General features: G+C 67.0%; 96 protein-coding genes and 2 tRNA genes (1 of these 98 running past the window's edge). 51 read left to right on the plus strand and 47 right to left on the minus strand.

Annotated elements, in window-relative coordinates; all coding sequences use genetic code 11:
• A partial coding sequence (locus VGB75_05740) for a DUF222 domain-containing protein (GenBank protein ID HEY0166528.1) occupies positions 1 to 768 on the minus strand: 768 nt, incomplete at its 3' end.
• Positions 769 to 1,396: 628 nt separating this feature from the next.
• On the opposite strand from VGB75_05740, the gene VGB75_05745 reads away from it, so the two are divergent.
• The 5 genes from VGB75_05745 (at position 1,397) to VGB75_05765 (ending at position 6,213) form a co-directional block, all read left to right on the plus strand.
• Complete coding sequence (locus tag VGB75_05745; protein HEY0166529.1) at positions 1,397 to 2,746, plus strand: hypothetical protein; 1,350 nt, start codon at positions 1,397 to 1,399, stop codon at positions 2,744 to 2,746.
• A gap of 216 nt (positions 2,747 to 2,962) precedes the next feature.
• A complete protein-coding gene (locus VGB75_05750) occupies positions 2,963 to 3,544 on the plus strand; it encodes a hypothetical protein (GenBank protein ID HEY0166530.1) in 582 nt (193 codons plus the stop codon).
• A 151-nt stretch (positions 3,545 to 3,695) separates the two neighbouring features.
• Complete coding sequence (locus VGB75_05755; GenBank protein ID HEY0166531.1) at positions 3,696 to 4,706, plus strand: hypothetical protein; 1,011 nt, start codon at positions 3,696 to 3,698, stop codon at positions 4,704 to 4,706.
• Between the two features lie 113 nt (positions 4,707 to 4,819).
• On the plus strand, positions 4,820 to 5,359 hold the full coding sequence (locus tag VGB75_05760) for a DinB family protein (GenBank protein ID HEY0166532.1): 540 nt from the start codon (positions 4,820 to 4,822) through the stop codon (positions 5,357 to 5,359).
• 185 nt (positions 5,360 to 5,544) lie between these two features.
• Positions 5,545 to 6,213, plus strand: a complete 669-nt coding sequence (locus VGB75_05765) for an excalibur calcium-binding domain-containing protein (protein HEY0166533.1) — start codon at positions 5,545 to 5,547, stop codon at positions 6,211 to 6,213.
• Between the two features lie 38 nt (positions 6,214 to 6,251).
• Here the strand turns inward: VGB75_05765 and VGB75_05770 are convergent, their stop codons facing one another.
• The 8 genes from VGB75_05770 to VGB75_05805 form a co-directional block, all read right to left on the minus strand.
• Positions 6,252 to 6,881: a YigZ family protein gene (locus VGB75_05770; GenBank protein ID HEY0166534.1), complete on the minus strand. Its 630-nt coding sequence runs from the start codon at positions 6,879 to 6,881 to the stop codon at positions 6,252 to 6,254.
• A 10-nt stretch (positions 6,882 to 6,891) separates the two neighbouring features.
• Positions 6,892 to 7,575: a hypothetical protein gene (locus VGB75_05775; GenBank protein HEY0166535.1), complete on the minus strand. Its 684-nt coding sequence runs from the start codon at positions 7,573 to 7,575 to the stop codon at positions 6,892 to 6,894.
• On the minus strand, positions 7,572 to 8,222 hold the full coding sequence (locus tag VGB75_05780) for a phage tail protein (GenBank protein ID HEY0166536.1): 651 nt from the start codon (positions 8,220 to 8,222) through the stop codon (positions 7,572 to 7,574). The genes VGB75_05775 and VGB75_05780 overlap by 4 nt, the downstream gene beginning before the upstream one ends.
• Before the next feature lie 52 nt (positions 8,223 to 8,274).
• Positions 8,275 to 10,236 carry a putative baseplate assembly protein gene (locus VGB75_05785; protein ID HEY0166537.1) on the minus strand — a complete coding sequence of 654 codons (1,962 nt, stop codon included), beginning with the start codon at positions 10,234 to 10,236 and terminating at the stop codon, positions 8,275 to 8,277.
• Positions 10,237 to 10,299: 63 nt separating this feature from the next.
• On the minus strand, positions 10,300 to 10,746 hold the full coding sequence (locus VGB75_05790; protein ID HEY0166538.1) for a GPW/gp25 family protein: 447 nt from the start codon (positions 10,744 to 10,746) through the stop codon (positions 10,300 to 10,302).
• Positions 10,746 to 12,506 carry a VgrG-related protein gene (locus VGB75_05795; protein ID HEY0166539.1) on the minus strand — a complete coding sequence of 587 codons (1,761 nt, stop codon included), beginning with the start codon at positions 12,504 to 12,506 and terminating at the stop codon, positions 10,746 to 10,748. Before VGB75_05795 ends, VGB75_05790 begins: the two co-directional genes overlap by 1 nt.
• Positions 12,503 to 13,162: a LysM peptidoglycan-binding domain-containing protein gene (locus tag VGB75_05800; protein ID HEY0166540.1), complete on the minus strand. Its 660-nt coding sequence runs from the start codon at positions 13,160 to 13,162 to the stop codon at positions 12,503 to 12,505. The genes VGB75_05795 and VGB75_05800 overlap by 4 nt, the downstream gene beginning before the upstream one ends.
• Positions 13,162 to 13,815, minus strand: coding sequence for a hypothetical protein (locus tag VGB75_05805; protein HEY0166541.1), 654 nt, complete (start codon positions 13,813 to 13,815; stop codon positions 13,162 to 13,164). Before VGB75_05805 ends, VGB75_05800 begins: the two co-directional genes overlap by 1 nt.
• A gap of 16 nt (positions 13,816 to 13,831) precedes the next feature.
• On the opposite strand from VGB75_05805, the gene VGB75_05810 reads away from it, so the two are divergent.
• From VGB75_05810 to VGB75_05825, 4 genes are all read left to right on the plus strand, one after another.
• A complete protein-coding gene (locus tag VGB75_05810; protein ID HEY0166542.1) occupies positions 13,832 to 14,416 on the plus strand; it encodes a hypothetical protein in 585 nt (194 codons plus the stop codon).
• Between the two features lie 177 nt (positions 14,417 to 14,593).
• On the plus strand, positions 14,594 to 15,136 hold the full coding sequence (locus VGB75_05815) for a hypothetical protein (protein HEY0166543.1): 543 nt from the start codon (positions 14,594 to 14,596) through the stop codon (positions 15,134 to 15,136).
• Between the two features lie 120 nt (positions 15,137 to 15,256).
• Positions 15,257 to 15,817, plus strand: a complete 561-nt coding sequence (locus VGB75_05820) for a hypothetical protein (GenBank protein ID HEY0166544.1) — start codon at positions 15,257 to 15,259, stop codon at positions 15,815 to 15,817.
• A 1,002-nt stretch (positions 15,818 to 16,819) separates the two neighbouring features.
• Complete coding sequence (locus tag VGB75_05825; protein ID HEY0166545.1) at positions 16,820 to 17,101, plus strand: hypothetical protein; 282 nt, start codon at positions 16,820 to 16,822, stop codon at positions 17,099 to 17,101.
• Positions 17,102 to 17,360: 259 nt separating this feature from the next.
• Here VGB75_05825 and VGB75_05830 read toward each other — a convergent pair whose 3' ends face one another.
• The 7 genes from VGB75_05830 to VGB75_05860 form a co-directional block, all read right to left on the minus strand.
• Positions 17,361 to 17,819, minus strand: a complete 459-nt coding sequence (locus tag VGB75_05830) for a phage tail protein (protein HEY0166546.1) — start codon at positions 17,817 to 17,819, stop codon at positions 17,361 to 17,363.
• A complete protein-coding gene (locus VGB75_05835; protein HEY0166547.1) occupies positions 17,812 to 17,985 on the minus strand; it encodes a DUF6760 family protein in 174 nt (57 codons plus the stop codon). Before VGB75_05835 ends, VGB75_05830 begins: the two co-directional genes overlap by 8 nt.
• Positions 17,986 to 17,990: 5 nt before the next feature.
• A complete protein-coding gene (locus tag VGB75_05840; protein HEY0166548.1) occupies positions 17,991 to 18,554 on the minus strand; it encodes a hypothetical protein in 564 nt (187 codons plus the stop codon).
• A complete protein-coding gene (locus VGB75_05845) occupies positions 18,551 to 19,027 on the minus strand; it encodes a phage tail protein (protein HEY0166549.1) in 477 nt (158 codons plus the stop codon). The genes VGB75_05840 and VGB75_05845 overlap by 4 nt, the downstream gene beginning before the upstream one ends.
• A gap of 55 nt (positions 19,028 to 19,082) precedes the next feature.
• Positions 19,083 to 20,660 carry a phage tail sheath subtilisin-like domain-containing protein gene (locus tag VGB75_05850; protein HEY0166550.1) on the minus strand — a complete coding sequence of 526 codons (1,578 nt, stop codon included), beginning with the start codon at positions 20,658 to 20,660 and terminating at the stop codon, positions 19,083 to 19,085.
• Between the two features lie 158 nt (positions 20,661 to 20,818).
• On the minus strand, positions 20,819 to 21,211 hold the full coding sequence (locus tag VGB75_05855; protein ID HEY0166551.1) for a DUF4280 domain-containing protein: 393 nt from the start codon (positions 21,209 to 21,211) through the stop codon (positions 20,819 to 20,821).
• Between the two features lie 18 nt (positions 21,212 to 21,229).
• Positions 21,230 to 21,796: a septum formation family protein gene (locus VGB75_05860; protein ID HEY0166552.1), complete on the minus strand. Its 567-nt coding sequence runs from the start codon at positions 21,794 to 21,796 to the stop codon at positions 21,230 to 21,232.
• 204 nt (positions 21,797 to 22,000) lie between these two features.
• Between VGB75_05860 and VGB75_05865 the strand changes: the two genes are divergently transcribed.
• Together VGB75_05865 and VGB75_05870 are read left to right on the plus strand one after the other, a co-directional pair.
• Positions 22,001 to 22,387: an SRPBCC family protein gene (locus tag VGB75_05865; protein HEY0166553.1), complete on the plus strand. Its 387-nt coding sequence runs from the start codon at positions 22,001 to 22,003 to the stop codon at positions 22,385 to 22,387.
• Positions 22,388 to 22,489: 102 nt separating this feature from the next.
• On the plus strand, positions 22,490 to 23,722 hold the full coding sequence (locus VGB75_05870) for a hypothetical protein (protein HEY0166554.1): 1,233 nt from the start codon (positions 22,490 to 22,492) through the stop codon (positions 23,720 to 23,722).
• Between the two features lie 33 nt (positions 23,723 to 23,755).
• Here the strand turns inward: VGB75_05870 and VGB75_05875 are convergent, their stop codons facing one another.
• Together VGB75_05875 and VGB75_05880 are read right to left on the minus strand one after the other, a co-directional pair.
• A complete protein-coding gene (locus VGB75_05875) occupies positions 23,756 to 24,343 on the minus strand; it encodes an HAD-IIA family hydrolase (protein ID HEY0166555.1) in 588 nt (195 codons plus the stop codon).
• Entirely contained in the window at positions 24,235 to 24,534 is a 300-nt protein-coding gene (locus VGB75_05880; protein HEY0166556.1) for a hypothetical protein, read from the minus strand. The genes VGB75_05875 and VGB75_05880 overlap by 109 nt, the downstream gene beginning before the upstream one ends.
• A gap of 193 nt (positions 24,535 to 24,727) precedes the next feature.
• Between VGB75_05880 and VGB75_05885 the strand changes: the two genes are divergently transcribed.
• Positions 24,728 to 25,759: an aldo/keto reductase gene (locus VGB75_05885; protein ID HEY0166557.1), complete on the plus strand. Its 1,032-nt coding sequence runs from the start codon at positions 24,728 to 24,730 to the stop codon at positions 25,757 to 25,759.
• 81 nt (positions 25,760 to 25,840) lie between these two features.
• Positions 25,841 to 25,928: transfer RNA gene (locus tag VGB75_05890), tRNA-Ser, on the plus strand.
• Positions 25,929 to 25,950: 22 nt separating this feature from the next.
• Here the strand turns inward: VGB75_05890 and VGB75_05895 are convergent.
• Positions 25,951 to 26,709: a methyltransferase domain-containing protein gene (locus tag VGB75_05895; protein ID HEY0166558.1), complete on the minus strand. Its 759-nt coding sequence runs from the start codon at positions 26,707 to 26,709 to the stop codon at positions 25,951 to 25,953.
• Between the two features lie 108 nt (positions 26,710 to 26,817).
• Here VGB75_05895 and VGB75_05900 point away from each other — a divergent pair, with 108 nt between their 5' ends.
• The 3 genes from VGB75_05900 to VGB75_05910 all read left to right on the plus strand — a co-directional run bounded on the left by VGB75_05900 (position 26,818) and on the right by VGB75_05910 (position 29,614).
• Positions 26,818 to 27,264 (plus strand): nitroreductase/quinone reductase family protein, encoded by a 447-nt coding sequence (locus tag VGB75_05900; GenBank protein HEY0166559.1) that lies wholly within the window; start codon positions 26,818 to 26,820, stop codon positions 27,262 to 27,264.
• A 7-nt stretch (positions 27,265 to 27,271) separates the two neighbouring features.
• Entirely contained in the window at positions 27,272 to 27,802 is a 531-nt protein-coding gene (locus VGB75_05905) for a pyridoxamine 5'-phosphate oxidase family protein (protein HEY0166560.1), read from the plus strand.
• Positions 27,803 to 28,501: 699 nt separating this feature from the next.
• The gene (locus VGB75_05910) at positions 28,502 to 29,614 is read left to right on the plus strand and encodes a hypothetical protein (protein ID HEY0166561.1); all 1,113 of its coding nucleotides are present in this window, start codon (positions 28,502 to 28,504) and stop codon (positions 29,612 to 29,614) included.
• A gap of 11 nt (positions 29,615 to 29,625) precedes the next feature.
• On the opposite strand, the gene VGB75_05915 is transcribed toward VGB75_05910, so the two are convergent.
• Positions 29,626 to 29,901, minus strand: coding sequence for a DUF3072 domain-containing protein (locus tag VGB75_05915; GenBank protein HEY0166562.1), 276 nt, complete (start codon positions 29,899 to 29,901; stop codon positions 29,626 to 29,628).
• Positions 29,902 to 30,090: 189 nt separating this feature from the next.
• Here VGB75_05915 and VGB75_05920 point away from each other — a divergent pair, with 189 nt between their 5' ends.
• From VGB75_05920 to VGB75_05930, 3 genes are all read left to right on the plus strand, one after another.
• A complete protein-coding gene (locus VGB75_05920) occupies positions 30,091 to 30,714 on the plus strand; it encodes a TasA family protein (GenBank protein ID HEY0166563.1) in 624 nt (207 codons plus the stop codon).
• Between the two features lie 114 nt (positions 30,715 to 30,828).
• Positions 30,829 to 31,218 (plus strand): response regulator, encoded by a 390-nt coding sequence (locus VGB75_05925; GenBank protein ID HEY0166564.1) that lies wholly within the window; start codon positions 30,829 to 30,831, stop codon positions 31,216 to 31,218.
• Entirely contained in the window at positions 31,215 to 31,868 is a 654-nt protein-coding gene (locus VGB75_05930) for a signal peptidase I (GenBank protein HEY0166565.1), read from the plus strand. Before VGB75_05925 ends, VGB75_05930 begins: the two co-directional genes overlap by 4 nt.
• On the opposite strand, the gene VGB75_05935 is transcribed toward VGB75_05930, so the two are convergent.
• The 3 genes from VGB75_05935 to VGB75_05945 all read right to left on the minus strand — a co-directional run bounded on the left by VGB75_05935 (position 31,859) and on the right by VGB75_05945 (position 34,263).
• Entirely contained in the window at positions 31,859 to 33,094 is a 1,236-nt protein-coding gene (locus VGB75_05935) for a GAF domain-containing sensor histidine kinase (GenBank protein ID HEY0166566.1), read from the minus strand. The genes VGB75_05930 and VGB75_05935 overlap by 10 nt on opposite strands.
• The gene (locus VGB75_05940; GenBank protein ID HEY0166567.1) at positions 33,091 to 33,807 is read right to left on the minus strand and encodes a response regulator transcription factor; all 717 of its coding nucleotides are present in this window, start codon (positions 33,805 to 33,807) and stop codon (positions 33,091 to 33,093) included. The genes VGB75_05935 and VGB75_05940 overlap by 4 nt, the downstream gene beginning before the upstream one ends.
• Before the next feature lie 78 nt (positions 33,808 to 33,885).
• Positions 33,886 to 34,263: a hypothetical protein gene (locus VGB75_05945; protein ID HEY0166568.1), complete on the minus strand. Its 378-nt coding sequence runs from the start codon at positions 34,261 to 34,263 to the stop codon at positions 33,886 to 33,888.
• A gap of 160 nt (positions 34,264 to 34,423) precedes the next feature.
• On the opposite strand from VGB75_05945, the gene VGB75_05950 reads away from it, so the two are divergent.
• Positions 34,424 to 34,828 (plus strand): hypothetical protein, encoded by a 405-nt coding sequence (locus VGB75_05950; GenBank protein HEY0166569.1) that lies wholly within the window; start codon positions 34,424 to 34,426, stop codon positions 34,826 to 34,828.
• 32 nt (positions 34,829 to 34,860) lie between these two features.
• On the opposite strand, the gene paaI is transcribed toward VGB75_05950, so the two are convergent.
• On the minus strand, positions 34,861 to 35,319 hold the full coding sequence (gene paaI / locus VGB75_05955; GenBank protein HEY0166570.1) for a hydroxyphenylacetyl-CoA thioesterase PaaI: 459 nt from the start codon (positions 35,317 to 35,319) through the stop codon (positions 34,861 to 34,863).
• Between the two features lie 107 nt (positions 35,320 to 35,426).
• On the opposite strand from paaI, the gene VGB75_05960 reads away from it, so the two are divergent.
• The 4 genes from VGB75_05960 to VGB75_05975 all read left to right on the plus strand — a co-directional run bounded on the left by VGB75_05960 (position 35,427) and on the right by VGB75_05975 (position 39,055).
• Positions 35,427 to 35,720: a DUF2630 family protein gene (locus VGB75_05960; protein HEY0166571.1), complete on the plus strand. Its 294-nt coding sequence runs from the start codon at positions 35,427 to 35,429 to the stop codon at positions 35,718 to 35,720.
• A 77-nt stretch (positions 35,721 to 35,797) separates the two neighbouring features.
• Positions 35,798 to 35,968, plus strand: coding sequence for a hypothetical protein (locus VGB75_05965; protein ID HEY0166572.1), 171 nt, complete (start codon positions 35,798 to 35,800; stop codon positions 35,966 to 35,968).
• A 233-nt stretch (positions 35,969 to 36,201) separates the two neighbouring features.
• The gene (locus VGB75_05970; GenBank protein HEY0166573.1) at positions 36,202 to 37,368 is read left to right on the plus strand and encodes an acyl-CoA dehydrogenase family protein; all 1,167 of its coding nucleotides are present in this window, start codon (positions 36,202 to 36,204) and stop codon (positions 37,366 to 37,368) included.
• A 247-nt stretch (positions 37,369 to 37,615) separates the two neighbouring features.
• A complete protein-coding gene (locus VGB75_05975) occupies positions 37,616 to 39,055 on the plus strand; it encodes a DUF222 domain-containing protein (protein ID HEY0166574.1) in 1,440 nt (479 codons plus the stop codon).
• A 78-nt stretch (positions 39,056 to 39,133) separates the two neighbouring features.
• On the opposite strand, the gene VGB75_05980 is transcribed toward VGB75_05975, so the two are convergent.
• The 7 genes from VGB75_05980 to VGB75_06010 form a co-directional block, all read right to left on the minus strand.
• Positions 39,134 to 39,466, minus strand: a complete 333-nt coding sequence (locus VGB75_05980) for a hypothetical protein (GenBank protein HEY0166575.1) — start codon at positions 39,464 to 39,466, stop codon at positions 39,134 to 39,136.
• A gap of 74 nt (positions 39,467 to 39,540) precedes the next feature.
• Complete coding sequence (gene pknB / locus VGB75_05985) at positions 39,541 to 41,439, minus strand: Stk1 family PASTA domain-containing Ser/Thr kinase (protein HEY0166576.1); 1,899 nt, start codon at positions 41,437 to 41,439, stop codon at positions 39,541 to 39,543.
• Between the two features lie 100 nt (positions 41,440 to 41,539).
• On the minus strand, positions 41,540 to 43,030 hold the full coding sequence (locus tag VGB75_05990) for a penicillin-binding protein 2 (protein ID HEY0166577.1): 1,491 nt from the start codon (positions 43,028 to 43,030) through the stop codon (positions 41,540 to 41,542).
• Positions 43,027 to 44,430 carry an FtsW/RodA/SpoVE family cell cycle protein gene (locus VGB75_05995; protein ID HEY0166578.1) on the minus strand — a complete coding sequence of 468 codons (1,404 nt, stop codon included), beginning with the start codon at positions 44,428 to 44,430 and terminating at the stop codon, positions 43,027 to 43,029. Before VGB75_05995 ends, VGB75_05990 begins: the two co-directional genes overlap by 4 nt.
• A 31-nt stretch (positions 44,431 to 44,461) precedes the next feature.
• Positions 44,462 to 45,862 (minus strand): protein phosphatase 2C domain-containing protein, encoded by a 1,401-nt coding sequence (locus VGB75_06000; GenBank protein HEY0166579.1) that lies wholly within the window; start codon positions 45,860 to 45,862, stop codon positions 44,462 to 44,464.
• Between the two features lie 103 nt (positions 45,863 to 45,965).
• On the minus strand, positions 45,966 to 46,418 hold the full coding sequence (locus VGB75_06005; protein HEY0166580.1) for an FHA domain-containing protein: 453 nt from the start codon (positions 46,416 to 46,418) through the stop codon (positions 45,966 to 45,968).
• Positions 46,419 to 46,441: 23 nt separating this feature from the next.
• The gene (locus VGB75_06010; GenBank protein ID HEY0166581.1) at positions 46,442 to 47,425 is read right to left on the minus strand and encodes an FhaA domain-containing protein; all 984 of its coding nucleotides are present in this window, start codon (positions 47,423 to 47,425) and stop codon (positions 46,442 to 46,444) included.
• Positions 47,426 to 47,593: 168 nt separating this feature from the next.
• Between VGB75_06010 and VGB75_06015 the strand changes: the two genes are divergently transcribed.
• From VGB75_06015 to VGB75_06040, 6 genes are all read left to right on the plus strand, one after another.
• Positions 47,594 to 47,676 (plus strand) — tRNA-Leu (locus tag VGB75_06015).
• 317 nt (positions 47,677 to 47,993) lie between these two features.
• Positions 47,994 to 48,593 (plus strand): hypothetical protein, encoded by a 600-nt coding sequence (locus VGB75_06020; GenBank protein ID HEY0166582.1) that lies wholly within the window; start codon positions 47,994 to 47,996, stop codon positions 48,591 to 48,593.
• A gap of 113 nt (positions 48,594 to 48,706) precedes the next feature.
• Positions 48,707 to 49,846: a tyrosine-type recombinase/integrase gene (locus VGB75_06025; protein ID HEY0166583.1), complete on the plus strand. Its 1,140-nt coding sequence runs from the start codon at positions 48,707 to 48,709 to the stop codon at positions 49,844 to 49,846.
• A 1,122-nt stretch (positions 49,847 to 50,968) separates the two neighbouring features.
• Positions 50,969 to 52,456, plus strand: a complete 1,488-nt coding sequence (locus VGB75_06030) for a hypothetical protein (GenBank protein ID HEY0166584.1) — start codon at positions 50,969 to 50,971, stop codon at positions 52,454 to 52,456.
• A complete protein-coding gene (locus tag VGB75_06035; GenBank protein HEY0166585.1) occupies positions 52,453 to 53,664 on the plus strand; it encodes a hypothetical protein in 1,212 nt (403 codons plus the stop codon). The genes VGB75_06030 and VGB75_06035 overlap by 4 nt, the downstream gene beginning before the upstream one ends.
• A complete protein-coding gene (locus VGB75_06040) occupies positions 53,652 to 59,831 on the plus strand; it encodes a S1 RNA-binding domain-containing protein (GenBank protein HEY0166586.1) in 6,180 nt (2,059 codons plus the stop codon). The genes VGB75_06035 and VGB75_06040 overlap by 13 nt, the downstream gene beginning before the upstream one ends.
• Positions 59,832 to 59,900: 69 nt before the next feature.
• On the opposite strand, the gene VGB75_06045 is transcribed toward VGB75_06040, so the two are convergent.
• Complete coding sequence (locus VGB75_06045) at positions 59,901 to 61,220, minus strand: protein kinase (protein HEY0166587.1); 1,320 nt, start codon at positions 61,218 to 61,220, stop codon at positions 59,901 to 59,903.
• 75 nt (positions 61,221 to 61,295) lie between these two features.
• Positions 61,296 to 62,339 (minus strand): hypothetical protein, encoded by a 1,044-nt coding sequence (locus VGB75_06050; GenBank protein ID HEY0166588.1) that lies wholly within the window; start codon positions 62,337 to 62,339, stop codon positions 61,296 to 61,298.
• A 205-nt stretch (positions 62,340 to 62,544) separates the two neighbouring features.
• Here VGB75_06050 and VGB75_06055 point away from each other — a divergent pair, with 205 nt between their 5' ends.
• Positions 62,545 to 63,000, plus strand: coding sequence for a hypothetical protein (locus VGB75_06055; GenBank protein ID HEY0166589.1), 456 nt, complete (start codon positions 62,545 to 62,547; stop codon positions 62,998 to 63,000).
• A gap of 83 nt (positions 63,001 to 63,083) precedes the next feature.
• Here the strand turns inward: VGB75_06055 and VGB75_06060 are convergent, their stop codons facing one another.
• Entirely contained in the window at positions 63,084 to 63,437 is a 354-nt protein-coding gene (locus VGB75_06060) for a hypothetical protein (GenBank protein ID HEY0166590.1), read from the minus strand.
• 625 nt (positions 63,438 to 64,062) lie between these two features.
• Between VGB75_06060 and VGB75_06065 the strand changes: the two genes are divergently transcribed.
• Positions 64,063 to 64,497 carry a hypothetical protein gene (locus VGB75_06065; GenBank protein HEY0166591.1) on the plus strand — a complete coding sequence of 145 codons (435 nt, stop codon included), beginning with the start codon at positions 64,063 to 64,065 and terminating at the stop codon, positions 64,495 to 64,497.
• 37 nt (positions 64,498 to 64,534) lie between these two features.
• On the plus strand, positions 64,535 to 64,903 hold the full coding sequence (locus VGB75_06070; GenBank protein ID HEY0166592.1) for a hypothetical protein: 369 nt from the start codon (positions 64,535 to 64,537) through the stop codon (positions 64,901 to 64,903).
• 196 nt (positions 64,904 to 65,099) lie between these two features.
• Here VGB75_06070 and VGB75_06075 read toward each other — a convergent pair whose 3' ends face one another.
• The 4 genes from VGB75_06075 to VGB75_06090 form a co-directional block, all read right to left on the minus strand.
• Positions 65,100 to 65,765, minus strand: coding sequence for an RES family NAD+ phosphorylase (locus tag VGB75_06075; protein ID HEY0166593.1), 666 nt, complete (start codon positions 65,763 to 65,765; stop codon positions 65,100 to 65,102).
• Between the two features lie 4 nt (positions 65,766 to 65,769).
• Complete coding sequence (locus VGB75_06080) at positions 65,770 to 66,552, minus strand: hypothetical protein (protein ID HEY0166594.1); 783 nt, start codon at positions 66,550 to 66,552, stop codon at positions 65,770 to 65,772.
• Positions 66,552 to 69,719, minus strand: coding sequence for a CHAT domain-containing protein (locus tag VGB75_06085; protein ID HEY0166595.1), 3,168 nt, complete (start codon positions 69,717 to 69,719; stop codon positions 66,552 to 66,554). Before VGB75_06085 ends, VGB75_06080 begins: the two co-directional genes overlap by 1 nt.
• Before the next feature lie 158 nt (positions 69,720 to 69,877).
• Positions 69,878 to 70,183, minus strand: coding sequence for a hypothetical protein (locus VGB75_06090; protein HEY0166596.1), 306 nt, complete (start codon positions 70,181 to 70,183; stop codon positions 69,878 to 69,880).
• A gap of 260 nt (positions 70,184 to 70,443) precedes the next feature.
• Between VGB75_06090 and VGB75_06095 the strand changes: the two genes are divergently transcribed.
• On the plus strand, positions 70,444 to 70,620 hold the full coding sequence (locus VGB75_06095; GenBank protein HEY0166597.1) for a helix-turn-helix transcriptional regulator: 177 nt from the start codon (positions 70,444 to 70,446) through the stop codon (positions 70,618 to 70,620).
• A 73-nt stretch (positions 70,621 to 70,693) separates the two neighbouring features.
• The gene (locus tag VGB75_06100) at positions 70,694 to 70,996 is read left to right on the plus strand and encodes a helix-turn-helix transcriptional regulator (GenBank protein HEY0166598.1); all 303 of its coding nucleotides are present in this window, start codon (positions 70,694 to 70,696) and stop codon (positions 70,994 to 70,996) included.
• A 99-nt stretch (positions 70,997 to 71,095) separates the two neighbouring features.
• On the opposite strand, the gene VGB75_06105 is transcribed toward VGB75_06100, so the two are convergent.
• Positions 71,096 to 71,536 (minus strand): helix-turn-helix domain-containing protein, encoded by a 441-nt coding sequence (locus VGB75_06105; GenBank protein HEY0166599.1) that lies wholly within the window; start codon positions 71,534 to 71,536, stop codon positions 71,096 to 71,098.
• Between the two features lie 662 nt (positions 71,537 to 72,198).
• On the opposite strand from VGB75_06105, the gene VGB75_06110 reads away from it, so the two are divergent.
• Both VGB75_06110 and VGB75_06115 read left to right on the plus strand, forming a co-directional pair.
• The gene (locus VGB75_06110; protein ID HEY0166600.1) at positions 72,199 to 75,291 is read left to right on the plus strand and encodes a helix-turn-helix domain-containing protein; all 3,093 of its coding nucleotides are present in this window, start codon (positions 72,199 to 72,201) and stop codon (positions 75,289 to 75,291) included.
• Positions 75,292 to 75,456: 165 nt separating this feature from the next.
• On the plus strand, positions 75,457 to 76,026 hold the full coding sequence (locus VGB75_06115; GenBank protein HEY0166601.1) for a hypothetical protein: 570 nt from the start codon (positions 75,457 to 75,459) through the stop codon (positions 76,024 to 76,026).
• A 186-nt stretch (positions 76,027 to 76,212) separates the two neighbouring features.
• On the opposite strand, the gene VGB75_06120 is transcribed toward VGB75_06115, so the two are convergent.
• The 4 genes from VGB75_06120 to VGB75_06135 all read right to left on the minus strand — a co-directional run bounded on the left by VGB75_06120 (position 76,213) and on the right by VGB75_06135 (position 81,026).
• Positions 76,213 to 76,830: a hypothetical protein gene (locus tag VGB75_06120; protein HEY0166602.1), complete on the minus strand. Its 618-nt coding sequence runs from the start codon at positions 76,828 to 76,830 to the stop codon at positions 76,213 to 76,215.
• Positions 76,827 to 77,153, minus strand: coding sequence for a hypothetical protein (locus VGB75_06125; protein ID HEY0166603.1), 327 nt, complete (start codon positions 77,151 to 77,153; stop codon positions 76,827 to 76,829). The genes VGB75_06120 and VGB75_06125 overlap by 4 nt, the downstream gene beginning before the upstream one ends.
• A 400-nt stretch (positions 77,154 to 77,553) precedes the next feature.
• Entirely contained in the window at positions 77,554 to 79,212 is a 1,659-nt protein-coding gene (locus tag VGB75_06130; protein ID HEY0166604.1) for a UvrD-helicase domain-containing protein, read from the minus strand.
• Between the two features lie 5 nt (positions 79,213 to 79,217).
• Positions 79,218 to 81,026, minus strand: coding sequence for a TOPRIM nucleotidyl transferase/hydrolase domain-containing protein (locus VGB75_06135; GenBank protein ID HEY0166605.1), 1,809 nt, complete (start codon positions 81,024 to 81,026; stop codon positions 79,218 to 79,220).
• Between the two features lie 488 nt (positions 81,027 to 81,514).
• Between VGB75_06135 and recC the strand changes: the two genes are divergently transcribed.
• The 7 genes from recC (at position 81,515) to VGB75_06170 (ending at position 96,134) form a co-directional block, all read left to right on the plus strand.
• Complete coding sequence (recC, locus tag VGB75_06140; protein HEY0166606.1) at positions 81,515 to 84,793, plus strand: exodeoxyribonuclease V subunit gamma; 3,279 nt, start codon at positions 81,515 to 81,517, stop codon at positions 84,791 to 84,793.
• Positions 84,790 to 88,086 carry a UvrD-helicase domain-containing protein gene (locus VGB75_06145; protein ID HEY0166607.1) on the plus strand — a complete coding sequence of 1,099 codons (3,297 nt, stop codon included), beginning with the start codon at positions 84,790 to 84,792 and terminating at the stop codon, positions 88,084 to 88,086. The genes recC and VGB75_06145 overlap by 4 nt, the downstream gene beginning before the upstream one ends.
• Complete coding sequence (recD, locus tag VGB75_06150) at positions 88,083 to 89,984, plus strand: exodeoxyribonuclease V subunit alpha (GenBank protein ID HEY0166608.1); 1,902 nt, start codon at positions 88,083 to 88,085, stop codon at positions 89,982 to 89,984. Before VGB75_06145 ends, recD begins: the two co-directional genes overlap by 4 nt.
• A 1,029-nt stretch (positions 89,985 to 91,013) precedes the next feature.
• Positions 91,014 to 93,086, plus strand: coding sequence for an AAA family ATPase (locus tag VGB75_06155; GenBank protein ID HEY0166609.1), 2,073 nt, complete (start codon positions 91,014 to 91,016; stop codon positions 93,084 to 93,086).
• Entirely contained in the window at positions 93,083 to 94,993 is a 1,911-nt protein-coding gene (locus VGB75_06160; protein ID HEY0166610.1) for an ATP-dependent helicase, read from the plus strand. Before VGB75_06155 ends, VGB75_06160 begins: the two co-directional genes overlap by 4 nt.
• 490 nt (positions 94,994 to 95,483) lie before the next feature.
• Positions 95,484 to 95,720: a hypothetical protein gene (locus VGB75_06165; GenBank protein HEY0166611.1), complete on the plus strand. Its 237-nt coding sequence runs from the start codon at positions 95,484 to 95,486 to the stop codon at positions 95,718 to 95,720.
• Between the two features lie 45 nt (positions 95,721 to 95,765).
• On the plus strand, positions 95,766 to 96,134 hold the full coding sequence (locus tag VGB75_06170) for a hypothetical protein (protein ID HEY0166612.1): 369 nt from the start codon (positions 95,766 to 95,768) through the stop codon (positions 96,132 to 96,134).
• 58 nt (positions 96,135 to 96,192) lie between these two features.
• Here the strand turns inward: VGB75_06170 and VGB75_06175 are convergent, their stop codons facing one another.
• Positions 96,193 to 96,786, minus strand: a complete 594-nt coding sequence (locus VGB75_06175; GenBank protein HEY0166613.1) for a hypothetical protein — start codon at positions 96,784 to 96,786, stop codon at positions 96,193 to 96,195.
• Between the two features lie 85 nt (positions 96,787 to 96,871).
• Positions 96,872 to 97,768: a hypothetical protein gene (locus tag VGB75_06180; GenBank protein HEY0166614.1), complete on the minus strand. Its 897-nt coding sequence runs from the start codon at positions 97,766 to 97,768 to the stop codon at positions 96,872 to 96,874.
• Positions 97,769 to 98,102: 334 nt separating this feature from the next.
• On the opposite strand from VGB75_06180, the gene VGB75_06185 reads away from it, so the two are divergent.
• A complete protein-coding gene (locus VGB75_06185; GenBank protein HEY0166615.1) occupies positions 98,103 to 98,342 on the plus strand; it encodes a DUF2188 domain-containing protein in 240 nt (79 codons plus the stop codon).
• A gap of 285 nt (positions 98,343 to 98,627) precedes the next feature.
• Here VGB75_06185 and VGB75_06190 read toward each other — a convergent pair whose 3' ends face one another.
• On the minus strand, positions 98,628 to 98,945 hold the full coding sequence (locus tag VGB75_06190) for a hypothetical protein (protein ID HEY0166616.1): 318 nt from the start codon (positions 98,943 to 98,945) through the stop codon (positions 98,628 to 98,630).
• Positions 98,946 to 99,463: 518 nt separating this feature from the next.
• Between VGB75_06190 and VGB75_06195 the strand changes: the two genes are divergently transcribed.
• From VGB75_06195 to VGB75_06215, 5 genes are all read left to right on the plus strand, one after another.
• Positions 99,464 to 101,146, plus strand: a complete 1,683-nt coding sequence (locus VGB75_06195; protein ID HEY0166617.1) for a DUF2397 family protein — start codon at positions 99,464 to 99,466, stop codon at positions 101,144 to 101,146.
• A gap of 47 nt (positions 101,147 to 101,193) precedes the next feature.
• Positions 101,194 to 102,609: a DUF2398 family protein gene (locus VGB75_06200; protein ID HEY0166618.1), complete on the plus strand. Its 1,416-nt coding sequence runs from the start codon at positions 101,194 to 101,196 to the stop codon at positions 102,607 to 102,609.
• A 158-nt stretch (positions 102,610 to 102,767) separates the two neighbouring features.
• Positions 102,768 to 106,943, plus strand: a complete 4,176-nt coding sequence (locus VGB75_06205; GenBank protein ID HEY0166619.1) for an SbcC/MukB-like Walker B domain-containing protein — start codon at positions 102,768 to 102,770, stop codon at positions 106,941 to 106,943.
• Complete coding sequence (locus VGB75_06210; protein ID HEY0166620.1) at positions 106,940 to 108,211, plus strand: DUF2399 domain-containing protein; 1,272 nt, start codon at positions 106,940 to 106,942, stop codon at positions 108,209 to 108,211. Before VGB75_06205 ends, VGB75_06210 begins: the two co-directional genes overlap by 4 nt.
• A 222-nt stretch (positions 108,212 to 108,433) precedes the next feature.
• A complete protein-coding gene (locus VGB75_06215) occupies positions 108,434 to 108,916 on the plus strand; it encodes an HNH endonuclease signature motif containing protein (GenBank protein HEY0166621.1) in 483 nt (160 codons plus the stop codon).
• A 569-nt stretch (positions 108,917 to 109,485) separates the two neighbouring features.
• Here VGB75_06215 and VGB75_06220 read toward each other — a convergent pair.
• Positions 109,486 to 110,505, minus strand: a complete 1,020-nt coding sequence (locus VGB75_06220; protein HEY0166622.1) for an FRG domain-containing protein — start codon at positions 110,503 to 110,505, stop codon at positions 109,486 to 109,488.
• 1,201 nt (positions 110,506 to 111,706) lie between these two features.
• On the opposite strand from VGB75_06220, the gene VGB75_06225 reads away from it, so the two are divergent.
• Positions 111,707 to 115,343, plus strand: partial view of an AAA family ATPase gene (locus VGB75_06225; GenBank protein ID HEY0166623.1) — the 5' portion only. Its footprint extends 2,228 nt past the window's final position; 3,637 of the gene's 5,865 nt are visible here — the first part of the coding sequence; its start codon is at positions 111,707 to 111,709; the stop codon falls past the right edge of the window.

The following is a 115,343-nucleotide window of genomic DNA, read 5'->3' on the forward strand; positions in this document are numbered from 1 at the left end:
GGCTAGTTGGTCGGCCGTCATGCTGATGATCACCTGGGCAGGCGCCCCAGAGTCGACCAGCTCGGTGCGACGCACCGCCAGAGCGGCCAAGTCTTCCAGCGCGTCGTGCATCCGTTGGCCGTGGCTGCGCGGGTCCGGGCCAGCGTCGTCGGTGGGTTGCGGCGCTGATCGAGGAGTGAGCCAGGCGAGCAGTTGAGCGCCGCAGGTCGGGGTGAGCCGGCCGGTCGCGCGGTAGCTGCCGTCGGTGTTGGGAATAAGGGCGAAGCTGCGGTGGCGTTGCTGCTCGGCGTCGTCGGCGAGGACGCCGTCGGGGTGCAGGTGGGCCAGGATCCGCTGGCCGAGCAAACCCACTTCGCGGGGCCGCAGGGTCTCAGCAGCCGTGACCAGGTGTTGCTCGGCCAGGGCGTGGTCGCCGGTGCTGACCGTGGCCGGTAGCTGGGCCAGGGTGTGCAGGATGACCCGGGCGTGCTCGGTCGAGACCTGGCCAGCGGCCTGGGCAGTGGCCAGTCGCGGCAGCAGCGCCGGCAACGCCTGGCCCGTCAGCGACGTGCGTGGCCCGCAGGCGCGCGCGGCCTGTACCCGCTGCTTGGCCTCGTGAGGCGAGAGCCGCAGCAGGCCTTGCAACAGCGCCGACGTCGTGGGCAACACCAGCTGCCCTGCCAGACCTCGCCGGTCGACCTCGGCGATCAGAGCATGGTCAAGGGCCGCCAGGCGGCGACGCAGCACTTCCAGCTCGCGCAGCTCGGCCAGCACGTCGGCGTCAGACACGGCACTGAACCGGCCGGTGGCTGACGAGTCAAGACACTCAGCCACAGCAGTAGATGCGGCCGTCAGCTCGGCCGTTACCGCACCATTATGCAGCTGCTCCATACATCAGACACTACGGTGAGGGTCTGACACTTTTAGCTATGCGCTGTCTGATTTCGGATCGCTGGTTCCTGCATGCCGGCGGTATGACCGATAACCACAAGTCTGCTACAAGCGGATAGCGGCCGACGACCGAGGTGGGACACCGATCGCCCAGCCGCCGGGGACCGTCAAGTTATGTTGCGTAGCTAAACGGAGCAGGATCGTAGCTATGTTTTGATGCCACAATGTGGGCACCATGAGCCCGCAGATCATCTCGCGCCACGAGGAACTAGAAGCTCTCAAAAGTAGCCTGTCCCCGCGTCAGCCACCACCGCCCTTGGAAACGTCCCTACGCCAGATTATCGGACAGCACAGTTTTCAAGAGGCACTTAGACGACGGCCAGGGTTCTGGTCCTCAGAAGTTCAGAACGTGCTGACACAGCGGACGTACCACTCCAACGATGGGTGGAACTCCTTCGAACATGCACATAGATTGGCACTCTGCGCCCTCCAGCGGAGAGTTCAGCGCCGCGCATCTGCTCAATGGTTGGTCGCGCTTCGCGCCCTGCAAGAAGTTATGGATTCTGCGCCTCCACGGATGGGCGAATTATTTCACATCCTGGAGAAGGAATCCGCGTACTCTAGCCGCCTGACCAGTATGGAAAATATTGTGAGCTTGCTGATGAACCCACCCGGCACGGTTGCGCGAGACGTCACGGACGTTGTTCGTATAGCGCGCGAGATAGTTGAGCTTCGGTACGGGATGCGAGCCATCGCAAAAGGTCAGCATGTCTTATTTTCAGACTATGGAATTGAGATTGCAGAGGGCGACTCAGATCCACGTATCGGCGATGCTATAGAGCTGTATGATCTACGCCAGTCACAAAGCCGCCTTCATATAGGTGCAGTACTGGGCGCAGTAGGTTCTATCAGAGCTGTGCGGGATGACCCCGAAACAGACTTGGCCGTTACATATTCGACCATTCGCTCCGAGCCTTTGATAGATCCTACGGAGGGCCGTCTAGCTGCAGATGATTACCACCAATGGCACCCCAGCGTTATTAGCCTACAGCGGTTGGCCCCAGGATATTATTCCAGAACTCAAGAGGCAAATATTGCCATTGATGCAGTCAGGGCGCTCTTGGAGGTTTCCTTAGATATTACTCAGCGAGAACATCTCGGGCAGATCTCCAAATTATGGTCACGGTACGGCTGGACTTCGGCACCCCGCTCCCGACTATATGGCTACTTGACTAAGCGCCTATTAGAAGCCGGTCACTCGCGACTGAGCACGAACTCCGCTATAGCAGGGTTGACGACGTATTCGGAGCCAATAATCCGGCCCGCACGCAAGTCTGTAATCATTGATCTTTCCACGGCGACAGGCGCACTACAGGATCGTCATATTCGTGCCGTTGATGGCGCTGAGGCTAACGCGTGGGGAGCAGCGTTTGAGAAGCACTTACAAAGTCAGATCGACAAGACGGCGCACCGGCCGCCGCCGGAACTCAGGCCTTTGATCGGGAAGAAAATCCGTCGGGTCGATCGGCGTGTGTTAACGGATATTGACGCCATAGCCGTCCTCGACGGAACGCTACTTCTCATAGATGGAAAATCTTATCCGTCAACGGAAGGCATCCGTCAGGGAGAGTTCACCGCTATCAGGGCATACCGCGAGAAGGTCGAAAATGATACGGAAAAATGGAAGCGCAACTGCGAATATATAGATGCGAACCGTTCAATTCTCCCTGTAACTATTCCAGCTTCAATAGCGATCGCTGGCATAGTTGTCCTCCCGGACGTGCCTTACGTGCTTTCCGGCGCAGCAACGGACCGCGTCCTAGGTTTATACCGCGCTTGTAGCACGACAGAACTGATGTTACGACTTACGACGTAGCGCCTTTCAGTGGGTTATCAAACGCCGCGACGACTCTACGCTTACCGCAGTTATTCAGGCCACCCTCATGGCGCTACTCCTATAATGTCGCCATATTCGACACCATGGTCAGGTCCGATGGAATGTAATCTAATCCCACGGTGTCCCGTAATTCGTACTGTCCCATGAACTTAAGATCGCGACCGCTGGCTCGCCCCGAGCGAGGACAATGCGAGCATGAAGCCTGACGAGGACGTGGTCAGGGCCGTTCTCAAGCGGCTCCCGAAGCCGTCGCCCGACGCACCCAAGCTCGTCTGCGTCGAGGGCCTCGGCGGCGCCGGTAAGACGACACTGGCCGAGGCGCTGGCGTCACAAGTCCATCACATCACCCTCGTGCACGGCGACGACTTCTACGGCCCGGAAGAACGCGACTGGCGCTCCTGGAGCCCGCAGCAGGGTTACGAGCGCTACTTCGACCACCGCCGCCTCGAGCGTGAGCTGTTGCAGCCGCTCACGGCAGCCGAGCCGGCGACCTTCCAGCGTTACGACTGGGAGACCAGCACCCTCGACGGCTGGATCACCGTCGAGCCGCGCGGCATCGTGCTGGTCGAAGGCGTCTACCTGCTGCGTCGCGAACTGCGCTCCTACTGGGACTTCAGCGTCTACGTCGACACCCCGCGCGACCTGCGGCAGGCACGGCTGCACGCGAGGGGCGAGAACGACGAGGGCTGGATCGCGCGGTGGGCAGCCGCCGAGGACTACTACGAGCAAGTGGAGCAACCGGTGCGGGCAGCGGACCTGGTCGTCAGGGGCTGTTGAAACGCTGACGCCGGCCTCATCGAGTCTGGCCGACTGCTATCAGCGCGCTGAGATCGCTGTCAGGGATCACGTGTGCATGTGACCGTGCCGGGGCTGCGACTGCCTACCGCAACGCGCTGTATTACTGCCTGCCAGGCTCTAGTCTCAGCACGTGGCAGCCCAGAGCAAAGATGAGCAACCTTCGAAGGTCCCTACCTGCTTCATCGCGATGCCCGTCTCCACCCGATCAGCTGAGTCCGATCTGTACGGAGATCCCGATCATTGGCACCACGTCATAGAGAGCCTGTTCGTGCCGGCGGTGCAGGCCGCAGGGTTCAGGGCTATCCGTCCAGTCGCCTCGGGATCACACCTGATCCATGGATCAATCATCAGGCATCTCAGCGATGCCGACCTCGTACTGTGCGATCTGAGCTCCCATAACCCCAACGTGTTCTTCGAGCTGGGCGTTAGGACTTCCCTCAATCTCCCGGTAGCCCTAGTCCGCGATGAGCACACGGATCTGCCTTTCGACACTTCAGGTATCAACACACACAGCTATGACTCACGCCTCAGAGGTTGGGACATAGAGGAGCAGAGGTCAGCGCTCACCGAGCACCTGGGCGAAAGCACGAGAAGTTGCGGAGGGGAGAACCCGCTGTGGCGTCAGTTCGGCCTGACGATTCGCGCGCACGAGCCAGACACCCAGGCGTCACCGCTGGAAGCGAAGATTGACCTTCTCACCGGCCATATCGCCGTCCTTCAGGCGCGCTTGAACGCGGAGAGGGCTTACGATAAGCAGCCACGCGACGATGAGCAGACGCGCTACAGCCCCGCGCCACAGGCGCATGTCAGTGGGTTACAGACCTTCAGCGCCTGGCCAGTCACTAGGTTCCTAGCGGCGTTAAGGCGGTTCACGCTGGAATCACCGCACCTAGTCTTCGAGGCTGAGCCTCTCAATTCGAGCGAGGTCAGGGTGAACGTTGGCCCTTCCTGGACGCTCAGCGACGTTGATCGAGCGACAGAACTCGCTGACAGATACGGCGTATCGGTGCGCGTCCAGGCCGTTTCTATGCACGAGACGTCGGTTGAGGAACTGGCATCGACCTCGCCGAGTGAGAGAGCCGCGGCACGTCGTGCCATTGAGAACGCCCATAAACGACGGGGCTCCGGACCTGACAGCTAGCAGAGCGGCCCACTGGGGCAGCGGAACTGGTCGCCACGGATCATGCCTCGTCCTGGCGGCGCTCATCCCCGTTTCGCGCGCTACAGTCCGGTCAGCGCCTAGACTCACCGGCCATGACTGAGCTGGACGAGCAGGGCCGGCCGGAGCCGCCGATCGCGGCCGGCGAGGCCGACACCTTGCTGGGCTTCCTGGAATTCCAACGCGCGACCCTGGCCTGGAAGTGCTCGGGACTGGACGCTGCCGGCCTCAACGCGAGGGTCGCCGGCTTCTCGATGACCCTGGGCGGACTGCTCAAGCACTTGGCCTACGTCGAGGAGCACTGGTTCTCCCGCTCGCTGCACGGCCAGGACCCACGGCTGCCTTGGAGCGCGGTGGACTGGAAGACCGACCCGGACTGGGAGTGGCGCACGGCCGCCGAGGACTCACCCGAGCAGTTGCACGCTCTCTGGCAGGACGCCGTGACCAGGTCACGCGCGCTGGTCGCCGAGGCGCTTGCTGACGGCGGCCTGGAGCGGCCTGCCCGGCGCGGCTGGCCTGATGGCAGCGCGCCGAGCCTGCGGTGGATCTTGTGTCACATGATTGAGGAGTACGCGCGGCACAACGGCCACGCCGATTTCCTGCGGGAATCAGTGGACGGTCTCACCGGGGAGTAACCGCCGAACGAAGCCCCTCTACGGCACGCGGCTACCGGTGCGATCGGACAATAGTCCATGACAGACTAAATCGTTACGTCGAGTGTGCTGGAATAAGCTGGATTCCCCGCCATTCCGGTGCAAGATGGCGCCAAGCGGGACCAACCGAGCCTGTCACTGAAGTGCAACGCGAAAGAGGCTGCGGAATGGCACGAGTAAAAATCATCATCACGGTGCTGGCGTCGGTGGCGGCGGTGCTCGCCTTCGCCTCGCCCGCATCGGCCGACACCGTGTCTATGCAGGGCATCTCGCAAGGCAGCTATGGCAACAGCGCGGCGGCGGGCACGGTGCGGTATCAGGTCGCGGTAGAGGTGGCGAAAGACCCGGCCGGCGCGATCGTGAACGTCCGCGGCGTAGGCACTGTGCAGAAATGGGCAAACGCCGCCAAGGTGCAGGTCGACATGGTGCGGCTGGGCACCGACACCACGGCCGTCCTGACCAACTCGACTCCGGTCAACTCCGGTTCGGCCACCTTCGCCTCCAGCCGCACCGGGTGGCGCGCCGTCGCGCCGAGGACCTGCGTGAAGTACCACGTCCGCGCGAACTTCTCGGTCCGCTGGATGAACGGCTCACTGAGCCGCTTCTCGATCCTGTCACCGCTGACCGCGGTGTGCGGGCCGAGCAACCCGCCGGTGTACGCCAACTGCGACTCGCTCAACCGCACCTTTCCGCATGGTGTCGGGCGCTCCGGAGCGGTTGACCAGGTCCGCGGCAGCACCCAGCCGGTGACTTCCTTCTATGTCAGCTCGTGGATCTACAGCGGCAACACCGCCCGCGACGCCGACAAGGACGGCATCGCCTGCGAGCGACTCTAAGCCCGAAGCAGCCGGCGATCAGCACTGGCGGGAACGGCCTACAGCGGCTCGTCCACCCAGTCCTGACCGGCCGGCTGCAGGCTCGCGCTGCCGGCGGTGATGGTGGCGACCAGGCTCTGCAACGAGCCGACGGCGCCGGGCGCGACCGCGACCGTCAGCACCACCTCGGTGGCGCCGTACTCGACGCCTCGAACGGTGATTCCCCTGTTACGAACAGCAGATTCGAGCTGGCCTGCCTGCCCCGCCTCCACCGTCACCGCGAAGATCTCCCGTCGCAGGCGGCGGATCATCCTCGCGTCCTCCAGGGCAGCGGCCACGGCGCCGGAGTACGCCCGGACCAGCCCACCCGCTCCGAGCAGGGTGCCGCCGAAGTGCCGGGTGACCACCGCCGCCACATCCGACAGGCCCAACCCGGTGAGCACATTGAGCATCGGCATGCCAGCGGTGCCGGCCGGCTCGCCGTCGTCGCTCACCCGCACCAACGCCTGATCCGGCCCGATCACGAACGCCGAGCAGTGATGGCCGGCGGCGTGATAGAGCCGGCGGTGCTCGGCCACCAGCGCCAGCGCCGCGGCCTCGTCCGGCACTCGCCGGACGGTCGCCAGGAACCGCGACCGCTTCACTTCCAGCTCGGCGTGCACGTCACCGGCCAGGGTCAGGTAGCTCACCGCCGGCTCGTCACTGCCAGGGCTGGACAGCCAGCAGCACGATCCCGGCGACCATCAGCAGGGTGAGCACCACCACGAGCCAGATCCACCAGCGATGCGAGGCGTCTTCCAGTGGCTCCATCGGCGGCTCGGGCAGCGGGGCGGGCCGCGGTCGGGGCGGTGACGGTGGCGCGCTGGCCTGCATGGTCAACCCGCAGCGCACGCACAGCGTCGCGGTCGGCAGGTTCGGCTCGTTGCAGTGCGGGCACGGCGCCGAGGCGATCACCACCCGGCCCAGCGTGCCGGGCAGCCTGCGCAGCGCGTCGTCGTCGCTGTCGACCGGGTCGCTGAACACCACCTGATCCCGGGCCCAGAACAGCGGAAAGTCACACCGGGGGCAGAAGTCCAACGCGTCCCGCCTGGTCAGCTCCACCATCGCCGACGCGCTGCACTCGGGACAGGTGATGGCGACCGGGTGGTGCTGGGCACTGGTGACCCGGGCCGCCGGCGCGGGGGCGTTGGACGGCTCCGGCGTGATCGAGGCGGCGGGGATCGCCGGCAACACCCTGGTGTGCTCGGCAGGCCACCCCTGGCCCGGCACATGGTCGTCCACCGGCTGGCCGGCGTCGGCCGGGGCGCCAGTGGCCGGCTGTTCTGCTCCGGTGGGCCGAGACTCCCCCGGCTGGCCCCCGTCAGCGTCCCGTGCCGCGCTCACCGTCGGGCCTCCACAGCCGATGACCATACCTGCCGGTCACCGATCCAGAGCTCGGCGCGGACATGCGCCGGGACCTCGTCGCGCACCAGGGCCACGAAGTCGCCCTGTTCCAGCCAGCCGGTCGAGGCCACCGTCATCCGAACGAAGGCGGTGTCGGCCGGCGCGTCACCCTCGCGCCAGACTCCGCCGCCGTCGACGACCTGGGCAGGGCCGCCGCTGGTCATCTCCAGAAACTGCTCCAGGCCGCGCCGGGTGCCACGCCAGCTCATGGTCCGCGCCGAGCTGCGCACGATCATCCGCTGCAGCTCTCGCGGCAGCGACGGGTCGACCGAGTCGACGCCGATCCAGGAACCCATCCAGCGCACCATCGCATCGGGCGCGACGGTCGGGTCGACCACGTTCTCGATGTTGTCCGCGCCCTCCAGCAAGGTGTCGGCCAGCTCCTGGAACAGCGACAGGAACTTGACGAAGAACTCGCTGTCGAGCATGCCGACCGGCATCTGGTTGAGCAGCCACTGCGGGCTGCGCGGCGGCCGGTGCCGGCTGCGCCCGGAGTCGGGCTGCCGCCGGCTGGCACGGGCCACCGCGCCGCTGCCGGCGCCGCCGGTCATCACCGCGTCAGAGCCGCTGAACGGCTCGATCGTCATCGGCTCGGCCCGTGGAGAGCGCGCCTGCGGGGCCCGGGCATCAGCTTGCTCATCAGCGCACGACCACCTGGTGCTTGGCCGACAGGAACAGCGAATGCGGCTTCAGCCGGATGGTGTCCCGGCCGCTGCCCAGCCGCCGTCCGGTGCGCAGGTCGTACTCGAACAGCAACAGCTCCTCGACCCGCTCGACGCCTTCCACCGACTCCAGCAGTTGCGCCGCCACCGAGCTGTTCAGGTCGGTGTCGAACATCCAGCCGATCCCCTCCGCGCCGCCGGTGAGCGGGTTGATGTAGCGGGTCAGCACGTCGATCGCCCGTTGCCGCACCAGTGGAGCGGGCCGTCCGGGCGGGGTGTGCACCAGCGCCACCACGCTGACGCCCTGGTAGTACGGCGTGCCGATCTCGATGGCGGTGCCCACCAGCCGGTGCTCGTCGAGGTGCTCGCTGATCTGGCGCAGCAGCGGAACCGAGATCGCGAAGTCGTCCAGCACGTGCTGGCGCGGGTCGCTGCGAACCTGCGGAACCACCAGCATCCGGACCGGGCCGGTCCCGGCAGCGGCCGGCAGGCAGCGAGCCCGGGCGACCTCGATCGAGGCTTCCTGGGTCAACCTCTCGAAATCACCTGCGGTGACGGCCCGTTGACCGGTGCGCAGGGTCAGCGGGCCGCGCACCTTCGCCTCGGCGACCGTCTCGGGGTCGACCCCGCCGGTGGCCGGATGCCGGTTGCCGACCGAGGCGATGTAGGGCACTGTCGAGCGCAGCACGCTGAGCGTCCGGGCGCCGACATTGCCTGCCGCGCCACCGCCGTGCCGGTAGCCGGTCACCGTGATCTCGCTGCCGTCGCGCGGGATGTGCCCGTGCTGGCGGACGACTCCGTTGGCGTAGCGCACCCGCGGGCCGAACTTGATGACCCCGCCGCCGCTCTCCCAGAGGTAATGCAGGTCATTGGGCCCGGACCGGGTGAAGTCCTCGACTTCCTGCCACACGGTCTCAACGTTGCGGTCGATCACGACGACATGCTCTTGCTCGGTGCGAGGCAGCACCGGCGCCCGACTCACCGCGAAGGACTGGGCCGGCGTGCCGTCGCTGCGCCCGAGCACCTCACCGGCGGCGTGCTCGGCGTGCTCAGCCGCGACCGTGCCGCCGACCGCCGCCACGCTCAGCGAGCCGATCCGCGGTGAAGCCTGGTAGGAGGGCTGGCCCGGACGTGGCGCGATCAGCCGCGCCCGCAACCAGAACGCGCCGTTGCCGGCCATCGTCAGCAGCTGGTGCTGCATCGGGATCAGCAACACGATCTCGCCGGCCCGGTTCAACCCGCCGGTGCTGTCGTCGTGCACCAGCGCCGAGATCCACGACTCGCCGCCCCAGACCTCCCACACCAGCGGCGGGTTTCGCGGGTCGACCCCGATTCCTTCGGCGTCGGCGGCCACCGTCAGCCGGATCGCCATGCCCGCCAGGCTGTGGGTGAAACCGAGGTAGAACGCGTCCCCGACCGCCAGCGGGGTGGAGGCGAAGCAGGTGGCGGCGACGTTGGGGTAGCGCAGGTCGTCCCACACGTCGGTGATCCGGTCGTCGGCCGCGGTGCTGGTCAACGCTCCCCGCAATACCGGCGGGGCGATCACCAGTTCGGCGCTGGTGGTGAAGATGACGGCTTCGCGAGCGGCGTTGGCGGCCGTGGTGCTCAGGGCGGTCGTCACCTGGGTTCCCTGCGGCACGGCGACCGGCTGATCCAACGGCGCCGACAGCCAGAACGTCAGGTCGGCGCGAGCGACCGAGGGTGGGAACGGCTCGATGCCGACCAGGTTCAGAAAGTGCACGTACAGCCGCTCGGGAACCTGGTTGAGCCGGAACAGCACCATCTCGCTCATCCACGCGAACAGCTCGATCAGCGCCACGCCCGGATCGGACAGGTTGTGGTTGGTCCATTCCGGGCAGAAGCGAGGAATGAGCCGTTTGGCTTCGTCGACGATGTCCTGAAAGGACCGGTCGTCGAGGTTAGGCGCGGGCAGGGGCATCAGGCACGCTCGCTATCAGAGGCGGGGATTCACTGGTGAGCACGGGGACAAGACCAGATCGGCTCATGATTCGGGCTCGTGAGGGATGACGTAGAACGGGTACACCAGGTTGCGCCGGTCGTTGGTCACCCGCACCCGGTAGGTGATGGTGATCCGGATGAGCGCCGAGTCGTCGGGGTCGATGACCGGTCGCACGTCATCGACGTCGATCCTGGGCTCCCACCGCGCCAACGCGTCCCGGACCGCTTCGGCGATCAGACCCAGCAGGTTCGCGGTGACCGGTTCGAACAGCAGATCCCAGATCCGGCACCCGAACTCCGGCCGCATCAAGCGCTCGCCCGGGGCGGTGAGCAACACCATCCTGATCGACCGGTCGAGGTCGTCAACGCCGTCGGTGAGCTTGATCGAACCGGTGTGGTCGACCTCCAGCGGCCAGCTGAAGCCCCGGCCCACGAAGGACCCGTCGGACTGGGCGAGGTCGGCCCGTCTAGTCGGGCTGTAGTCGTCCATCAGTTGATCGCCACCATTCCGCCTTTGAGAGTGAGCGCGGCGCTGCCCTCCACCGTGGTCGAGGCCTGCCCTTTGATGGCGACCATCGAGCCCTGCGCGGCCAGCTGACCCTGGCTGGTGACGGCCACTTTGGAGTTGCCGGTCAGCGCCAGTTCGGTTTGGGCTTCGATTGTCACCTTGTTGCCCTTGATGGTCACGTTCTGACTGGCGTCAATCTCGAACGAGGCCGAGCCGGCCTTGATCGAGATCGGCTTGCCGCCGGCCACCTCGATGTCGAGCTTGTCGGCGCCCAGCCGGATCTTGTGGGTGGCGGTGCTCAACTGCAGCAACAGGTGCTGGGTCGCCGGATCGCTGCCGTCGGCCAGTTCGATGACGTGGCCGAGCCGCGAGGTGATCCGCCGGGACTGCACCTGCCCAGCCTTCACCCCCCATTCCGGCAGCACGTTCTTACCGCTGAACAGCCCGCCCAGCACCACCGGTTGGCGGGGGTCGCCGCCCTCGAAGGCCACCAGCACCTCGTCGTTGACCTCGGGCTGAAAGACCAGGCCCCGCTTGTTGCCCGCGCCCAGGGTGACGATCCGAGCCCACGGGCCCTCGATCTCGGAACTGACCGCCGGGTACTTCAGCTTGACCCGGCCGGCCTTGTCGGGGTCATCGACATTGGTCACCACTCCGACCACCAAGCCCGGGACGTTGAAGCTGCCGGTCCCGCGTCGCCCGCTGAGGGTGTCTGCCAGACCGGTCCGGCTGCGGTCACCGGCGATGAACTGAGTGCGAAATCCCCTGCGGTCATAACGGTGATCGACCTCGGTCAGGTGGTAAACGCCCGAGGTGGGACCGGCATTGGTGATGGTGATCGCGACGCCCGGCTTCAGCTTGTCACTGACCACCGAGGTGCCACGCGCCTCCACCGAGCCGGCCGCCCACTGAGACCGGTAGGCGCCACCGGCCGCGGCCGCCTCGGTCTGGCTCATCGGCGTCAGGCTGCCGGTCACCACCGCCGCCTCGCCGAGGGGGCTGCTGCTGCTCAGAAAGGGTTGCACGAAGTCCGAGGAAGGCAGCACCGCAGACCCTGCCGCGCCGCCCTGCCCCACGATGGAGCTCTGGGTCGCGTTGTCCCAGCCGACCACCTGCGCCTTGTTGGGCAGCAGGCCCGAGGCGGAGACCGAGAACTCCTGCAGGTCCTTGCCCAGCTCCAGCGTCAGCACCGGGCCCGCGCTGCTCGGCGCCGCGAAGTGCAAGGTGGAGCCCTCGACCCACCAGTCATAGCCCGTCCGGGACGCCAGCTCGTCGAGGAAGGCCAGGTCGGAGTCGGCTTGCAGGACGTAGGGGTGCACCTCCTGGGTGGAGCTGACGTCTGCTCCCAGCCCCGCGCCGCTGGCGAGCTGGCTGACGATGTCGGAGAAGGTCATGTTCAGATACGTCTTTATCTTGCTGCCACGGGTGAGCTTGTGCGCGGCGTCATCGACGACCACCACCAGGTCGGGATGATCGCCTTCCTGCTGCTGCAGGCTCATTCCGGTGATGGTGCCGCTCATCAGCGCGCCGCCCCGGTACACCCCGACGTCCACCTTCTTGCCGATACTGAAGAACCCGCTGGAGGAGACCGAGTACCCGACGTCTGCGAAACGCAGGGTGGCGCGTCCGGGCAGACGCAGGCTGCGCTGCACCCGGACCGACACCAGGTGCTGCAGGACGGTGTCCGACAGCGGCGAGCCGGCCACCTTGACCGTCGGGCTGAGGCCCTCGAACCCGGTCATCCGTGCTCGATCCGGGGCACCGACAGCAGCGAGCCAGGCCGCATCGCGAGCGGGTCCTCGATGTTGTTGGCCGAGGCCAGCGAGCGCCACCGGGTGGAGTCGCCGTAGTAGCGAGCGGCGATCCGGTCCAGCGTCTCACCTGGTTGCACCCGGTGCACCCGGTGCGGTCGCGGGGTCCCCGACGTGGGGTTCTGCGGGCCGAAGGCATTGGATTCCTCGTACTGCTGCATGGTCAGGCCCATCCGGGCCCGTAGCGGGACGCCGGATGCGGAGAAATAGGTGAAGACCAGTTGCAGGTCAGTGACCACCGCCTTGAACGAGTGCAGATCACCCCAATGAAATATGACGAACGGCGGCCGGGCGTTGTGGGTGGTCTCATCCGAGCCGGGCAGCGAGGTGTCGACGTCCATCAGCTTCAGGATGGCGCCGGTGTGCTTGGTGACCGCGGTCCCGTCGGCGGTGGTGTCGAAGACGAGCTCGACCTGCATCCAGCCCGACTGCGCGCCCGCATAACGAAGCCGTGACACGCCCTTGCCAGGCATCGGCTCTGACGCCCAGTTGTTGCGGCGGCCGACCGCGATCTGGCTCGGGTTGAACAGGCAGGGGATCCGCTGACCGCCCTCGATCTCCAGGAACGCCTTTTCCAACTCAGCCATCAGAACACCTCCGGCAGGTGGCGACGCCCTCGCCGCTCGAGGTCATCGGTGATGCGCTGCTCCAGTTTCGCAACGATGCGATCGATCAGCTCGTCGAAATCGCGGGATCGCATCGCCGGGCTGACCGAGTCCTCGTCCGGCTCGAAGCCGGTGAACCGGGGTTCGCCCCCCGACTCGTGCAACCGCCGGATCACCGCCGGCTCGTCGGGCCCATGGGCGTGCATGCGTTGCGGATGGTTCTCGAACATGCCGACACTTCCTGACTGAGCGGAATCCGGAGAGGTCGCCGGGCCGGCTGCGCCCGGACTGCGCAGCAGGCTTCGAAACAGGGAATGGGCCGCGCCCGACAACGAGCGGCGGATCATCGGACCCTCGACCTCGACGCCGCCATCACCGGTGGGCTTCGGACGGCTTTGGCTGATCGGCGACGCCGGGTGGTCTCGTCGCCCGACCTGCGGCACCGCCGGACCACCGGACGCCGGCGTCAGGTCAGCGGGCCGGATGCTGACCCGAGGTGGCGCCACCACCATGCTGCGCTGGACGAAGGCGCCGAGCTGGCCCGCGCCGGTGTCACCGCGCCCGGCCGCCGAGGCTGCCAAACCGCCCGGTAGCCGGGCCTGCGTCGAGACCAGCCCGGTTGAGGAAGCTGGCACGGCCGGGGGGTCCGGCGTGAACTCGGGTCTGCTGGTCGCGGGCGTTGATCCGCTGGTCGCTGACGCTGCGCTGCGCAGGGGCACTCGGCTGGCCGCGGACGCTGGGCTGGCCGCGGACGCTCGGCCGGTCGCGGACGCTCGGCCGGTCGCGCCCGGCGGCGGAGATGCTTGCAGTGCCGCTGCGCGGATCGTCGAAGGCAGCCCGGTGGACCGGCGGATCGCTGCCAACGGCGGCGCTGATCGGCCGGCGGCAGGTGCTGGATCGATGGACCTGCTGGTGGCGATCCCGCTGTTGGTGAGCACGGTGGCGCCGATGCCGATGCCGATGCGACTGCCGCTTCCGATGCGACTGCCGCTTCCGATGCTGGTGCGACTGCTGCTGCTGGTGGTGCCGCTGCCGCTGCTGCTGGTGGTGCCGCTGCCGCTGGTGGTGCTGCTGCCGTTGCTGCTGGTGGTGCCGCTGCCCCTGCCGCTGGTGGTGCTGCTGCCGTTGTCGCCGCGAGGCGCGCTCGCCGGCTGGCGCATGGCCGCCGCCGCGACGCTGGCTGGCTGCCCTTCGGCAGCTGTCCGGCGGTCGTCGGCTCCCCACCGGGCCGGCTGATGCGCAGTCGGCGCATGGTGTGGCCGGACGTTGCCGGTGAGCTGCCGACGGACCGTGGCGTCCAAGGGGGCTTGGTGTCGCAGGGCAAACTGGCCGGCGCCAGACGAGAACGGCGGTCTGGCCGAATCGTTGGCGGTCGCCTGCCCACGAACTCCACGCAGAGCGACTGGCAACCCAGTGGATGCGCCGTTCGTGGCGCCCGGAACGATGGCGCGCAGCATCCGCGAGCTGGCGGGCAGTCCGACGCCGGCCCGGGCTGTGGGCGAGCCTTCGGTGGCGGACCCGCCTGTCGGCATCCGCGTCGAAGCCGAAGCGGTCGGGGCCGAAGCTGAAGCCGTCGAAGCCGAAGCCGTGGCTACTGAAGCCGAAGCCGTCGAAGCCGAAGCGGTCGGGGCCGAAGATCGGCCGGACCCGGCAGATGGAGCCACGCTGCGCCGTGTCACATCGGTGCTCGGGACCAGCTCACCGGCGGGGCGGGCGTTGGCCAAGCCCAGGGCCGGGCCACGCGCGGTCGACCCGGCAGCAGCGGAAGCGCCCTGTCGCGCCACTGCCGAAGCCATCGATGTCGAAGTCGATGCCGACGCCGATGCCGCCATCGCGCCGCCGGTCCGAGCCAAGGCGCCGGAATGCGCCGAGCTAACCGGACGAATCGAGCTGACCGCACCGACTGTGGGCCGCAGCTGCGTCGAGCGACGGATGGCCGAGGGCAGCTGGCTGTGACCGGCGACAGGCATCGGGCTGGAATGGAGAGCCGACGGGATCGTCGTCAACGCCGACAGCCCGGCCAACCGCTGGCCTGCTGGTTGCCCTACCGCTGCAGCCGCGCCGTGCGCCGCACCGGTGGCCGGGCTGAGCCGTCTGGAGACTCCGGCTGCGATCGGCCGGCTTGTGCTGGCTGCGATCGGCTGGCTTGTGCTGGCGGTGATCGGCTGGCTTGTGCTGGCGGTGATCGAGTCCCCGGCGGTCAGTGCGATCGAGCGCCGGATCGGATGCCGCAAGCTCGCCAGGCCTAACGGGCGGCCCGGCGCTGCCGGCCCGGTCGGCATCGGCGCGCCGTCGCGCATAACGGCAACGGCGGCCTCGGCGCCGGCTGGAGCAGCCGGCAGGCTGGACGTTGACGACGCTGGCTCGGGTGCGGCATGCCTCGGCCGCGCCGGGCTGTTCTGCCCCGCCGAACTGGCAGTGGTCGAATCCTTCGTAGTTGACGGCACATCCGCGGTTACGGCGGCCGGTCCGGTTCCAGCGCTCACCGCAGGTGTGGCCGAATTAGCGCTGACGCCGGTGGCGGCTGGGCTGGCGCTGACCGAGCTGCGCCGGATCGAAGGCGAGTCAAGTGCCACCGATGCCGGCGGGTCGCCAATCGCTTGCGGTGAGGGCGAGGCTTCGTGGTGGCCGGGCTGAGTAGGCAGTCTGGACTGAGCACTGTGCCGGGGCTGGCCCAGGGAGCTCTGCTGGCTCGGCGCCGACGGTTGGGCCCGCCCGGGCCTGACAGAAAACGGCCGAGACGCGGTGGAGACTGCCGTCGGTATTCCGACGGCGCGTCGCAGGGCGCCGGTTCGGGCCGATGGCAGTGGTTCGGCGTGGGCAGCGGCCGGTGACCGAGTGGCAAGCAGCGGCGCCGCGCCCGCGGTGCTGGCCGAACCGCTGACCGCCGCCATGCTTCCTGACGCGGCTACCCCACTCAAGCCCCTCGGGGCCGACGCCAAGGAGGTCGACGATGGAGGCGCGATCCGCCGAGCAACCGCTGCGGTCAGGCTGGCCACCCGGCCTACCTGGCGGCGAACCGTGCCGGACGGAGCAGGTCGTGACATCCCCACTGGAGTGACCGCAGCGGCTGGACCGACGACAGCGGCTGGACCAACGACAGCTCCTGGGCTGGCCACAGCGGAGGATGCCGTCCCAACCGCCGAACTGGTCCGCTGCGAGCGTGGGCTTGCCGGCCCCGCGGCGGCTGCTGAGCCGGACGCGTCGCGACCAGCCACCGGTGGCGGCTCCGGTTGCGCGCGGCCGATCGCCAACGCCCGGCGTAGCGCCGTCGCCGGACCTGGTGATGACAGCGGCGAACCAGCCGCCGCTCTGCTGCTGCTCGGAATCGACCGGGCCGCTGGTGACAGGACCGAGTCACTTCCCCGGCCCGCCGAGGACTGCCAAGCGTTGCGGCCCGCGAGCCGCGCTGATCCGGCAGCCGAAGCCTGCCGCGCTGATCCGGCAGCCGAAGCCTGCCGCGCAGATCCGGCCGCCGAAGCCTGCCGAGCCGATCCGGTCTGCTCAGGAGCCGCCGACCTCAGCGCCGCAGCTGCCTTGGCCGCCGACCGCCGGAGCGTGGCGGCAACCCCCGTGCCGCTTTGCTGGGAGACGGCGCCTGCGCTCGCGGCTCGCGCAGGTGTCGGGTCACCGCTCCCGGTGGGATTTCCCGGCGGAGCCGAGCCTGAGCCGGGCGAAGACGGCGGCGTCGGCCGTGGGGCGCGCAGCCTGCGCTGCTCGTGTGAGCTGGTCATCGGCCCGGCCGCGGTGACTTCTTCCATCCGGCGCACCGGAATCGCCGTCGACACCAAACCACCGGCGATCGTGCCCGGCGATCGTGGCTGGTCATCGGTGGGGACCTGCCTGGCCGCCCGGGCCAGGCCCCGCGGCGGCAACACCGGACTCGGCGTCGTCTCAGGATTGTGGTCTGGCTCGGCTTGACCCGGAGTCCACCAGCGTGGTGGGCGCACCTCGGCCTGGCCGAGCGAGCGGGCCGGAACCGTAGCGGCAGCGGCCAGCGCCCGACGGACCGCGACCGGGCGCGCGGTGGCAGCGGCGAACCGGGCTGATGACTCGGCGATCAGACCCAGGCTCGCCGGCCGAGCCATGGTCACCGGCCGGCCGGGACGGCGCAGCCGCTGAGCGGCCGCCCGGCCCAGTGCCGTCGGATCGACCTCACCGGCCGCGGATGCCCCGGTGCTCATAGGTTCTTCGACCGGAATCCGTGATGGACGACCTCGAGTTGCTCCTGCAGCGCCTCGTTGCTGGACGAGCTGAACTCCGGTCCGCTCCAGCGCACCGGATAGACCCCGTCGAACTCCCAGGCCCGCAGCCGGGTGCCCTCGGCATCCAGCACGGTGACCGCGCCGGTGCTGCGGGTGAGCTTGTTCCCGTTGCCTGCGAAGCCTTCGCCACTGGACTTGCTCATCCAGTTGAACAGCGCGTCGCTCTGGGTGATGCCGCGCTTGAACACCAGATGCGGCCAGGTCATCCGGCCGGGCATCTGGTGCACATAACCGTTCTGGCCGCCTTCGTGGATCTCTTCGACCGTCATGTTCACCGACAGCCCGCTGACCTCGGTGAAGTACCCGATCTCGACCCCGTCCACCTCGAAGACGAAGTAGGAGTTGATGGCGGGTTCGGAGAATCCGTCAGGCATACTCGCGCACCGCCTGCCATGCCCGGTCGTTGAAAGAGGCCACCGCGCGCACCATCCGCACCCGGTCGAGATGCTCCAGATCCAGCAGGTCGTCCAGAGACCAGTGCAGGTGATAAGCCAGGTACGCGATCTCTTGCCAGAGCGCGTCGGACGGGTACCGCATCATGCCGCTCACTTGCCGCGCGGAATCTCCTCGATGGCGCCGCGCCGGGGCGAGGTCCGCTCCGTCGGCTCACCGAAGGAGCTGGAACCGCCGAACGAGCCGTACGATCCGGCGCCGTTGGACTGCCCGGCCGGCAGGTGCTCCGGCGCGGCCTCCGCTTCCGGCGCTGACTCCCGCGGCTGCGCCGCAGGAGTCGAGGCGGCGGGCGCCGGCCTACTTTGGCCCAGCAACGGCGGCCCTTCGGACTGAGCACGCAGCAGCTGCTCGTACTCCTCCTGGTTGCCGAAGTTGATGACTCCGTAGAAGTCCTGCAGGAACGCCAGGTCGATCGCGAACAGTCCCTCGATCTCGTGGCTGCTGATCAGCTCGACGGTGCCCAGCTTCTCCACGACCCGGGCCAGCACCAGCACGGTCAGGCGCGGGTCGTCCGGGCCTGACACTGTCGGGTCGCGCAGCGGCTCAAGCTCGTCGCGCGCCGTCGCCAGCCGCATCCGGCCTTCTTTGTGCAGCGTTCCTGCCACGTCGACGTAGCCGCGCGGCAGGACGAACGGGTAGCTGGTCTGCAAGCTCACTTAATACGCTCGAGCCGCTCGATGACCAGGGTGATCGTCTCCTTCACCGGGTCATTGGACTCGGTGCTGACGGCGTCGGTGCCGATCTTGCTCGGCCAGCCGTTGAAGAAGTTGAACCGGCCGACCTCGGTCAGGGCGGTGTCGAAGAAGACGATCGAGCCGTTCTTGCGGCTGCCGGCCCGGTCGGTGCCCTTGAAGCCCGACTCGCGAACCGCCTTGAACCACTTCCAGATCGGATCGTCCATCGCGCTCATCGGCGCCATCCGGGTCATCGAGATGTCGGGGACCTTCAACGAGGTTCCCAGGGTCTTGACCGACTGCTTCTTGCCGTCCTTGCCGTTCTGCTGAATCGTCACGACGTCGAGTTCCATGTCGAGGCCCGAGACGCCGGACAGCACCAGCTTCTCACCGTCGATCTCAAGGTAGAAGTTCTGGGCGACGATCGGGTCAGTGTTGATCAAGTCGTTGGGCATGGATGCTCCTTGCTAACAAAAGTAAAAGGGTTTGTTGAGGGTGGGGTCGAGCGGGTCAGCCGGCGATCTGCTTCTGCTGGCTGATCCGGAACACCACGAACTCGGCCGGTTTGACCGGAGCGATGCCCACCTCGACCACGAGCTTGCCCTCGTCGATCGACTCCGGGGGGTTGGTCTCGGCGTCGCACTTGACGTAGAACGCCTGATCGGCGGTCGCGCCGAACAGCGCGCCGGCTGACCAGAGCCCCCTGAGGAAGCCGTTGAGGGTCCGCTTGACGCCCTCCCACAGGGTCATGTCGTTCGGCTCGAACACCGCCCACTGGGTGCCTTCGAGGATCGTCGACTCGACCATGTTGAACAACCGCCGGACGTTGATGTAGCGCCAGTCGCTGTCCGATGACAGCGTACGGGCGCCCCAGATCCGGATTCCCCTTGTACCAAAAGGGCGAATGCAGTTAATGCCAATGGGGTTGAGCAGCGACTGCTCGTTCTGGGTGACGGTGCGCTCGAGGTCCAGCACGCCGCGGATGGTGTCGTTGGCCGGCGCCTTCCACACGCCGCGGGTCTCATCGGTGCGTGCCCAGACGCCGGCGATGTGACCTGAGGGCGGCATGAAGATCTCGGTGTTGCCGTTGGCGCCTGTCGGGTTGTCGACCTTGATCCAGGGGTAGTACAGCGCGGCGTAGGCGGAGTCGTACATCGCCACGTCCGAGCGCCAGTCCTTGATCTCCTGCGGGCTGAAGCCGGGCGGCGCGTCCAGGATCGCCATCCGGTTGCCGTTCTGCTCGCAGTGCGAGATCAGCGCGGTCTGCACCGAACGCCAGAGGTTCAGGTCGATCTTGCCGTCGGCGCCGGTGGCCGCGGTGACCAGGTCAGGCACGATCACCATGGTGACGTCGTCGGCGACGGCCAGGCCGTTGATGCCGTTACGGGCCGACTCGGAGCCTGCGAACTGACGGCCGCTGACCGGGACCGGCTTGGGCGCCGCGGTCTTGAGCGGGTAGTGGCCAGGCTTGAGGATGTCGAGCTGTCCGCTCAGATCCGTTTTGGCGTCCAGGGCAACGGTGACCTTGATCTTGGTGGAGGTCTTGTTCACCACGGTGGCGACATTGCTGTCACCGGCGCCGAAGCTGAGGTGCGGGAAGCTCTCGACCACCTTGCCGCCTTCGATCACCGACAGCGTGAACGGCGAAGGGTCTGAGTCGGGTGCGCCCTTCGGCGGCTCTTCGCTGTCGATCTGAACGCTCAGCAACGCGTCCGGGGCCACACTCTCGATCGACAGCGGCTTGCCCAGTGAGCGGTCGGCCGCGGCCAGCTCGAGCCGAGCCGGCTCACCGGCAGGCTCGGCGTTCGGGATCCGGCAGATGTAGGCGATGCTTCCGCCGTTGGCGAAGTAGCCATAGACCGCCAGCGGCAACATGCAGCCCTGGCTGAAACTGCCGTAGAGCTTCTCGAACTGGGACCAGCTGGTCACCAGGCGCGGTGCGACACCGGCCGGATCGTTGGGATCGTCGTCGGGGGCTCGCTGAGTGAACCCGACGAAAGCGGCGATGGCGGTCGGCGCGGCGGAAAGCACTTTTTGCGAAGAGGGAACCTCTTCGACATAGACGCCGGGCGCGGTGTACGTAGGCACGGAGGCAGCTCCAATAGTGATGCGGTGTTTGGCCCCCGTGCCAAGATCTTGGGAAGACTAACCCAGATGTACAGCCCGTGTAAGCATTTTGCTAGATCCAGGGCACGTTCATGTCACGAAACGGTTAAGTAACGGGTGGAACGTCTCAAACGCCCGATTCACCCGGCAGTGGTGCGCAGTGCCCCCGGCATGGTGATAGTGATGACGCCGCCGAAGGAGCACACGCAGGTGGAACCTGCGACCAGCGCGGGTTTGCCGCCGATGGCAGTGCGCGGCGCGGTCGGAATCCACGAGCCGGCGATCGCGGGCACGCACGGCATCGGGGTCAGCACCCCCAGCGCGGCGGCCGTCGCGGCCGCGACAGTCGGGTTGGCGATGCTGGAACACATCCCGAACGGCGCGATGTTGACCATCGGCGCCATGTCGGCGATCGTCGCGGCCGGCCGGCCCTCGATGGTCACCCTGCTCATCGGCAGGATGTTGAGAGTGGTCGGCGCCAGGCCGAAGGAGCACTGCAACAACGCGCCCGTGGTCACCGAGAGGCTACCCATCAGCAGAGATCTCCCTTTCTATCGCTTGGAATTCTTGACCGAGGCGGTGAGCTGCTGGCCGGTCGTGGTCACGAAGCACAACACATTTCGGTCCTTCTGCTGCTCCCAGCCACGCGCCGATGGCAACAGGTAGGTGAAGAAGTAGGAGGAGTCGAGGTAATCCTTGCCGACGTAGCCGCTGTATTCCTGCGCGCAGACTCGGTCGGCGAACAGCTTCAGAGCGGCGTCGCCCGGATACGCCGACACCTCGCTGCCGTCCTTGCTCGCGAACGGGATGCTGGCGTAGGACTCCTGGGTGTGCGGCTGGTCACAGGGCACTGAGCCGAGCCTGCTGAGTTCGGATTTCACCGTGCTCGGCGGGTTGAAGCACTGACCCGGCTTGATGTCGAAGACCGACACCGCGGCCTTCTCGGCTTTCGAGCCGCCGAACCAACCGCATCCGCTGAGCAGCAGCGTCACCGTGATCAGCGCCGCCGCGTTCGCGCCCTTGCTGAGGGAGCATCGCAGCGAGGAACGAGCGAGGAGCGGACCGAAGTGGCAGCTCGTGCGGGCACGGCCGGCGGCGGCCGGGGCTGGCTTGGGCACTACGGGTTCACCGTCCAACACGAGTCGCCGACCTGACAAGCCCCCGCTTGAGCGCAGATTACACGCCGGCGGGTGGCGCCGACGGCTGATCGCAGACTCCGGCGGGCTGATCCGCGGCTTGAGTCAGCGCGTTGAAGGCGCTCGGCAACTGACGTAGCTTGACAACAGGTTGAATAGCAGCCGATCCGGCCCCGGAGGACGAGCATGGCCGACTTTCTCGCCAGCATCGACGTCGCTGCGCCCGCGGATGAACTCTTTGACTACCTGTCCCAGGTAGAGAACCTCCCGCACTACTTCGAACGCATGACCTCGGTGACCGACAACGAGGACGGCACCATCTCGGTCACGGCCGACCTCGGTGACCGGGTCGTCGAGGGCGAGGCCTGGTTCGAGGTGGACCGTGCCGCGCGGACACTGTCCTGGGGCTCGGAAGGTCCCAACGACTACTCCGGACAGCTGCAGGTCACCGGTGACGGGTCGAACTCGATGGTCGAGGTCACGCTGCGGACCGAGCGGGCCGGCGGCCCGGAGATCCAGGAAGGCATCGAGCAGACGGTGGCTGTCATCAAGCTCATCATGGAGAGCCGCTGACATGCAGAGCCGTTGACATGCAGAGCCGCTGACTAGGCCCGGGCGTCCGCCCTCAGGTTATGACCCGCCCGACTCGACCCGCTCACAGAAGGATGCCCGCCGATGCCCGCCAGTTCCGTCACGGCCGCCGGCCTGAAAGCCAAGCCGGCCTCGTCAGGCGGCAAGTCAGGCGGCAAGTCAGGCGGCAGGACAGACAGCAAGTCAGGCGGCAAGTCAGGTGGCAAGCCGCGGGCCGCCACCCCGGCTGACGCCGCTGCCGCCCCGTCGATGACCGTCGCCGAGATCAACGAGTTGCACGCCGACGCGCAGAAGTGCGCCGAGGTGGCCGGCTTGGTCTACGTGGCAGGCGAGGAGCCGGGCATGCGAAGGATCCGGCGGGGCAAGGGCTTCAGCTACATCGATCACCTGCGACAACCGCTGACCGACGCCGAGGTGAAGGCCCGGATCACCCAGCTGGCGATCCCGCCGGCCTGGCAGAAGGTGTGGATCTGCCCCAACGCCGACGGCCACATCCTGGCCACCGGCCAAGATGACAAAGGTCGCAAGCAGTACATCTATCACCCCAGATGGCGCGCGATCCGCGACATGTTGAACTTCTACCGGTTGATCCTGTTCTCCGGGCACCTGGCCGAGATCCGCGAGCACACCGCCCGCCAGTTGCGCCGGCGCACCTTCGACCGGGACCGGATGCTGGCCGCGATGATCCGCATCATCGACCTGACCAATATCCGGATCGGCAACGAGGTCTACGCCGAGGAGAACGACAGCTACGGGCTCACCACGCTCACCCGCAAGCACGTCCGGGTGTCCGGCGACCAGGTGAGTTTCGCCTTTCCCGCCAAGTCGGGCAAGCCCTGGGACGTCTCGATCAACGACGCCGGGGTGGCTCGAGTGGTGCAACGGCTGCTCACCCAGCGCGATCGGCGGCTGTTCAGCCTGGACGGCAAGGCTGTGAGCTCCGACGAGCTCAACCAGTTGCTGTTCAACCTCACCGGCGAGCACATCACCGCCAAGAACTTCCGCACCTGGGGCGGCACGCTGGCCGCGTTCACCTATCTGAAGAACCGGCTGGACAGCGAGCGGGCGCCGGAGAAGGTGGTGATCGAGGCCATCGACGAGGCCGCCGAGGCGCTGGGCAACACCCGCACCGTGGCCCGGGCGCACTACGTGCACCCCCACGTCCTGGAGACCTACACCGAGCACACCTTCGCCGGCTATCTGGCCCAGGCCACACCACGTCCGGTCCCCGGCCTGCACCCGGACGAACAGCAGTTGGCCGCGTTTCTCCTCGAGTTGTTCGAGGCTGAGTTCTCGCTGCTGTCGACCCGAAGCTGACGCGGGCAGCCCCTGCCCGGCGCGGGATTGAGCTCACACGAGTTCGATGACGTCCTGGATCGAGTTCAGGATCCTGCTCGGGCGGTAGGGGAACTGGTCGATCTGCTCAGGTCCGGTGGAGCCGGTCAGCACCAGGATGGTCTCCAGGCCGGCCTCGATGCCGGCGACCACGTCGGTGTCCATCCGGTCGCCGACCATGGCGGTGTTCTCCGAGTGCGCCTCGATCCGGTTCAGCGCGCTGCGGAACATCATCGGGTTGGGCTTGCCGACGTAGTACGGCTGCTTGCCGGTCGCCCGGCTGATCAGCGCCGCCACCGACCCGGTGGCCGGCAGCGGGCCCTCGGCCGACGGGCCGGTGACGTCAGGGTTGGTGGCGATGAAGCGGGCCCCCGCGCCGATCAGCCGGATGGCCTTGGTGATCGCCTCGAAGGAGTAGGTCCGGGTCTCGCCGAGCACCACGAAGTCCGGGTCGGTGTCGGTCAGGGTGTAGCCGATCTCGTGCAAGGCGGTGGTCAACCCCGCCTCGCCGATGACGTAGGCCGAGCCGTGAGGCAGCTGATCGGCCAGGAACGCCGCGGTCGCCAGCGCCGAGGTCCAGATGGCTGCTCGGGAACCAGCAATCCGGCCCGGACCAGCCGGGCGGCCAGGTCGCGGGGCGTGTAGATCGAATTGTTGGTCAGCACCAGGAACCGGCGCTGCCGTTCCACCAGCCGCTGCAGGAACTCCGCCGCGCCGGGCAACGCCTTGTCCTCATGGACCAACACGCCGTCCATGTCGGTGAGCCAGCATTCGATGGGTGGCCGGGTGCTCATCGCAGCTCCTGAGGATCGACGCCACGTCGCTGGCAAGCCAGGTGTCTCTGGCCGCGGCGGGGCTGGCCTCGACACCAGACTACGGCGGGCGCCCGGACCGACTCCGATGACGACGCCGGGGCGGCGTCACGGTCCCAGTCACGTCTGGCGAAGTAGGTGTAGGAAGGAATGACAGCTACTTCGGGGGGTTGGCATGCAGTACCGGTTGCTCGGTCGCAGCGGCACGGTGGTGTCGAATCTGGCGTTGGGCACGATGACCTTCGGCACCGAGACCGACGCCGACGGCGCGCACGCCCAGCTGAGCCGGTTCCTCGACGCCGGTGGCAACCTGGTCGACACCGCCAATGTCTACAGCGGCGGGTCGAGCGAGGAGATCATCGGGCGCTGGCTGGCGGCCAATCCCGGTCAGCGCAGCCGGATCGTGCTGGCGACCAAAGGCCGGTTTCCGATGGCCGACGGAGTCAATGACCACGGCCTGTCCCGTCGGCATCTGAGGCTGGCGCTGGAGGCGTCGCTGCGACGGCTGCAGACCGACTGGATCGACCTGTACCAGGTGCACGCCCACGATCCGCTGACGCCGATAGAGGAGACCCTGCGCTTTCTGGACGACGCGGTCCAGGTCGGCAAGATCAACTACCTGGGCCTGTCGAACTTCACCGGCTGGCAGTTGCAGCAGGCGGTCGACACCGCCGAGCGCCTGCTGCTGAGCGTCCCGGTCACCCTGCAGCCGCAGTACAACCTGCTGGCGCGCGAGATCGAGTGGGAGATCGTGCCGGCCAGCCTGGCCAACGGCCTGGGCCTGCTGCCCTGGTCACCGCTCGGCGGCGGATGGCTGACCGGCAAGTACAGCAAGCAGGAGCGACCGTCAGGCTCGACCCGCCTCGGTGAGAATCCCGACCGTGGTGTGGAGGCCTATGACCGCCGCTCGGGCCGGCAGCGCACCTGGGACGTCATCGACGCCGTCCGGGCGGTCGCCGACGAGCAGGGGGCGACGATGGCCCAGGTCGCGCTGGCCTGGCTGTCGGACCGTCCCGCGGTGACCTCGGTGATCCTGGGCGCCCGGACGACCGAGCAGCTCGAGGACAACCTGCAGGCCGCGGACCTGCGCCTGAGCGCCGCGCAGACCGAACTGCTGGACGTGGCCAGCGATCCGGAGCCCGCTGACTACCCCTACGGCGAGCCAGGCGTCCAGCAGCGGGCGCGCAAGATCGCCGACGGTCACTGAGCGAGCTATCCGCCGGTGGGCGCCGGCGCCGGCTCTGCCAGAATTAACCCAGAGCGCCAGTCCTGCGGGCTGTCGCGTTCTGGAGGGTTCGCATAGCGGCCGAGTGCAAGCGCCTTGAAAGCGCTCGACAGGAGACTGTCCGTGGGTTCAAATCCCACACCCTCCGCCAGCGCGTCACGTCAGCCCCAGGGCTAGACGCGCGCCTTCGCCGTCCAGGCCGTCGCTTCGACGGTGAAGGGGCCCGGGGGCAGCAGTTGCGCGCAGCGGGCGCGCAGGCTCTCGCGATGGTCGGGGGTCAGTTGCGCGACGTAGGCTCCGGCTGGTCCGACGCCGAGGGTGAACGGTCGCCACCATGCGTCGGCGTCGGCGAACGAGGCGCTCACGGTGAGTGTGGTCTGTTCGACGGGGTGCAGGCCGACGTTTCCGAACAGCTCGACGAGGTGGCCCTCGCGCACGCCGGGCAGGCCCGACTCGTCGCGCGCGGCCGGATCGAGGTCGCGGATGGCGCGCCAGATGACGGTCAGCGGTCCCAGGCCGCCGGCGTGGTCCCAGACGCATGCGGCCACGACGCCGCCAGGGCGGGCGACTCGGGCCATCTCGGCGATTCCAGCTTCGGGATCGTCCATGAAGTGCACGACGAGCTGGGCCAGCACGAGATCGAACGCCTCGTCGTCGAACGGCAACCGCTCTGCCCGTGCCTGCTGGACCTCGACCTCGGGCAGGCGGCGGCGGATCGCCGACACGAAGGAGGCCGAAGGATCGACCGCCACGACTGCCTGCGGGCCGAGCCGTTCGACAAGCACCGCAGTCAGCGCTCCCGGACCGGAGCCGACATCCAGCGCGCGCTGACCGGCGCGGGCTCCGACGAAAGTGGCGAACTGGGCTGCCAGCGGCTCGGAGTAGCGGCCGATGAACTCGCCGTAGGCCGCTGGATCGACCTCGAAACTCATCGCGTCAATCTAGCCGCTCGGCTCACCCCTCAGGGTGATCCGTCGCTTGCGCCGAATACGCATTCGGCTGGACCCCCTCGTGCGGCGACAGGCGTCTAGAGTTTTTCCATGCCCAGTGACCTCATGCTCAAGTCCATGAATGCCGTGCACCGGGTCGCGCTCAAGCTCACCGGCGACCGGGTGGGAGCCAGCTTCGGCGGGATGCCCTCGCTGGAGCTGACCACCATCGGGCGCAAGAGCGGCAAGCCGCGTTCGGTCATGCTCACCTCGCCGTTGCGAGAGGGCGATGCCTATGTGGTCGTCGCCTCCCGCGGGGGCGATGACATCCATCCCGCCTGGTTTCTCAACCTGCGCGACAATCCGGCAGTCCAGGTGCGGGTCGTGGGCAGGCCCCAGCAGGGGATGCGTGCCCGTATCGCCTCCCCCGAAGAACGCGCCAGGATGTGGCCGCTCATCGCAGAGCGGCACAAGAACTACGCCGGTTATCAGAAGCGCACCGATCGCGAGATCCCCCTAGTGCTGCTCGAGCCCCAAGCTCACCCCGGCACGGTCTGACACACCCATGGACGCGACCAACCTCGCTGACCTCTATGACCTGCCGATGATGGACTGGGCGGCGGTGGCCGCTCGACTCGACGCCGGATTGCCCCAGGCGCCGGGCTCGGGAGGTCCGAACCGGCACACCTGCTGGTTGACGACGATCAATCCAGACGGCAGCCCGCACGTCACCGGCATCGGCGCCCTCTGGGCCGAAGGCGCGTTCTGGTTCGAGACCGGTGAGCGCACCCGTAAGGGGCGCAACCTCGCCCGCGACCCGCGCTGCGCGCTCAGTCTGGCGACCGAGCAATTCGATCTGGTCGTCGAAGGCGAGGGCCGCCAGGTCACCGACCCGTCAACGGTGGCGGCGATGGCAGCGCGCTGGGCGGCCGAGGGATGGCCTGCTCAGGTTGACGCCACCGGGCGGGCTATCACGGCCGATTACAGCGCTCCGTCCGCGGGCCCGCCGCCTTGGTCGGTGTACCGGGTGGACGCGCGCACGGTGACCGCGCTCGCCACGGTCGAGCCCGGTGGCGCGACCCGCTGGCGGTTCTGAGCCGGCGCACCGGCGCTTCGGTGGAACATCGCCGCTTCGGTGGAACATCGCCGCTTCGGGTGGAACGAGGGAGCGTCAGGCGATGTCGCACAACCTTTACAGCGATTCCGGGGGCCGGGGCCACCATTCGGTAAACCCCGGTCCCGCGCTTTGGCTGCTAACTCAATCGTCTAACTCAACTGTCGGAGTAAGCCGCCAAAGCAAGGAAGCCGCTTATCAGACCCATTCGTAGTTCTGCATCGTTGTCACCCCCCTTTGGCGCGCGAAAATCGCATAGAGAATCAGCAAGTCTGGCCATAGCCAAGGCGCAAACCCTGAGGTTAGCGGCCCCTTCGAGATCCCACGCGTTGACGGTGCCCAGCTAAACGTCTATTAATTTCAGACAGATCGCGGACTTTGTAGACGCGAACCAGCGGGAAGTGCGTAGGCATAGGACGGACGGTCCGAACGCGCGCCACAGCGGCGCAAAGGACACCATCGACCGCAGCGTTGAGAACGAAAGGTGTTATGCCATTCACCCGCTGCTGAAAGTTTGTGACAACGGCTGGTCATTTCGACTCAGTTACTTCGCTTACCGCGTGACAGCGAGAAGTTCGGTATGTACTGTCTGTCTCCACGGAGCGTCACGGTTGGACCCACCTGCATGGTCGTCACCCCGGTGTTCGCACGGTTAGCGGTCGATCCGGCGGGGAGAAGGTCATGGTGAAAGCGATATCCGCGTGGTCGCTATGGCGGACATCGAGGTCGGCGATCATCCTCATCATCGCTGTCGACCTCGCCGCCCTGGGGGCCGCGCTGGCCTCGCCCGGCGCCGTCACGCAGTCCGAACTCGGAACCGCGGCCCTGCTGGCCTCCCTCAGCATCGTGTACTCCCGCTTCACGGTGGGCTGGGAGCGGGCCCGGCGCGCGTTGCGGCAGGAGAAGCTGCCGACCCTCTGCCCGAATTTGCTTGCCACCTGGACGTTCGCGGCGGCGGTCCTGCTTCCCATGACGCTCGTGGCCGCTGTCATCGTGGCCGCCGCGATAGCCGAATGGCCGGCTCGCAACATCGCCGGTCAGGCGACGCCGCACCGATACGTCTACAGCACTGCCGGCGCGATTCTGGCCGCCACCGCGGCCCACGGCTGCATGGCGCTTGCTTTGCCCGCGCCGCTAGCCCTGGCGCTTGCCGCACTGAGCTACATGGCGGTGGGCCTGGCGGCCGTGGCCCTGGCGATGCTGTCGGCGGGCCAGCGCCAAGCGCTGCGCCTGCTGCTCAAAGCCGAGAGCCACAAGCTCGAGGTCCTGACGATCGCCCTGGCGACGGCCCAGGTGCAGCTGATCACGTTGCACATCCCGCTGGCCTGGCTCTCACTGCCGGCGGCGATCGTGATCCAACGCTGGGCTGTGCAGTCAGACCTGCACGTTGCCGATGACCCGACGATCCGCCCGATGACCGAAGCAGCCTGGCTGACGGTGGCCAGAGAGGTGGTCGCCGCCTGTCCGGTCACGGCGATCATGCGGATCCAGACCACCGACCCGGCCGCGGTCAGCCTGGTGGCTCGGATGCAGGTCGGCTGCGACGCGATCGGCGCGATGGGCAAGTCGGGCCTGGCGATCCTCCTGGCGGACTGCCCGGGCGCCAACGCCGAGTCCCTGGCGATGCGGATGCGGACCGCCCTGCAGCAGCGGGGCGTCTCGGCGCTGGTGGCGGTCGCGGCCAAGCCCCGAGACGGTCACACCTCCGCCGACCTGCTGGCGGTCTCAGAGGCCGAGCTGATCACCAGGGCAGCGGCGCGACGACCGTCGGAATCGCTGGGTCCTGAGGCCTGAGCGCAACCGCCTCAGGAAGAGTCGCCGCCGCGTCCGGTTTTGGCCTGCAGCCGGTCGATGTGCTCGGAGGCCTGCGCTTTGGTGAGGTCGGCCGGCAACTGCTCGCCGGCCTCACGCGCCAGCGTGTCGAGGTAGCTGCGCTGAGCGCCGGTCATCGGCTCGTCGCCGGTGACCCAGTCGCTCGGATCTTTCGCGGTGGTGCCGGCGGCTCCAGGGCTGCTGGCCCCGATGGTGTCACCGTCGCCCTGGTCGTCGGAGTCGCGGGCTGATTCGGACTGTTCGCTCATGCATTTCACCTTAGCGAAGGCGAAGGCGGCCTTGGCGAAGGCGAAGGCGGCCTTGAGCGGGGCTTGAGGCTTCTCGGGACCAACCTTGAGCCTTGCCAATACCTTACGCAGAACAAACATTGGCACAGTTCTTCCTATCAGTCCACAACCCCGGTCAACCCCCGACCGGACCAATCAGGGAGATCTGCGATGTCGCTTCACCTCAACTCGGTCCGAAGCAAGGTCCTCGTTTCGGCCGCGCTGCTCGGAACCGCAGCGGCAGCAGCGGGCTTGGGCACTTTCGGCGCCTTCACCTCCTCGACCTCCGCCTCGGCCAGCGTCAGCTCCGGAACCGTCTCGATCTCCCTCGGCGCGGCCAACACCGCGGCCAACCGATTCAGCGTCGCCGCCTCCGGCCTGGTGCCGGGGGACACCGTGCAGCGCGCTGTCACCCTGACCAACGCCGCCGGCAACCAGGCGCTGTCCAGCATCACGCTGACCACGACCGCCACCACCAGCTCCAAGCTCGACTCCGACCCGACCCTCGGCCTGCAGCTCAAGATCGACTCCTGCTCCGTCCCCTGGACCGAGACCGGCGCCGCGCCGGCCTACTCCTACAGCTGCTCGGGAACCACCAAGTCCGTGCTGACCACCCGCGCGGTGATCGGCGCCAACATGGTGCTGACCAACCTGGCAGCCCTGGCGCCGAACAACACCGACAACCTGGTGGCGACCATGAGCTTCCCCGCCGCCGCTGACAACACCTTCCAGAACCAGTCGTCGGTCCTCAACTTCACCTTCACCGGCACCCAGCGCGCGGCCACCAGCCAGTAGCCGCCCCGAGCGAGCTGATCCCGGCCGCGGCCCGGCCGGGATCAGCTTTTCCACCATCGCGTCGCACGCTTGACCGACCCGCACCTTCGCGCACAGCCCCGAAAGAAGCCCGCGATGACCTACACCGAGCGTCCAGCCCGCCTTCTGGTGGTCGAAGATGACGACGACATCCGGGCCTTGTTCTCAGCGACGCTGCACGGCGCCGGCTACCGGCCGCAGGTGGCCAGCTCTGGCCAGCAGGCTCTGGATCAGGCAGGCGAGCTCGTGCCGGATCTGGTGATCTCCGATGTGTCGATGCCGGGGCTGTCCGGCCTGGACGTCTGCCGGGCGCTCAAGGCAGAGCCTCGGACGGCCGCGACAGTGGTGCTGCTGATCAGCGCGCTGTGCACCGAGCAGGACCGCGAAGCCGGCTTGCAGGCCGGCGCCGATGACTACCTCACCAAGCCGATCCGGCCTGCTGTGCTCGTGGAACGGGTCCGGTCACTACTCGGAGCGCTGGCATGACCCTGCTGCGGCGAAGCGGTCGGCTGCTGAGCACCTTGCTGCTCGGCTTGACCGTGCTCGTGCTGCTGTCGGTCACGCTCGGCCCTCGACTGCTGCACTACCGCACCGCGACCATGCTCACCGCCAGCATGTCGCCTGACATCCAGGCCGGGGACGTCATCGTCGACACCCCGCTGGCGCTGGCCGACGTGCGGGTCGGCCAGGTGCTGACCTATCACATCCCCGTCGATGACCGCCGGGTCGTCAGCCACCGGGTGACCGAGGTGCGCCGTCCCGGCCCGGGCATCGTCAACATCCGCACCAAGGGCGATGCCAACGCCGCCGAGGATCCGTGGACGGCCACCCTGTCCGGTGACACCGTCTGGCAGGTGCGCGCTGTCGTGCCCAAGGCCGGCACCGTGATCCGGGCGTTGCGAACCCCGGTGGTGCACACCGCGCTCACCACCGCGGTGCCGTTGCTCGTGGTGTGCTGGCTCCTGCTGGGCATCTGGCGGCCGGCCAAGCCGGCCAAGCAAGCCCCGCCGACCAAGCCGGTCACACTAGCCAAGCAAGCCCCGCCGGCCAAGCCGGTCACACTAGCCAAGCAAGCCCCGTCGGCCAAGCCCGCCAAGCCGGCCAAGCCGGCCCTGAGTGTGAGCGCTCAGCTCTGACCGGCGCCGGCTCTGGGCAGCCGGACGCAGACGGTCGTGCCACCGCCCGCGGTGTCGGTGATCGACAGCGTCCCACCGTGGGCGGCCACGATCCGCTCGCAGGTGGCCAGGCCGAGCCCCGTCCCGGCGGTCTCTGACTCCAGCCGCACCAGCGGCCGCAGCACCGCCGGACGCTGCTCGGCGGGGATGCCCGGACCGTTGTCGGCCACCCTCAGCTCGCTGCCCCAGCTCGTCGCGGCGACGGTCACCGCCACCTCGCAGCGCACATCCGGATTCCGGTAGGTCACGGCGTTCTCGATCAGGTTGAGCAGCAGCACCCGAAGCTGCACCGGGTCCGCGACCACCTCGGCCTGATCACAGCGCACCTCGGCGTCCGCGGCTGCCGGCCCGAGATCGACCAGCACCTCCTCGACGAGCTCGGGGACCCGCACCGCCTCGTGCTGCGGCGTGCCGCCCATGCTGGCGTAGCTGAGCAGCTGGTCGATGGCTGACATCATCCGCTGGCTCGCCGACACCGACCGGTTGGCGTACTCCAACGCTGCCGGGTCCTGGCGCACCGCCGGATGATCCTGCAGCAGCTCGCCGAAGCCCAGCGACGCGGTCAGCGGCGTCTTGAGGTTGTGGCTGAGCTGTCCGGCGAAGGCGGCGAGCTGCCGGTGCGAGCGCGCGAGCTCGGCCACCGTCTGGCGCAACTGATCGGAGCGTCGGCGCAGCTCGAGCACGTCGACCACGCCGACGGCCAGCGTCTGCAGCGCGGTGCGCTGCTCGGCGTTCAGCGTCCTGGGCTCGGGGTCGAAGACGCAGATGGTTCCCACCAGATGGCCGCCGGGCGCGCGCAACGGGCTGGCCGCGTAGAACCGGACCTGGCCCAGTTCCCCGGTCACCCACCGGTTCGAGGTGAACCGCTCGTCCTGCCGGGTGTCCGGAACGACCAGCTGCTCACCCAGGCGCAGGGTGACCTCGCACATGGAGTCGGCGCGGGCCGAGACCAGCGGCTCGCAGCCGAATGCCGCGAGCTGGAACTGGTGCTGGTCATCGATCAGGTTCAGCACCGCCCTGCTGACGCCACAGACGTGAGCGGCGAGTTCGGTGAAACCGGCCAGGGTCGCCTCATCGACGGGACTGAGCCGTTGAACCGGCAACCGGGCCACGATGCCGTACTCGCGCAGCGCGGCGATCCGGTCGCGTTCACGGTCGGCCGCGGTGACCGGGCTGGCCGAGGTCATCCGACGCCGAGCCGGTAACCGACGCCGCGGACCGTCCGGATGTAGCGGCCGCTGCGCGGATCGTCACCGAGCTTGCGGCGCAGATTGGCCATGTGCACCTCGACCAGGTGGCCGTCGCTGACCCAGTCGGTCCCCCACACTGTCCGCAGCAGCGTCTCGCGGGGCCAGACCCGTCGAGGGCCTGAGAGCAGGGTGGCCAGCAGGTCGAACTCGGTGCGGGTCAGCTCGAGTTCCACCCCGTCCAACAGCGCCAGCCGCCCCTCGATGTCGACCTCGAGACCGCCGTGGCGCACCGACGCCGGCGGCGGGCCCGGCTCGGCCGCCGGCGCGCCGGTCGAGCGCGGCCGGCGCAGCATCGCCGCGATGCGGGCCCGCAACTCGCGCGGGCTGAACGGCTTGGTCAGATAGTCATCAGCGCCGATCTCCAGCCCCATCAACCGGTCGATCTCGTCCGGGCGGGCGGTCAGCATCACCACATAGGCGTCGGTGATCTCACGGATCCGCCTGCACACCTCGATGCCGTCGAGATCCGGCAGGTTCAGGTCCAGGGTCACCACGTCGGGCTGGGCCTCGCGGACGGCGGCGACTCCCTCGGCGCCGGTGGCCGCCTCGGTCACCTGGAACCCGGACTGCCGCAGCAGCTCCCCGATCAGGGCGCGGATGTCAGCGTCGTCATCGATGATGACGGCAGACCACGCTCTCTCGACCAGCACACAGTCACCGTAGGTGACCGACCGCTCGCAGGCATAGCAAAACGCCAGAACCAGGGGCGCCGGCTTCTTAAGCGGCGCTCAGCACTTGACCACGATGGCCGGGGTGGGGCTGCTCGTCCAGTTCAGGTAGGTGGTGACCAACGTCAAGGAGTAGGTGACGTTCTTGGTCATGTTGAACCGGTAGTTGTTGAGCGTCTTGGGCGCGAGGGTCACCGGTAGGGGGGTGCCATAGTTGAGCAGCTTGTAGCCACTGGCTTTGGCATCGACGGTCGGCGTCCAGGACATCGTCAGCGCGCAGCTGCTGCGTGAGGAGGACAGGTTGGTCGGTGGGTTGAGCAGCGCGCTGCTGGCCGACTGGGCCGAGGCCGCCTGCTGGTTGAAGCTGGCCTCGGCCACCGCCGGCGCGGCCCACAGGGTCGCGGCGAGCAGCACTGCGGTAACGGTGGAACTCCGCATCGCGCCCTCGCCCCTTCTCTGCCGGATCTGATCACGCTGGCGGGTCGGGACAGGTCCCGGCCAGCACTTACCTTGCCAAACTCACGTAAACCTCACCTGGTTCTCGGCTCAGGTTTTGCTCAAGATTTCTGGGACTGCTCGTCCTGGCCATACTGAAAAGGTGATCTCGATCGAAACCGCGCGCCTGCTCCGCGACGCCGGCCTGCGCTGGACCCCGGCTTCCGGCGACCGGTTCGTGGTGGTCGACCGCGGCATGGACGAGGAGGTGTTCGTGCTCAGCGACATGACCGTCGAGGTGCACCAGCTCGAGCACGGCCAGGTGATCGGGTTCAACGGCACCACCGAATGGGCGCTGGACTCGGTGGAGGACCGCGACGCCGTCTGGCTGCCGCGCGAGACCCAGCTGCGCGAGCTGCTCGCCGGGACGTTTCGCAGCCTGGACCGGGCCGACGGGGACTGGCGGGTACGGCTGGAGGTCAACTCCGCGCCGGTGCAGGTGCGTCATGCCGACCCCGAACAGGCCTACGCCCTGGCCCTGCTCCAGCTGATCTCCGGATCGGCCTGAGCCTTCAGATCGGCCTGAGCCTTCAGATCGGCCTAAGCCTCCGGCTCGGGCACCACGACGCCAGGTATCTCCCGGCACCGGCCCCGCATCTCGGCCACCACCACCCCGTCGGCGCGCCGGACCGTGACGTCATAGAGGCCGCTGCGTCCGCGCCGGTAACGCTCCTGGGCGACTGCTCGCAGCTCGTCACCGGGGTGGACCTGGGCGACGAAGTCGATGTCACAGCCCGTCGCGACCGTGGTGCGGTTGTAGCTGTTGCAGGCCACCGCGAACGTGGTGTCGGCGAGGGTGAAGACCACGCCGCCGTGGCCGATCTGGTGGCCGTTGAGCATCACGGGGGTCACCGTCATCGCCATCTCGGCCTGTCCCGGGGCGGCCCAGAGCGCTCTGATGCCCAGCGAGGCCGAGGCGGCGTCGGCGTCGAGCATGGCGCGCATGCACCGCTGGGCCAGTTCGCGGGCGGCGTCCTCGGCCGGCGGGTCCTCGGTCATGGGCTCAGGCTAACGGCGCGGCGCAGCAGCAGTCCGGTGAGCCGAGGCTGGTCGTAGGGTTGAGGCAGTGAGCCTGCGGATCCGCACTTCTCGAAGGGATGCCAGCGATGTCACATGAGAGTGAGCGACCCATCCTGCACCAGATCTCGGACCTGGTCGCCGAGGAGCGCGAGCTGCGCTCGACGCACACCGGCATCGGGCTGAACTCGGCCGAGCGCAGCCGGTTGGACGCGATCGAGCGTGAGCTGGACCGGTGCTGGGACATGCTCCGGCACCGGCGGGCGGAGGAGGAGTACGGCACGGATGCCAGCCGGGACTCCGATGACTCGGATGCGATGAGCGATTCGGGTAGGTCGGGGCGTTCGGAGGACTCCGACTTCAACGACGGTTGGCGCAGCTGAGGCGTACGCCGACGTAGGGGGTGCGCGCCTACCGGATGCGCCCTATGCTGACGCCAGGGTGAGGCCTTGGAGGTTCGATGCGACTGCGCTTCTGGAGGACTTCCGAGCCGGCCGACCGGGACTCGGCGCTGCGCGCGCTCCGATCTTTGAAGAAGGACCGGCTGCTGCGTCCGGCCGCCGATCCGACCCCGGGCTCGGCCAACGACGACTATTACGCCATGCAGGCCGGAATGGGTGGCCACAGCTGACCCGGCTGGGCTTGGTTGGCCTGAGCCGGTGGGCCTGATTGGCCTGAGCCGGTGGTCCTGCGGTTGGTCTGAGCCGGTGGGCCTGGTTGGCCTGAGCCGGTCGGCCTGCGGTTCACCGGGTTCCCGGCCGGTGGCATCGCGAGGTGACGGCTCCTCGCCGTTGCTCGGCGCCCGTTCCACCCTGCCCCGGTAGCGTCGGTGCCTCCAGCCCGACCCCGCGAGGAGCGTACAAAGTGGACTTTGCCGAAACCGCCGAGCAACTGGCGCTGCGAGCGGCCGTCGCCGACCTCGGCCGGGAGTTCGGAATGGACTACTGGCTGGCCAAGGCGCGCAAGCACGAGGTGACCACCGAGCTGTGGGAGAAAGCCGCTGCTCTCGGGTTCATCGGGGTGAGCACCCCTGAGCAGTACGGCGGTGGCGGGGCCGGCATCACCGAGCTGGCGATCGTCTGCGAGGAGCTGGCGGCGGCGGGAGCGCCGCTGCTGCTACTGGTCGTCTCACCGGCGATCTGCGCCTCCATCATCGCCCAGAGCGGCACCGAGGAGCAGAAGCAGCGGTGGCTGCCGGGAATGGCCAACGGCTCCATCAAGATGGCCTTCGCGATCACCGAGCCCGACGCCGGGTCGAACTCGCACAAGATCTCCACCAGTGCCGTGCAGCGGCCCGACGGCGGCTACACCGTCAACGGTCGCAAGTACTACATCTCCGCGGTCGATCAGGCCGACTACATCCTGGTGGTCGGGCAATCCCCGGCCTCGCGCGAGGGTGGCCAGATCCGTCCGGCGCTGTTCGTGGTGCCGACCGACGCGCCTGGCCTGGAGTACCACCCCATCGACATGGAGATCGTCTCGCCGGAGCGGCAGTTCTTCTGTTACTTCGACGACGTCGAGGTGCCGGTCGAGAACGTGATCGGCGGGTCGCTGGACGCTGCGCTGCCCGCGCTGTTCGCCGGCCTCAACCCCGAGCGCATCACCGTGGCGGCGTTCTCGATCGGCACCGCCCGGTTCGCGCTGGGCAAGGCGGCGCGCTATGCCAACGAGCGGACGGTGTGGAAGCAGCCGATCGGAGCGCACCAGGCGATCGCGCATCCGCTGGCCAAGGCCTACATCGAGACCGAACTGGCCAAGCTGATGGTCTACAAGGCTGCCGGCGCCCACGACGCGGGTGACGCGATGGCCGCCGGCGAGGCGTCGAACATGGCCAAGTACGCCGCCGGGGAAGCGGCCTGGAATGCCCTGGACGCGGCGATCCAGACCCACGGCGGCAACGGCCTGACCAGTGAGTACGGCCTGGGCGCGCTGCTCGGCGTCGTGCGGGCGATGCGGATCGCTCCGGTCAGCAAAGAGATGCTGCTCAACTTCGTGGCTCAGTTCTCACTGGGCCTGCCGAAGTCCTACTGAGTCGGTGGCAGGCCGCTCAGCTGGTCTAGTGCTGTCCCGCTGTGAGCTATCATGGCGAATCTGCTTTATTGGTAAGCCAAATCAGGGCTGAATCTTGTCAGTGGGCCCGGCTATCCTAGATAGCGTGATCGCAGCCGACTTCGACCTCCGCCAGTGGGATTTCCTGCCCCCGCTGGACGAAGCCGCGTTGCCGCAGGAGCCGCCTGCCACCTTGGTCTTGGTCGAGTTGGCAGAACCAGAATCACCGGTGGCGTCAGTCATTATTTTTGCCGATCAAGCCGATGCTGCGCTATATCAAGCTAATACGCTGAGTCTTAGAAATGCATGTCTTGAGAATGCGCCGTGTTCAGAGGCCCTTCCTTGCGCAGAGGAGGCACTGCGTCATGGCTTGGCATGGCGGCGACCCGGTCTGTACGAGATCGCCCGATTGGCTTCCTTGAACTTCCACGAGCTGAGTCCGGCCCAACGAATCGACGCCGCGGCTGCCCAGCAACGGCAGCAGGCATGGCTCTCAGCACGTCAGCTCTCGCTCTTGAGCCTTATCTCGAAACAGGACTCCACGCACAAGCACTGGTGCGTCGAAGAGGTCGGCTGCGCGCTCGGGCTCTCCGGTTCGGCGGCGCAGAACCTGCTCAAGAACTCCGAACAACTGTGCCACCAGTTGCCCGCGACGCTGAACGCGCTGTCCGAGGGCCGGATCGGCATGGCCCAGGCAACCGCGATCACCGAGGCTTCCTACGAGCTGCCGGACGAGGTCCTGCCCGACTTCGAGGCCCGGGTGCTGAAGGACGCGCACCAGCAGTCCACCGCACAGCTCAAGCGTGCCGCCAAGCGCGTCGCGCTCCAGCTCGACCCGGCGTCGGCTGAGCTCAAGCATCAGCGCTCGGTGGCCGACCGGCACGTCCGCATCGCGCCAGCCGATCACGGGTCGTCCTGGCTGATGGCCCTACTGCCCGCGGCACAAGCCCACCTGCTCTACGACCAGGTCGACGCCGCCGCCCGGATGGCGCCGGCCGACGACAGCCGGACGATGGACCAGTTGCGGGCCGACGCGCTGGTGAACGCGGTGCTCAATGGCATCGGCGGTGAGCTCCCCACTTCGCAGGGGCACCGGCCGGCGATCAACGTCACGGTCGCGCTGTCCAGCTTGGCCGGACAGGACGAGGAGCCGGGCTGGCTCGACGGCTACGGCGCCATCACCGCCGGCTACGCCCGGCAACTCGCGCACGATCCGACGGGGAGGTGGCGGCGTCTGGTCACCGACCCGGTCAGCGGGCAGTTGCTGGACTACGGAACCACCCGGTACCGGCCGCCGCGTCACCTCAGCGATCACGTCATCGGACGCGACGGCGAATGCGCGTTTCCGTTCTGCGCGCACCGAGCTCGCCGATCCGACCTGGACCACGTCGTCCCCTACCCATGCGGCAGCACGAGCGCAGACAATCTGCAGCCGCTGCACCGCCGGCATCACAACGCCAAGACCCAAGCCGGCTGGCGGGTGAAACGAGACTTCAGCACCGGCGGCGCCCAGTGGACCAGCCCGACCGGCCGGCAGTACCGCACGAAGCCACCCGAGCGTTGGCCCATGCCTAAGCCGCCCGTGGTCAGGCCCACTGCCCCCCGTGCCAGACCGGCTAACGAACCGCAGCCACCCCGTTCTAGGCAGGCGTTCCCCTTCGGCGGTTAGTAGCCACTCCAACCATGGTCATGGCAGTCAGGCCACAGCAAGGGATGCTGGAAGCAGGTACGAGCCTGGCCTCTGGCGCTAGCTCGGATCTTCCATCCCGTTCCGGCCGTCGGCCGGTGCGTTCTCGGCGCGTTCGAGGAGCTGATGCCGCTCGTAGAGCCGACGCCCGAATATGGAGCCAGCGGCCAAGCCGGGGTAGATAGCCCATGAACCGAAGTCATTCAATCGATCCGTAAGAGCTAGTCCCACGATCAGCATCCCGAACGTGACCGCGAGGTACAGCAAGAGCCAGCCGAGCAACCGGGGATCGCGGCGGATCAGCCCTCCCGCCCTTCGCAGTCCGAGATACTTCGCTCGTTCCTCGGAGCGCCACTCTCGCAGGCCCGTCCGCCCTGCCCGGTGGCTCGTCACGGGGTGAGTATGCATGAGCACGAGCGGCTGCGGCAGGTTCGCCAGGTCCGCCCCAGTCTCCCGGTGACCTTCGTCTAGCCCGGAGTGCAGGACGGGTTCGGGGTCGGAGATGGCACGGCTGAGGTGCTGGGCGTCGGGGTGCTGCTCTTGCTCGCAGTAGCCGACGGCGCGCCGGTGCCCGTGCGGGTACCCGAAGCGGACGCGCTGGGCGTCGGCGTGGGGGTCGGCGTCGGCGTGGGGGTCGGCGTCGGGCAGGCGGGCTTCACCGCGACGGTGAGGGTGATCGTGGTCGACGGGTTGTAGAAGATGCCCGGCGTCGGGTCGATCGCCATCACCTGACCGATCTGGTAGCCCTGCTGCACCGGGGCGGTGTTCGATCGGGCGATGGTGGTGAATCCCAGCTGGTTGAGCTTCACCCTGGCCTGCTGTTCGGTCAGCCTGGTGACGTCGGGCAGCTTCACCTTGCCATTGGCGACCTGGAGTTTGACGGTGGTGCCTGGTGGCACCGAGGCGTTGGCCGGCGGGTCCTGGCCGATCACCTGACCGGCCGGCTTCGCGCTGTCGATGTCGGACCGGCTGGCCGCCAGACCCTCCGACGCCAGCGCCTTCTGAGCCTCGCTGTAGGACAGCCCCACGACGTTCTGCACCTGCACGTCGGCAGGGCCGGCGTAGACGGTGAATCTGACGGTGGCGCCGTCGGCCACCTCCTTGCCGGCCTCTGGGTTCTGGGTGCAGACCTGGCCCTTGGTCGGGTTCTTCAACACCGGCGCCTCGCCGCCGGCGCTGCACGGGCCATTGCTGCCCTCCGGCTTGCCGGGTGCGGGGATGAGGTGGTTGCTGCGCAGGGTGTCGATCGCGGCCGCCGGCGACAACCCCACCAGCGCTGGTACCTGATACAGCACCGGAGTGTTGGAGGTGTCGTCTTTGCGCAGCAGGTAGAGCGCCGCGGCGCCGATGACCAGCAGCAGCGCCAGCACCACGGCGGTCCAGATCAGCGCGCCGCGGTGATGGGCCGTGTCGTCCTCGTCGTCATAGACCGGGGTCAGCACCCCCTGCCGGGTGGCGGGCTTGGCCGCCGCGATGAACTGGGTCCGCTGGGCGTCGGTCATCACCGACTCGGCCTCGACCGCCTGACCGCTCAGCGCCCGCTGCAGGTCGGCCCGCATCTCGGCGGCGGTCTGGTAGCGGTTCAGCGGGTTCTTGGCCAGCGCCTTCATCACGATCGAATCCAGCGCCGGCGGCACGACCTGGTTCACCGAGGACGGCACCTGCGGGTTCTCCCGGACGTGCTGGTAAGCGATCGCCACCGGCGAGTCACCGGTGAACGGGGGGTGCCCGGTGAGCAGCTCGTAGAGCAGGCATCCGGTCGAGTAGACATCCGAGCGGGCGTCGACGGCCTCACCGCGCGCCTGCTCCGGTGACAGGTACTGCGCCGTGCCGATCACCGCCGCGGTGGCGGTCACCGTCGCGGCGTTGTCGGCCAGCGCCCGGGCGATCCCGAAGTCCATCACCTTGATCGAGCCGGCGCTGGTGATCATCACGTTGCCCGGCTTGATGTCACGGTGCACGATGCCCGAACGGTGCGAGAAGTCCAGCGCCGCGCACACCTCCGCCGTGATCTCCATGGCCTGCGGGGGCGGCAACTGCCCCTGGTTCTTGAGCACCTCGCGTAGCGTGTGGCCCTCGACGTACTCCATCACAATGTAGGGGGTGTGACCTTCTGGCCCATCGTCCTCGCCGGTGTCGTACACCGCGACGATCGAAGGGTGGTTCAGCCCGGCAGCGGCCTGGGCTTCGCGCCGGAACCGGTTCTGAAACGACGGGTCACGCGCGAGGTCGGCGCGCAGGACTTTCACCGCGACGTCGCGGCCCAGGCGGACATCCCTGCCCTTGTGCACCTCGGCCATGCCGCCGTAGCCGAGCAGTTCCCCGATCTCGTAGCGGCCGCCAATCAACCGTGCTGCTGCCGTCATCGGACGTCCTCACCGTCTCGCTGCCTTGCCACACCGTCGTGCTGTCCTGCCACATACCGCCGCTGCCGCCTCACACCGCCGCGCTGCCGCGTAAAGCCCCTCATTTAACCCCGATCGCGGCCAGATAAGCCTTCATCACGGCCTGCGCCACGGGGGCCGCCTCAAGGCCGCCGGTGGTCTCACTGCCCCGCACCCCGCCGTTCTCGATGATCACTGCCACCGCGATCTTGGGGTTGTCCGCCGGGGCGAAGCCGGAGAACCAGGCATGCGGGGGGTTGAGGTACACGCCGTCGGAGTTCTGCGGGCCGTTGTCAGCGGTGCCGGTCTTGCCGGCGACCTGGATGCCCGGGATCTGGGCGGCAGTGCCGCTGCCCCTGTTCACGACCTCGACCATCATCGACGTCAGCTGATCGGCCTGGGTCGGGTTCATGACCTGGTTGAGCAACTGCGGGTCCGGGTGGCTCAACACCGCCAGGTTCGGCGCCTGCTCCTCGGCGATCAGGTAGGGCTTCATCAGCTTGCCGTCATTGGCCACCGCGGCCGAGAGCATCGCAGCCTGCAACGGGGTGACCCGGACATCGCGCTGGCCGATGCTGGACTGGGCCAGCGACGGCTCGTCCACGACCGGCCCGACCGAGGACGCCGCCACACCCAGGGGAACGCCGAAGCCACTGTCGTCGATGCCGAACAGCGCCGCCTCGCGCTTGAGGGTGTCCGCGCCCAGGTCCATGCCCAGCTGGGCGAAGGCGGTGTTGCACGAGATGGTGAGCGCGTGGATGAGGGTGTCGGTCTTGCCGTCGGCGCACTGCTCACCGCCGAAGTTGCGCAGCTGGGTACGGGTGTTGGGCAAGGTCAGCGTGTTCGGCGCCGGAACGCGGGTCTGCGGCGTCCGGCCGTTCTTCAGCGCGGCGCTGGCCACCACCACCTTGAACACCGACCCAGGCGGGTAGGTGACGTTGAAGACGCGGTTGAGCAACGGGTTCTGCGGGTCGGCGTTGTACCTCTTGTACGCGGCTTGGATCTTCTCCGCCGAATGCGAGCTCAGCGTGTTGGGGTCGAAGGACGGGGTGCTGACCGCGGCCAGGATCGCGCCGGTCGCCGGGTCCAGCGCCACCACCGCACCGCGCCGCGGGCCCATCGCCTGGTAGGCCGCCGCCTGGGCCTGCTTGTTGACGGTCAGCAGGACGTTGCCGCCCCGGGTGTCCCGGCCGGTCAGCAGGTTGGTCAGCCGCTGCACGAACAGCCGGTCGTCGGTGCCGGCCAGCACCCCGTCCTCGGCCGCCTCGATCGCGGTGTTGCCGTAGTACAGCGAGTTGAAGCCGGTGACCGCTGCGTACACCGGGCCGCCTGAGTACTTGCGCAGGTACATCAGCGCGTCCTTGGTCGGAATCGACTCCGCGACCGGTGTTCCCGAGCCCTGCAGGACGATCGAGCCTCGCTGGCGCTTGTACTCATCGAGCACGGTGCGCCGGTTGGCGCTGTTGTCCTTGTAGTGATCGGCCTTGATCACCTGCACCCAGTTCAGGTTCAGCACCACCGCCAGCAGCAGGATGGCGACGAACACCCCGACCCGTCGGATCGGCCGGTTCACGGGTTGTCCCCTGCCGTGATCGGAACCGGGCCGCTTTCGGTGGTGACCGCCGAGGGCGGCGTGGTCGGGGGCCGGCGCGCGGCGTCTGACACCCGCAGCAGCAACGCCAGCAGCCCGAAGTTGGCCACCAGCGACGAGCCGCCGTAGGACAGGAACGGGGTGGTCAGGCCGGTCACCGGCAGCAGCCGCGAGATGCCGCCGGCCACCACGAACAACTGCAGGCCGAAGGAGAACGACAGGCCGGTGACCAGCAGCTTGCCGAAGGAGTCACGGACGGTCAGCGCGGTGGCGAAGCCACGGGAGATGAAGACCAGGTAGAGCGCCAGGATGGCGACCAGGCCGAACAGTCCGGTCTCCTCGCCGAAGGAGGCCAGGATGAAGTCGGACTTGGCCACCGGGACCAGCTCAGGACGGCCACCGCCCAGGCCGGCCCCGAACAGCCCTCCGGTGCCCAGGCCGAACAGCGACTGGCTCATCTGGTAACCCTCGGACTGCAGGTAGTCGAAGACGTGCAGCCAGACGGTGACCCGTTCCCTGACGGTGCCGAAGAGCTCATAGGACACCACGCAGCCGCCGGCGAACAGCAGGACGCCGATGATCACCCAGCTGACCCGCTCGGTGGCGGCGTAGAGCAGCACCACGAACAACCCGAAGAACATCAGCGAGGTGCCCAGGTCGTGGTTGCGCACCAGCACCCCGATGCTGATCAGCCAGGCCACCAGCACCGGGCCCAGGTCGCGGCCGCGCGGCAGGTCGATGCCCAGCACCCGGCGACCGGCCAGGGAGAGCACGTCGCGCTTGTCGACCAGGTAGGAGGCGGCGAAGATCGTCAGCGCGATCTTGGAGATCTCACCCGGCTGGATCGAGAAGCCGGCCACCCGGATCCAGATCCGGGCGCCGTTCACCTCGCTGTACTGGGCGGGCAGCACCGCCGGCAGCATCAGCAGGAACAGCCCGACCAGGGCAAGGGTGTAGGCGTAGCGCGCCAGCACCCGGTGGTCGCGGATCCCCAGCAGCACCGCCAGGAAGACGGCCAGGCCGACGAAGGCCCAGACCACCTGACTGGCCGCGGCCACCCCGGTGTAGGTGACGCCGTTCTCGGCTGCCTGCTGGGCCAGGCCCAGGTCCAGCCGGTGGATCATCACCAGCCCGAGGCCGACCAGCAGGACGGCGCACGGCAGCAGCAGCGGGTCGGCGTAGCGGGCGGTCTTGCGGATCGCGGCGTGGCTGACCAGCCCGACCGCCAGCACCACCAGCGCGTAGGTCACGACATGGCCGGAGAGCTTGTTCTCGCGGGTGATCTCGACGAACGCCTCCGCGCAGGCCACGATCAGCGCCGCGGCGAACACGAAGAGCAGCTCGGTGCCGCGCCGGGTCGCGATCCGGTAGGGCCGGCTCACGGGCAGGCCTGGCCGTGCGCTCGGTGCCCGGTCATCGGCAGTCCACCCCTTGGACGGGCAGGTCCGAGGGCGACGGGGTCGGCGTCGGCGCGCTGGGCGTCACGCTGGCCCGGGCGGCGCTGGTCCGGGCGGCGCTGGTCCGGGCGGTGGTCGCCGGCCTGGTCAGCGTCCGGCTCTGCGTCGGCGTCCGGCTCTGCGTCGCGGTGCGGGGCGGCGAGGCAGTGGGCGAGGCGGCGGGCGAGGGCGTCGGGGTGGCGACCGGGCAGAGCGGCTTCAGCTCGGCGGCCAGCCGCTTGAGGATCGCCTCGGCGTCGGCACGGCTGTGGGCGGTGATGCCGTTGAGCACCTGCCCGCTGGCCGACTGGGTCAGGTCGGCCACCCGCAGGTCGCTGCCCTGGATCACCGAATACAGGTTGACCGGGCCGAAATCGGCGTTCACCCCTTGGAACACGGCGACCTCGTCACCGTTCTGGCCGACGAAGTACTGCTTCTGGGTCCAGAGGTAGCCGCCGATCCCCGCGGCCACCAGCAACAGCGCCACCAGGCCGCTGGCCAACCAGCGCTTCCTGCCCCGCCGGGACTGCGCCGCCGGCGGCTCGACCCGGTCCTGGCTCGACATCCGCGCTGCCCGGGTGGCCGGGGAGTTCGAGCCGGAGTCCATCGTCTCGACCCGGTCGGTCACCGCCCCGCCCACGATCGGCACGTCGTCGCCGTCGGACAGGTCCACCACGTCGGCGACGATGCAGGTGACGTTGTCAGGGCCGCCACCGCGCAGCGCCAGCTCGATCAACCGGTCCGCGCAGCCCTGGGGAGTGCCTGAGGCGAGGGTCTCCAGCAGGGTGGTCGCGGTGACGACGTCGCTCAGGCCGTCGCTGCAGAGCAGGTACCGATCGCCCTTGCGGGCTTCCCGGATCGAGATGTCGGGGTCGACCTCGGTTCCGTTGAGCGCCCGCAGGATCACCGACTTGCGCGGGTGGTGTGATGCCTCGTCGGCGGTGAGCTTGCCCGAGTCGACCAGTGACTGGACGTAGGTGTCGTCGTGGGTTATCTGGCTGAGCTGGCCGCCGCGCAGCAGGTAGGCGCGGGAGTCCCCGACGTGCACCAGCGCGATCCGGCTGCCGGCGAACCGGATCGCGGTGAGGGTGGTGCCCATGCCCTCCAGCGCCGGGTTCTCGTCGACCGCATGGGCCAGCGCCGCCGTCGCGTCGGCCACCGTGTCGCGCAGCGAGCCGATCAGGTCGGCGATGGGCCGGTCCTCATCCAGGCTCTCCACGGTGCCGATGACGATCTTGGAGGCGATCTCGCCGGCCGCGTGGCCGCCCATCCCGTCGGCGATCGCCAGCAACCGGGGCCCGGCGTAGACCGAATCCTCGTTGTTGCCGCGGACCAGACCGCGATCCGAGCGCACCGCGTACTTCAGCGTCAGCGCCATGCGAGGGTCGTCCGACTCGTGGCGGCGGCGGTGGCGGTCGTGGCGGTGGCGGTCGTGGCGGTGGCGGTGGCAGTCGTGGCGCCGGCGGCCTCGGCGGGAGCGCTCATCGGAGTTCCATGGCCGTCTTGCCGATCCGGATCACCACGCCGGCCTCCAGCGGCAGCGGGCCGGTGACCTTGTTCTGGCCGACGTAGGTGCCGTTGGTGGAGCCGAGGTCCTCGAGGTACCAGGTGCCGTTGTTCTCGCTGATCCGGGCGTGCCTGGTGGAGGCGTAGTCGTCGGTCAGCACCAGGGTGGAGTCGTTCGCCCGGCCGATCAGGATCGGCTTGCCGGTCAGCGCGACCCTGGTGCCGGCCAGGCTGCCCTCGGTGACGATCAGCTGCGACAGCGCGCCGCGACCGGGTCGGCTCTCCGAGGCCGCGGCCCGGGCCTTCTTCGACTTGGGCTTGGCGGGCACCGGCACCCGGGGGGCGCCGGCGGTGCGCAGCTCGAGCCGGATGACCCGGATCATGCCGAACAGGAAGAGCCAGAGCAGTGCCAGAAAGGCAAAGCGCATCAGCTGGATCGCCAGTGGCGAGGTCAAGAGCTGTCCTCGTGGAACACCAGCCGGGTGTGCCCGACCCGGATCACGTCGCCGTGCTGCAACAGCTGGCTGCGCACGCTGTGGCCGTTGACCGAGGTGCCGTTGGTGGAGCCGAGGTCATAGACGGTGGCCTGGCCGTCGGCGATGTGGACGTCGGCGTGCCGGCGTGAGACGCCCTGGTCCATCAACTGCAGGTCGGAGTCGGTGCCCCGGCCGATGACGTTGCTGCCCGCGTTGAGGTGCACCACCCGGGGCGTGCCGTCCACGCTCAGCCTGGCCTGGTAGGCCGGGCGGCGCGGCGGCTGGGCGTAGGGCGGCTGGACCGCCGGCGAGAACTGGGTGGGCGGCGGCTCTGCCTGCCGGGATCGCTCGTCCTGCGCTCGCTCGTCCTGCCCCGGTTGCCGGGCGGAGGGCGCTGGCGGGACTGGCGCTTGCAGGACCGGCGCAGGTGGGACGGCGACCGCAGCCTGCTGGGAGCCCTGTCCTGGGGCCGGCGCCTGGGCGGGCGGGCCCTGGGGCGGCGAGCCGTAGGGCTGCAAGTACTCATCCGGCCGGCCGGCCATCACCGGCATCGACATCGAGTCCATCGGCCGGCGGCGCGGCGGGGCCTGCGGCTCCATCCGGGAGGCGACCCCGAAGACGCCGGTGTGCAGGGCCTCGTCCAGAGCCAGGTACACCTCGATGTCGCCGATGGTGGCCAGGCCGTTGTCGTCGAGGTACTCCTGGACCAGCTCGGCCAGCGAACGGGTGAGCTGGACCTCCCAGGGAGACAGCCGCTCGTAGTCGGAGGCGCCGAGGGTGACCCGGTAGCGGTTGGGCACCAGCACCTGGCCGTTGCCCATCACCGCCTTCTTGTCCACAGCCTCGCGCTGCAAGGCATTGCCGATTTCGACCGGTTCGACCTGGCCCTTGAAGACCCGGGCGAAGGCCGCGCCGACCATGCCCTCAAGCCGTCGTTCAAAACGCTGGGCGAGGCTCATCGTCGCGTCCTCCTCTCTGGGCTGGTCGGTGGCATGATGCTCCCCAAGCCTGTGTCTTGACTCTGGCCCGGGCCCGGGTATCTCGATGATGGTATCTGCGCGGGGCTTCGGCCCCGGCAGGTACGTCCAAGGTGTCGTGCTAATCTGAGCCGTCTTTTCAGACGCCTCGGGCAAGTGGCGGAATGGCAGACGCGCACGGTTCAGGTCCGTGTGTCCGTAAGGACGTGGGGGTTCAACTCCCCCCTTGCCCACAAGATCCTGGGGTTCTTCCCAGCTACCCGCCGGTGACGGCGATCCCCTTCTGGATGACCGCTCGGCACCACCGTGCGGAGCTGCCCGGGCGTCGGCAAGCAGCTTCGGCGGTTCTTGCTCCTCCTCCGGCGCGGCGGTGACGCCCGGCCCTGCCCCCGATTCCTCGCGGGTTTGTGGTTGCCCTCGCACAGAGCCACCTCAGCAGGCCTGGCCTGCCGGCCCCGCCGGGCGCCAGGGTGAGCGCGCCGGGTCAACGCCCGCGGTAGACGGCCCGGACCTGGTTGCGGCCGGCGGCGGACACGGCACAGACAGCTCGGTGCAGACCTACGACGAACGCATCAAGGCCACCCATCAGCGGGCCCGGCAGCGCAAGCTGATCACCGTCTCGCCGGACTCCCTGCCCGAAGCCATTGAGACCCAGGGTGGCTTCGCCCCGGTGGTGGCGGTGGCGTTCAAGCCGACGTTCACCCCCGCCCTGGACGACACCGACCGCGTCGCGGTGCTCACGATGGCTGATCCGCAGCACCGCATCGGCGTCGGCAAGGCCACCAAGCCGCTCGGCTGGTCTGCCGGAACGGCCTTGGTCGCCACCTGTGCTGGCGGCCGGGTGACGGTGTCCGCGGCGCCGCGTTCCAGCCCGGCGCAGCAGTCGGTGACGCTGGACTCCAAGGGCCGACTACGCCTGAGCCCCTCGGCAGTCGCTGTCCTGAATGCCGACCCGGCCACCCAGGTCCTGGCGATCGCAGTCCCCGCCACCGGCGAACTCGTTCTCCTGCCGGCCGCGGCTGCGCTCGCCCAGTTGACCGGCCCTCTTGCCACCACAGCGCCCGCGCCCTCTCGCGAGCACCAACTCGAGACAGGGGCGCCTGCGCGCTCCGGCGTGAGGAGGCGTTTCCAACCAGAAGCGGTCGCCTGACCCGACAACCCGAACGCACGCGCAGAGGCGATTGCGCGACCCGGACCTACCCGGACAGGTACATGTCAGCTGGCCAACGTGCCGGACAAACGATTACTGCTGAGGAGCAAACAATGAACGCACAACCCGACGCCATCCCGACCGAAGCTGCCGACCCCGCCCTGGTCGCGGCCATCAGCGCTGCGCTGGCCCAGCATGCCCTGACCCGGCCTGATGCGGGCCCGGCCCTGACCCGCATCACGGTCCGCGAGATGGTCGACGAGTGCCTGGCCAACATTGAGACGAGCACGGCGAGGACCTACCGGCCTTATCTGCTGCTGCTCTCGAAAGGGTGGAGCGGACGCGACTTCACCTACGCCGGCATCGGCGACAAGTACGTCGATGAGGTTCTGCCCTCTGCCCTGAACGAGGCGCTCAAGGCGGTCGACGTCCGGGCGCAGCAGCTCATCGAAGACCGCAACGCGGTGCGCCGGGAAGTCGGGCGAGTCGAGTTCGCCAAGGCCGGGAGCACCCCGCGTTACAACGCGGTCGGCGCGTTCCGGCGGATGTTCAAAGACGCCATCGCCGAGCGTCACCTCGCCAAGGGCTGCAGCCCGGCCGCCGACATCACCAAACCGCACCGCAGCGAAGGCGGCCGGATGGCGCTCACACAGAGCCAGCTCGACGCGATGCTCGACCTCGTGGACTCAACCGGTGACGACCCTGAGCTCGACCGGATGTTGTGCGAGACGATCCTGGTCAGCGGCGCCCGGGTGGAAGGTCTGCTGAACCTGACCATCGGGGGTATCGACCTGGAGGAATGCGTCATCTGGCTCGATGAGAAGAACGGCAGGCTTGTCCCGCAGCCAGTCCCCGACTGGTTCGCTGCGAAGCTCCTGCAGTTCGCACGTTCCCGCGGCGCGGTCGCCAAGGACGACCCGGTGTTCGTGAAGCGGCCCCGTGGCCGTCGCCCAGCAGCGCCTATCACCGAACGCCGGATGGACTACCTGTTCGGCCGCCTCCAGGCCGCCTACGAGTGGGCCGACACCGACCAGGTCACCGCACACGTGTTGCGCCATCACGCGGTCACCGTGGTCGAGCGTCTGGCCGGCAAGGCCGTCGCCCGCGCGTACGCCCGGCACTCCTCCGGCGACGTCAACGACATCTACACCGCGGCCAGCCGCACCGAGGTCGCAGCGGTCGTCGTCCGCCTTTACGGCGGCGACCACCCGTGGCTGCACCGCAAGCCGCGCGTCCGCAAGACTCCGCGGTAACCAGCGTTGTGCACGCTTGAGGCGAGCACTCGCCATCTTCCGGTGCTGGACCGGCGGCGACTCTCCGACTGCTGCGCCGCGGTCGGCACCCGTCTGGTCCAGGCAGACTCGGCGCTTTGGGCAGCGGCTTGCGCAAAACCCGCGCCGCCCGGGACAACAGCCACCACGCCTTTGAATAGCTGTGCCACACGAGTCGCCCACCATCGAGTGAGCCACAACTCCATTTCACCCGGATCGGTCTGCGCCAGCAGGATTCGATCGCGATAGATAAGCGCTTTTCTGGTTAGCCCTTAGATAACTCGCTCACATTCCTTTATGGTGTAAAGCTGTACGAATTCTGGAAGTTACTTCCTTTTTCAACTTGCGATGTGAGCTTTCTGTCCTTGGTATGTACCCTAACGAACGCATGCCTCGGCTTGACATTTGCTTCAACGAGCTGGACCTCTTGTCGGCTTACTCGCTGGCTGCCTGAAGTCGTTCGGAGAACCAACTGACTCGGTTGCTCGCACGGCTGAGCTACCCGTCGGCGACCCAGCCCCTGGTGGTTGATCCGACGACAAACTAGTTCGCAGTGGTGGCTGCCGCCGCACACCACCTACAACACTTGGGACGCCATGTGGCGGGCTGGGGCTTGATAGCCCGACTGGATGTGCTATCGGTGCCTGTTGACGCGGGACATACAGGCTGGCAAGCTACCTAAATCTGGCGCGACGTACAGGAGTCGCCAAGCGGCGCATAGCGGGAGGCTGTTCCTCCGCGCAGTTTCCGGGGGAACGGCATGGCTTGCGGCAACAACCACGTCTCGAGAGACTATCTGTCATCTAGCCCGACAGCACCACCAGCGATGCCTAGGCCGCTCGCAGGTCGTGATACTTCGGTGGACTCCCCGAATCGGATTTGGGACATGAAGGGTGCAGTACGCTACGACGGTCAATTCCTGGAAGAGATGGGCGCGCACGTCTACTTCGGCGGGATTGGCAAGCCAGATGGGCCGGGCCACGGACACGGATATATCGATAAAAATAACGTCTTCAGGGTTTTTCGTGACCCCTACGATCCTTCAGACGGAAACGCTCGGCAAAGAGCCACCAGTGAATATGTCCCGGCAGTGAAGCATGCATAGTGCTGACTGAAGCTCGCGCATTTTGCGCGGCGAAGGGCCTTCTAATGCCACAAAGTCTTGTAGACGCCGAGGCATCGGGTTTGGTGGCGGCAACGGTTTCGTTGACTCTTTTATGCCGCGAAGGAGGCATCGAGGATGCATTGCGAATAATGGCCAGCGGCTTCTTCAACGCGCCAGTGAATCTGCTCCCGATTGCTACCGTTGACGACGCGTCGTTCGCCTGTGTTGTATGCCTGGGTGATGGAGAAGAACCTGCGAATCACGATCCGGTCGTACGCTGGTTTCTATCAGATGTGGACCATAAGCATCAGGCCGCACTTCTTGATATAGATGCCTATGACTACCTCGTTTCGCTGGACGAGGAACTGTCGTCTCGTGAGGAGGGCCTACGGCGTGTGCTTGACCAAATTGGTCCTGCGTACGAGCACAGCCACCTTGAGAAGGAGAAGCGGCCTCGCGACTTCGTGGTCCGGCCGCTGCGGATCGCGTGTCAAAACGTCATCGTCGCACTGGGCGCAATAGCCCAAGACTCCAGCTTCGACGGGCTCTCGGTGCCCGCGTGGCAGACCTGCGAGGTGCCGCACGTCGCTACTCACGAGGCTAATCGTGCGCTTGCCGCACTGACCCTGTGTGACGCGTTCCAAAATGGCGGGACGATGGAAATCCGGTTCGATCGCAACGCCCGGATCCTCCACAAAGGCAAGCCGCTCGACTTTAACGGTCACCCAGAGCAGCAGGTTCCGTCGAGCCTACGTCGCTTCGGTCGAACAGTTGGCGTCACGCTTGGCGCCGACGACCCTGCGGCGATCACACCCCGCGAGGCTCGCGAGTTGTTCCTGGCGATCACACCGATGCCCCTAGACCTGAGGGCGCGGGTTGACGATGCCGTCCAACACCGCGGCATCACGCCAGAGCGCATCTGCTTCCTACTGCTGTCCCAAGTCTGGCGCGAGATCGAGATGGACTACCTACTTGCAACGAGCGGACGTACCGCCTCGATCCTCAGCGGTGGCGCTGAGTGGGCCGACCGGCTGGCACGGCAAGCCGAGTCGGAAATCTGCCGCGGCGCCATCACCGTTGGCATGCTGTATCGCCGGCTCAACTCCACGGACGCCGCGGCAGCCGGCACCAAGTCGGTGGTGCGGGTCATCGAGGACTGCACCAAGGGGGTTGACTGGACGGTTTACTCTGACGAGGCGGCCATCACGTTCACTGGCCTGCACGCGAACGACTCGATCCCTTGGACGTTCGGCCTCAGCGGCGTCGACACACTGACCGTCTTCCCCCGCACTTCGATCAATCCCAATGTGATTGACGAGATCGCCTCAGCCAAAGTCCCTGGCCATAAAGCGCTACTCGTTCCCGGAGATGCCCTGCCACCAACGCTTCGGGCTCCGATCACGGTGCTTCGTTGCCCGGACCGGCTCGCCGACATCGACAAGACCATTGAGGACCGGCTGCTAAAGTCGAGGATTTCCCGCGGATGAGTACCGAGCGCTTGTGGGTTATTGGATTGCCGGCCGAGGCGTCCTTTGTTTCCTTGGTCGATGACGTGCGCTCAGCGGCAAATCGCGCCAGCAAGGCTGATCCAGGCGATCGACTCGACATTGCACGGTTCGAAGCGCTGGCCACCCGGCTCGAACAGGCCGCTCTGAATCAGGCGAACGCCCCACGAGTCGCCGTCGGAGTACCCGATGTCCAGCAGACGACTTTGCTTGGAATAGACCCGGACTCCTGGCCGAGCGGCCTGCCCGAAGACATTCGCGCTGCTGCCATGTCACTCGTCGCCGAACGCCTTCTTCCCGTCCTAGTGGTCGATCCCCATGTGCGTGGCGCCACCGGTTCAGAGGACGTCGGCGCCGCCGAGGAGCCGGCGAATGTGTGGCCGGGCGAGGACGGAGTGTTCGGCGGTCGCGCCGTCGAGGCGCGATTCCGCGCCCAGATCAGGGAGGCACTCAACCCGGACGCCACTCGCCGGGTTCCGGTATCTCCGAGCGGCATCAACAACGCGGTTGTCGCTGAGATTTTGCGCGAGTTCGTCGCAGCCGAACCGGGCGCCACCCGCGTTGACGCACCGGTCGAGTACCGCGACGGCTCGAAGTCCGCGCACCCGTTCCCGCTTCGGGCACTGCCACTCGTCACCGAGCTACCGACAGCGTCGCTGTCGCTCAAGTTCGCGTTGCTCTCGATCCGGCACACGGAGATGGACGCCATCGTGCACGGCGCATGGCTGCGCAACGCGGAGATTTCACGCCCCCGGCCGGCCGCGCAGACCGATGACTTGGTCTACGACCTAAGCCTCCGGCAGCTCGAAGAGCTCACACGCATAGAACGTCACGTGCACCTGCACATGTACCAGACCGGCTTGGAAACAGCGGTGGTCGGCTTCTACCGGGCGCTGACCACCCACCTACTCAAGCACCCAGGCTCTGTCTCGGTTCAGCCCATGTACTTCGTTACGCCACCCAAGCCCCGGAAAGACAACAACGCTCGGCAGCCGAACGGTAGCCGCGGCAGCGGTGGAACCTCAAACGGTCAAGGCCGTCACCAAAGTGATCCCAGGCAGCGCAACGCTGACCGCGGCGGTGGACGTCAGCAGAGCGGCCAGGCCGTTCAGTCTGACTCACCGACTGAGCGGAAGCCGCTGCTCACCGAAAGCAGCACCTTCCGAAAGGGAACGGTGTGGTCGACGTGACGAGCAGCGATGAGCCCAAGCGCGGCAAATCCGCATCTCACATGCGGGCGTTCACCTGCAAGGACTGCCAGCGCGAAATCGAAGGCCTGCAGAAAGACATCGCCGTGCTGGAGGCCAGCCGAGCCAACAAAAACCAGCTCAAGAAGCTGCGCGCCACGCTCCGCACACGACTAGAGAAAGCGACCTACAACGAGAATTGGGCGCACAACCTCGTCGAGCGGGGCGGCTCCCGCTCCGACCGATGCAAGGAACATCGGCAAAAGCATCGCGTCAACATCCAAGGTCTCGCGGTCGCGTACATCGACCTCAAGACCGTCGGAGAGGTCGCCGACCGCGAAAACCCGACCGGACCACTAGGTGGCCTGGGCCCACTGCCGACCGCACACGAGGAGGTCAAAGGCACCTCCTACGACCTGCAAGAGGTCCGCGTCGGCATGACCGACGAGCACGTCGTGGAGATGGTCAACAAGCTCCGTGAGAAGCAGGTGCTGATACTCAAAGCGGGCACCGGGACCGGCAAATCCACCTTCGCTCCCTACCGGCTGATGGACCCACCGCCATCGACCCTGACGAACGTGCCCGCCGATGCAACGTTCGCGAAGTTGACAGACCTCGGCCCGATCATCGTCACCGAGCCGCGCGTACAGGCCGCCGTCGGTGTGGCCTCGTTCGTCGGCGGCGTGATGTCCGGAGCCGGCGGCGTCGGCCCTGGCTTCCCGGTCGGTTACCAGGTGTCCGGCGACCGCAACCATGACGAGGCATGCGAGCTGATCTACGTCACCGACGGCACGATGATCAACTGGCTTAGAGAGGGCCGGCTAAGCCGCATCGGAACGGTCATCGTCGACGAGGCACACGAACGCAGCACGAACATCGACTTCATCATGGGCTACCTCAAGCGCGAGCTTCCCCGATATCCGCACCTGCGGGTCATCGTCACCTCGGCAACGTTCAACACCGACTTCTACCTCGAGTACTTCGGGGGACCGGAGAACGCGCACGTCATGGACGTCCCGCCGGAGAAGACCTTCGGTTACGGGCTGCCCCTCTTCGCCAACCTTGACGCCCCGGAGGAAGGCGAGGGCAACGTCCTCGAGCGCTGGGACGACAAAGCACTGCCATTGACATCCGAGAGCCCGCGTGACGAGGAGTCCTTCGTTCGCACGCACTGGAAGTCGCAATACGCAGAACCACTTCGCTTTCCCGACGACGTCACTGACAGGTTGGACGACGGATATTCCGAGGATGTGTGGGCGACGACTCGGCTGGTCTCCGGTCTGCGTTACAAGGGCAAGATTCCAACCGATCAGTGGCAGGAACGCATGCCCGCCGAGATGGCGAAGTTCGTCATTCAGTTAGCTCGCGGCCTGGACGACGCAAAGATTTTCGGCGACATCCTTGGGTTCCTGCCGACGAGGCGAACGATCGAGCCCGTCTGCGAGGAGATCGAGAAAGCGCTCGGTCGCACCTACAAGGACCAGGTCTTCCCTCTCATCTCCAGCCTGCCGAAGGACCGCCAAGCGAAGGCCCTCGCGAAGCGAAAGAAAGGCGATCCCCGCAAGATCGTCATTTCGACGAACCTGGCGGAAACCTCCCTGACGGTCGAAGGTGTGCGGTTCGTCGTCGACAGCGGCATCATCGCTCAGTCCGAGTGGGATCCCGAGCTGGCGAAGGGCAGCATCCCGACGAAACCACACAGCCAGTCCGGCATCAGGCAGCGCTGGGGACGGGTAGGCCGGAAGGCACCCGGCTGGGTGTTTCCGCTCTACAGCAAAGGGCAATTCCTCGACCTGGCGGAGGACACCCCGCCCGGGTCGACCCGAGACAACCTTGAGGCTCTCGTCATGACCGCCAAGATGGGCGGCATCGATGATGTGCTCAGCTTCGACTGGCCGGCGGCGTTCCAACCGATGACCGTAGAACTGGACGAGGAAGCCACCGAAGCTCGAAAGGTCTTCGTCAAGGAGCTGGAGCGCGCCGACCGAGCGCTGCGTGCGGGGGGTGCCGTGGACAGCGATGGTCACCCGACATCGTTTGGCAAGGAGCTGACCCGCTTCCAGGGGCTTGGCTCGACCGCGAGTGCGCTCGCGGTCATGTTTGCCGATCGCCTCGCTTGCGTCCCGGAGGTTGCCACCGTCATCGGCTTGCTCGAAGACACGCGCCTGATTGGGCAACGCGGTCTGCTCCTTGACGACTTTGACTGGCCGGACGACTGGCGGCTGGAGGCCGCCGAACGACACCGGGGGCTGTCGTCACTGTGCGACGACGAGGCCGAGTTGGTCCTGCTGGTGGCGGCGGCCTGGGAGTGGGCCGACCCGAACGTGGCTCCATGGGACGACTCGCCGAAGCGGCAGGACTGGGCGCGCATGTGGTGGGTCAACCACGCGGTATTGCTCGAAGTGGCGAAGAAGCGTCACGATGTTCTGGCCGCGCTGTCACCAGCGATGAAAGAGGAGGTCAGGAGGTTCGTCGAGCCAGCGCTCATCAACCGCACCCGTGGTGTGCTGACGCGCGCGATGGCCACGAACATCTTCGTCAAGGCTGGCGACGGCCAGTACCAACCGACGAGCAAACCTCAGACCCCAATGGTCGTCGAGCGACCGGCACCCGAAGCAGGGAACGTAGAGAACAGCCTGGGCGCGCCTCATGCGGCGTCGCCAACGGTCTCGAGCACAGTGCCGCGTGTGTTCACCGTCGAAGAAGACTCCTTGCCAACGCCCAGCGCCGAGCACGTGGTGGCCTTGCGACGTCGTGAGTCCAAACTCGACAACCGCATCTCCTCGCTGGTCATAGCGCAGGAATGGGCCATGACCCAACCCGACGAGAAACAACCGTCCAGCGTCGTTGATGCCATGCGCATGGTAATTGCCGCATCGAAGTATGCCCCCGCCCAGGCGGAGAAGACCGAGGCATTGCGGTACATCGACAGTTGGCCGGTGGGCCAACGCGTCCGCCTTGAGCTGGAGACGGTCGACGAGGTGACCACGGCGCGGACTACGGAAGCACCGATTCCGCCGTTCCCTCGACCCAAGACCCGCGAGGAACGAGGCGAGGACCCACGTCGGGGCCGCCGCGCACGGACTCGCAACAGACTCGCTTTAGACGAGGAGGCTTTGGCCGGCAGCGCGGATGACCTTAGGACGGAAATTCGACTTACTCCACGTCGCGGATACGACGACGAACGAACGCAACAGACCGAGCTGCTCGAAGCTGATCGTGAGACTGGCACGCTTCAGGCCTGCGGCCAGTGCTTTCCCTGCCGGGCTGACCGGCCCGAGGATTGTGAGCGGCAGTCCCGGGCAACCGAACCAGGACGACGCGAAGACCCGGTAGCCGCCTGGCGTGCGAAGGCCAGCGTGGGCATGGATGCCTCAACCCCGCGCGTCGAAGTCGACCGCGAGTACCCCATCGACTCCGATGGTTGGTACGAGATCACCGGCTACCAACGCGACAACGACGGTTACGTCGTCAAACTTCGCCCGGACTGGCGCCGGGGCCAGGTGAGCAATGCTGGGCAACACCCAGACTTGAAGGCGGGCGATCCGATCGAGATTCGTGTCGGCCGACCGTTAGTGCACCATGGCGGGTCGCTTCGCGCCTTCGACCGCGTCGACGGCGAGGGCCGCTTCGTCCTGGCCGAGGCGTGGGCACGCTACGACGACGAACAGGTCAAGCGGCGCGAGATTGCTGTCAGTCTGGACCGCGGCAGCACCGTCCAGCTGAAGAACCTCGTCTCTGGCGCCGAGTTCACGGCTACCGCGGTGCCAGCACGCGCCGAGGGCACACTAACCATTACGCTCCTCGAACTGCTCCATCAGCACTGGTCCCAGGCACAAGACGGACGCGGAGCCAGCAACGAGATTCTCGACAAGACCCGCCGCAATCACGGCCGCGAAAGGGTCTATACGGCCGTCGTTGAGTCACCACCGAACGCGAACGGCTACGTGACCGCCCGGCTTCTTCACCAGGACAGCGGACTGGGAATCGTGCACTGCTTCGACTTCAATGTCCGACCAAAGCGTGCCAAGGCCTCGGGCAACGCGAACCCCCTGGGCGAGACCGAGTCGGCGAGCGAGGCGCCACCCCTCGGCTGCGGCGACGCGATCATGATCAAGCTTGGCAGCGATCGAGCACGGCTAGACGTCAGCGGACTCAGCATCGACGGTCTGCGAAGAATCGAGGCAGAGCAGGCGGGCCAGATCACCATCGACGGCCTGCCGAAGGATGAGAACTCATCCTCCACCAGGAGCCCGAAATCTAAGGGCCGGCACCGGGCCAGCCCGGCTGCCGACACCCTGCTCGCTCCGCATGACGAGCAAGGGCCTGACCTCGACGAAGAGGCCGATGATCCGGCCCCGCCGGGGACCGTGGTGCTCGGCAAGACGGAGAAGCCGCTCTCGCGCTCGGCGGCGACGGCCTTAGCGGAACTCAGCGACGACGCCGACTGGCCGAATGAGGTCTGGTCATTCTGGGCCCGGACCCATCACCTGCGGGTGGATGACCGCACGCCCTACATTCCTGGCACGCTCACCGAACCGTTCGAGATGAGGGCAACGGTCCGGATCGACGAGACAACGCCGCTGACCCAACAACGGGCACGCATGGCAGCGTTCACCATCAAACACCCGGTATACAGCGCCATCGAGTGCATCGTGAAGTCGTACTCCAACTCCGGAGTATCCGTCGAGATCGATGGTGAGATTGAGGGCTTCGTTCCTACAGCGGAGCTGTCGTGGGCCGGCCGAATCACGCACCCCGACCAGGTGGTGGCTGTCGGCGACCACCTCCAAGCCTTACTTCAGGCCACACTGACCTCAAAGGGCATGCCGACACTGTCCGTCAAGGCACTCAAGCCCGACCCGTTCGAGGCCTTCAAGAAGCGCTACGCGCCTGGCGAGCGCGTTACCGGCATCATCGAGAAAAGGATCGAGCACGTTGTGTTCGTCGACCTCGGAGACGACGTTGACGGCTCGATTCACATATCCGAACTGGATCACCTGCACCTCGGCACTGCTGAAGACTTTTCCGAAATAGGTGCCTCGGTCACGGTCGAGGTGCTCGGATTCTCCGACAGCGCACGCCGAGTTGATCTGTCACGCAAAAACACGCTCCCGCACCCATACTTCGAGTACAAGGCGCATCACAAGCTCAATGAAGAAGTCACGGCCACGGTGGACCGGGTGTCGAAAGCTCACGTCAACGTCCGGCATTCCAACGGTGCACCAGGCGTCATCCACGTCAGCAACCTTCGCTGGTGGCCGTATGTAGGTGACGCGGCTGACTTGTACAAGTCGGGCGACGAGGTCACGGCGCAGATCATCAAGTTCGACGACGACAAACGCGAACTCGAACTCTCAGTGAAAGCGCTGTTGCCCGAGCCCTACGCCGAATACAAGGCGGGTCACAAGATCGGCGAGAAGGTTGACGCGGTAGTCGAGCGGGCAAACGCTCAGCACGTCAACGTCCGCCACTCGAACGGCGCCCAGGGACACCTGCATGCGAGTCAGATCTCGCGCGATCACGTTGCCGATGCGTCGAAGCTCTACAAGCCGGGTGATCGAGTTACAGCCCAAATTACCGGCTTCAATGACGAGAAGCGAACGATCGAGCTCTCAGTGAAGGCGCTGCTGCCCGAGCCTTACCCGGCGTTCAAGTTGACAACGCAAATAGGTACTCCGCTCACCGGCGTCGTGACTGGATTCAACGACCATTTTGCATACGTCAAACTCGCTGGCGGAGTCGAGGGCAGCATCCACGTTACACAGCTGTCGTCGATGCGGGTCGGCAAGCCGTCGGACATGCTAAGCAAGGGCCAGCAGGTGACGGCCATGGTTATCGGATTTGACGATCAGCGCAAGAAGGTGCAGTTGTCGCTCCGGCAGCCGGCCGCCGCGCCTATGCCACCGCGTACTCAGTTTGCTGCCGCCCCGCCCCGGACGGTCACACCGGCGGGGCCCGTCACGCCCGTCTCGGTACGGCCGGCGCCCAGGAGTCAGCCTCGGTCAGTCGTGATAGAGGCCGACACTGTGGCCGACGCCGTAACCAAGGCGTGCCGGCAGCTGAACGTATCGCCGTCAACTGTCACTTACGAGATTCTCGACCCGGGCGAACCGAAGAGACTGTTCCGTGCCGCTCGCCCGGCACGCGTGCGGGTCACGACTAGATAGCCCTCCCAGGCGAGGGAACTGACCACCCTCTAGGACAACGCAACCGCGCTACGCATCGTCACCGCGGCCTTACGGCTTGTCCGCAGCGAGTTGCTGGCTGAGCCAGGCGCGGGTTGAGTAGTCGGTGGGAAACCAGAGGCGGCCGCTGGTGTGGCGTATCGGAGTCGCGGGAGTCCACGGGCTGTTCGGGTCTGGTCGCGTCTGCCACTGGCCGTAGTAGGTGGCTTCGTCGTTGTCACCGATCCCTTGGACGATAACTCGTAAAGTCGGGTGGTCGTTCCACTCGAGGCCGAGGGTGGCGTCGAACTCGCTGGCGTAATCGGGGTCTCCATGGGTGACGTGGTCAATGATGGCCTGGGGAGGCTTGAGGTCTGATGCGGACGCGTCGACGAGGTCCGTTGGCCCCGAGAGGCACTGGCGCAGTGGGTTCATGATGCCGCGGACGCAGTTTTCGACGATCAAGTCCTCCCCTCCTCGGGCGGCTTTCCTCATTGAGTAGCCGCGATCGAAGAAGCTGGGGTACTTGGACGGGTCGGGCTTAGTGATGGTGTCAGCGGGGTTGTCGGCTAGCCAGCACTTGAGCTCGTCGCATACGTCTCGCATCGACGGGCGCGTATGCGGTGCGTGCATCGTGCAGACTTCCATGAGCCGCGCGAGCTCGAAGGCGGCGTCTCCGCCGACCGGATAAAGGCTGTTCTGCTTCTCGAAGACGTGCAGGGTGCCCTGAGGTGGGTAAGGCTCTCCCATCGCGAACTTCCACAGGCACTTGGCCAAGGAGTACACATCGACGGGCGCCCAGTTGCGGACGTTGTCGTTGTTCAGGGCTTCCGGTGCGATGTAGCCCCAAGGGCCAGCCTTAGTCCCCGCGTCGGTGATTCCGGCGTTGCTGGGATGATGGGCGATACCGAAGTCTCCTAGGACGGCGTGTCCGTCGAGCCAGAACAGGTTGTCGGGCTTGATATCGCGGTGGGTGATTCTGTGGGTCTGGATTAGGTCGGTCAGGGTGGCCGCCAACTCGGCAAATGCGTCAACTACCGCCCACAGGTCGGGCACCACGCCAAAGTGATCGCCGAGAAGCGTTGCCTCCTGCGTGACGAACCACTCGCTGTGGCTACTCGGGTCCACATCAAGGACCGGGAGCACGCCGGGCGTGCCCTGGAGGGTCTTCATCAGATTGAGCTCTTGAACAAAACGCTTGCGCGAGTAGGACGGCTGCTTAGGCTCTAGCGCCTTGGCAGGGTCCGCACAGAACTTGAGTACTCCTGCCCGCCCGCTGGCGTCGGCGGCCCGCCAGACATGAGTCGATCCGTTCTTGAGCGCTCCCCCGTTCTCCGGGTCTGCTACCAGAGTCCAGGAGCCGAGTTGGGCGCCGGCATTCAGCTTCGCCATGGCGGCATCTTCTCACCGATAACCGGCGTCTGGGTCTCGGCGGTCGAAGTGGTTCAGACCCGGCGGTCGATTCCATCAACGTTGTGCGGGGTCGGGCACCCCGCACGTGCGGAGCAGGTCCATTAGCCGGTCGAGGATGACGTCCAGGCCGCTCCAGTCCTGGGTGACGACGAGCGCGGGATTGTGCCGGGCCGCGATCACCTTCGCGCGGAACGCGTCGTGCACGGCTCCCTTATTTGCGATCTCGCCCTGGTAGGCGCTGAGCGCCGGGATGTGTGTCCCCCACACCACCGGGCGCAGGTTGCCAGTGGCCGGGTCGGTGAGGACATCGGCACCGAGGTACAGCTCGATGGAGCCGGCGAGGCCGTTGACGTTGCCGGTGTGCGGTCCGGTCGGTCCGGTCGACGGGTAGTTCGTCGCTACGTCAATCTCCGGGTAGTGGTCGACGGCGTAATGGCTGGGCAGCTGGACTCTGCGGAGGCTGCGTCGGGCCTCGCGGGCAGCAGTGTCGTTGTCGAGCAGGACGATCACCCGGTTGTTGACGCCGGCAGCGGCCAGCGACTTCACCGTGCTGAGGGCGACGGACGCGCCCCCGGGCACAGCTCCGAAGTCGTAGAATCGGACGAAGTTGCTCAGATGCGGGCGCCGGATCTCAATCGCGGCCTGCAGAAACTCGGCGTCGTTAGTGCCTTCGGTGATGACCACTGCCGGGGTGCGATTGAGAAACATGACGCTGAACATGACCGTGGCTGCGGTCTGAGGATCGAAGTTGTAGGCATCCAGGTACCCGTCGGAACAGAGGGCGGTCAGGTCGAGTAGGACCTCCTCGTTGGGGTCGTTGGCCTCGAGGAGCGCCCGCAGGAGCCACCGGGCGTCGAAGTTCTCCCAAAGCTCCATGAGAGGCTCGAGCTTGGTGTAGTCGTCCCCGGCGTGCTCGAACGGCTCGTAGGTCGGTAGGGCGGCTCGAACGCGTTCGACCCACTGATCGAACGTCATGCCGCGGAGCTCGGTGACGATCGCCTCGACGTTCTCTGCGCCCCACAACTCGGGTGTCGGGTGCTGGAGGAGTGGAGCACCCGGCTGAATCCGCAGGGGCCGGTCGAAGCGACCCAGATCCATGGCATCACAGCCACCGACGTCGCCCACGCGAACGGCTGGGTGATCGGCGCGCCCCCGGGACGTCTACCCGCGCCACTCCTCGACGCCTCAAGGCAGTTCACGCAGCGCCATGCGACGCTCGCCGTCCGACGACGACCCGGTGTACGGCAATGCCTGACGGACGGGCAGCCTTCCATAACTGTAGGACTTACACTACATTTATTGTGTGACTGAAGCTAGTTCCACTCCTCGATCTGCTCTGCGGCTGCTCGCCGAAACACTTCTTGCTCATCCCGGCGAGACGCCTGACACCACAAGCTCCGAACTGCTGCGGGTAGCCGCTTCGGTGCTGAATGAGCTCACTGCAGATCCACGGTCGATCATTCCGGTCGAGGACCTGCTTGCGGCCGTGCAGCACGAGTTCTGGACGACCTCCGCTGCCCGCGCGCTGCTGCGCGTGGTCGAGCGGGAGGACTTGATGGGCCTGCGGTACGCCGTAGGGGTGTGGGCTCAGGAGCTGTACGAGCGTTCGAGCGGAGCGGTCATCAACGCAACCACACCCCTCCCGACGGAACTGCGCATCAACCCGGAAGCCTGGCTCGAACTGTCCGCGACGCCGTTCTTCCACACGATTCAAGCGGTCCTCGGCGAACATCCAGAGGGCCAACGCGCACCGGAATGAAGCCCGGGTAGTCGTGACCTCCTCTCAGGTCTGCGCCATCGCACCAATCTCGGCTCACGTGGTCCGTGCGATTTCTGGCTCGATCAGTCTTCCGACGCGGTTGCGGTGCCGGGCACGCGAAGCTCGGCGAGTTCGTCCGGTCGGACGACCTGCAGCACGAAGATCGGGCCGACGAGGGAGCCGCCGCCGAAGGCGGCTTGTCGCTCCCCTCCCAGAAGAAGGAAGCCCGCCTGAGCCAGTGACTCCAGCTCGGCGGTGATGGACCGTTTGGCCTGACGCACAGCTCGCAGCCCCTGTTCCTCGACGTCGTCGGAGATGTCGCACCAGTCGGCGATGGTCTGGAGCGCCTCGTCGATGATGTCCTCGTGCTCGGGTGTGAGCTGCTTGGGGCATGCCGAGCGACCAGCCGTACGCGTGTGAGAGCAGCGGCCAGACATCGTCAGCGGAGCGCATCAGCGTCATCAGTGTGGGGCCGTCGTCCTCGCGGGCCGTGCCTAGCCGCGCCTGCACCCATAGCTCGTGCCGGTGCTTGAGAGTGCGCAGGTTCTGGGTCGTGTACCGGGATGGTTGGGCGTCGATCTGCGTGTGGTCGTTGGCGCACAGCAGGATCAGGTTGTCGTATCCGTCTCGGACACCGGGTTCGAGTGGTTCGTGTCGTGGTCCGCCGGGCGAGCGCGCGATGATGTGGGCCTCTTCTCCGATCAGCGCACCGGGAAGACCGCTCTCGTCACGGCGGACCAGTTCAGCCTGGCAGATCGCGCAGCGGTTGCCCGAGCGGCCCCACAATCGTTTACGCGTCTCGCTGGTGACCGTCACTTCGGCATGGTCGCACGCGAGCGGGCTGGCTGGGCCTGTGCAAGCGACCTTCTCTGCTCGTGCGGCTGGCCAGGCCTGCCGCTGCCGCGCGAACCCTGCCGCCCAGCGCAGCGACCGAGCCCACCGTCAGTACAACAGGCAGGTCCTACGGGCTCCAGGCCAGCACCTACTGCCCCGGACGCAGAGGTTGCCGACCTCCACAGCATCCTGGTGGACGCCAGCAGTGCACTGGGGACGGTGTCTGGCATGAACTGCCTCGACCTCGCGCAGTACGTCACCGATCACGAACACGCTCTTCTGCTGAGAACCGAGCATGAAGTCGCCACGACAGGGGAACTAGCCGCCGGCACCGGCGTCGACTGCGCCCGTACCCGTGGCTGGGCGGCCATGCGGGCCGTCGATAACGCCCACGCCAACGGCTGGCATCCCTCCATCGTGCTGATCGACTTAGCCAACGACCCAGCCGCGTTGCGTGCCGGCTACGCAGGCCCGATCCGGCGAGCTGTCGTTCGATCCCTTCACCGCGATCTGCTCAGCGACCAGCAGGTCGAAACCTGGAAGCGCGCAGAGGCAGCAGGAACGCTGCCCTGGACAGCTGACCGCAACCGCATCTTGGCGAAGTCGATCGGGGCTACGCAAGAACAAATTCGTTCATATGTTCGGCGTCAGGGCGACCGCTGAGTTCGGTGAGCCAACCAGGGCCTGGCATCCTGTAGCAGTGACAGACAACGATTTCGCCTCGGATGACGATTTTGGCCCAAGTGATGAAGTACCCGACGGTGTCTCGGACTGGGAGGATGCGCTCGCGCGCCTGACGGTTGCCGTGACCGAATGTCGCGAGCAGGTCACGGTGTCGCTGTATCCCCGCGACGTAACGGCGCAGTTGGACCAGTGCGAGGCTGCCGTAGACACGTTGCGCTCATCTGAGGCTGCCGACCCCGAGGATTACGTGACAGTTGACGAAACCCTGGCCGCGCTGGAGGTCGTCCTGTCGTCCCAGCCCGGGCTCGGCGGTTGGCAGCAGCCGTTGGACAATGCCCGAACTGCGCTGCACGACCTGCGTACCATCGATCCGGAAGACGCATAAGTTGCGTAGGAGTACCTCCTGATCTTCCTTGCTGGCAGCTAGCCGGTGCCGCTGGCACAGCGATGACAGTCGGTCCAATCAGCGATGGACACTGTCGGAACGTGGACGTCCGAAGGTCGCTGTCCCCACGAATGCCAGTCGCGGGCCCCACTTACGCAAGATCGCCACACCACTCTCGACTGAGCCGACCGAGGCACTAGCGGGTGATGCTGACGCCGTAGGCGTTCAAGCGGCGCCGGAGCGCGCGCAGGCCGACCGGAGTGTCAAAATCCGCCTGATTGCCCGGCGGCACCTGCGGGTCGGACATGGTCACAAGTCCGACTCCCGGTGGCAGGCGATCACCGAACAGGATGTAGCACTGGCCGGACGGTTCGCGGCGGCTGGGCCATACGAAGCCGGCGGTCCCGGGGAGATGGTTACGGATCCAATGGCCCCAGTGCCGGGTCTGGGCATAGTCGCGTGGATCGGCCGTGGTGAGCCAGGGGTCCTGTGACAAGGCGCCAAGGTCTCGGCCCGACAGGAGCGAAGTGATCTGGATGTCGCCGGTCAGTTCGACGGCGCTGATGCGACGGCCGATGATCTTGCGCTTGGTAAGGGTTCGGAGGGACCCGGTGAGGTCGAGGTCGCGCAGCAGCGTTTCGGATACGGCCACGTCGACGCTGCTGCCCATGTAGATGAAGAGGTAGCTGTCGTCGGCGGTCGCGTCGAAGCGTCCGCCCCCGTAGTAGCGGTGACTTAGGACTGGGCTGAACGAGTCGGCCGGGTGCCGGCTTTGGTGGACGCGGTAGAAGACGGTGCCGGCTGTGAGGGTCAGGTTCGTGGGAACGCCGGCCGGCGTCACGGGTGGTTTGATGTTGCCCAATGCCTTACCAGCTGTCGTTGTCGAGCTGAGCAAGCGCGGGCAGGATTTCCGGCTCGCGCGCGGTGCCGAGTAGGGCCGCGGGCTCGGTGCCGAGCCAGGAATTGATGCTCAGCCACCAGCCGATGCTGCCGAGCGGATCCGATTTCGGATCAAGGTACTCCCGCGACTCCAGAACTCTCGGGTGCACATTCCACGACAGCCGAACCTCCTCCGACGAACCGCCCTCTAATCCGGCGAGCCAGGCCACACTGCTTTCCGACTCGCTGACCTGCCACGGCGCCGCGTCGGCAACCACATGAAATTGAAACCGAGGGTAGAAGTTGATCTCTACGCCGGGAAGGTAGAGCGCACCCTCAAAGATTCGGGACTGGGCGTTCCACGCAAAGCAGTCGGCGATGATGCGCGACTGAGCGGCATCGGTCAGATAGTCGCTGACCGCGTTCGCGGGGGCGTCCGGGCCGGTCAAGCCATTCCGCGCATTGACGAGCAGACGCTGCATGCCTAACAACTGGCGGTCGGTGGCCGGAGACCGCTGGAACCGGCTCGGCTCCGCAGCCAGTTCCTCCCACACCGGGTGATCGTCCGGCAACCGCCGGGCCAGCGTTTGCGCCAGGTACCCGCTTGCGTCCGCCGGGTCGCCGTTGAGCTGAAGGCCGAGCTTTTCTCTGCCGAACGGTTCCGCGATGTGGGCGCGGCGGTGCACCTCGACCAGTTCGGCGACGCTAAGCGTCGCCTCGACGTTGTCCCAGTCCTCGAGGAGCGCTTCGAGGAAATCAGTCAGAGCCATCAGCGCTGAATGTACACAAGCCCGGCCCAATGCGCGGGGTGTTCAAACGGGCGCACAGCCAGGTTGCGGTAGCGCGGTACATGACGCATGGCGCGCAGCTGTGGCCGCAGCGCCTCAGGCAGCCAGTCCGCGTCCGCCCACTCGGTGAGCTCTGCGACGTTGACGTCGCTGACCGCGTAAGCCGCGGCCTCGAGCGCTGCCGCAGGCGGCGCTCCGGCCGCCAGTGCCTTGTAGAACAGGGCCACCAACACGGCGGTGCTGACGTCGCGGATCTTCCAGAGCGCGGCCACCGCCGACTGTGCTCCAGCGGCTAGCAGTGCGTAGGCCAGGCCGACGAGTTCGTCGGCGCCGCGCTGGTCGATGACCCCGCTCTGGCATGCGGTCGCGACCACCAGTTCCAGGTTCGGTGTGCCGACCTCGGCTATGTCGGAGATGGTCAGGCGCAGGTTGTCGCCGAGGACGAAGTGCGAGGCGAACGGGTCGGCCGGGTCGTAGCGGGCGTGGCATGCCAGGTGCAGATGAGTGGCGGCCGGTAGGTGGGTGGTGAGCCAGCCGCGGACACCCGTACCTGGCGGTGGTGTGTGCGTTTCGGGAAGGTAGCTGCGGATCGCATCGATCTCCGTCGCGGCGAATGGCAGGTCACCGGTCGGGTTGGCTACCGCGATCGCCGCCGCAGGCGATGCAGGGCCAGGTGTGTTCCTAGCGTGGGCGTTGACGAGGTAGCGGATCGAGGCGTGCTGCGCGAGGGTGCCGTCAGGTCCGGCGAGGGCGTGCAGCGGCAGCCCGGACAGTGGGCCGCAGGCGATGATGTTGAGCGTCTGGATCTTCTCGCTGCGCAGGATGTCAGCCAGCGGGTTCAGCAGTCCTTGATGCAGGAGGGCGGCGCAGTCATCCAGCGGTCCCATCAGGTCCGAGGCAGCATCTGCCTGCTGAATCCGGAGCAGGATGGGCAGGATCTCGGCCGTGCGCAGGGTCGCGGTCCAGGCGCCGGCGCCGCCGGCGGCGAGGATGACGGCGTACGAGCCGATGCTGGTCGTGCCGAGGTACAGCAGGGCGCTGCCGGGCGTGAGCCGGCCGACGATTGCCTCGTCGATATCGAGTTTGCCTGTCCAGCGCGCTCTAGAACGTTCGACGGTATGGATGGCCGCGCGGGCTTCATGTTGCTGGGCGTAGCAGAACGCTAGGCGCTGGTACAGGTCGCCGGCGGCGGCGACGTGCGCCAGCTTCGCGGCTTGGGTTGATGCCGCGGCGATGGTGTCGTCGGCCCAGCTGCACGCCTGTTCCAGGTAAATGATCGCTTGACCCCAACGGCCTTGCCACAGGTGTAGGCGGGCGAGGTTGTCCACCACGGTGTGGTGCAGCATCGTCGCGGGGGAACCATCCAGGGCGCGGACGCAGCCGGTCAGTAGTTCTTCCGCTTCGCGGTAGCCGTCAGGCCCGCGTTGGCTGAGCAAGGCGGCCAGGCCGCTGCGGGCAAGGATCGAGGTGGCGTCGGCATCTGGCACACCTGCAAGGGCATCGATCGCGGTGCGAAACCATGCTTCACCCCGCTCGGACAGGCCGGCCGGTGTCGTGATGTCGTGCGCGGCCAGAAGCTCGACGGCGATACTGCCAAAGTTCGTCAGGCTCCGTAACCGGGTGGGATGAGTGGGGCCAAGTTCGTCCAGCCGTGGTGCGAGGTCATCGACTTCGGTAAGCAGGGCGTCGGCGTCGACTTGGGTCGGGGCGAGTGTGAAGCGACTGGTGAGCGCGTTGACGTAGTTGCTGTCGAGCACGATCCGGTCGGGTCGGGTTAGCTTGTCCAGCTCGTCGTCGATCGCGCGGGCTTGGGCGAACAGTTCGAGTGCGCGCTCGTTGTTGTCTGCGGGACCGCCGGTGAGGCGCGAGCGGTACTTCGTGGCCAGGTTCGTGATGGCCCACAGGTTCTGCTCGGGTGCGTCGGGGAAGTACAGCGTGTGCAGGTGCAGGGCGTCTTCGAGCAGGGTGATGACGTGATCGAGCTCTTCGGCACCGGCGATGCGATCGGACCGCAGATGGGCAAGCGCGTAGTTGGTAGTGATGTCGGCGAGCGAGGCGAGCTGGCGACGGGTTGCCTCGGCGCGGCGGGTGGCGAGCATGCGGAGTGCTTCGCCGCGGTATTCGTCTGGGTCGTCGAGCATGAGGGCCGCGGTGTCGTTGGTGGCGGTGATCGCCAGCCTGGTACCGGACAGCCCGTGCTGGTCCAGCAGGGTCAGGAGTCGGCGGCCAGACGCGACGCCGTGCCGGACATCGTCTACGGTCCGGTTTGGATTGTTCTCCCGGGCGACGACGTCAGCGAGCAGGTCGAGCGCCTCGGCAACGACGGCATCGCCGGCGTCGATGCCTTCCGCTACATGCCGCAGGCGGGTTAGTTCCCGCATACGCAGCCGGACGGCCTGGGCTTGGTCGGGCGTCGGTTGTGCCGCGACGGTGTCCTGGCCCAGCCTGCGGACGACCGGCTGCCACTTTTCCTCGAACAGGCTGCTGGCCGCGTCGGCGTGGTCCGGGTCCGAGGTGAGGTAGCGGGCGAGGTCGTCCTGTAGGTGCGGCCACTCACCGGAGCTGCGGACACCTTCTAGCCAGGCGGCGCCGATCCCGTCGAAGCCTGTGCCGGGTTCGGCTATGGATTGAAGGGCGAAGCCGAGGTAGCGGCGGGCAACGAACGGGAACACTTCAGCGGGGCACACCGCGACAGGTGTGGTTGTGCGTCCATCTTCGGTCGGAAGGTGGTCGGTGAAGATCTCGGTGAGGACCTCGACCGCCTTTTCGGACCTGATGTTGCCGCTGACGAGGAATTCGACGGGGTCGCCGGGCCTGGTCAGCAGGACCGGCAGATCGATGGCCAAATCGGTCCCGCAGCTGGTGCACCTTGCGGTCGGAAAGGCCCGATCGAGCTCGTCGAGCGCACGCCGATCGCGCCAATCGAGGAACACCGGTCTCGTGACATGCTGCATTTCCTGGCATGCCGAGCAGATCAGTGACGCAGTGCGACGACGTACGACGAACAACTCCTCGGCTTCATCTGGCACAGCATCATCATGCCGCGCAACCGAATCAGCGTGGGGCCGCTTCACGTAAGCAGTGAGCGCGATCGAGCGGATATGCAGGCGGCTTAGTCCGGCACCGATCCAGACTGTGGAGACATTCATGCTGGCGGTCGGGCGACATCACGCACACATCGATCCAGCTCGCTCGTGCCTGCCGCATCTCTCATGGCCCGCTGGAGACGTCGCGAGCTGCAGCGTCCACTCATCCAGCCCGACGCGACAGTGTTGCTCCCGCTCGCGTGGTGCAGCGCGTCGCTGAATTATTCGCTGCTATGACCTCCCGGGCGGCGGCCTCCGGCCCGGGCAATCTTGGCCAGCTGATCGACTCGCTGGGCCGAGATGCCTAACCGAGTCGCCAGCTGGCGATGCGACATGCCGGGCACCGTCGCCAACACCTCGGTGATGGCCGAATCCCGCTCGGCCGCGACCAGGCTCACCTGCTCCTGCAAGACGGCGATGAGCTCGCCGTACTCCATCGCCCGCTCCAGCGGGTCAGCCCGACGGCCGATACGGCGAGTCGCCCGAGCGATGGCTTCCACCATCGTCGAGAAGCTCGCTGCCGCCACAATCCCATCACAAAGTGCCAAGAGCCCTTGGCAGTTCGAGGCGCGCGGCGTTCACTCGACACCAAGCCCGGTTGGCAAAGCGTAGTTTTAGACCTACACTAGGGTTGTCATCATGCGCCCCGACCGGGAAGGGAGGGGTTGTGGCCCGTCAATACCCCCCGCCAGCCACCTACCTCGCCGAAGGCGGCACTTGGCCGGACGGCCCGTTCGGACCTGACGCACCGGTCCTGACCGTAGCGGCAGCTCAGTACACCGCAGCGGTGCGTACAGAGTTGGAGCGACGAGGCTGGAGCATCGCCCGGCTGGCCCGGGAAACAGGGATGACCGCCTCGTGGGCGTCGCGGATGCTGCGTGGTCTCGCCTGGGCAGATATGGACGCGGTCATCCGTATCGAGCAGGTGCTGCAGGTCAGCTTCTTCCCCGAGGACAGCGCGTGACCCTGTGCGGCTGAACTAGATAGGTGTCCGCCGGTGATCAGTCCCTGTCGGCGCGGCGTGGCAGACTTCCCCCATGCCACGCCGCCGCGGAGTCCTGGGACCACCCAACGGCTACCTAGCCCCCGACGGCGTCTGGCCCGACGGCCCGTTCCAGGACGACACCCCCGAGACGGTGCTGGTCGCCGCCCAGATCGCCGCCCGCCTCCGAGACGTCGTCGCCGAAGCCGGCCTGAACGTCACCCAGGTCAGCGACGGCCTCGGCATCGCCCGCAGCACCTACTACGACATCGTCACCAACGGCGCCACCCTGCCCGACCTGCACACCATCGTCCGCGCCGAGGCCTTCCTCAACACACGACTCTGGCCGCGAACCTGACCTCATCCCGCACACGGATGCGAGGGACGGCGAGCGCGCGTGCCCGCCGCCGGGTTGGAGTCACTCGACCTGAAGGTCGAGCCGGCTGCTACCGCCCGACTACTCGGGCATGGGCAGGTCTTCAGGCGGTTCAGTGCGCCTTGGTTGGTCGGTTGATTCACCCGTTGGCTGCGTCATACCTCGGTTGCCGAGCGCTTTGACTGCCTGAGCTGCCAGCTCGGCGAAAGCTTGTGCGTATTCGGCATGCACCTTCTGGACGGCCTCCGCCACGGCGAGCCGGATCTGTAGAGGTGAGGCGTCTGGTTCGCCTCGACGCGGCTCGGGGGAAGGGGCGGGTGCCTGCAGGGAGCGTGAGGGCGTGATGGAGAAGCCCGCGGCGACCAGGTCGCCGAGTGGGACGACCCAGGTTCGTGCCGGGTCATCGCGCTGACGTGCATGCGGCAAATCCCCGGCGCGAAGTCGGCGCTTGATGGTGTCCACGCTGACGCCAGCGAGCTGCGCAGCGTGGCGCAGCGAGTACTCCCACTGCGCCTGACTCATACCACAAAGTGTAGTAGTAATGCTACATCAAGTCAGGTGCGTCGCTGCTGGCCTGCGCGAGCGCGATGGTGCGCGCACGTCCCACTTGCGGCTGACAAAGCACCACGCCGTCCACCCATAGCGCCGCGACTGCTCGAACGTCGGCAACATGATGCGCCGGCCTCAGTGTCCCCAACGCGTCCCAGCAGAACCTGCTTGCTTTCCGTGTCGGGTCACGCACGTTAATGGATACGGGGGTTGCAGGGCTCTCTCGAAATGCCCTAGGGCAAACAGTCGAGGAAACAGCAAGGGCAGTCTGCGATACGGACCGCCCGAGTGCCGAAAGTCTTCCGCCGATCACCCCGCTTCTCCAAGGGTGAGCCCCTCCAACACCGCGGCGGAGCTTCCACCACGATCAGAAGTCCCAAACGAGTCCCACGCACCTGGCGCACCAACCATGCTGCCGCAGCCTGAATGAACCGCCGCTCGACGGCGCGATCGGCGGCAGTGGGCGCGTTCATGCATCCCAACTGCGCAATAGAGGACACCCCGTCCTCCGATGCCCTAGGGCAAGCGGCCGGCTGCCCCATGCAACGAAGCTCGCGCCCACCAGCCGTCGCGATCTACGGTCCATCACACGCGGCCGGCACCCATCCACCTCAACTTGTTAGGAGCAATGAACTATGTCTACCTCTCGTGCCACCGGCTTGCCGCCGGGAATCGAGGCCCGCGGCAACGGCTTCCGCGGGCGGTATCGGACGTCGCCGGAGTCGAAGAAGACGACGTGGAGCAGGGCGTTCCCGACCGCTGAGCTGTGCCAGGAGTTTCTCTCCGAAGCTCGCGACCGGTGGGCACAGGGCATGCCGACGCCGAAGCTGTACGGGTACTCGATTCGTCGCACGTGGACCTTCAACGACTACGCGCTGGGCCCGTGGTGGGAGCATTACCGGCGCGGCGGTCAGCGGGACCAGACGGCCAAGAGCATGTTGTCGTTCCTGAGGCGGCATGTTCTGACGGCAGAGTGGACGAAACTGCCATTGAGCGAGGTCGGACGCAACCGGCTTCAGAACTGGTTCGATATGAGAGTCGATGGGGCGCCGTCGGATGCGATGAACGCCGACCCGCGTTACGACTATGCCGCAGACATGGCTGCGCTCATCAACACGTGCGGCCCTTCAGTGACGACGATGACCGAGGACCAGCTCGGTCTGCTCCTCTGGCTAGTCAAGGACGTGTTCAAGGCTGCCGCGGACGATGATGACATCGATTTCTCCAAAACCCCGGCGGCGCTAGTCAAGTTGAAGACGCGTCCGGCCGAGGTGCGTGCCGTCCAGACAGACGCCGAAAACCTTAGAAAGCTCATGAGGCAGGTGACGCGGGAGCACGTCCAGGTCTATGCGCGGCTGCTACCGGACTGCGACCTGGTGCCGCTGGGCCTGATGTACGCGTGTGGGTTACGCGTCGGAGAGGCGTACGGGCTGCGCATTTGTGACTGGGACAGCAGCAATCGGCGCCTGTCGGTCGTCCGCCAGTACCAGCCGACTAAAGACCCGGCCACCGGCATGGTCACGCTCTCGTCGAACCTGCTCAAGACGGCTGCATCCAAGCGGTTCATGTACGTGCCGGCCATTCTCGCGACCGCAATCGACCGCTACATCGAAACATTTCACGGCCCTGACCCAGACCCGACGACGGCAATCTGTGTCGGTGTCGAGGGTCCTGAACGGCCGTGGGGACGTAGATCGGCGTTTGGGCGGCGAGTGAAGGCGTGCGCGCAGGCGGCCGGTCTGCAGGTTCTCACACCCGAACGGAGCTACTTACCGGTCACACCTCACCCGCACGCGTTCCGCAAGTCGATTGCGAGCGAACTGCACGCCGCCGGCATTGCCGACGTCGTCATCTCCCGCTTCCTCGGGCACAAGCTCACGGGGCGGTTCGAAGGAGCGTCGGTCACCGCCGAGCACTACCTCGACGCCTTCGACCGCGACCTGCGCCAGTGCGCCGAGTCAGTCAACTCGATGCTCAAGACGATGGACGTGGCGTTCCTCCCGCAGGACCGCTCGCAGTTCGTGTCACCGCGGGAAGCGGCAGAGATGCTTGGCATACAGGTCGGACGGGTCTACAAGCTCATGCAGCTCGGGCAGCTAACGCCCATCGAGGACAAGCTGTTGCTGTTCACCTTCGGTCGTCGCTGTATGACCTACCTGCGGCGTGCTGAAGTAGAGGCCGTGAACGCCATGCGCCGACCCGACCCCTCCGTCGCAGTCGCCGCAACCGAAGCCGCTGCCATGCTCGACGTCGATGTCCCAACGATTCTGGCTGCCGCCCGCCAGGAGCCACCGGAGCTGACGCGCTGGAGCGGCCCAGCGCTGTCGGGAAAGCCACGACACACCTACATCACGATTTCCTCGATCGAGGAATGGAGGTCCCGGTGCGCGGCGATCGATTCCGATGATCTGCTGTGTGGCGCCGCCGCCGACCGCGCCTCCGGGACGAAACTTCGACGGGTCGGCTTCGAGCTGCTGCCGTGGGAGATGTTCAAAGGCCGCCGCTACTACCGAACCGAGGCACTGCGTGCGTTCTCCGACGCCGGCCGCCCCGACGGGCACGTCCGCGCCTGGCAGGCCGCGATGACTGCGGGCATGTCCCACGAGGACTTCGTCGCTGCTGCGGGATTGTCCGGCGCGGTCGCGGATCCCTACGCGTGGATTGATGCCGACATCATCAAGCAGATCACCGCCGCGAAAGAACACCAGCGCCGCCAGAACGAGTGGCTTCGGGTGAGAGCACGCGCCGAGAACCCCACGGTCGACGTACCCGAGCGACCGGATGCGCAGGTCTGGATTCCGCTCCCGCAGGCCGCGGCCGCACTGAAGTTGGCTGCGGTCACGGTCGAGAACATGCTGGCCAGCGAGGGCGCGCCCCGGCATCGGTACGGCAAGACGACCTTCGTCCGAAAGATCGATGTCGCTGCGGCGTCCCGCTACCAGATCCCGGACGGCTACATCACCAGCATGCAGGCCCAGGGGCTTACCGGCGCGTCGCGTAGCTGGATCAAGCGGCAGTGCCGCAAAGGCGAATTCACCGCGCGGCTCGCGACCGGTATCCACGGCAAGCGTTGGCTCATCCTCGCCTCCGACGTCCACGCCTGGATCAAGCGGAACGACCCGACGCTGTCGCAACTGATGACTGTCGGCGACGTGGTTCGCGAACTCGGCTCGACCTACATCCGGGTCACCAATGCGATCCAGGCCGGAGAACTGCCCAGCGATGGCGACGTAAACACCCGCACGACCCGAGGCAAGGCCCGTGTGCGGCGCAGCGACTTCGAAGCTTTCAAGCTCGTCCACGCCCCTCTCCCACACCACATCACGGTCAGCGAACTGCGCGCTCAGCTTGCTGTCGCCGAGACGAACGTGAGTGTCGAGTACCTGCATCGTGCCTTGCGAACCGGCAAGATTGACGGCACCCAGCAGTTCACGGTGACCGGGCGGCGGTGGTGGCTGCCGCCGTCGGCCTTCGAGCAGGTCACTGCGATGCTGGCCGACGGCTACCTCCGGCCCGCTGAAATTCTTCGGCAAGCCGGCTTCACCCCACATCCCCGGCTCCACACCACGCTCACCCAAGCGGCCGTTCGCGGCTTGGTGCCCGGCGCGATGCGGCCCGTCGGATGGAAGCGCTGGGCATACCCGCCCGAATGCGCCGCCGCCGTGCGCAACCTGCTGGTCGCTCGCGGATTCGTCGCTGATGAGCAGCTGCCGCTCCAGGCGGCGTGAAAGCCGCTACCGCCACCGGCACCAGGAACCGCCGCGGTCAAATCACGCTTGCTTCGAGCAGGTCCGCAGCGGGTCCAGGTCGGACAAGCGCTGCCTCTCTACCGCCAAGTGGACAGGACTGCCGAGCTAGCCATTATCGGTTCCGGGCTCGGCTAGCATCCGGTCGTGGCCGATAACAAACTGACTAAATCGACCGGCGAACACTGGGTGTGCACCGTGCTGTCCAGTCTGGGCTGGGCCGCCGCGCTGACACGCGACGGCGTTGAACGCACCGATATCCTTGCGACCCGCTCCGACAATTCGGCCGTGATCTCCGTCCAGGTGAAAGCCACTCGTTCCCACGCCAAGCCGAATTGGGTGCTCGGCGTCAAGAGTCTCCAACCAGCCCGCATGCCCCACGAGTGGTACGTCCTTGTCAGCCTGCCGATGACGGCGTGGCAGGCACCGGCAAGCTACGTCGTACCACGCGATCACGTCGCGGCCGGTTTCTGGATCGCGTATCAGGACTGGCTGACCGAACCAGGTATCCCCGCCGGCAAACGCAATACCAGCCTCGCCGCAGCGCACACCTTCGCACCAGCGTTCGCTGGCTACCACGAGCGATGGGACCTGCTCGACCAAGCGACCACTACCGCGCCCGTCCTACTGCCCCAGACTTACCGGCGGCTCGCCACCGACTCCCGCGTCGGCCTGCCACCCGAGCACCCGTGGCGCAACAACCTGCCGCGCTGGTGACCAGCATCTGAGACCACTACGTGCTGCCTTCCCCTGATGCACTGCAGGCATGTGGTTACGGGAAGTAACCGATCCGCGACCGCGCTAACGAAGCGACCGAGGTGCGGTGGGTGGGCCGGAGATATCCGGCCCAGAATGACCTCCTCTGCCGCTGGCACTGCAGTTACTGCCTCTACGGTCACCGCCTCACTCCTCACGCGCCTTTTGGTCGATGTCGGGGCCGAACAGCTGTGCAGGCGGCCGGCCGGTCTCGGCGCGGACGAGCTCGGCCAGGTCCTTGCGCGCCGCGGCCAGGACACGTGACCGCTCGCTCAGCAGCGTCCGTTGCTCATCGATCGATGCGCCCACGACGGCCGTCCGGGCCTTGATAAGCGGCGTTTGCGCTGCGCCTTCTCCTAAGACCGCGAACATCTGGTTGCACGCATCGAGGACCGCGTTCGACAACTCGACGCCCCGGGGGGACGCGCACGCCCACGCCCGCGACCACGCGTCCATCAACGGCCCAAGGTCAACCCGCAGCCAATCGTGCAACACCATCGCATCCATCGGCTTGCGTTGGCCGAGAGTAACGGCCAGCCCCTCGCCAAGACCGGAGCGCGTCTTCACCGTCGTCAAAAGAGTGTCCATCCGAAACGCAAGGTTCTGACTTGCCACCAGAAGGTCCACGTACGCGCGCTCCCGGGCATCAGCCTCGGCGGCCTTACCGGCAGCATGTCCCTGCCACCAGGTGCCGCCGACGGCCGCAAGAGCCCCGATCAGGGCACCTCCGAGCGCGGCGAGAACGCTGATCGCCTCGCCGCTCATGCTCGCCGCTCCCATCCGCCGCGGCGCGCGATCTGCGCCAGCTGATTCATCCGATACCGCGACAAGCACGGATCCATCGCCAGCCGCCGGTGCGACGGATGCGTGTGCGCAGCGAGTACGTCTTTCAGTGCCTTGTCACGCTCGCTAGCGACGAGTTCACAATGCTCGGACAGCGCCCGTCTCAGGGTCGTCAGAGCCACCGTCCGCCCCAGCGGGCCGCCGATGCGGGCCTGTCGGCGCTCCACGGCAGCGACTACCCGGATCAGCGCCGGGTTGTCATCGCTGGCAGGCAAAGCCGCGAGATGCTCTTCGAGCGTGGTCATACCCGTCAGCTTCGTGCTAGCTAGGGCGGTAATCACGGAAGGCTCGCCGACGATGTCGGCTACCGCCCTGCCATACCGGCAGCGGCCCGCCCGGGCGTCCGAGGGCTTTCCGCCCGAGCTTGCCGACGTCATCGACGATTAGGCATGTCATCCGAGCGGTGGTCCGGGTGCACCTTGCAGCGGTAATCCGCCGGAGCTCCACCAGCGAGAGCGTGTAGTAGCCGGAGGCGCCGCGTACCTTGCGCTGCCAGATCGGCCGGAACTCTTTCGAGAATGCGCTCATAGATCGGCACCGCCGCATATGGGAGTTACGTCAAAGCCCTCCCCTACGCTCGGCCGGTGCAACGATAGAACCGCACCCCACCATCGGCTTGGGGGCAGCAGCGGGCCACGTCTCGCGTCAGCTGGCTGCCCGGGGCTGGGCGGTCGCGGCCTCGCACGCATCGACAAGCGGCTGCCACAGTAGATGGACGGCCCCAGGCACCAGGATGTAGGCGCGCTGCCGAGCCCTCGTCATCACGACATAAAGCAGGCGCGATAGCTTTGGATACGGTGGCCGTTCGCGCCCGTGGAACTCATCCTGCTGCAGCAGCAAGATCGTCGCGTCAGCCTCCCGACCCTTCGTCTGATGCAGGTTCATGACCTGCACCGGACGCGGCCGCAGGCGGGCGTCGCCGAGCAGGGCGGCATTCTGAGCATGCTCCACCTCTGCCACCACGTCCTCCACGGATCCACCGGTGAGCAGCAGCCGCATCGCCGAAAGCATCCTCCGCCCAGCTTCCACCCAAACCTGCTGGCCCCGGTGCGCGCCGAGCCGCCCGTAGGCGCCGACGACTACTTCCCCGAGACGGTCGACGTCGAGCGGTTCAGCTGCAGCCCCCAAATCGTTCAGGACCAACCGCAGGGCACGCTCGAAGCCAGGGTTAGAGCGGTCCATGATTTGTGTGACCAATGGTGTTGTGGCGCGGTAGTTGGCCGCGACGAAGACGGCCAGGTCTCGCCGTCCGCCAGCCGTGCGATCGATCGCCCATCGCAGGAGCCCGAGTTGGGCATTCAGCGCCTCGCCATACGCCTCGGTCAACCCGACCTGCTCGTGCCGGACACCCGCCGCGGTCAGGGCATCGGACAACCCCGTCGTCGCCGCGTTCGTATGGGTAAAGATGCTTACGCTGCAGCTGCGGGCCCGCTCGGCACGAACGATGGAAATGACCTCGTCGGTGGCGGACTCCTCGCTGACCCGGGAAACGATCAGGCGGCCGTCCTGGACGGCTTGGACGACGGCGGGATCGTTGAATCGGCGTTCGCGGGCAGCATCAGCTGCTGCCGGGAGCACACCGGACGGGTCGCGGTGACTGGCCCGCGGCAGATCGATCTGGACCGCACCCGGCAGGCTGAGCGCTGCAGCAATCCTTGCCTCCGGGTCTATTCCCTTCATCTCGGCGTAGATGCACTGGTTGACGTCACCAAGCAGGATGCGCCGTGCCTGCGGCGCGACAGTCTGCAAGAAGGCCCACTCCTGGTCGTTCGTATCCTGAAACTCGTCACAGATCACCAGCGAATACCGGCGGTTGTAGTGCGCTGCGACGGCAGGCTTGCCGAGCAAACCGAGAGCGGCGGGCAGCAGGTCGTCGTAAGTCATGCCCGCCGGGCCGCCGGGCACCTTGCTGTTGGGCGCGGACAGGAGCCGAGATTGCTTGGCGTAGCCAAAGGCAGGACCGAAGTCGCTGATAACCTTCCACGCGAAGCCGTGGAACGTCATGACGTCGATCCGTTCGAGCAGATTACTGGCGACGTTGGTGGCCCGGTCGAGCACCTGCGCCACCGCGGTGCGGGAGAACGACAGGAACAGCACTCGCGCTTGGGCGGGCAGGCAAGCCGGCTTACCTGCCTGGCCTAGATCCCGACGTAGCTGCTCCCGCCGGCTGTCCGCCACGAGCAGGTGCCCGGTAGCGGCAACTGCTGCCGTCGTCGTTTTGCCTGTTCCGGCACCGCCGAGTACGACTGCTACCGGCGCCCGCGTGTTGATGACCTCGAGCTGTGTTCCAACGGCCTGGTACATGCCGGTTAGCTCACCGAGGTCGGGCTCGCGACAGCCGGAGCGGGGGGCGGGGCCAGGTCGATTAGTTTCACGCCGGAGTAGCCCAGATCGGCCGCGACCGACACCATCTTCAGTGCCGCTGCAATAACCGGCGGCACGGAACCGGACGCCTCGACGAGCGCGTCAAGGAACTGCTCGTGGAACGCTCGGTTGTGCAGGAACTGCACGATCTTGGTCGCGACCTCGGCATCGTGCACGCCGTCAGCGGGGTCCGAGCCATAAGCCGCGAGCGCCTGCGCGGCGAGTCGGAGCGTCGCGAGGTCGAAGCCTGTCGTCAGCGCACGCTCAACGGCGGTCCCTGTTGGCAGGCGCACCGTGGCGTCGCAGGCGGTAACGATCTCGGCCAGGGCGCCGGCGGACGTTTTTGTCGGGTCGTGATCGATCAGTGCAACGACCCGGAAGCCCATGGACTTCGCCAGCTTGGCGACCCGGGGTATCTGGCTGGTCCCTCCCCCGGATCCGTTGTCGGCGGAGATGAGACGAATCCCGGCGGCCGACAGGGGCACCCCTAACGCCGAGGTGTGCCGGTCAGCCGCCATGTACGTCGTCAAGTCGTGCGGGCCCTCGACGATGACGACCGTCGTTGCGGTCAGCGCAGGAAGCAGTTGTGCGTGCAAGAGCCGGCGGACCGCGACCTCTTTCTTGTCGGATGGCTCCGGGATCTGGTGGTAAGTCCGGCCGGAAGGTCCTCGGGACAACCGGACAAGTTCTGCCGGGGCGAACGCGCGTGCAACCTCCGGCCGGCGGGTCGTCACCCACGCCTGCGCGGCCTGGGAACGGATCTTCATCGCCAGGTGCTCCGCGGTCGCACCATCCAGGACATCACCGAAATCGTCCCCGAGAACGATTGCTCCGGAAGTCGATGAGGCAAGCAGAAGGGCCTCTGCCGCCGCCATCACCGCCGACGTGGTTGACCCATGTTCCGAAAGAGAAATCAAACCGGCATTGTCCAACTTCAACGACGGCTGGACCGCACGCAGCAGCGCCGACAGCGAACCGTCCTCTGCCCGGAACCGCACATCATCCGAGGTCAGCGGCCCATCCGCTACGTGCTCGGCCACGCCACCAATCCCGAGCACCTCGTCCACTGTCTCGGCAATCACCGGCGCGGTCGACAGTGCATCTGCGGCCACCGCGACCGCATCCTCAAGAGCCCGAAACGCGTCCGCTGCCGCGTCAGGATCGCGAGCCACAACAAGCTGACGCAACTGGCCCTCCGCGCGCAGCTGCAGCGGCCGTTTCGCGTTTAGACCCACGACCGGGAGCGCGCGCCGCACGGCCGCCGGCACCCGGGCGAACTGCCCGGCTGCCGGGTTACTCCGGGCCGGGTAGAACACCACATGCTCGAGTAGGTCGGCCGCCGAGTCATACGTGACCCGGTAGGCCAGCCGAACACCGAGGGCCGCATCCGGTGCGGCGTCGCCGGACTCATCAATCTGGTCGGTCGAATCAAGAAGCTCCAGAGCACCCTCGCACAGCTGTTCCAGTTCCGGATCCAGACCAACCAGGGTCACCTCAACCTCGCCGTACATCGGCGCGGAAGCGCAGCTCAAGCTGGCCATGGTCCCGCCGGAGGATGGCGGCGGCTGGCGTCGGACATCGGCCTCCGACGGCTGGACACGGTTGTAGGCTGGATCGAGGAGGCGCGTCAGTGCAATGAGGATATCGCTGCGGCCGGCCCGGGGCACCCCGGCAAGCAGCACATGAGTGCCGGGCGTCAGGTCCAGCTCTGCCCAGCCACGGAAATTCGCCAGCCGCAGGTGCGAGATACGCACGAACCGTTTCCCCGTTCCTCGATGCCGGCCACAGGGTATGTCACCGCAATGTAATGATCCTATCGGTAGCGAACCTCTAAGTTGGAAACGCAGGTCTCGGTAGGATCAAGGTCCGTGCTGCCCGTCTCGTCCCCGCGACGGGACAGGCAGGGCGTCGATGGCATCGCCAAGGGCCGCAAGGCAAGCGACTTGCGCCATCTCACGCGCTGACTCCTGACCGAGCGCCTCTACCTTCGTGACAACGACATCATCGTGAACGAGCGATCCGGACAGCGGAGCTGATCGACCAAGCCGTGTAGCTGGCACCTCCCACCCGCATCACCAGCCGTCCTCCAAGGCGACAACTTCGTCCCGGTCGAATCGGCGACACCTCGCTACCGCGGCCGGCACGGACAATAGCCGCGGCTACCAGGCCGCGATGCCCCGGGCCTGGTAGGAAGTACGAGGTCCGTACCAGCACGTGCGGGCAGCCGAACGGGAGGGGCGCGATGTTGCACGTGCATCGAGCCGAACGTGCCGACACCCTCGCGACCGCCCTGGCCGGGGTGCTCGCCACCCCGCTCGCCGACCCGTTCTCGCCAGAAGTCATCGCTGTCCCGGCCCGGGGCGTCGAGCGCTGGTTGACCCAGCACCTGTCCGCTTACCTCGGCGGGAATGCCGGTGACGGCATCGCCGCTAACCTCGCCTTCCCCAGCCTCGCCGACCTCGCTGATTCCGTCATCGCCGCCGCCAGCGGCATGACCGCCGCCGAGGACCCGTGGGCTCCGGCACGACTGACCTGGACCACCCTCAACGCTATCGACAGCGCCATCGGCCAGCCCTGGTGCACCCAGCTGACCGCGCATCTGGACGAGCAGATCGAGGTACACCGCAGTGGCCGCCGCTACGCCACCGCTGCCTTGCTCACCAGCTTGTACCGCACATACGGCGCCGATCGACCTGCGATGCTGCGCGACTGGGCCGCCGGCAACGACACCAACGGCCTCGGGCAAACCCTGTCCGCCGATTTGGCCTGGCAGGCACAGTTGTGGCGCGAAATCCGTGACCAGATCGGCCCCAACCCGGCCGAACGGCTCCCCGACGTCCTCGCGCGTCTGACCGACCAGCCCGGCTTGAGCGACCTGCCCGACCGTATGTCGGTGTTCGGACCGACCCGCGTCAACACCAGTCAGCTCGAGGTTTTGAGCGCCCTCGCCGCCCACCGCGACGTCCACCTGTGGCTGCACCACCCCAGCCCTGCCCTTTGGGACGCCCTCACCACAACGCCGCCACCGGTCAACGCCGTCCGAGACCCAGCGCTACCGGACGCCGTCATCAACCCGCTTCTGGCCAGCCTCGGCCGCGACGTCCGCGAACTTCAACAACGGCTCCCCGCAGGCCGCACCGACATCCACCACCCGGCCCAGGCTCAGCCGCGCACCGTGCTCAGCGCGCTGCAGGGCACCATCCGTAGCAACACTCCGCGCCCGGCCAGCGCCCGTCCCGCCGACTCCAGCGTCCGCATCTACGCCTGTCACGGCCCTGCCCGCCAAGTCGAAGTGCTCCGAGAGGCGCTCCTGCACACCTTCACCGAACTGCCTGGCCTGCAACCCCGCGACGTCCTCATCATGTGCCCCGACATCGACACCTACGCGCCCCTCATCCAGGCCGCATTCGGCCGCACCGGCACCCACCCCGGCCACCAGCTCCGAGTGCGGCTAGCCGACCGCTCCCCGTCCGCGGCCAACCCGCTCTTCGACGTCGTCACCACCCTCCTGCAACTGGCCGGCGGACGCCTGCGAGCCAGCGAACTGCTCGACTTCGCAGCACTGCCACCCGTCGCCGCCCGCTTCGGCTTCACCCGCACCGACCTCACCGACCTGGCCGATTGGGCCCGAGGCAGCGGCATCCGCTGGGGCATCACCCACGCAGACCGCGCTCGGTTCGATCTGCCCGGCATCGCAGCCAACACAGCCACCGCAGGCCTCGACCGGCTCCTGCTTGGCGTCACTGCCGAAGACGGCACCCTGGCCACCCTCGGCAAGGTCCTACCGCTGCCCGACATCGACTCCAGCGACATCGACCTCACCGGCCGGTTCGCCGAATTCATGGACCGGACCCAGAGCCTCCTGGCCCGCTTCACCGGCGCACGGCCGGTCACCGAGTGGGCCGATATCCTGCGGGACGGGCTCGATCTGCTCATCCGCACCCGTACCCGGGACAGCTGGCAACGAGCCCAGCTTGACCGGGAACTCGGCGAGGCAACCGAACACGGCGCCGACACCGTCCTCCGACTGCCCGACATCCGCGCCTTGCTGGCAAGCCGGCTTGCGTCCCGCCCCACGCGGGCGAACTTCCGCACCGGTGAACTGACCGTCTCCACCCTCGTCCCAATGCGGTCCGTGCCGCACCGGGTCATCGCGCTGCTCGGGATGGACGACGAGGCGTTCCCACGGCAGACGCACTTCGACGGCGACGACATCCTGGCCCGCACACCATGCATCGGGGAACGAGACCCTCGCCACGAGGACCGGCAACTGCTGCTGGATGCTGTCATGGCAGCCACCGACCGGCTCGTCGTGACCTACAGCGGCGCGGACCCCGCCACCGGCCAACCACGGCCGCCGGCCGCTCCCATTGCCGACATCCTCGACGCCCTAGCCACCGTGACCGACACGTCGGTGGAGGACCGTCAACCGCTGCAGCCGTTCGACCCGCGCTCGTTCGCCGAGCCCGACCCGTTCTCCCACGACATCGACGCGCTCGCGGGGGCGCTCGCGCTGCAGGCACCCTCGGAACCGGTAGTGCTGCTTCCGGCCCCGTTGCCGCCGTCGCCCGTCACAGATCTGGTCGAGGTTGCGGAGCTAGCCGCGTTTCTGCGGAATCCGTACCGCGGCTTCCTGCGGCAGCGGCTAGGGATCACGGTCGATGACGATCCCGAGGCTCTGTCGGAGGAGATACCGGTCGAGATGTCAGGCCTGGACAGCTGGCAGGTCGGGACCCGGGTCGTGACCGGGCTGCTCGCCGGTTCCCAGCCATGGCAGGTGGCCGGTGCCGAAACGGCTCGCGGCGTGCTGCCGCCGGCCGAACTTGGACGCAAGGCCGGCAACGACGTGTACGCCCGGGCCGTACGGATCGCGAGCGCCGCGCAGACGTTTATGACTGGGCCGGCCAGCTTGATCGATGTAAACGTTGACCTCGGCGACGGGCGGCGACTGTCGGGCACGGTCACCGGCATCCACGACCGGACGATCGTTGTGCCGCTCTACGGACGGCTGCACGCCCAGCAGCGGGTCGAGGCATGGATACGGCTGCTCGCGGCCGCCAGGCAAGACCCCAGCGTGCCGTGGCGGGCGGTCACAATCGGCTGGGGCGGGTCGCAGGCCAACCCGGGGCCGTGGCGGTCCATCCTGACCGCACCAGAGGACCCGGCCCGACTTCTCGCGCAACTTGCCGCCCTGCGAGAACTGGGCCTGTCCGAACCGCTGCCGCTACCTGTCGCGTCCGCAGCCGCGTTCACCGAACGGGCCGCTACCGGATCCCGGCCCGAAGTCGCCCGCCGGGCTGCAGAACAGCAATGGCAGAGCACCTACGACGCACCCGGCGAAGCTGACGACCCAGCCTGCGTCTACCTGTACGGGCCGGACATGACGTTCGAGACGCTGTGGACCCAGCCCGCCACAGCATTCGAGGCTGGGTGGCGGGGCGCGGCCGTCGGCCGGTTCGCCGCCCTCGCGTTGCACGTGTGGGAGCCTCTGCTGGCGCACGAAACGATGGGCCCGGCATGAGTTTCACCGTGACCGACGCGCTGCCGGCCGGCACAAGCGTCATAGAAGCGTCCGCCGGCACCGGCAAGACCTACGCCGTCGTCGCTCTGGCCACCCGCGCCGTCGCACTCGGCGAGGTTAGCCCCGACCAACTGATGGTCGTCACGTTCACACAGGTCGCCACTCAGGAACTACGCGGACGAGTCCGGCACCGGTTCGCCCGCACCGCCGACGCCCTCACCGACCCGGCCATCGCCCGCAGCAGCGACGACGAGTTGACCCGTGCCCTGGCGATCGGCGACGACGCCGACCTCGCCGAACGCCGTGCCCGGCTGCTGCAGGCCCTGTCAGACTTCGACGCTGTCACCATCGCCACGACCCATTCATTTTGCCAGCGGATGCTGGACTCTCTCGGCATCGCCGGATACCGCGAGCAGTACCAGTTCCAAGAATCTGTGTCCGACGTCCTCGCAGATGTCGTCGACGACCTGTACCTGAACCGGTTCGCTGACCGGCCCATCGGCCCGTTTTCCCTCGCCGTGGCCCGCGACGTCGCCGCCGCCGCCACCGGCGAGCCCGGCGCCGCACTCGCCCCCACCGAACCGGCCCCGGGCACTGTCGCCTGCGACCTCGTTGAGTTTGCAGCCGCCGCCCGCACCGAACTTGCCCGCCGCAAAACACTGATGGGCCTACGCGACTACAACGACCTGCTCACACTGCTGTGGCAGTCGCTGTCTGACCCGCAAACCGGCGAGCAGGCATGCCAGCTCATCCGCGACCGGTACCGGCTCGTCCTCGTCGACGAATTCCAAGACACCGACCCAGTGCAATGGCAGATTCTGCGCCGCGCCTTCCACGGCCACGTCACCCTCGTCCTCGTCGGAGACCCTAAACAAGCGATCTATGCCTTCCGCGGCGCTGAAGTGCTGTCCTACCTCGATGCGGTGAGCGTCGCCGGCCACCCCCTCACCCTCGACACGAACCGGCGCAGCGACCCCGACATTCTGACCGCACTCGAGACTGTGTATGGCGGTGCCGCCCTCGGCCACCCTGACATTCTCGCCCGCCATGTAGACGCCGCCGCCGCCAGCAACCAGTTCTCCGGACCAGCGATGCGGGTCCGCTACCTCGACCGGGCCGGACCGTGGCCGGTCTCCGAGAGAACTGGTCTGCCGAACGTCCCCGGTGTCCGCGCTCGCGTCGCCCGCGACGTCGCCGACGACATCGCCACCCTGCTGAACTCCGGTGCCACCCTCGGCACCGGCACCGCCGCCCGCCCGGTTGGCCCAGGTGACATCGCTGTGCTCGTCCAGCGTCGCGCCACCCAAGCCCTCCCGGTCCGTGACGAACTCGCCGCCGCCGGCATCAGCACAGTCCTCGTCGGCGACGCTGGCGTGTACGCCACCTCCGCCGCCACCGCATGGCGGCACCTGCTCCGCGCCATGGAAGAACCACACCGGTCCAGCAAAGTTCGCCTCGCCGCACTCAGTCCCCTCCTCGGCGCCACCATGACCGGCCTCGCCCTCGATCCCGACGGGTGGACCGCCGCCCACGCCGATCAGATCTCCGGCTACACCAGGCTGTTCAGCGACGCGGGCATCGCCGCCGTCTACGAACAGCTCACTGCCGACACCGACCTGCAAGCGCGCCTGCTCGCACATGACAGCGGCGAACGTGACGTCACAGACCTGCGCCACATCGCCCAGCTGCTCCACCAGGCCGCCACCCGTCATAACCTCGGCCTGGCCGGCCTGACCGCCTGGCTCACCACCCGCATCAGTGACGCTTCCGCCGACACCAACCGCACCCGCACCCGGTTGCTCGACTCTGACTCCGACGCCGTCCGCATCCTCACCATCCACGGTGCCAAAGGGCTTGAATTCCCCATCGTGTATGTGCCATTCAGCTGGGACTTCGCGCAACGACCCACCGAAAACGTCTACCAACTGCACGAGGGCACCACCCGCATTCTCGACGTCGGCGGCGCCAGCGACCCCGGCCACCCCGCCCGAAAGAAAGCCGCTCGCGACGAAAACAGCGGCGAACAGCTCCGATCCCTCTACGTCGCGCTGACCCGCGCCCAGCATCAGCTCACCATCTGGTGGGCGCCCAGCGGCGTCACCGCGCACTCACCACTGCACCGGCTCCTGTTCGGCCGCACCGGCGGCAGCCTGACACCGGCCACCAGCCCGTCCATCCCGTCCGACAACGACATCTCTGCCGCGTTCGCCACCTGGGCCGCCCCCGCCGGCGACACCATTGTCACCGAACACGTCCCCGGAGTACCCGAGCCGCCACGACCCACATACACCCAGCCGGCCCAACCGGCACCGGCCCTCACAGCAGCCGTCTTTCAACGCCACCTCGACTACGTGTGGCGACGCACGTCCTACTCCGCACTCACCAGCTCCGCGCACACCGAACCCGGCGTCATCTCCGAACCAGACCAATACATCGTGACCGACGAGCCCGCCGGCCCCACCACACCGCCCCTCCCCAACGCCACAGCAGCCGACAGCGCCCAGCCAGGCACAATCCCGTCGCCGCTCAACGCGTTCATCTCCAGCGCCAGCTTCGGAACCCTCGTGCACACCATCCTCGAACACGTCGACACCAGCGCGCCTGACTTAGCCGCCGAAGTCACCCACCGCACGACGGTCGCCGCCGCGAGCCGGCTGGCCGGCCTGGACGTGCCCGCACTCGCCGCAGCGCTCACCGCCGTCCTGCACACCCCGCTCGGGCACGGCACCCTCGCCGGCATCACGCCGACCGACCGGCTCAGCGAACTGCAATTCGAACTGCCCCTCGGCGGTGGCGACACCCCCACCCACAGCCAAGCCAGCCTGCAGGACATAGCGCAAACCATCCGCACCTACCTCGGCCCAGCCGACCCGCTCGCGGCCTACCCTGACATCCTCGACGACATCGACGCGCCCCCGCTTCGCGGATTCCTCACCGGCAGCATCGACGCCGTCCTGCGACGCACCGGGCCGACCTTCGACATCGTCGACTACAAAACAAACGCGCTCGGCCCGCTGCCCGCCTCCGTGCAACGGTTCGACCAGGCCGCGATGGCCGCCGAAATGATCCGCGACCACTACCCGCTGCAGGCCCTCATGTACTCGGTCGCACTACACCGCTACCTCACCTGGCGGCTGCCCGGCTACAACCCGGACCAGCACCTGGGCGCCGTGCACTACCTGTTCGTGCGCGGCATGGCCGGCCCCGACACCCCGGCCGGCTGCGGCGTCTTCAGCTGGCATCCACCGGCCGGGCTCATCGCCGCCCTGTCGAACCAGCTGGCCGGCGCATGAGCAGCGATCTGCGCGTCATCCGCGACACCGGCGCTCTCGCCGAATTCCACGCCGCCGGCGTCCTCGACGCCGCCGACGTCCACGTCGCCCTACGCATCACACGCCTCGCTGCAGAACCGTCACCGTTCGTCCTGCTGGCAGCAGCGCTCACCGTGCGCGCCGCACGGCTCGGAGCGGTCTGCGTGCCCTTGGCCGACCTGGCCAATGTCACCACCGACCTCGACGGGGTCGACCTGACCGCCCTGCCGTGGCCCGACCCGGCCCACGTCGAAACGGCGTTACGGGCGAGCACCCTCCTCACCCCCGCCGACGGCTGCCTCGCGCCACTACGACTGGCCGACACCAGCGACGGGCCGCTGCTCTACCTCGACCGGTACTTCCGGCAGGAACTCACCATCCGCCGCGTTCTCACCGAACGCGCGGCGCGACCACTCCCCACCGTCGACGCTCGCGTCTTGGCCGACATCCTCAACCAGCTGTTCCACGACCCGGGTGACCCCGGCATGTCTGCGGCAGCACCGGACCGGCAACGCATTGCCACCGCCGTCGCTGCAACCGAATGGACAAGCTTTATCACCGGCGGGCCTGGCACGGGCAAAACCCACACCGTCGCCCGCATCCTCATCGCGCTGCACCGGCTGCACCGCGGCACACCCCGGGTCGCGCTCGCCGCGCCGACCGGCAAAGCCGCCGCGCGACTCACTGAAAGCATCAATACCGAGCTACCCGACGACATACCGGAGCTGGCCGCCGTTACCGTGCATCGCCTCCTCGGTTGGCGCCGCGGCGACCAAGGCCGCTACGCATATCACTCCCGCAACCGGCTGCCCTACGACATCCTCATTATCGACGAGACCTCCATGATGTCGCTCACCATGACCGCCCGCCTGCTCGACGCGACCACACCCCACACCAGGCTCGTGTTCCTTGGCGACCCGGACCAGCTCGCCTCCATTGACGCCGGCGCCGTCCTCGCTGACATCGTCGCCTCTAGCGTCCTGCCGCCAGCAGCCATCGGCGCCACTACAGAGCCAAGCCCAGCTGTAACCGCGGCCATACCAGCCGATCTCACCACGGCCACTAACGAGGACGACATCGCCCTCACCGACGCCGAGCGCGACCGCCTTGGCACCGGCCGCATCCGGCTCACCCGCGGCCGTCGCTACGGCGGCGCCATCGACAGTCTTGCCCGTGCCGTCCATGCCGGCGACACCACCGCAGTACTTGACATCCTCACCGCTGGAACCGCCGACGTGTCTTGGACCGACCTCAACGACCTCGAGGGTCTCCGCACTGACATCCACACCAGCGGACACGCTATGACGCAAGCCGCGCTCGCCGGCGACACCCATGCCGCTCTGAACGCCCTCGGCCAGCACCGACTGCTGTGTGCCCATCGCACCGGCTCGTCCGGCGTCAGCCGCTGGGACGGCCTCGTCCGCGACTGGGTCCACACCACCCCAGCACCCGACGACAGCCCTGAAGGCTGGTACGCCGGACAGCCGCTGCTCGTCACCGGCAATGATTACGACACTGGCGTTTACAACGGCGACACCGGCGTCATAATCCGTCAGAACAACGGCAGCCTCATCGCCGCATTCGAACGCGGCACCCAGCCCGTCCAGGTCCCCACCAGCCGCCTGAACGCCGTCGAAACCGCGTACGCCATGACCATCCACCGCGCCCAAGGTTCCCAATACCGGCGAGTATCGATCGTCCTCCCGCCACCAACATCGGCCCTGCTTAGCCGACAGTTGCTCTACACCGCCATCACCCGCGGCATCGAGCACGTCCGACTCCTCGGCACCCAGGAGTCCGTCGAAGCCGCGGTCGCCCGGCAAGTGCCGCGCGCCAGCGGCCTGCGCTCCACACTGCTCGGGGTCACCGGACCCACCTGACCCGCGGCGACACTGGCAGCCGCTCACGCCGGTAAGCCTCGCGCAAGCCGGGGTGCGGCAAATCGGCTTGCTGGGTTGCGGCAAGTCAGCCATGCCCAAGGAACGTGAGCACTGGTTCTGTCAGAGGGCTCGTGTACCTATGAAGTGACGGAAGGAGGTTAGTGCTATGGGCAAGCCGAGCAAGTCCGCATTGTCGAAGGCTGGGACGACGTTGTCGTCCCCGTCTTCGTCGAAGGGCTCGAAGTCGAAGGCTGGCAGCACCCTGGGTAAGGGCTGACGCCGACCTCGGGTGGGCTGCTCAGTGTCAATTTGGGCGGCCCACCCGATCCGCGGAAGGGATTAGCTCGGCGTGCCGGCGATGGGTGTCGGCGGCTCGAGTGAGCCGGGCTCTCCGGCCACATTGCCTGGACCGTGGGCGAACGCGCCGACGAAATTGGCCGGTCGCTTTACGAAGCACGCGCCAGCGACCGTAACTTCTTCACCTATCCTCCGACCGCTCCGAGACGACGCTCGGTTATCGGCTGGGAGTTGATGACTGGTGGGAACGGCTGCCCGGCTGAAGCAGCAGCAGTCCCGGCTCGATAACGGCATACAGCGGTTAGCTTCAGGGACGCCCACCAGCACGCGCGATTTTTCGCTAGTTGATCGACTCGTTGAGCAGAGATACCCAGCCGGGCGGCGAGCTGGCGGTGCGACATGCCGGGCACAGTCGCCAGCATCTCAGTGATGGCCGAATCGGCGATATGGTCAACGCTCGGCTGGTCTCGCTCTTGGTATCGACGACATCGAAATCATGGCGGTCGACCGTCATGACAATGGACCCATCCGCAGCCCCGCAGTGCACCACCGAAATGCCTGAACCCCGTTGCCTCGTGCCCGTGCCCGGGTCTCGCGCACGGCGTTGCCGGTACGAGCCCACCCGCCACAGCAACTGCTTGAACACCAGAGATGAATCGGGGCGAATCGGCACAGCGCTGCGTAGGGTGAGCGCCGGACCATGCCGAGCTAGCCCCAACACGAAGGCGCAGCATGCACATCGAATCCGTCACCCTAACGAACTTTCAATGCTTCGGACCGGAAGCCACCGTCATCAACTTGGAGCCCGAGGTGACCGCCCTCATCGGCTCGAACGGCACGGGGAAGACCGCCGCATGTCAGGCCCTGCTGCGGCTATTTGGCGTCACCGCCGAGGAACGCACCGTCCGCCTCAGGGACTTCCATATCGCCGCTTCGGCAACGGGCAGCGAGAGTGCCGAAGACAACACTGCGGGAGGTGACGACGAGGCCCCCGGGGGTGACGTCGAGGTCGCAGTCGACCCACAGATGACCACGGGCGAAGGCGCCGACAGCGACACGGCGAGCAGAACTGGACCCGAGCGGACACTCAGCATCGAGGTATTGCTCAGCTTTCCCGAACTCGACGATGACGACCCCGAGGACACCCGTGCAGTACCCGAGTTCTTCCACCGCATGGCAGCCGCCGAGGACGGCACCCTTAAATGCCGCATCCGCCTGGAGTCGCGCTGGCAGGACGACGGGACCATGGACGGCGCCATCGAGACAACGTGCTGGGTCATTCCGACCCTGGAACCCGTGTACGACGAGCAGCTACGCGTCAAGCTCCCGGCTAGCGAGCGCGGCCGCATCCAGGTGCTTTACGTCCCCGCATCCCGCGACGGGGCCCGCCACGTCACCGCGTTCCTCCGCGGCCGCCTCTGGCGCGCAGCCCACTGGTCACAAGAGCTGCGCGACCTCGTCACAACCAGCGCAGACGAGTTGCGCCAAGCCTTCCACGACGAACCGGCAACGACCGCCATCGAAACAGCTCTCACCACCCGGTGGGCCGAACTCCACGGAGCCGGCACCCACGCCACTCCCCGATTCCAGCCCGTCGACGCCGACATCACTGCATTGCTCCGCGGCGCCAAACTCGTCTTCGAACCGGACAACTCCACCACGCACCGGCCGGCTCAGTTGCTCAGCGACGGGCAACGGTCGCTGCTCCATCTGGCCCTCACCGCGGCCACCCTCGATCTGGAAGACGACATCGTGACCGGCAGTGCCGGCACGTTCGATGCGTTCTCTCTCCGGCTGCCGGTCTTGACCGTGCTGACGGTCGAGGAGCCGGAAAACAGCCTGTCGCCGTTCTACCTATCTCGGATCGTCAGCCAACTGCTCGACCTCGGCTCGGGCGAGCGGGCCCAGGCACTCCTGGCCAGTCACTCGCCCAGCGTCCTCAACCGCATCTACCCCGGCAATGTCCGCTACTTCCGACTGGACCCGACTACCGGTACCGGAACGGTCTGCCCCATCACACTGCCGACCGGCGATGCCGAGGCGAGCAAGTATGTCCGCGAAGCAGTCCGCGCCCACCCCGAACTGTACTTCGCCAAATTCGTCGTCCTCGGCGAAGGTGCAACTGAGAACCTCATCATCCCCCGGGTTGCGCAGGCCCGCGGCATCGAACTTGACCCGTCGTTCGTGGCCGTCGTGCCGCTCGGTGGCCGGCACACCAACCACTTCTGGCGGCTGCTCAACGACCTGCACATCCCGCACGCCACCCTGCTCGACCTCGACTTCGGCCGCATCGGGGCCGGCCCAGCCCGGCTCCGCAACGCCTGCCGGCTGCTCATCGACAACGGGATCGATGTGCTGTCCGGCCTCGCCGGCATCGGCAGCCCCGACGACGTAACCGATGACATGGACTACAACGACATGTTGACTGTCGTGAAGCACCTGCGGAAGTTCGGAGTATTTTTTGCCAGTCCTCTCGACCTCGACATGGCCATGCTGCGCCACTACCCGACGGCCTACAAGGCCTTGGATGCGCACGAGCGGGGGCCGGGTGACGGCGACGCGACCGACGCCGTCCTCGGCTCGGAATTCACTGAGGCGGCGGCCACCTATTGGATCCCTGAAGACGCGGAGGATCTGGAGAATCAACAAGCGTTGCTGCGCTGGTACCGGTATCTATTTCTCAACCGGTCCAAGCCCAGCACCCACCTGCGAGCGCTGAACAGACTCAGCAGGGCAGAACTGCGCCGTCCGCCACGGTTTCTGCGTGAACTCGTGGAGCACATCCGGATCGAGCTGGACCTATGACATCCCCCCAGCTCCCCTCACCGACCTTCAATTTCGTTACCAAGGCGGGGTGGGTACCTCTCGATGTCGACAAGATTGAACCAGCCGTGGACCAGGCCATCCGTGACCCTGGCAACGTCGCCGTCATCGCCGGCCCCGGTGCCGGCAAAACCGAATTCCTCGCCCAACGCGCCGCCTACCTTCTCCAAACCGGCCTGTGCCGCCCGCCTCAGCGCATCCTCGCCATCTCCTTCAAAAGAGATTCTGCCGCGAATCTGACCCGTCGCGTCAACGCTAGGCTTCCCGACTTCGGCGGCCGCCTGGTGTCCATGACGTTCGACTCGTTTACCAAAGGTCTCATCGGCCGGTTCCGGCCGGCGCTGCCGACGGCCTGGACGCTGCGCAGCGACTACACGATCAGCTTCCCGAAACCGCGTGCCGTCAGTGACTTCATCACCTGGCACGGTCAGAACGCACCTGCAGACCTACAGTCCCAGATTTACGCACTGGACTCGGACAAGTTCCTCACCGATATCGTCGGCACCTGGCGGCTGCCATCTGACACGCAAACCCCGCCGCACACTGCGGACGCCTACATGGCGTGGCGATGGTGGAAGGAGAACTACCGCGACGCGGACCCGCAGCTGCTCGAATTCACCATGATCAACCGACTCGCTGAGCTTCTCGTCCGAACCAGCCCATCCATTCGGCGGGCGCTGCAAATCACCTACCCATTCGTGTTCGTCGACGAGTTCCAGGACACCACAGCCGCCCAACTCGACTTTCTGCATGCAGTCTTCGGCGACAGCGCAACCATCACCGTTGTCGGCGACCGCAAGCAGCGCATCATGGGCTTCGCAGGCGCTTTGCCCAACGCCGTCGACCAGTACATGGCGCAGTTCGGCGCTACCCGGTACGACCCCCAGTGGAACTTCCGCTCCAGCGCGGCGCTCGTCCAACTACAGCAGATCATCGCCGGCCGGCTCGACTCCGACGTCGTGGAGCCGGTATCGAAAGCGCCCGTCGAGGAAGGGCATGTCGCAGCGAGCATCTGGAGCTACGGCAACGACAGCACCGAAGCTACTCATATCGCGCACTGGATCGCCACCGACATCGCCAGCAGTAACCGCACCGCGGCCGACTTCGCCGTCCTCGGACGGCAGAAGGTCAGCGACTGGGAGCAACGCCTGAGTCAAGAACTGGCCAGGTACGGCCTCCAGCTCCGAAACGACGACCGCAAGTACGGCCACTTCAGCCTGCAAGACATCCTCAAACATGACCTCACCCGCTACGTCTTCGGCACCCTGCAGATGGCAGCCCAGTCCCGAGGTCTCGGCGAGGTCTGGCTCGAGATCCTGGCCGTCTTCGGACGGATCCGCGGCATCGACGACAACGACGCCGAACTGCATTTGTCCAACGAGCTGTCAGACTTCGTGCGCGAACTACGGATCTGGCAGTCGCAGAACGCACCAGCGACGGCAGATGCGGCCGACGTCGTCGTCCGAGCGTTGGGACCGGCTGTCAGCGATGTGGACGCCTTCGTTCGATCGCAGCATCGCGGCGAGGACAACGCGACGCAGTTGCTGCAGTCGATTGCGGCACGCTTGGCGGAGGCGCTTCGCGGCGCGGTGACCTGGAGCGACGCGCTCGAGGCGGCCGAAGCTCGTGATGCAGTCAGCCTGCTGACCGTGCACCGCAGCAAAGGCTTGGAGTACCACACTGTGTTCTTCGTCGGCATGGACGACGACCGATGGTGGGCCCATGCCCGGGATCGTGATGAGAGTACTTCGACATTCTTCGTCGGCCTCTCCCGAGCTGCGCAACGCATAATTTTCACCACAACCGGCGCGGATTGGCGCCGCAGCGGGATCGCCGACCTCTACGCGATGCTCGCCGAAGCCGGAGCGCAAGAGACGCACTGGGCCTAATTGAGCCCCGTATGCACCGGCAACTTCATCAGCTCTGCTTGTCTGCCCTTGCGGCCGCCTGTCGGCGGGCGGCGCATTGAGGCTCCGTCACGCTAGAACTTGAAAGAGAACCCCTCCCCCTTCAACAGCCACCCGAAGCCCAGCGGACACCCGACTAGCGCACGACCAGCGCGGCCTCCGAACTCTGCATCAACCTCATCACGTTGCTGTGGAGTAAGCCGCATCGGCAGGAGCAGCAGGACCTGACCGGCTGCCGGCCGGCGAGGAACGGCAATGCTTCGACCCGAGCTCGGGATCCCCACCGCGTCGCACACCACCGAGTATCCCGATCCAACTCGGGCGTGGATGACAACCGAACAGCCTGCGCGAAGCTGCTCAAGCGTGCGCGGGACCAGTTCCTTCAACGTAACGGGATACCCAAACCGGCCCAATTCAAGAGATGTAGGGTCTTCTTCATCAAGATTCGATCTCATACGAGGAGCATCGGTACATGGGTTCGTCCGAGGACAGTATCGACGGCATGGCGCTCCTGCAGATCGTTGCCTGCGTGACAGCCCTGCAGGACCGACTGCCCGACTCGCTCAAGTACCGGCACGAGCTAACTGGACTAATTGCTGACCTAATGCCGTCGATCTCAACTACCGCCGGCACCTTCGAGGGGGCAGTTCGTGAGCACGGCGTCGAGCTCGACCGAGTTCTGCGCCCGAAGCCTGGCGAGTACGACTAGGCTCGACCCCTTTTGCGACGTGTACCTGGCGACTTCACTCGTGAGTTGAACCCTTCGCATGGGTGTGTCGCGCTGGTCACAGAACCCGTCGAAACGGCACTCACATCAACCGGCGGCCGCGCCGCCAAGGATGACGGCCTGCTGGATGCCACCGCCGATGAGCTCGGCGCATCCGTGCGGTGGGAGGACATTCATAAGGTCAAGCCGCTGGCACCACTGACGTGCCGGGCCTGCACGGCACCGATGACGGCCAGAGTGTCCTCCCGTGGGTTGCGGCACTTCGCCCACCGCGCGGCCGCATCGGACTGCCCCACGCTTGGTGAGACGATCCATCACCACCTGCTCAAGATCGAGGGGCGGCGCTGTCCCGGAGCCCTGTTCCGTATCGCGCTGGCCATTCTGGACGAGCAGTAGCACTGCCACGGAGCTGGGAAGCCGGTATAGCGGGGACGCGACCCTGGTCGCGGGCGCGTTAGTTGCGCTGGAGTGCGATTGCGCCGGACCCGCACGCTTTCAGCAGCGGTGGGCTGATGGCGCGCGCAAAGCCGAGCGTCACGGCGTATGGATGGTCGGTATTGGAGGTCTTGGCGATCTGGACGACGAGCACGTTTTGGGCCTGGGCCGAGGTATTGGTGGCGGCGATCGTGACTCGATCTCCGGCGCGCAGGCTTCCGTTCAGGGCAGCGGCCGCGCTGATCTGTACACCGGTGACGACAAGATGGCCCGTCTGCTGACCGGCGTCAGGACCGAGCGCGGACGCTGGAATTGGGGCATCCGGGGCGAGGTCGACGAGCGTGACCCGGTGCCCGTCTGGAAGAGATCTCAACGCTAGTGCGGGGATGCGGTTGTCCGGTATCCACGTCAAATGCAGGTCGTTACTGCCTAGGATGGTGAAAGCCGCTATCGGATGGGAGGCGGTCGGCACCTGTATCAGGCGTGGTCCGTGGTGCCAGCTGGTGGCGATGAAGCCGACGACAGCGGTGCAGCCCAGGAGAAACCACGCCAGGTAGGACAACCGGATACCCAACGCTCGTCTCGGTTGCGATGGTGGCGGGATACCGCTCATCGGCCGCGACGCCTTCCCTGCTGGTACCTACCTCAGACATCGGCCAGGGTAGGTGCGTGCGCTGGCAACGGTGGGCACCACGCCGTCAGTACAGCCGCTCCGGGTCGACGTCGATCCACGCCTTGGCGTACTGGGTGGTGCGGGCTTCGCCGAGGTAGAGGAAGTCGCACAGTTCCTTCCATGTCCGCATCTCCGTGGCGGGGTCAGTCGGGATAGGCCAGCGCAGCCGCATCAGCAACTCGTTGCGGAACAAGTCGAAACTTGCCCGCATCGCCTCGCCGTAGCCCTTAGCCGTTTCGATCGCGGCCGCGTACCCGACGTAGGACAGCACCGCACCTCCCACGAGCAAGGCCAGGAACAGCAGTGGGCCGTGACCGGTGACAGCAACGGTGACTGCGCCCAGGCAACCGAAGGTGACGAAGCCTGCGGCTGCGACAACGAGGAACTCTAGATTCGCGCGATAGTCCTCCATGTCGTCGCGGACACCTTGCGGAACGAGATGCCCCAGTCGCGTCCACAGCAGCAGGTAGTCCGCGCCGTAACGGTCGCTTGCGTAGTATTCGGCGGCTCGCAGGACGTTACCGAGCCGGGTCGGCAGCACCTGGTAGGGGTCCAGCGGGTACTCCGCGTAGAAGGCGATTCCAGCCTGGTCCATCGCCAGCCAGCGTTCACGGTGCGCGTTTGTTCCGAGGGCCGCCAAGGGCTTGAGCGGGCCGCGGAATTGATATCCCTCATAGACACGGATGACATTTCGCCACTGGTTGGACAGGAATCCTGCCGCAAACCAGGTGACGCCGAAGAATGCCGCCACGAGCAGCACCTTCGTCGCGCTGCTGGCCTGCGACCACGATGCGACGTCGTGGGCGAGGCGGCCGCGCGCCCACTCCAGCAGCCAGGCATAGCCGCCGAAGAACAACCCGACGGGGACGAGTGCGTTGAGAAGGAATCGACGTTCCAGGACGCTAGCGATGCGATCCAGCATCTGGACTCAAGTCGTTTCGGTCACGTCGTGGGTCCCCGGCGGGTCGTCGGGTTCCGACTTCATGCAGCTTCTCTTCTGCACCGAAGTCCACGCCTCGCCGCAGCTGCATATCCACTTCCTCACGGGACGCTTTTGGGGATCACCTGGATGCATTTCGACATGCGGAGTCATCCATGGCCTCCCTTCACGCGTTTTGTCGAGGGTCCAGGTTCATAGTCTGCCCGCGGTCAATCCGAGTCAAGGCATTCCCGCAGCGCAGTTGTCGTACCCCCGTGCTGTACTGCGCGCAGGAACAGCGGCACCGGGCCGCTGGCAAGGAGAACGGAAAATACCCATGTCAGAAGTGAACAAGCGCATCGTGCAGCGACGCCCTGACGGCAAGACCGAGGTTCGTGAGCCTGGAGCCAGCCGCGCCAGCGCAATCGTCGACACGCAAGCCGAGGGCATCGGGCGCGCCCGCGAGATCCTCGGCAACGACGGCGGCGGCGAACTGCTCGTTCGTGGCTTGAACGGCGAGATCCGGTCGCAGGACACGATCAAGCCCGGCAACGATCCTCGCTCCAGCAAGGGTTGAGCGCCAGCACAGCCGCGGTGGGCCCGGAGAGGCTACCCGGCGGAGGTCGGCTGCCGCAGAATGGGGCAGCCGACCTCGCAAGCGACACAGACCGGCCACATCAACGCCGCCGTTGCTAGCCAGCGGGGACTTCTACGTCGCCTGACAAGGACCCCGACGCCACGGTGACGGTCGAGCAGCGGGGCTCTTCGACGCTGCTGGCTGCCGACCGTTCGGCGATGACCGACCCGGGTGCGCTCGGCCGGTTCGCGGCCGTCTCGTACGAGAGCATCCACACGTGCGCTGTCAGCGCCGGACAGTCTCGAAGTACGTGCCATCGGTGGCCAGCGACAAGCGGAAGCCGAGAACGGTCATGTCGTCGGACACGATCGCTCCGGGGTGCGGCGCAAACCTGTGGATCGGCTTCGCCCGTTTCACGCGGGCGCTGGTGACGTACAGACTAGGGGTACCGCTGAATGGATGCAGTCCGAGCCAGAACGGTTCCGCCTCGGCGACGTCGCAGTTGACGCGATCGAAGGCCGGGCCGTCGCGCTGCACGTGGGCGTAAAAGTCGACGCGGAGCTTCCACCTGTTGCGGCCGCCACCGCGGGTCTGCAGCTGCACAGCGTCCCAAAGCCTGCCTCGACTCCCGCTCCCGTCGGCAGACGCCCCAGCGGCACCCAGCCCGCAGTGCCCTCGAAGCCGTGTTCGGCCACACCGGGCCAAGTCCCGTCACCAAAACAGGCGAACAGATCACCACGCGAACTCATGCCAGCCAGGCTATCGGCCAGCTCCCGGCACCCGAGCCGCTGGTCCAGACGGACTTGTCCAACCCTGCGCAACTCAAACATCGGGCGGCCGTTCCACACCTCAACCTGATCACGCCCACAGGCCACATCTGCCCCTGTCGATCAACTTGCGCGGCGCGGCTTCATCACCGGGCCGGCGGTCGCAAGCGGTCAATCCGATCAATGAGGCGCGAACTGTCGGTCTGTAGATCTACCGTGTCGTGCACGGACTGTGACCGAAAATCGCACGACCGCAGGAGGTTGGGCGGGCAGCCGATGGGAGGACTAGTGGGTCGGCCGCATGGTGAGCCGGGCAGCGCCCCGAGCGCTTCTGTGCTGCCCACTACAAGCGCGTTGCCCCAGCAGGATGCGCTCGCGAACCGGTCCGACAGCACCGCCGCCCCCCGGCCAACCTCCGACTCCGGTGGAGGTGCCGCCGCGACGGCCGGTGCCACTCAACCAGCAGATTCGCGCCGGGTCGTCGGCTATTTGCTGTGGCCCGAGGCCGACGACTACATCGCCATCATGGACGTGCTCGAAGCATCAGTCACCGATCTGTCCGGCGCCGACATAGCCGCCTCGCTCGCCGCCGCCGGGCGAGAGCTGGACGTGCGGACGGTCGAGTCGCGGTTGGACATGCTCACTGAGGCGGGAGCAGTCTCGGCACGCTCGGACACCTCCCGCGCGCGCCGCTACGTCGAGCTGCTCGCGCGCAACTGGCGCTACACCGCCAGCCCCACTGGCCGCCAGGTACATCGCTTCTGGCGCACCGTGCTCGCCGGCACGCCCACCATGCGCGAGATTCCGATCGCATCGCTGAACCGCGTCGTCACCAACTTGGAGACCCTCGCCGCGTCGCTGGGCGCCGGACCGGCGGATTTGGCCCGAGTCGACGCGGCCTGCGTGGACGCCGCCGGGATCGCATTCACCAGCCACGACGATCTGGACACGGCACTGGTCGGCGCCGAAGACGCATTGACCGGCCTCGCCGATCGGTTCGACCTCGACGATGAGGCCACAGCCGAACTCAAAGGCCTACTGGTGGATTACGCCAGCCGAGTCGCGACCGAACTCGACACCGGCTCCGCCCGCGCCGCCAGCGCACTGCGCACGCTTTCTGCGTGGTTTCCTGCTCTGGCGGACGCGGCTGTGTCCGCGTCGCAAGCCCGTGAGCTGATCGTCGCCGGCACCCTGAGCGCCTCCCGCGGCGGGCGAGTGGAGGACTGGGAGGGATTGGTCGACTGGTTCGACCCGAGCACCGGCCGCGCGGCACGGTTCGCGCTCCGGCTGGTACGGACCCTGCCAAGCATGCATGCGAACTTGCGCCGGCTGCACTCTTCGGCGCGCACCGCATCCAGCCGCAGCCGCGCGCTGTCACTCGCGCGGGCGGTGCTCACCCCGGACATCGGCGTGCAGGTCTTCCAAGCTGCCGTCGGCGATCACAGCTGGCGCAAGCTGTACGGCGAGGCCGATGAGGACGACGCCGGGCGCAACCCGTCCTGGCGCGGCGGCCCGCAGGTGCCGGTCCCGACGCTGCTGCGAACCCAAGGCCGGTCCGGCCCACGCGGGCGCGGAGCGGCACCACGTGATGACGCCGGCACCCGCGCAGAGGTCGCTGCTGCTCGCGCCCGCCGCGAAGCCGCGCACAGCGCCGCCGTCGCGGCAGTGCTCGCCTGGTCACCCGGTCAGCAGCTGCCTGAACCGGCCGCCCGCGCCGCGCTGGCCGCGCTGATGACCGCGGCCCGCGCGGGCGTCTCCGGCCCGCGCCGGACCGGCGCCGCCGGCGGGCTCGCGTGCACCCTGATCCACACCGGAACCGGCATCGGCGCGATCCGTGCGCCAACGTGGTCGGTGCTGCTGCCGGGGCGGATCCCGCTGTTCCATCGCCTGGGCCAACGCCCGGCACCACAGGCGCTAGCAGTCCTGTCCGACCTCACGCCGGTTGCCGACCCTGGCGGCCGCGTCGCAATCACCTGGAACCACCAGCCAGGGCCGACCACCGTTAGCGCCGGCGATAGCCAGGAGGGGGCAGCGTGAGCACGCCAGCGCCGGACGCGGCCGCTGCCAGCGAACGTTACGCGGCGGTGCCCGAGCCGCGCCGGCGCAAGGCGTGGCGGCCCGAGGCGGATGACGAAGTCGCGGCGCTGCTTCGCCGCCTAGCGGCTACACCATGGCTGGCCGGCGGCCGTAACGACGAGGCGATCGTCGCGGTGCGCCGCAACGAGAGCGCGCTGCGTTCGGCGCTAGCCCGCATGGGGTGGTTGCTGGTCGTCGAACGTGACTTGGTCCGGCTTCGCAAGAGCCCGCCGCCCCGACCGGACGTCTGGGCAGCCCGGGGCCCCAAACCGGCCGAGGCATGCTGGTTCTTCCTTCTGGTCGCCGCGGCTGAATCGATGCCACCGCGCGTCGGCATCGGCCAGCTCGTCACCGCTGCCCGCTCGGCCGCCGCCGAAGCAGGCGTGCCGGCAATCAACGACATCGGCGAACGGCGCGCGATCGTCGCCGCGCTGCGCATGCTCGATGAGCGCGGCATCGTCGAACGCCTCGATGGCGACCTCGACGGGTACCTGGCCGACGAGCACGCCCCGGTACTGCTCGCGGTGCACCACACGCGCCTGGCGCATGTGGTCGCCAACCCCGGCACGATCGATCCCGCGGTCGACCCGCACGCCTGGCTGGCACAGGTTCACCGTGAACCGGACACCGCCCGGCGCATGCGACGAACGCTCATCGACGATACCTGCGTGCACGCCGCAGACCTCGACGACGCTGAAGCGGCCTGGCTCAGCCAGCGCGTACGCGGTGACGACGGCGCCCCGCTGGCCGCGGCGTTCGGGCTCACCCTGGAGCGCCGCGCCGAAGGCGCCGCATTCGTCGTGCCGGAGCAGGGGTACCGGCATTTCCGCGAACTGGGCCCGGTCCCTTTCCCGGTCCCGGGCACCGTCGCCCACGCGGCACTGCTGCTGGTCGAGCACGCCTCGATTCACGGGTGCACCACGGGCCCCGGACCGGGCTGGCGTGGGCTGTCCGGGCAGGACGTGCGCACCGCGCTCGCCACGTTCGCCGCCGACAACATCAGTGGCAGGGGCGGCTGGGGCGCCGAATACGCCGCCGACCCAGCGCTGCTGGCCGACCGCGTCGCGGATCTGCTCACCGGCGCCAACCTTGCCCGCATCACCGCAGCGCACAGCTCGCGAACCGTCACCGACGCAGCCGCTCTGACCGCAGACATCGGAAGTCCCGACCCGGAGCACGGTAGCGAGATCATGTGGTGGTTCGCGCCGGTGACCGGCCGCTGGTCCGAGGAAGGCACCGCGACACCAGTGGCGGGCCGGCACCGCGCCCGCCGTGAGGCAGGCTCGCGAGCACAGGCCGGAGCGGGCTCGCCGTCGGTGTCGTCGCAGGGCACCGCTGCGGGCGAGGACCTGTTCAGCACCATCGCCGAGACCGACGCTGGCACCGCGAGTTGGACGCCGTCAGCAGAAGGGCCGCCTGCGTGAGCGACATGCTCGATCTCGACTTCACCCTCGAGCTGCCCGCGCCGCCCGCCGGGTGTCGCGACCGGTTCGGCGGTCGATGGCGCCTGGTCGGCGCCGGCGCCTTCGACGTGTGGCGGTACGGCACCCTCGAGCTGCCCGCGCCGTCAGGACGGCTGCTGATGCGCGGCCCGAACGGGGCCGGCAAGACCACCGCGCTTGAGGCGCTGTGGCCGTATCTTCTCGACTTGAACGCCGCCAAGCTCGGCGCCGGCAAAGCACGCCAGACGACACTCAAGCAGCTCATGGCCGACGGGGGACCAGCCCGCGGCCGCCGGTACGGCTACCTGTGGCTGACGTTCGCGACCCCGGACAGTGAAGTGGCGAGGGCACCCGGGCAGAGCACGGTGAGCTTCGGCGTTCGGCTGCAGTACTCGCCGAGCTCGGCACCGGCAGTCAAACCCGTCCCGTTCACCCTGCCCGGCCGTCCGCTGCGCGAGCTGAGCCTGACCGGCGCCGGTGGCAGCGCGCTCGAACACGAGGAGTTCTGCTCACGCGTCCAGGACGTCGGCGGACAGGTGTTCGACACGCCCGAGGAGTACGTCGAGCACCTGGCCGCGCGCGTGTGGGCTACCAGCGCCGGCGAGCTGCGAGACCTCGCCGAGCGGCTGCGTCAGATACGCAACCCGAGCCTGCTTGGCGAGGTCTCGCCCGCCGGCGCCGCGGACGCGCTGCGACAATCGTTACCTGGTGTATCACCGGACGTTCTCACCGCGACCGCCGACGCCCTGGCCGAATCGGAGGCCACTCGTGAGGCGTTCGAAGCCGACGAGCACGCCGCCGCCGCCCTCGCAGAGTTCGCGCGCGCATGGGCCGGGCACGTCGTCGAAGTCACCCGCGCCGCGCACGAGGCCGCGTTGGACGCGGCGACCGAGGTCGGCGAGCGCGCCGCCACCGTCACCACCGCGGAGGCCGCCCTAGCCGACGCCACGACCGCGGCCGAGCGGACCGCTGAAGCAGCCAACCGGATCGACGGCGAACTGACGCAGGCGCGCGCGGCGGCGCGCGCCATCGAACTATCCGACGTCTACCAAGCCCACGGGCGTATCAGCGACTTGCGCGGCCGGCTCGAAGCGGAAACCGCCACCGTGGCCGCGCTGACCAACGCACTCGCCGAAGCAGCCACCCGCGCCCGCGAGCGCACCAGCGCCGCACGCGAGCAGCTACAGAGCGCATCAGATGAGCTCGCCGAGCTCGCCCGGGAGGCCGCGGCCGTCGGCGCGCCACCTACCGCGACCGACACCATCGTGCGCTGGCACGACCGGCCCCGTGGAATTCGCGCCGTCGCCAACACCGTCGCCGACCCCGGACCGGGCTTGGACGTCACCTTCCACCCCAACACCCTCGACCAACTCGGCCGCCGCTGGACCGCTGCCGCCGGCGTAGCGAAAGCGAACGCTGGACGGGCCCATCTGCTATTGCGCGACCGTCAAGGCGTCGACACCGCCGAACAGGTAGCAACTCGGGCCCGCGTCTCCGCCGACAGCGCCGAGGCCGAGCACGACCGCGCCCGGCAAGCGGCTGACTCCGCACAGGCCGCCGCCCGCGACGCCGCTCGAACGTTGCTTGCCGACATCGTGGATTGGGCACCGCGCCACCCCCACTTGCGTGGACTGGGCAAGCCCATCGAGGCCAACCTCGCCGTCTGGGACGCCGACGACATCACCGTCCTCGCCGCGGCCGAACCCTCAGCCGTGCTCACCGAAGCAGACCAATGGGCGCACGCGGTACTACGCGCCGGCGAAGCGCTTGCCGCCGGCCACGACGCGGATGCGAAAACGGCCGACGCCGCAGCGGCGGCAGCGACCACGCAAGCCGGCGAGCTGCGCGAACAGGCGAGCGCACTGCGAGCGGGGCAGCTACTCCCGCTGCCCCGCCCAGAGTGGGCCGGACCTGGCGACGACGAAACAGCATTCGGGGCCGCGCTGGAGTGGCCCGAGCGCACGCAGCGGCCCCAAGCCGCTGCCGGCGGGGACGCCGACGATGAGCAGGCTTACCCCGCGCTGCACGCCAGCCGGTCGCGACTGGAGTTGGCGCTAGCGGCCGCCGGCATCCTCGGCGCACACCTGAGCGCAGACGGCGCGGCGACCGACACATGGACGATCTCCGCCAGCGGCGACCCGGTCGAGCTCAACCTCACGGCCGTCCTCGCCGTCAACCCCGAGCACCCGTACGCGGACAGCGCCCGCGCGGTACTCGCACGCATCGGTCTGGCCGACGCTGCCTTCGCGGGCGCCGGCCTCGTCATTGGCCGCGACGGCACCTACGCCGCCGGCCCGCTGATAGGCGATCCCACCGCCGCCATGGCCGCTGCTGGGCAGCTCCTCCCTGCTGCAGGGCACGTCGGAGCCCGCACTCGCCTGGCCCGTGCCCTCGCCAGAGCAGCGGAACTCGAGGACCAGGCGAGCGCCCTTGACCACCAGGCGCAGCAGCACCTCGCCACAGCCGCCGGCCATCGGAGCGACCGCGACGCCGTGCGATCCCAGGCGGCTTCGTTTCCGTCCCGGAGCGCCCTGGTCAAGGCCGAAAGCCGCCGGGCCGGCGAGACCGAACGCGCCTCCGGGCTGGAACGTGCTGCGGCCACGGCCCGTGAGACGGCCGACGCCAAGACCACCGAGCACGCCCGGCTGCTGGAGGACTGGCTCGACCGGGCACGCGCCATGAATATGCCCTCCGACCCCCGCGAGCTGCAGATGCGCATGGACACCGATCGCGCTACCGCGACGGCGATGACGCGTTCTGCGGACCGGCTTCGCGACCGAGTGACCGTTCGCCTGCGGCGTGCGGTCGCCGCTGTTCCGAACGAAGAGGAGGTGGCGACCGCGCTTGCCCGCGCCGCCTCCGGCGCGCAAGCCGCCCATCACGCGGCCGCGCAAACGCAGGCACTGTTGACCGAGGCGGAGACCCCCGGCGACAGCGACGACGCGGTACGCCGGTTCGCGGAAGTCTCAGCCCGGGCGAGCCGGTTGGAAAAGGACCTGCCGCCGGCACGTGAGACCGAAAAGACCGCGGCGGCGACAGCGTCGCGGTGTGAGGCCGAGCTTGCTGCCGCCGCTGCCGCGCTCGCCTCGGTGCACCCGCGGCAGGTCGCCTCCGAAGCGCATCTAATTGCGCTGCTGTCGTTTCCTCCGGTCGCCCACGCGCTCGGCGTTGCCGACCTACCGACGCAGGCGCGCCGCGCCGACGCCAACTCAGCGTCGGACGCTGACCACGCCGCTCGCTCGACGCTTCCCACCGGAGATGAGCTGCTGGAGATGGTGGACGCGCTGTTGACCGGCAAGCGAACGGCCGGACGGAAGATGCTCGGCGAACGCTACGACGAGGTCCGCGCCGCGTTAGCCCAGACCTGGGCGATTGCCCGGGCCGACCCGCCGGATGCCCTGGAGGAACTCGAGTCGTTCGTGCTCACCCACGCCGAAACCCAGTACGACCCGCCGCGCGCTGCCACGAAGGCCAGCGCCCTGGCGGACCGGGCTCGCGCCGCGCTCGATGCGGCCGAAGCGACCGCGTTGCGGGACTTCGTCATCGGCCGGCTCCCGTCGGCGATTGGTACAGCGTGGGCGGCCTTGATGGACTGGAAGGCTTCGGTCAACGCGAAGATGCGCGCCGCGCAAGCCTCCTCCGGCGTCGGCGTCCAGGTACAGATCGGCCTGCGTGAGGACCTAGACGCGACCGCGCGCACAGTATGGGAGCTGTCATGCACGGTCGGTGATGCCGTCCGCACTGAGGCGCAGAAGCAGCAGATCGGCACCGCGTTGCAGGCCCTCATTGCCGCGGCCGACGGCACGAGCATGACCGAGCGACTCGCCACCGCCGCCGACATCCGCGACTGGGTCGACGTGCACTACCTGGTCGAGCGGCCCGGCCCTGGCGGCGTCCGCTCCCAACGCCGGTGGGGGTCGCGCACCGGCCTGTCCGGCGGCGAGCGCCGCCTAGTGGTGCTCGCGCCGATGCTGGCTGCGATTGCTGCCAACTACGACCGCTTCGCCGATGCTGGGCTGCGGCTGGTCCCGTTGGACGAGGTTCCGGCCGAGGTCGACGAGCACGGCCGCGAAGGCCTGGCCCGTTACCTCGCCGAACTCGACCTCGACGTCGTCTGCACCTCCTACCTCTGGGACGGGGCTCCGGGAGCCTGGGACGGCATCGACGCGCATGACCTCGAAGCCGGGGCGGACGGCACGGTCGTCGCGTTCCCGATGGTGATCCGCGGCGTCGACGCCCTGCCCGGAGACGACCCGGCCGTCATCGAGACGCTGGTCTCGGCGTCCGACGGCGGCCGGGCCGACAGCGCGCCATGACATGCCCGCTGTGCTCCGGCGCCTGCGCCGGCGCCGACCTGTCAGCCCTGACCCGCCCAGACCTGCAGTGGTTGTGGACCTCTCTCGCGGCCGCAGCTGACCGCCGCGGCGACAAAAACCTGACCGGCGGTGCCGCGGTCACCGTGACCGTCCCGGCGGAGCCGGCTCAGCGCGCGGCCGCGGCGGGGCTGCTGGGCGACCGGCACCTGGCTGCCGGGCAGCGGAGACGAGTCGACCTGACCCGCCTCACCGCCGTGCTCGCAGAGCGCAATCCGCAGCTGACCCCCGGTGTGGTCGTTGCCCACGCCGTCGGGCGGCCGTTGGCGGCCACCGCTGCGGCCCGTGCACACCGAGCGAGTGCGGAAGACGACCTGCGCGCACGCCTGCAGACGGCGGTGCGAGCGCTGCCTGAGCATGTGCGTGCCCGGGTAGGGCTCGAGACCGTCTTCGAGCGCTTGCGCAGCAGCCGCTGGGTGAGCCGGATCCTCAGCACCGCCGACCCCGAGGCACTCGTTGCCCAGGCACTCGAGGTTGCCGCGCGCCTGCCCGAGCCCGGTGCGCGCATCGACCGGCGCACCCTTGTTCCTGGTGCTCCGCACGCGCTCGATGGCGGCGCCCTCGCCGGGCTTGTCCTCGCCCTGTGCGGCGTGGCCAACGGCGGACGACCCCGAGCTGCCTGGGCGAGCCTGGGCGTGGACTGCGATGACCTGGTCGGCGGCCTGATCGTGACCGGGGTGGCACCGGCCGGGTGGTCGATCCCGGCGGGGGCAACGGTAACGCTGCCGCCGCGGGAGTTGGCCGCGGTCTCGTGGGCGGCGCCTGCGTCCGAAGAACAGTGGGTGTTCGTCACCGAGAACCCGTCGGTGCTCGCCGCGGCCAACGCGCTGGCTCAGGAGCGATCGACGTCGCCCGCCCGGGTGGTCTGCTATTCGGGCACCCCATCGGCGGTCGAATGCTCCGCCATCGCTGCGCTCGCCGCGGTTGGCTGGTCAATTGCGGTGCGGGCGGACTTCGACGCAGCCGGCATCGCACACGTGCGGGCGCTGCTCGAAGCAGCCCCAGCTGCGGTGCCGTGGCGAATGAGCGCAGCGGACTACCTCGCGGTGGCTGGGCCGACCCGTCCGGCGGGCGCGGTGGTCGCGGTGGACACCCCCTGGGATGCCGAGCTGGGCGTAGCCATGGTGAGCGGTGCGCCGGTGTACGAGGAAGACTTACTGCCTGACTTGGTGGCCGACATCGCCGAGGGCCACCCGCCCGCACGCCCCTGATAGCAGGATTCAACTCGTCGCACACGTCAAAGCGCGAACGAGGCGGCTCTCACGTGCAGATGCGGCTCGGCACCCTGAATCTCTTCTGCGTGGTGCCGCAGTGTGTCCACCCCGCGAACTCGACCCGGATTGGACCATGATGGATGCATGGCAGATGGACGGCCGGGCATCCCCGCAGCGGTTCAGCGAGAGGTCAAGCTTGAGAGTGGGTACCGCTGCGCCATGCCGAATTGTCGAGAACCCCGAACTGAGCTTGCACACATCATTCCGTGGTCGAGAGTGAACAAACACGAGGCGAGCAACTTGATCGCGCTGTGCCCGACAGATCATGCTCGGTTCGATGCTGGAGAAATCCCGCGTCAGGTGATCGAGCAGATCAAGGCGAACCAGGCAGTGCTTAGTTCTCGGTACACGGAGCTGGAGCGTCGCGTCTTGCAGTGGTTCGGCCGCCACCCCACCGAGTCTTTGATCTGTCTCGACTGGAGTAGCGGTCTGATGTATGAGTCGCTACTGCTCGACGGGTTCCTCGAACCTGAGGATCCAGATGACGAGGCGAAGGCCATGAAGATGACGTGGGCAGATGAAGAAGACGGGGTGCTCACCTCGCCTTCATTCAGCGCTCCTTTCGGTCCCCGTTTACTGCGGCTCACTTCCAAGGGCAAGGCCCTGGTTGATCGGGTCGTAGCGGCGGAGGCCGTCGAGTAGAACTCCATCCAGGCCGAGCGCGGCAACTCCCATGTGGAGCGGTCGACTGGGAAGCGGGTAGCGCCAACCGCATGGTCGAACGTGCGACCAGGTTCAGCAGCTCACGGACATAGGTTGTCCAGTAGGCGGTTCACGTCGGATGCATCCCGAAAAGCGGGGGCAACCCACACCTTCCAGCACATCGCGCGCAGCGCCCATCTTGGGCAGCTCATCGAGCAGTTGCGCGGCCGGGAGCCGCACCATCACCGGTCGCACGATGCTGTCACTTACACGTAGAGCTGCGGCGATCTTCCGAGCGGAGGTCGTGGTGCGGCATGCCTGCAGCGGCAACCGCGTCGGTGCCCTGTGCCGGGCGGCGCGCAACGACAAGGACGTCCTCGTCGGCTGCGCAAGGCGTTCGACACGCTCACCTGACTGTCGCCACCAGGGCAGATCAGGTACCGCTGTTGCGCTTGTTCCCCGCGATGGTCGCATCCGATGGTTTCGGAGCCCACTGCTCGCGCGTCATAATCGGCGCATGGAGCAGCCACCGCATCCACGTTGGCGCCGGTGTCGTTGCACTCGGCCGCTCATCTAACCCGCGGCATCGTGATGTCCATGCCCGCGCCGTTGTAGCGGGCGAACCCAGGTAGGTCCGGGTAGATCGTCGTCCCGTCGTAGGCCGTGACACCGAGTCGGCCCGCCTCATGCAGCGCGGCCTTGAGCTCGGGTGCGATCGCGATGAACGCGACCGAGGGTTGGTCGCCCGGTGAGGATTCCGACTTCCACATGATCGTCCCCGGCAGGTCCAGCGAGCCCCACGGCTGATCCCAGAAGGGGGTTGTGACGAACGCAGCCTCCTGCGCAGCCATTCGGGAGGAGATGCGTCGCGGTACCCACCACAGCGCCTTGCCCTGGGGAAGGCGATCGCGGACCTCATGCCAGTTCGCGGACTCGATCGTTGACTGCGCCGGCACGACACCGGCATCTGCCACTGCCATGACTAGGCCCGTGGTCTCCGGCAAAGTCTCGGCTGCAAACCACAGCCCGATCATCGCGTTGCGCGAGACGTCCACTAGTGGCGTGGCAGCGCCGTGATGCTGCAGCAGACCGAACAGCTCGAAGTCACCGAGCCGGTGACCGTTTGGTTCGTTGTCGTGCCCCGCCGCCCGTGCCTGATCCAGCAGCGAAGCCTCGTAGTCGCGAAGCTGTCGTTTGACCGCCGCTGGCTGCTCAGCCTTACGCCAGATCTCATCAAGCTCCTCGAACTCGGAGTCATCCATACCGGCGCGGCGCAGCACGCCACCGATGTAGTCAGGGCGCGGCTCAATCCAGCGCTGTTGCATCACCCGACGCGCGGCGCCCGAATGCACGCCCCAGCTGACGTCGACCTGCCCACGCCAGGCGACGACCTTGCTCAGCTTGGTCGCGATGGCGGTGACCGTCTGAACGTACTCCCCCAGGGTGCGCGGCGCAGGCACGGTGCCGAACCGTTCCAAGGTCACCCTCGGCAGCTCCGGGGCAACGTCGCCGTACCAGTCGCTCTCAACCGTAGAATCGTTTACCTTCTCGGTCGGTTTAGCCGTGCGCGGGGTTCGCTCCTTTTCCACTAGTGCACCGTAGCGGCATGATCACTATCGGTCGATCTGTCCGCGAGCGCCGTGGGCCGGTCAGAGCGCGATGGAATTGACGCCCGCAATGACCGCTTCCGGCTTGGTTCAGCCCAGCAGTGGTAGCACACGCGGCACCCCTCATCGCTGTTGCAAAAGTGTCGTCTATAAACGACACTTGATGGCATGGGCGGTGGCGAGACGCGGGGCGACGCAGCGCCTCGGCGCAGGTTCCAGTCGACGGTGAGACGCGCTCAGCGCCTGGGCGCGCCAGCCGAGACCGCCGCCCCTGTGCCGGCCAGCGGGGACCTACTGGCCGGGCCTCCGGACGCGCGGACAGTGGATCGAGACAGCTCAGACGTCGATCGGGTCTCCGATGCTTCGAACCCCTCGGCTGGGATTTATCCCAGGAACGAGTGGGCTACTCCCCCCTTGCCCACTCAGGTGATCTCAGAGATCCCGGACTGGTCGAACCCTCAAGGGTTCGGCCTTTTTGGTTTCGGTTGGGTAGCGGGTGTTGCCGGAGGGCTGATAGTCGTGATCGGGGTTGATGTGCGAAGTAGTTCGCCGATGGTGGCATCGATGATGTGGACGTCGAGGTCCTGGATGGGTATCAGAACGGGGGTTTGGGGTGGCTCGGCTGGTACCGATGTGGTGGAGGCGGGCGTGCCGCGCAGGGTGAGTTTACGGTCGATGCGGTCGGCGTGAATGCGGTGGTGACAGTCGCTGGTCGGTCGCTGGCCGCTGATCGGTCGGGGCGTTGTAGCCGGTGGCCCGGTGCGGTGGCGTAGGGAGCGGCAGGCTAGACGCTCTGCTCCTTTTGAGTGTCTGCTGCCAGCGTGACCATGCCGCAGGTCATCGAGCGATTGGCCCAGGAGTTCCTCTGGGATGGTGGTCTCGGGGTGTCCCGGTCGTCTGTTGGTGGGTAGTGCGTGCAGTCGGACTGCCAGCACTCGTTGGACATGGCGGTTTGAAAGCGGATGTAGGAGGCTTTGGGCCGTTTCTTCAGGGGTGAGGAGGCCTTCGCGGGCGACTATCCGGGCTACGCTGCCCCGCCGAGAGTCGGGTCAGGCGCTGCAGGTGCCGGCGATGGTGGCCGGCCGGCGTCATGGCCGCCTCAGACAGCTGCTTACGCAGCCCTAGGACCAACTCGACTGACAGCATCGTGTACAGATGCGTCTTAATGCGGTATCAAGATGTCGTGAACGAAGTACGCGCGACGGTCGGTCTTCTGGTTGCGCTTGACGAGGAGTGGGAGGATCTCCGCCCTCTATTCGAGCGTGTCATACCGATGCGGCGCGGCCACGAATACTACTATGAATGCTCGTTACCAAAATTCAGTGCCCGTATTATCACCCGCGTAGTCGGCAAAATGGGTCTCAGCTCAGCTGCCCTTGCGGCGGAGCGGCTTTCTCGTGAGTTCTTCCCGACCAGTCTCGTGCTTATCGGCGTGTGCGGCGCCTTGAGCGACGAATTGCGGTTGGGTGACGTTGTCATCGCCGAACACGTCGATACCTACATGAACAGCGCTAAGGCAGTACCGGCAGTGAAGGGACCCTTCACGTTCGAGTTATCTGGTGACGGATGGTCAGCTTCCCATCCGCTCATGGAGCTCGTACGCTCCGTACTCCGCCAGCAACCCGTTCGAGCGGCCTGGCAACAAAAAGCTAGCAAGCGACTCCAACGTATGCTGCCAGGTGATCTTCATGAATTCCAAAGCTTCGTCACCCAAAAGCCGACATGTCATATCGGTTCAATCGCCTCAGGAGATATAGTCGGCGCAGCGGAAAATTTCAAGAATTTGCTTGTCAACCACCGGGATCGAAAACTGCTCGCCATTGAAATGGAAAGTGGCGGAGCATCGCTGTCGGTGTTCACTCAAAATTTCCCTCCTGATCTCCTGATAGTACGAGGTGTTAGTGATTTCGCCGATTCCCGTAAGTCCACGCTAGATGCGGCTATCGGCAAGACGGGTGGCCGGGGAGCATGGCGGCGGTATGCCCTCGGAAACGCTGCACGGCTAGCATTTTCGATCCTGGCTGTTCCCGACTTTGCGTCATTTGGCATCTCTCGAAATCATCCTGCTTTGAGCGAAAAACTGAACCCCTCACCGGACCTGAATTTCCACCGCAATGATTTAAGCACAGCGGATGGACAATCAGCGGCAGCCGAACTGCTGAAGTACGACCAGGCGTTAGAATCGAAGGCACAGGATTCACACCAGGAGCCTATTCACAATGAATCCCACATCGCAAACCCCTCTGAGCCCGATCAGTCGATCACTGCGATACCCTTGGTGTCCGGCCACGAGGCGCGATCTTTGGTGGCTCGAGCACGCTTGAGGCTTGAGCCACCGCGTCCGCCGCAAGAGTTCATCGGGAGGGAGCGAGAAGCCGCGCAACTGGCCGCGCTTGTCCGTGAAGAAAAGACGGTTGTTGTCTCAGGTCCGCCCGGCATTGGTAAAACAACCCTTTTAGCGCAACTCGCGGCCCAGCAGACATACACAAACGTGCTCTGGATTACGCTTCAATCCGACGTCGAATTTACCATCACAGCACTTGTGGACGATCTCCTCCGTGGCCTTGGGGTACTAGACAGCCTCGGCATCTCCCTGGATCGAAAGATCCGTAATTTGAGCACGATTCTACGCCGCGGGGGCCGGCATTTGCTTATCCTCGACAACGTCAGATCCGAGCAGCAGGAAGGTATGGTGATGCGCGCCTGCTCTGAGATTGATGCGAACATAATTATCACATCGTTGCGCCCGCTACGTCTATCCGGAACTCAGTTGATCCAGCTTTCCGGTCTACCAACAAGCGAGGGTGCGCAGTTGTTTCGCTCTGGTGCCGGTATTCACTCAACCGATGGCGACGCACACGCTAAGATCGTGAGCATCTGCGAACGAAGTCGTAATGAGCCCGGACAAATCGTTCTGTCTGCCGCACTTTACAGGTCTGGTGAATCGCTAGACGCCCTAGCAAATGCCTTTCAGGAACAACGCAATCACCGCGGAGAAGATCCGGTCACACGCAGCTCCTTTCAGGACACGTACGGGGTGGAGAATGACCTGTACGATGCCTTTGCGCGTTCATACGAATTATTGTCAACCCGCCCGGAGCCAACGTTAGTATTTGATTCTCTCGGGGCTTTTAGCTTGAGTGGCGCTATGACTGACGAGCTTCGCGCAACTACTGGATTAGAAGAGGAGGAGTTAGCGGAAGCCTTGAATGACCTGGTCTCCCTGCAACTAATCCAGCGCGATGCGCGTCGACCAGACAACTTCATCATGCATCCTGAGGCGCACCGACTGGCTAAGTACCGTCTGGCGGCGCGCGAAGCGCTGCTAGCGCGTTCCGGAGCGGATTTGAACGGTATGCCGACCGGTCGGTGCATTAGATACTTCGTTGAATTCTGTGATGCTAACGGGGAACGCTACACAGCACTTGAGGATCGCCGCGATAACATACTCAATGCCGTCCAGTTAGCTGCTCGCAATTTGGCTTGGGAGGAGGTCGACCAGTTATGCCGCAGTGCAGCTAGCTATCTATTGGCTGCCGGGGACCTCACCCAATTAGCTCGCATACTTGAGCTTGGATTCACCTCGGCCAGATACCTAAAAGGCAGTAGACAGGCTGAGTCATTGGCTCAGCTGTATGCCAGCCGTGCCGAGCTGTCGCGCCGATATCTGAGTTATTCTCAAGCCCGCCTTGATGCGACCACTGGTTTGGGACATGCAAGGGAGGCCCAGTCCCAGCGCCAAATTGTGATGAGTTTGGAGGCACTCGCAATCGTGGTCCTCTCCAGCGGAGACACGCAAGCCTCCCGGGATGCGCTGCTCGAAGCATGGCCGATGGTGAAATCTGAGGCGAACTGGGTCCATGGCGCGAGTATCGCTTACAACATCGGTCATACATACTCGTATGAACAAGACTACGCTGCAGCAAGGAAGTGGTTTCGAAAAGCTCTACGCCTTTCTAGCTACAGGGCGAACGACGCCGACTTCATAGAGGCTAGACGTTACCGTTCTTATACGCTTACATCGCTTGCTTCGATCGAGCTTTCATCCCGCAACTTCAAAGAGGCACGACGCTTATTGCTTGAAGCGGGCCGGCTCAAACGTGATATCGGTGACCGCCGTTCGCTTGGAATCCACTTGCAACTGGAAGCAGAGCTCGAGCGATGGATCGGAAACACCGCCGCTGCCGCCAAGTCACTTGACGATGCAATCGAACTTTTCAAAGACGTGGGCGACACGCATGCCGTACTGCCCGCTCTCAAGTCAAGGGTCTTGTGGTTCAACGAAGCCGGCTCCGACCGCTCATCTGAGGTGCTCGATGCCATGCAAGACGCGTTAGCGTCACTGCGCGAGGACGATGACCCTGTTGCGTTTTCTGGAATCCTTCATGATCTGGCCGACATCGAGGTGGCGCGCGGTGAGCTGATGCAGGCGGCTGAGCATTACCAGCAGGCGGCGCAGCTAAGGCGCCGCGGCGTTAGCAAGCGTAGTTTGGCTGTCACCCTGCACGCCCTGGGCCGCGTCTGGCGCCGGGTTGCTGACGCTCCGCGCTCTGCCGACGAGGAGGACGCAGGCGACGCGTCGATAGGCCGGGCCGGGGCGTTGGAGCGGGCGGCCCGCGCCTACGCCGAGGCGTTGGACAACCTCGACCCCGAGCAGGACCCCCGCTCCGGCGGGGTGCTGCTGCACGATCTGGCCGACGTCGAACTGGCGCGCGGTGAGCTGCAGCAGGCCGCCGAGCACTACCAGCAGGCCGCCGACCTCAAACGACGAAGCCGGGCCACCCCCAGCGAGCTGGCTGTCACCCTGCACGCCCTGGGCC

It is taken from the genome of Jatrophihabitans sp. (assembly GCA_036399055.1).
Taxonomy (GTDB): domain Bacteria; phylum Actinomycetota; class Actinomycetes; order Mycobacteriales; family Jatrophihabitantaceae; genus Jatrophihabitans_A.

Bases quoted from the DNA above. Each gene is read 5' to 3' on its own strand.
- VGB75_06065 (HEY0166591.1), top strand. From the start codon at position 64,063: ATGAACTGCCTCGACCTCGCGCAGTACGTCACCGATCACGAACACGCT.
- VGB75_06025 (HEY0166583.1), top strand. From the start codon at position 48,707: ATGAACGCACAACCCGACGCCATCCCGACCGAAGCTGCCGACCCCGCC.
- VGB75_05790 (HEY0166538.1), bottom strand. From the start codon at position 10,746: ATGGACGACTACAGCCCGACTAGACGGGCCGACCTCGCCCAGTCCGAC.
- recD (HEY0166608.1), top strand. From the start codon at position 88,083: ATGAGCAGCGATCTGCGCGTCATCCGCGACACCGGCGCTCTCGCCGAA.
- VGB75_06160 (HEY0166610.1), top strand. From the start codon at position 93,083: ATGACATCCCCCCAGCTCCCCTCACCGACCTTCAATTTCGTTACCAAG.
- VGB75_06085 (HEY0166595.1), bottom strand. From the start codon at position 69,719: ATGAATGTCTCCACAGTCTGGATCGGTGCCGGACTAAGCCGCCTGCAT.
- VGB75_05935 (HEY0166566.1), bottom strand. From the start codon at position 33,094: ATGACCTCGGCCAGCCCGGTCACCGCGGCCGACCGTGAACGCGACCGG.
- VGB75_06175 (HEY0166613.1), bottom strand. From the start codon at position 96,786: ATGAGCGGTATCCCGCCACCATCGCAACCGAGACGAGCGTTGGGTATC.
- VGB75_05930 (HEY0166565.1), top strand. From the start codon at position 31,215: ATGACCCTGCTGCGGCGAAGCGGTCGGCTGCTGAGCACCTTGCTGCTC.
- VGB75_05945 (HEY0166568.1), bottom strand. From the start codon at position 34,263: ATGCGGAGTTCCACCGTTACCGCAGTGCTGCTCGCCGCGACCCTGTGG.
- VGB75_06125 (HEY0166603.1), bottom strand. From the start codon at position 77,153: ATGACCACGCTCGAAGAGCATCTCGCGGCTTTGCCTGCCAGCGATGAC.
- VGB75_06080 (HEY0166594.1), bottom strand. From the start codon at position 66,552: ATGGCTCTGACTGATTTCCTCGAAGCGCTCCTCGAGGACTGGGACAAC.
- VGB75_06210 (HEY0166620.1), top strand. From the start codon at position 106,940: ATGACATGCCCGCTGTGCTCCGGCGCCTGCGCCGGCGCCGACCTGTCA.
- VGB75_06100 (HEY0166598.1), top strand. From the start codon at position 70,694: ATGCCACGCCGCCGCGGAGTCCTGGGACCACCCAACGGCTACCTAGCC.
- VGB75_05960 (HEY0166571.1), top strand. From the start codon at position 35,427: ATGTCACATGAGAGTGAGCGACCCATCCTGCACCAGATCTCGGACCTG.
- VGB75_06105 (HEY0166599.1), bottom strand. From the start codon at position 71,536: ATGAGTCAGGCGCAGTGGGAGTACTCGCTGCGCCACGCTGCGCAGCTC.
- recC (HEY0166606.1), top strand. From the start codon at position 81,515: ATGTTGCACGTGCATCGAGCCGAACGTGCCGACACCCTCGCGACCGCC.
- VGB75_05800 (HEY0166540.1), bottom strand. From the start codon at position 13,162: ATGGCTGAGTTGGAAAAGGCGTTCCTGGAGATCGAGGGCGGTCAGCGG.
- VGB75_06005 (HEY0166580.1), bottom strand. From the start codon at position 46,418: ATGCGCTTTGCCTTTCTGGCACTGCTCTGGCTCTTCCTGTTCGGCATG.
- VGB75_05870 (HEY0166554.1), top strand. From the start codon at position 22,490: ATGCCCGCCAGTTCCGTCACGGCCGCCGGCCTGAAAGCCAAGCCGGCC.
- VGB75_05835 (HEY0166547.1), bottom strand. From the start codon at position 17,985: ATGATGCGGTACCCGTCCGACGCGCTCTGGCAAGAGATCGCGTACCTG.
- VGB75_06060 (HEY0166590.1), bottom strand. From the start codon at position 63,437: ATGTCTGGCCGCTGCTCTCACACGCGTACGGCTGGTCGCTCGGCATGC.
- pknB (HEY0166576.1), bottom strand. From the start codon at position 41,439: ATGACGGCAGCAGCACGGTTGATTGGCGGCCGCTACGAGATCGGGGAA.
- VGB75_05915 (HEY0166562.1), bottom strand. From the start codon at position 29,901: ATGAGCGAACAGTCCGAATCAGCCCGCGACTCCGACGACCAGGGCGAC.
- VGB75_06035 (HEY0166585.1), top strand. From the start codon at position 52,453: ATGAGTACCGAGCGCTTGTGGGTTATTGGATTGCCGGCCGAGGCGTCC.
- VGB75_05845 (HEY0166549.1), bottom strand. From the start codon at position 19,027: ATGCCCAACGACTTGATCAACACTGACCCGATCGTCGCCCAGAACTTC.
- VGB75_06205 (HEY0166619.1), top strand. From the start codon at position 102,768: ATGCGCGGCCCGAACGGGGCCGGCAAGACCACCGCGCTTGAGGCGCTG.
- VGB75_05900 (HEY0166559.1), top strand. From the start codon at position 26,818: ATGCCCAGTGACCTCATGCTCAAGTCCATGAATGCCGTGCACCGGGTC.
- VGB75_05785 (HEY0166537.1), bottom strand. From the start codon at position 10,236: ATGCCCCTGCCCGCGCCTAACCTCGACGACCGGTCCTTTCAGGACATC.
- VGB75_05920 (HEY0166563.1), top strand. From the start codon at position 30,091: ATGTCGCTTCACCTCAACTCGGTCCGAAGCAAGGTCCTCGTTTCGGCC.
- VGB75_05895 (HEY0166558.1), bottom strand. From the start codon at position 26,709: ATGAGTTTCGAGGTCGATCCAGCGGCCTACGGCGAGTTCATCGGCCGC.
- VGB75_05795 (HEY0166539.1), bottom strand. From the start codon at position 12,506: ATGACCGGGTTCGAGGGCCTCAGCCCGACGGTCAAGGTGGCCGGCTCG.
- VGB75_06180 (HEY0166614.1), bottom strand. From the start codon at position 97,768: ATGCTGGATCGCATCGCTAGCGTCCTGGAACGTCGATTCCTTCTCAAC.
- VGB75_06185 (HEY0166615.1), top strand. From the start codon at position 98,103: ATGTCAGAAGTGAACAAGCGCATCGTGCAGCGACGCCCTGACGGCAAG.
- VGB75_05855 (HEY0166551.1), bottom strand. From the start codon at position 21,211: ATGGGTAGCCTCTCGGTGACCACGGGCGCGTTGTTGCAGTGCTCCTTC.
- VGB75_06155 (HEY0166609.1), top strand. From the start codon at position 91,014: ATGCACATCGAATCCGTCACCCTAACGAACTTTCAATGCTTCGGACCG.
- VGB75_06120 (HEY0166602.1), bottom strand. From the start codon at position 76,830: ATGAGCGGCGAGGCGATCAGCGTTCTCGCCGCGCTCGGAGGTGCCCTG.
- VGB75_05765 (HEY0166533.1), top strand. From the start codon at position 5,545: ATGGCACGAGTAAAAATCATCATCACGGTGCTGGCGTCGGTGGCGGCG.
- VGB75_06145 (HEY0166607.1), top strand. From the start codon at position 84,790: ATGAGTTTCACCGTGACCGACGCGCTGCCGGCCGGCACAAGCGTCATA.
- paaI (HEY0166570.1), bottom strand. From the start codon at position 35,319: ATGACCGAGGACCCGCCGGCCGAGGACGCCGCCCGCGAACTGGCCCAG.
- VGB75_06110 (HEY0166600.1), top strand. From the start codon at position 72,199: ATGTCTACCTCTCGTGCCACCGGCTTGCCGCCGGGAATCGAGGCCCGC.
- VGB75_06045 (HEY0166587.1), bottom strand. From the start codon at position 61,220: ATGGCGAAGCTGAATGCCGGCGCCCAACTCGGCTCCTGGACTCTGGTA.
- VGB75_05780 (HEY0166536.1), bottom strand. From the start codon at position 8,222: ATGACGATCGAGCCGTTCAGCGGCTCTGACGCGGTGATGACCGGCGGC.
- VGB75_06215 (HEY0166621.1), top strand. From the start codon at position 108,434: ATGCCGAATTGTCGAGAACCCCGAACTGAGCTTGCACACATCATTCCG.
- VGB75_05830 (HEY0166546.1), bottom strand. From the start codon at position 17,819: ATGCCTGACGGATTCTCCGAACCCGCCATCAACTCCTACTTCGTCTTC.
- VGB75_05880 (HEY0166556.1), bottom strand. From the start codon at position 24,534: ATGAGCACCCGGCCACCCATCGAATGCTGGCTCACCGACATGGACGGC.
- VGB75_05925 (HEY0166564.1), top strand. From the start codon at position 30,829: ATGACCTACACCGAGCGTCCAGCCCGCCTTCTGGTGGTCGAAGATGAC.
- VGB75_05905 (HEY0166560.1), top strand. From the start codon at position 27,272: ATGGACGCGACCAACCTCGCTGACCTCTATGACCTGCCGATGATGGAC.
- VGB75_06130 (HEY0166604.1), bottom strand. From the start codon at position 79,212: ATGTACCAGGCCGTTGGAACACAGCTCGAGGTCATCAACACGCGGGCG.
- VGB75_06165 (HEY0166611.1), top strand. From the start codon at position 95,484: ATGGGTTCGTCCGAGGACAGTATCGACGGCATGGCGCTCCTGCAGATC.
- VGB75_05750 (HEY0166530.1), top strand. From the start codon at position 2,963: ATGAAGCCTGACGAGGACGTGGTCAGGGCCGTTCTCAAGCGGCTCCCG.
- VGB75_05865 (HEY0166553.1), top strand. From the start codon at position 22,001: ATGGCCGACTTTCTCGCCAGCATCGACGTCGCTGCGCCCGCGGATGAA.
- VGB75_05885 (HEY0166557.1), top strand. From the start codon at position 24,728: ATGCAGTACCGGTTGCTCGGTCGCAGCGGCACGGTGGTGTCGAATCTG.
- VGB75_05910 (HEY0166561.1), top strand. From the start codon at position 28,502: ATGGTGAAAGCGATATCCGCGTGGTCGCTATGGCGGACATCGAGGTCG.
- VGB75_05965 (HEY0166572.1), top strand. From the start codon at position 35,798: ATGCGACTGCGCTTCTGGAGGACTTCCGAGCCGGCCGACCGGGACTCG.
- VGB75_05760 (HEY0166532.1), top strand. From the start codon at position 4,820: ATGACTGAGCTGGACGAGCAGGGCCGGCCGGAGCCGCCGATCGCGGCC.
- VGB75_06010 (HEY0166581.1), bottom strand. From the start codon at position 47,425: ATGAGCCTCGCCCAGCGTTTTGAACGACGGCTTGAGGGCATGGTCGGC.
- VGB75_06000 (HEY0166579.1), bottom strand. From the start codon at position 45,862: ATGGCGCTGACGCTGAAGTACGCGGTGCGCTCGGATCGCGGTCTGGTC.
- VGB75_06050 (HEY0166588.1), bottom strand. From the start codon at position 62,339: ATGGATCTGGGTCGCTTCGACCGGCCCCTGCGGATTCAGCCGGGTGCT.